The following is a 115,343-nucleotide window of genomic DNA, read 5'->3' on the forward strand; positions in this document are numbered from 1 at the left end:
TGCGCCGATGGTACTACTTTACTGTGGAAGAGTAGGTCGCCGCCTTTTTTAAGAACCCTTACTAGATAACTAGTAAGGGTTTTTTGTTTTTTACACCTTTTTAAAAAACCGAAATAACCACGCCTTTATATATTGCTCGCAATCCTCTGAATTGTTTTTAGTATCTTCAAACTTTATTTAATTACATATGGCCATAAATATAGAACTAGAATTAGCCTGGAATTTTGTTAATAATACACATAGAAATATATTCTTAACAGGAAAGGCTGGAACGGGTAAGACAACTTTTTTACATCGCTTAAAAAATGAAGGTCAAAAAAGAATGGTCATTGTTGCACCAACAGGTGTGGCTGCAATTAATGCTAAAGGAGTAACGATTCATTCGTTTTTTCAAATGCCTTTTGGACCTTTATTACCAAATGAAGATTTCAATAATTCGTCTAGTTTTAAAAGAAAATTTAATAAGACTAAAATAAATATTATTAAGTCGCTAGACTTATTAGTGATTGATGAGATTAGTATGGTGCGGGCCGATCTTTTAGATGGCATCGATAAAACATTGCGTCGTTATAAAGATAGAACCAAAGTATTTGGAGGGGTTCAATTATTAATGATTGGTGATCTACAGCAATTATCGCCAGTTATAAAAGAGCAAGAATGGCAGTTATTAAAACCATTTTATAACAATGCTTTTTTCTTTAGTAGCTTAGCTTATCGTGAATCTAATCCTATTGCCATTGAATTAAAACATATCTATAGACAGGAAAATCCTGTTTTTATAGATATTCTGAATGAGATAAGAAATAATAATTTGTCCGTTAAGGCTGCAGAGGAATTAAATAAACGTTTCATCCCTAATTTTAAACCTGGTGATGACGAAGGTTATATTTCATTAACTACTCATAATAATAAGGCAAGGCAAGTTAATTTTGAGAAATTAGAGGAGTTATCAACTAAAACTAGAAAATATAAAGCTGTTGTTGAAGGAAATTTTCCTGAGCATATGTTTCCAAATAATGAACAATTAGAACTCAAAGTTGGGGCTCAAGTGATGTTCATAAAAAATGACAGTACTCCTGAAAAACGTTATTTTAATGGGAAGATAGGAAAGGTTATTCATTTAGATAAGGATGAAGTTGTGGTGCATTGTCCGGATGACGATTACAATATTAATACAAGCTTAGAAACTTGGGAAAATATAAAATATACGGTTGACGCAAAAACGAAAGCGATTTCTGAAGATAAAATTGGAAGTTTTACACAAATTCCGTTGCGTTTAGCTTGGTCCATAACAATTCATAAAAGTCAAGGTTTAACATTTGAAAAGGCAATTATTGATGCACAAGGTGCTTTTGCACATGGACAAACTTATGTGGCCTTAAGCCGTTGTAAATCTTTAGAGGGCTTAGTTCTTAAAAGTAAAATTCACCCCAATCAAATTATTAGTGATAATAACGTTATTGAATTTAATAAGTACGCCGAAGCGCATAGACCAGATGACGCTATTTTATTCGACTCTAAACGCGATTATCAACTTGATTTAATTGCGGAGATATTCAACTTTTATAAATTTTTATATCCTGTTAACCGAATTCTAGATCTGTATTATAGTAATAGAACACGTATTCAAGGCGATTTAGAAACTCCTTTGGTAACACTTAAAGCCTGTATTACTAACTTACTAAAAGTAGGTAATGGTTTTAAAGCGCAACTTAAAACCTTAATAGTTGCCGAAGAGCTACCAGAGAGTAATGAGACGGTTCAGTTACGTTTCAAAAAAGCATTAGATTATTTTACAGAGCAAACGAATACGATTATTGAAACCACTTTAAAACAATGTAATTATAGTACAGATAATAAAACGGTTGAAAAAGATATTGATAAACATCTAGAAACTTTAGATGAATTATTAGCAATTAAACGATCTTACTTTCAAGGATTAGGGAAAGGGTTTTCCACGCATCAGTTTTTAAGCTTACGTGCAAAATCGGTGTTTTCGGCTAAAGAGAAACCAAAGAAAACGCGTAAATCTGTGGTAGATGGAACCACCAATGTGGAACTCTTTGAATTATTACGAGAGCTCAGAAATCAGATTGCAGAAAAAGAGGATTTGGTGCATTATCAAGTTTTTAGTCAAAAATCGCTCTATGCCATGTGTGAAACCTTGCCTGGAAACAAAGCGGAGTTACAAGCCATTCATGGTATGGGAAAGGTTAGAGTTGATAAATATGGTGCTGCCATCCTAAAAGTGATTAAAGAATATTGTGATGAAAATGATATTGAATTTTCGGAGGCGGCCCCAGAATTAATAGAGGATAAGCCAAAAAGAAAAAAAGGAGATACAAAGAAAATATCTCTAGATTTATTTAAAGCAGGTAAATCTATAGATCAAATTGCTTTGGAACGCGAATTAAATAGTAACACTATTTTTGGACACTTAGCGAGTTTTACTGCCACTGGAGAGGTTAAAATTACCGAGCTGATGTCTAAATCTAATTACAAGGACTTATCTAAAATTATTCCGACTAAAACCTTTGAAAATCTTTCAGACTTGAAGCACCAACTTGACGACAAGTATTCTTATGGTGAAATTCGTTTGGTATTAGAAGATTTACAATCAAATAAAAAAGGCTCCAAATAAAATTTGAAGCCTTTTTTTCTTAACGGTTAAGGATTATTCTTTAATAAGTCCTCTAGAAATTACAATCTTTTGAATTTCTGAAGTCCCTTCATAAATCTGAGTAATTTTTGCATCACGCATTAAACGCTCTACGTGGTATTCTTTTACAAATCCATTACCGCCATGTATTTGTACCGCTTCAACGGTATGTTCCATAGCCACCCTACTCGCATAAAGTTTAGCCATAGCACTAGACATATCATAATTATTGCCTTGATCTTTGTCCCAGGCAGCTTTCATAACTAACATTCTTGCAGCTTCGATCTCCGTATGCATATCAGCTAATTTAAAGGCGATAGCTTGGTGGTTACAAATTTCAGTACCAAAAGCTTTACGTTCCTTAGAATATTTTAAAGCCAATTCATAAGCTCCGGCAGCGATACCTAAAGCTTGGGCAGCAATACCAATACGTCCCCCAGAAAGCGTTTTCATAGCAAATCTAAAACCAGACCCGTTAGCACCAATTCTATTTTCCTTAGGCACTTTTACATCATTAAATTGTAAGGTATGTGTATCACTTCCTCTAATACCTAATTTATCTTCTTTTGGCCCAACATCAAATCCTGGAGTTCCTTTTTCAACAATAAAAGCATTAATTCCGTGAGAACCTTTGTGCTTGTCGGTTTGTGCGATAACTAAATAGACATCGGCACGGCCTCCACTTGTAATCCAATTTTTGGTACCGTTTAAGATATAATGATCTCCTTTATCTATTGCTGTAGTGCGTTGTGAAGTGGCATCACTTCCTGCTTCAGGTTCACTTAAGCAAAACGCACCAATAAATTCGCCTGTAGCTAATTTGGTTAAATACTTTTGTTTTTGTTCTTCATTACCATAAGCTTCAAGACCATAACATACTAAAGAGTTATTTACGGAAACTATAACAGAAGCGGAAGCATCAATTTTAGATAATTCTTCCATAATTAAGGCATAAGAAATGGCATCCATTCCACTACCTCCATATTTAGGATCGACCATAACGCCTAAAAATCCTAAATCGCCCATTTTCTTAACTAAACTGTCAGGAAAGGTTTGTGTAGTATCGCGTTCTATAACACCAGGTAATAATTCGGTTTGGGCAAAATCTCGTGCAGCATCACGAATCATTAAATGTTCTTCTGTTAAACTAAAATCCATATTATAATATTGTTAGTGATTTCTTAAAATTTTCAGGTAAAGATAAATTTTTATTGTGGTATTTTCAATAAGTAACACTATTTTTACTGATATGATAAAATCTACTTATAATATTATTGGTGTTATGTCAGGTACCTCCTTAGATGGGATTGATTTGGCATATATAACTTTTGAAAAAAAGGACAATTGGAAATTTAAAATTCATACCGCTGAAACGGTGAGATACTCAATAGATTGGAAAACACAACTCCGTGAATTAGTGCATTTGTCACCACAGAAATTAGTCGCCATTGATCATTTGTATTCCACATATTTAGCTGAAGTTATTTCAAGCTTTATTAATAAGCATCAGTTAGCAGCTATAGATTTTGTGGCTTCACACGGTCACACGGCGCTACACCAACCCGCAAATGGGAGTACATATCAGATAGGAAACTTACAAGAATTGGCAGATGGTCTTCAAAGAAAAGTGATTTGTGATTTTAGAGTTCAAGATGTGAATTATGGAGGGCAAGGCGCACCCTTAGTGCCTATTGGCGATCGCTTACTTTTTTCGGAGTACGATTATTGTGTGAATTTAGGAGGTTTTGCAAATATTTCTTTTGAAAATAATGCCGAACGTATAGCCTTTGACATTTGCCCTGTAAATATTGTATTAAATCATTATGTGGCCTGTAGGGATTTAGAATATGACGATGGAGGAAAACTTGCTGCTTCAGGAGGTGTCAATAAAACGTTACTGGAAGAATTAAATGCTTTATCGTTTTATAAAGAAACCCCACCAAAGTCTCTTGGGTTAGAATGGGTTCAAAGGACTATTTTCCCTTTAATAGATCGTTATCAACTTCCACTAGAAGATCTTTTATGTACGTTCACAGCCCATATTTCAAATCAAATCTTCGCTGTAATTAAGGATTCTAAAGCTAAAGTTTTAATGACAGGAGGTGGAGTTTACAACCATTTTTTAATGGACTGTATTAGGAAAGCACTGCCAGGACAATTGGAAATTCCCTCAGATGCTATAGTAGAATTTAAGGAAGCTTTAATTTTTGGCTTTCTTGGTGTCTTAAAAGATCGAGAAGAAATTAACTGTTTAAAAAGTGTAACGGGGGCCTCAAAAGATCATGCTTCCGGAAAAATATTAATTCCTAATAATTAAAGTTATTTCTTAATAACTTCGATTGTTTTTTATATTTGTTACCGCATACTAAACTTACTTAAATTGATAAAAGAATTACTTCAGAAATACGAAAATAAGTCTCCAGAAATCGTATTTCATTGGAACGACCCCGAAACAGACGCCGAAGGTTGGACGGTTATTAACTCATTACGAGGTGGAGCAGCAGGTGGTGGAACACGAATGCGTAAAGGACTAGACCAAAATGAAGTGCTTTCCTTAGCTAAAACCATGGAAGTTAAATTTACCGTTTCTGGTCCGGCTATTGGTGGGGCTAAATCTGGAATTAACTTTGACCCTCAAGATCCAAGAAAAACAGGCGTTTTAGAACGTTGGTATGCCGCAGTATCGCCATTATTAAAAAGTTATTATGGTACAGGAGGTGATCTTAATGTGGATGAAATTCATGAAGTTATTCCAATTACAGAACAAAGTGGGGTATGGCACCCGCAAGAAGGGGTTTTTGAAGGCCACTTTAAACCTTCAATAGCCGATAAAATTAACCGTATCGGTCAGTTAAGGCACGGGGTTATTAAAGTTATAGAAAATGCCAAGTACTCGCCTAATGTGAGTAGAAAATATACGGTAGCAGATATGATTACCGGTTTTGGTGTGGCCATTGCTGCGAAACATTTTTACGATTTACAAAACGATTCTATAAAAGGAAAACGTGTTGTGGTACAAGGTTTCGGAAATGTTGGTGCTGCCGCTGCATTTTATTTTGCTCAAATGGGAGCTAAGATTGTAGGAATTATTGATCGTGATGGAGGTTTAATTAATGAAGAAGGATTTTCTTTTGAAGCCATAACCGATTTATATCTTGCAAAAAATGGAAATACATTGGTAGCAGAAGATTGTATTCCTTTTAATGAAATTAATGATAAAATTTGGGCCTTAAATGCTGAAGTGTTTGCACCTTGTGCGGCTTCAAGATTAGTGACCCAAAGTCAAATAGATCAGATGATCGCTTCCGGTTTAGAAGTAATTACCTGTGGGGCCAATGTGCCTTTCGCAGATAAAGAAATTTTCTTCGGACCTATTATGGAACATACCGATCAAAGAATTAGCTTAATACCCGATTTTATTTCCAACTGTGGTATGGCAAGGGTTTTCGCCTATTTTATGGAACGTAAAGTGCAAATGACAGACGAAGATATTTTTAACGATACGTCTAATACCATTAGAAAAGCACTTCAAGAGGTCTATGAGACTAACCCGAACAAAACGGGAATTAGCGAAACCGCTTTTGAAATTGCTCTAAGACAACTCATCTAATCTTTTTTTATTACTACTTATGGAAACAGTTATAATTCTGGTATTCGTTTTCGGATACTTAGCAATTACTTTAGAGCACAACCTTAAAATCGATAAATTAATCCCTGCTTTAGTCATGATGGCTATAAGTTGGGCTTTAATTTCCTTGGGTATCGATGACTTTACGCAATGGTTTGATTCTGGAAAGCACGCCCTGATGGATAACTTCGGATTGCTTCAGCATGAAGAAAAGTTACATCTCATGGAAGAAACACTTCTTCATCATTTAGGGAAAACCGCAGAGATATTAGTGTTCCTTTTAGGCGCTATGACTATTGTAGAGATTATTGATTATTTCGATGGCTTTTCAACAATAAAAAATGCCGTTAAATTTAATAGTAGAAAAAAATTACTATGGATGTTTTCTATCCTAGCGTTTTTACTTTCTGCGATTATCGATAACCTTACGGCTACAATTGTTTTAATTTCTATACTTCAGAAAATCGTTAAGAATAGAGATATTAGAATTTGGTATGCCGGTTTAATTATTATTGCCGCTAATGCGGGTGGAGCGTGGTCACCTATTGGAGATGTTACCACAACTATGTTATGGATTGGAAATAAAGTTTCTTCAGGGAAATTATTCCTCTATTTATTTATTCCTTCTTTATTATGTATGGTGGTTCCTACCTTTATCGCCTCTCTGTTAGCACCTTTTAAAGGGGACTTAGAATTACAAAAAGCAGATAATAAAGTGAGAAGTAAATTTAGTTCTACCATGTTATTTTTAGGACTCGGTGCCATTGTATTTGTACCAGTCTTTAAAGTTGTAACCCATTTACCACCGTATGTAGGGATGATGTTTTCTCTTGGTGTGGTGGCTATATTTGCAGAAGTATATAGCAATTCAAAATTTGCAATTACGGAAGTTGTTTCTGAAGAACACTCAGCAGGAGCTAACCACAGTCCGGTGCATTACTCTTTATCTAAGATTGAATTGCCAAGTATTTTATTTTTCTTAGGAATTTTAATGGCTGTTGCTGCGTTAGAATCTTTAGGGATTTTATTCGGTTTTGCTAATTCATTACAAGAGACCATGCCTATGTTAGGTACAGAATTTCATCATGAAGGTGTTTCTGATTTGGTGGTTTTATTGTTAGGTGTTGGGTCAGCTGTAATAGATAATGTACCTTTAGTGGCCGCAAGTTTAGGAATGTTCTCAGAACCATTAGATAATGAGCTATGGCATTTTATCGCCTATTCCGCAGGAACAGGAGGAAGCATGTTAATTATAGGATCTGCAGCAGGGGTTGTTGCTATGGGAATGGAAAAGATTGATTTCTTTTGGTACCTTAAGAAAATATCCTGGTTGGCTTTTGTTGGATTTATTGCAGGAGCCGCTGCTTTTATGGTGACGAGATCTATTTTCTAAGTCACCTTTAAAATTGAAATAATAGATATACTTAAGTGCGAAACTTAACGTTATAAGAACAAGAATTTAAAAATTAAATTTATTAGTATGAGTTTACTAAGTGCTATTCAAGATGAAGTCGATGTTTTAGCTGACGGAGAATCTGTAGAAAAAACATTGTCAATTATAGAACTTATTTCCAGTGGAGGAACCTCTGGAATGGTGATTATCATTATCCTGTTTGTATTGTTAATCGTGGCCACTTATATTTATTTTGAAAGAATATTTGCCATTAAAGCAGCCTCGAAAGTGGATTCTAACTTTATGAATCAAATTAAAGACCATGTGAGTAACGGCAAAATTGACTCGGCTCAAATGCTTTGTGCACAACAAAATTCACCAGTCTCTAGATTAATAGCAAAAGGTATTACCAGAATTGGGAAGCCTTTAGAAGATATTAATACAGCAATTGAAAATGCAGGACGTTTAGAAATCTATAATTTAGAAAAAAACGTCAGTGTATTAGCAACAATTTCTGGTGTCGCTCCAATGATTGGATTTTTAGGAACCGTAGTGGGGATGATTATTTCAATTTTTGAATTGGCTAATGCAGGAGGTACCATTCAAATGGATGTCTTAGCAAGTGGATTATATACGGCAATGACCACTACCGTAGCGGGTCTAATTGTTGGGATTGTAGCCTATGTAACCTATAATCATATCGTGGTAAAAACAAACAAAGTGGTTTACCAAATGGAAGCGAATTCAGTAGAATTCTTAGATCACTTAAATGAACCTATCTAATTTATGAATATTAGAGGACGAAATAAAGTAACACCAGAATTCAATATGGCTTCAATGACCGATATTGTTTTCTTGCTACTCATCTTTTTTATGATTGCGTCAACTTTGGTAACGACCAGCGCTATTGATATTGTTTTACCTAAAGCAAGTGGTAAAACGGAGAACAAAAAATCAACAGCGGTTAGTATCAAAAAAGACCTAACTTATTATATCGATGAGAAACGTGTTGGGGAAAGTGTTTTAGAAACGCAATTGATTTCTATAATGGCAAACCAAGATGCACCAACCATAGTACTAAGAGCAGAGAAATCTGTTCCCGTAGAAAATGTGGTAAAGGTGATGGATATTGCAAACCGAAATAAATTCAAAGTTATTTTAGCTGTACAACCTAATTAGAGCCTTTAGAGGTTCCTTTAAGAAGAAGGTATAGCATCAACCCCATTTAGAACGAGAACAGTGAAATATTTAGAGACCAAACACCAACGTAATTCCGCAAAAATCACAGCGCTTATCGCTTTGATACTTCTTTTGTTGTTATTTGTGGTAGGGCCTCAATATATGGATCCGCCAGAAGAATACGGGGTAGCCGTTAATTTTGGGACTACCGATTTTGGAAGTGGCAGCCAACCACTAAGTGAACCTAAGAAGGCTGTAGAAGAACAGGTTGTAGAAGAAAGTGCTGTTGAAGAATCCGTTCCAGAAGAAACTCAAGTTGAAGCAGCTGAAGCGAGTGCAAAGGCTGAAGAGGTGATGACAGCAGATAATGCTGAAGCACTAGCGATGAAAAAGCAAAAGGAAGCTGAGGAAAAGGCTAAAGCGGCAGAAGCGAAAGCGAAGGCAGAAGCTAAAGCGGCAGCAGAAAAGATAGAACGTGAAAAACGTGAAGCTGAAGAGCAAAAGCGTCGTGAAGAGGCTGAAAAGAAAAAGAAACTAGACAACCTTATTGGTGGCGTTAAAAATGCTGAAGGTACTACCGATGGTGGTGAAGGGCCAGATAGTAAAGGCGGTAATAAAGGACAACTTGATGGTGATCCTTATGCTACGAGTTACTTTGGTGGTTCAGGACCTGGAAAAGGAGGCATTGGTTATGGTTTAGGTGGGCGTGGTACACCATCTCGAGAAATCTTTGCACAAGATTGTAATGAATACGGATTGGTTGTAGTACGTATTGAAGTGAATAGACAGGGTAAAGTGGTTAGTGCTACGCCTGGAATTAAAGGGTCTACTAATACTCACCCTTGTTTGCTAGAACCAGCAAAGAAAATCGCTTTGTCTCATAAATGGCCTGCAGATAATGATGCCCCAAGCACTCAAGTGGGATTTGTGAGTATTAATTTTGATGTGGGGCAATAAGTCATGAATTATCAAGAAACCGTACAATGGATGTTCCAACAACTTCCAATGTATCAGCAAAAAGGTGTTTCTGCTTTTAAGAAAGACCTTAGCAATACGCTTCAATTAGCCGCGTATTTAAATCATCCTGAAAACCAATTCAAATCTATACATGTTGGCGGAACCAATGGTAAGGGATCTACGAGCCATATGTTGGCCTCAGTTTTGCAAGAAGCAGGGTATAAAGTAGGCTTGTATACCTCCCCACATTTAAAAGATTTTAGAGAGCGTATTAGAATTAATGGTGAGGTTATTTCTGAAGCTTTTGTTGTTGAGTTTATCAACAGTAATCGTAGCTTTTTTGAGGCCAATCAGTTATCGTTTTTTGAAATGACCGTAGGGATGGCTTTTGATTACTTTGCTAAAGAAGCCGTAGATATTTCTATAATTGAAGTGGGCTTAGGGGGGCGTTTAGATTCTACTAATATTATTACCCCAGAATTATCCATTATAACCAATATTGGCTTAGATCATACGCAAATACTAGGAAATAGCCTACCTGAGATTGCTACCGAAAAGGCAGGGATTATAAAAGAGAATGTTCCTGTAGTAATTGGGGAAACGCATCCTGCCACACAAGCTATTTTTAAGACCAAAGCCGCAGCGACAAATTCAGATATTTATTTTGCTGATCAATTAATAACTAAGGTTGTAGACAGCGATTTAAAAGGCGCTTACCAAGTTCATAATAAAAAAACAGTCCTTCAGTCCTTAGTGGTTCTTAAAGAACGAGGCTATCATGTTTCAGAAGCCTGCCTTGAAAAAGGTTTAGGTAATGTTACTGCCAATACCGGTTTGCAAGGACGATGGCAGATATTAGGGCAAAAGCCTAAAGTTGTTTGCGATACCGCACATAATAAAGAAGGATTAACTTATGTGGTACAGCAATTAGAAGAAGAAGTTTATTACGCGCTTCATATTGTTTTCGGTGCTGTAAATGATAAAGATTTAGACAGTGTAATGGCTGTATTACCTCGTAAGGCGCGATATTATTTTTGTAAACCTAATGTTCCTCGTGGTCTCGAAGCCGAGGCATTAAAAAATATTTTTATAAAAAATGGTTTTAATGGGGAAGCTTATAATAGTGTTGGTGAGGCCTTAAATAATGCAAAATCAGAGGCTAAGGTTGACGATCTCATTTATGTTGGAGGCAGTACATTTGTAGTAGCTGAAATAATTTAATTTTTTTTAGTAAAAATGTTTTGTAATGTCGAAAACTAGAGTATCTTTGCAGTCCTAATAAATAGGGCGACTAGCTCAGTTGGTTCAGAGCACTTGGTTTACACCCAAGGGGTCAGGGGTTCGAATCCCTTGTCGCCCACAAAAGTTCACGAAAAGTGAGCTTTTTTTATACGAAACTTCATTTATTAGGGCGACTAGCTCAGTTGGTTCAGAGCACTTGGTTTACACCCAAGGGGTCAGGGGTTCGAATCCCTTGTCGCCCACAAAAAGTTCACAGCAATGTGGACTTTTTTTTATGCCTTTATTTTAGGTAATCTCCTTTGTAAAATGGCTGTATCTATTTCTTCAGTTCGAAGACGAAGTATGGAATGTTGGGGATCTAAAAAGTATTCTATATTATTATGAACGGGACTTAAAGTGAAAATTGGCAAAGCCATGGCTTTAAAAGCCGGCGCTTCGTTCATCGATGGTGAAACTTATATACAAGCAGGTATAGGTATACTCACTCGTAATTGGTAATCTCTAATTTTCTTTTTGAAGGCCTGTTATGGAAATGAGCAAATATTTGATTTAATGCCATTAAACTGTTTTTAGGGTTTATAATACATTTAGCTATACAAATAATGTAGAACTAAAAATTATATAAATCATGAAAGTACAAGCTTATTTATCATTCAACGGAAATTGTCAGGAAGCCTTAAAATTTTACAGTGAATTATTTGATGCTGAGATTACAAACAGGCAAACTTATGAAGACAAAAAAATAGATGTACCCTCATCGTATAGAGATAGATTACAACATGCCGAATTAAAAGGCAAGAATGTTCATTTTATGGCTTATGATGTATCACCAGATACACCATTAAATAGTGGGAATCAAGTACAGATGAGTGTCGAGGTTTCTAGTGAAGCTGAAGGGCTGTCGTTGTTTGAGGCCTTGTCTAATGGTGGACAAATTCATCATAATTATCGTGAAAGAGAATGGGGCTTCTTCGGACGTTGTACAGACAAATTCGGAATTGGATGGATGGTAAATTATAATGCCTAAAACCTATAAAACTTAATCATAAAAAAAAGCCTTTTGAAGTTAACTTCAAAAGGCTTTTTTTATGCATCTATTATATAAAGCATCTTAAGTTCGTGGATCCTTTTTAAATACTCTAATAAAGTTAAACATCAACGCACATAATAAAACCCAAATGAATCCGGCTATAAACCCACCTACAATATCTGAAGGAAAGTGAACACCTAGATAAATACGACTGATGCCTATGCTTAAAATGAGAAAAATCATCAAGGTTATCACCACTAATTTAAGAGCCGCATGAATATTGAATCGGTAAAAAAGGTAGATTAAGAACCCGTAAAAGGCCATTGCCGTCATGGCATGTCCGCTAGGGTAACTTAAAGTTTCTACAGTAACAAGATGTTCTAAATCGGGTCTAGATCTATTAATAACGTTTTTTAAAATGATATTAGAACTTAAGGCTAATACGAGAACCACACTTAACTGGATTACATATTGCCAGTTTTTAAAAATTAATAAGAAGGCTACATTGCTTAATAAAAACACCACTAAGTATCCATAAACGTCCCCAACATTAGTAACAAACATAAAATACTTGGTAAGACTAGGGTGACGGAAGGTGAGGATGTAATTGGTCGTATTGGTATCAAATTCCGATAAGGTTGTTGTTTTTAAATTCTCAGTGAGTTCGATAAACAAATTAATACTTCCTATAACAAGCAAAATGGTTACTACCGAAATAATAACATAAGGCAATTGCTCATTTTGTTTCTTAAATAATCCTGATAATAATTGTCTCGACTTATCAATTATTATTTTTATTTCATTTTGCATGATTTTATAAAAGCTTGTTCAAACAGTTTATGATTTAAAAATACAGTGTATTTATGGGAATATATAATGTTTAATAAGAATAAACGATAAGATTTTAAATTGTTTTATTCCAACGGGAATTATCTAAAGACACTGCTTCCTATATAATATCTAAAATACGTTCTAAAGCCATACCTCTAGAGCCTTTAATTAAGACCGAAGCCTGACTTAAATCTAAAGTTTTTAAATGGCTCTTAAGCGCATCAAACGACGCGTATTTATGAATGTAATCTTCTGTTTCTGTTTTTTTGAAATTCTCACCTATAATATAGATCTGTTGATCTTTAAAATGATGCTGTAAGAAATCGACAATAGCTTGATGTTCTTTAGCGGCATCAGCCCCTAATTCAAACATATCGCCTAGAAATAAAAATTTATGTTCGGCGGACAATTGTTTAAAGTTTTGTAAGGCTGCAATCATACTAGTTGGGTTAGCATTGTAAGCATCTAAAATAATCTCTGTTTGATCTTTTATAATAATTTCCGATCGGTTATTATCAGGTTTGTATTGGGCAATGGCTCGCTGTATGGCTTGTGGTTCAATTTTAAAATATTGACCAATAGCTACGGCTACGGCAATATTTCCGTAGTTATAATCGCCAATCAGTTGGCTGTGTAATTCAGTGGCCTTGTAATGTAAAGATACATGGGGTTTGGCGTCTTTAAATGATATGACACAATCATTTTCTGGGGCTGTTCCGAAGGTGCTCACTTTTGAGTAAGACCCCACTTGAGAAACTTGCTTAGGGTCTTCTGTATTTATAAAAATCGTTTTATTGTGAGATTTTAAATATTCATATAGTTCAGACTTGGCTTTAACTACGCCTTCAACACTACCAAAACCTTCCAAATGGGCTTTGCCAAAATTGGTGATTAATCCATAATCGGGTTCGGCAATACGACAGAGAAATGCAATTTCTTCAAGGTGATTTGCACCCATTTCTACAATTCCAAAATCCAAATCCTTAGTAAAACTTAATAGGGTGAGGGGAACACCGATATGGTTATTTAAATTACCGCGAGTGGCTTTAACCTTATAAGTTGTTTTTAAGACAGCATTAATAAGTTCTTTTGTTGTTGTTTTTCCGTTGCTTCCTGTTAAAGAAATAATGGGAATGTCAATTTTTTTTCTATGGTGGTTTGCGAGATCTTGAAGGGTTTGTAAGCAATCTTTAACCAAAATACAGTTAGGGGTAATGACGGCATCGTCTTCATCTACAAGGCAAAATTTAGCGCCGCCATCAAAGGCTTGTTGTACAAATGTATTGCCATTAAAATTATCACCTTTTAAGGCGACATAAAAACAATCTTCTGAAAGTTTTCTTGTATCGGTAGATACCGTAGTACAAGTTTTAAATTTATCGTAGATATCTGCTATGGTCATAGTGTAACGGTATAAGCTCTGTGTTTATGAGATTAAAGTTTTTGGCTATAAAGCGTAGGGTAATGGAATTAGCGCAACGCTATAGAATAAGCCTAAAAATAAAAAAGTCCTGATATAAATATCAGGACTTTTTTTAAATAATTTAATTATTTTTTAGTTACGTCGTTTTCCAGCTTGTTCACTTTTAGAACCTACTCTAGAAACCGCACATCTAAATCCAATATAGTCTGTAGCCATATCTTGTGGGAAGTAACGTCTTTGTGCTGGGTCAATCCAGTACGCTCTATCTCTCCAAGATCCACCTTTATAAACTCTAACTTCGTCATTAATTAACGACGTTCTGTTATTAGACTGATCGTATTCTCTTACCATTGTTCCTTCTGTAGTATCAACTTCTACACGGTGCTTTGGTGAGTTGTACATTTTACTTGTACTTGTTTTAGAACCTTCAGTTTCATCAAAACTTTCTCTGTAATAACGAGAAGAACGCTTGTCTCCATCTCTAAAGTTTCTGTTATCACTCTGGCTGAAGTTTGTTCTTAAATAAGTTTCTTCTTCATCGATTGGCACTTTTGCAATTTCACCTGGTAAATCTCTAGCGACAATTTTACCATTACTTAAGGTATCGTAAACAATTTCGTCTACAGTTACAATTTTCACAGTTCCATCTTCATTAATCGCATTCTTAGAATAAACGTTTCCTCTATAGTAGTTAAAATCGTTAAACTCATCATCTACTATTGGTCTGTAAACATCAGCTACCCATTCAGCAACGTTACCAGCCATATCATATAATCCGTAATCGTTAGGTGCATATGTTTTTACTTCAGCAGTAATATCAGCACCATCATCAGACCAACCTGCAATTCCACCGTAATCACCTTTTCCTTGCTTAAAGTTAGCCATTTGATCTCCACGGTTTACACGTTGTCCAGATCTTGTATACTGTCCATCCCATGGGTATTTTTTACGACCTCTATAAACGTTGTACTGACGTAATTCGCTCATACCTAAAGCAGCATATTCCCATTCTGCTTCAGTAGGAAGTCTAAACTTAACCGGGATTAAACCAGATTCTCTGTTTGCATATACATTAATAGGATTTCCTTCTGCATCGGTTTGTTGTCTACGTTGTCCTCCTTCTAAAACTTCAGTGTTACCACCATAAGTTTGAGACGGCGCATTAATATACGTATCCGTACTAAATGTACTTTCTGCACTTACATCAGTGTACTGTGCATCTCTCTTTATGTAACCAGCTTCTTGTAATGATAATTCTGCAACACGGTCTGTTCTCCAGTTTGCGTATTCAACAGCTTGAATCCAACTTACACCAACTACAGGATAATTTGCATAACCTGGGTGACGTAAATAGTTTTCTGTCATCATTTCATTATAACCTAAACGATTTCTCCATACCAAAGTATCCGGAAGCGCTCCTTTATAAATTAAAGCAAAATTTGGATCATCTGGTGGGTAAACATTCTTTAAATAATCTAAATAAAACAAATAGTTTACATTGGTAACTTCTGTTTCATCCATGTAAAAGGACTGAATATGTTGTTGGTTCGGAGTGTTGTTCCAATCGTGCATTGGATCATCCTGTACCTTACCCATTGTAAAAGTCCCACCTTCAACAAACGCTGTTCCTGGAGGGGTTTCTTGTTCTTTAAATTGTGTATTGTACTGAAAACCACCTTGTTTGTCGTTGATTTTCCAGCCTGTGGCACTATCGACATTGCCAGAATTAGAAGAACGATTACAACTTACAATCGAAGCGCAAAGCGTTACTGCTATTAAAAATTTTAGGGTTGAGACATTTTTCATATCCATACGTTTAAGTAAGCTCGTTTAATTTTAGAGTCGCAATATAACAATTAAAGGTAAACTGACAACTTTTTTTTTCGTCTAAATGTAAAAAAGAGTGCATTTCATCCTTTTTTTTGAACACAACGTCGGATTTTTTTCAATTTAACGTTGTATTTTGCCTTTTAATAACGAGAACAGAAATAATTTATTGTTGTATTTTTGAAATAAAAATTATCAGACCATACTATCAGGCTTTCAATAACGTTATTGAGTTGTCAACGAATGGGTTTGCTAGTCTTCTTTAATAGGTATAAGACGATTAAAAAGAAAATTATAAATGAAAAATTACTATGTCATTGCGCTACTTCTTGTTAATGTACTCTGTTTTGCTCAAAAAAAACAGTTCAACATTGACTGGGAAGGCACTAAAATTCTAAAAACGGACTATCGTAGTGTAGAAGTACCCGCATTTAATGAAGAAAATTTCAGTTATAATGACCAGCAAGGACTTTTATTTGTTTCGCAATGGGAAAGTAATGGTAGTTCTATTGATGAAAACTCTGTAACGCTTACTAATATTTCTTACAAAACCATTGCGGCTTCAGAATTAAAAGATCTTGATCCTAAGTCCATACCATCGTCACCTGCTTATCAGGTTTATAATACGAATGCACGTGGACGTTATGCCCATTATTTAGAAATGTATCCTATAATTAAAGAGGGTGGGAATTATAAAAAGGTGGTTTCCTTTACACTGAATTATAGTGTACGTGCAGCACAATTAACTAACAGTACTTTGGGGGTTAATGACATTACCAATTCGGTATTAAGTAGTGGGGAGTGGTATCGTTTTTATATCGAAGATTCTGGTGTATTTAAGTTAAGTAGAAGTTTTTTAAGTAATCTAGGGGTAAATACCAATGCGGTAGATCCACGGACCATTAAGTTATATGGGAACGGTGGACGTATGTTACCCTTAGAGAATTCTGAAAACTATCCTTTTGATGTTGTTGAAAATGCTATTAGATTCGTTGGTGAAGAGGATGGTAGTTTTGATAACGCAGATTATATATTATTTTATGGTGAAGGACCAAAGACCTATAATGAAGAAAGTGATACCAATATTAATCTCTATACAGATAAAACCTATTACTATATTAATGTAGGATCTAGTTATGGGAAACGTATTGATGCTATGCCGACTATTACGGCTGATGCAGATTTTGAAATTGACACCTTTCAAGACTATCAATTCTATGAGGTCGATGAATATAACTTGGCTAGTTTGGGGCGTCGTTGGTTTGGGGATGATTTTGATATTGAGAGCCAACGGACTTACGAATTTGACTTTCCTAACCTCGTCACTTCGGTTCCTGTAAACGTTAGCATTGCGGTAGGGGCGGTCTCAGAAGTGCAAACTTCCATGGGTGTCACCATCAATGATAATCTTGTTACCACCATGAGCTTAGGGTCTATATCTGTGGGCTCTGTTTTAGGAACCTCGGCATCCTATAACCAATCACTTTCTCTGACGTCAGATGAAGTTAATGTCACTTTAGATTATAATAATAGCGGAAATCCTTCGGCAAATGCTTATCTCGATTATATAAATATTGAAGCCACACGTGGTTTAAGGTATGAAGGTGATCAGTTGGTTTTTAAAAATAACGATGTGGTGAGTACGCCCGGAATTGTTCAGTATAATATAGCCAACACCTCTAATGTTAGAGAAGTTTGGGATATTACGGATCGGTTTAATGTAACTACGGTTGAAAATTCAGATAACGCCGATACTATGGCTTTTAAAGCGCAATCGGGAGAAGCCCGTACCTATTTGGCGTTTTCAAACAGTGATGTGTTTACACCAAAAACGGATTCGAGAACAACTTTGGCGAATCAGAATTTAAAAGGAACCATTTTTACTAATTCAGACGGACAGTTTGAAGATGTTGATTATATCATATTAACACCTACTGAATTGTTAGCGCCAGCGGAACGTTTAGCTGATATTAATAGAGCACAATACGGTTTAAATGTTAAGGTAGTAGACCTGCAAACGGTTTATAATGAATTTAGCACCGGAAGCCAAGATATCGCTGCCTTACGTAACTTTGTGAAATATGTCTACGATAATGCAAGTACACCGGCCAATCGCTTAAAATACCTTTGTTTATTTGGTGAAGGGTCTTACGATTATAAGGATAGAATATCAAACAACACTAACTTGGTACCTTCTTGGTATTCTACAAGTAGTTTTAGTTTAACAAGTTCGTTTGTGTCTGACGATTTTTACGCCATGCTAGATGATAATGAAGGCGGAATGACCACTGCAGATCGTATGGATATTGCTGTAGGTAGAATTTTAGCTGAAGATGTACAGCGTGCCAATCAAATGGTAGATAAGGTCAATTCTTATTACCAAGCCGAATCGTATGGAAGTTGGAGAAACAATGTGCTTTTAATTTCTGATGATGTTGATGAAGCATGGGAAGAACGTTTACAACAAACAACAGATGATTTAGGGACTACTTTAGAAGAAGAGAAACCTTTTTTAAATGTCATAAAAATTCATTCTGATGCTTTTGAGCAAGAGTCCTCAGCGGCAGGAGATCGTTATCCTAAAGTTAATGAGGCCATTCAAGATGCTATTGAGGTTGGTGCACTAGTGGTTAATTATTTTGGTCATGGTGGTGAAGACGGCATTGCTAAGGAGCGTATTTTTGATAAAATCGATTCTCAAGAAATCAATAATTTTTGTAAGTACAATTTATTTATAACGGTGACTTGTGAGTACACTAAGTTTGATGATCCTAACCGTGATACTGCTGGTGAATATACGTTTTGGAATGAAAATGGTGGCGCTATAGCTTTAATTACAACCACAAGACAAATTATCGTTTCTGTAGGTGAGGCGCTCAATGAGGTTTTAGATAATTATTTGTTTGCTTTTGGTTCTAACGATTATCCTTCAATGGCGGAAGCCTTACGTCTAGCAAAGACGGATAATAATATCGCTGGATCAAGTCAAAAACGTTTGGTTTTCTATATAGGCGATCCGGCTATGAAATTGGCTTTTGCACAACCCGATGTGCGTTTAACTAAAGTTAATGATGTTCCCATAACTCAAGCTATAGATACTTTAAAAGCTTTGAGTTATACTAAATTGGCGGGAGAGGTTGTAGATACTAACGGAAATTTATTGTCTAACTATAACGGAACTTTAACCGCTACGGTTTTCGATAAGTCTATATCGCGTCAGACCCTAGGAAATGATGGCATAAGAGATGGTGATAATAATTTAATTGTAATGGATTTTACCACCTTAGGAGAAGTGGTCTTTAAAGGTCAGGCTAGTGTTACCAATGGGTTGTTTGAATTCGATTTTGTTGTGCCAAAAGATATTGGTATTCCTGTAGGCAATGGGAAAGTTAGTTTTTATGCGCAAACAGACTCACCAACCTCCGATCAGGCGGGGTCAAATTTTGATATTAAAATAGGAGGGATTAATGTAAATGCACCTGAAGATAACTTAGGGCCTGTTATCAATCTCTATATGAATGATGAGAACTTTGTTTCAGGAGGCATCACTAACGATTCGCCAACCGTGCTAGTAAAATTACAAGATGATAATGGAATTAATACCGCTAGTGGTATTGGGCACGATATTACTGCGATTATAGATGCAGACGAAACCAATCCTATTGTCCTTAATAGTTATTACCAAGCCAATGTAGATGATTATACCAACGGAACGGTAAGTTATCCGTTTAGAGATTTAGAACCAGGTTTGCACACCTTAACCTTAAAAGCTTGGGATGTTTATAACAATTCTTCAACAGAAGAAATTCAATTTATGGTGTATGATGAAGATGAAGCCTTAGTGATTGAGAATGTTTTAAATTACCCTAACCCATTTGTGAGTTATACCGAGTTTTGGTTTAACCATAATAGTTCTGAGCCTTTAGATATCTCAGTTCAAATCTTTACAGTTTCTGGTAAATTGGTGCGTACCTTAAACGGACAGACTAGTGCAGATGAGTGTTGTTCGGATGCATCAAGCTCTCTATCTCGAAACATTGTTTGGGATGGTAGAGATGATTTTGGCGATAAAATTGGAAAAGGAGTCTATGTTTATAAACTAAAAGTGAAATCTAACCGTTTAAATAAACAAGTTGAAAAAATTCAAAAACTTGTCATACTATAATATTAAATTATATTTGCTAACAGATGAGTTGTGCTCTTTGAGTATTAATAGATCAAAAATTAAAAATGAAAAAACAAATTATAGCCTTAATGGCTTTGGTTACTTTAAGTAATGCCTTTGCCCAAGACGGTACCGTAATTATTCCAGATTCTAATGACAGTCGTGTTATTACTACCGGTTTACCTTTTATGTTAATTGCTCCAGATGCGAGGTCAGCGTCATTAGGAGATATGGGAGTAGCGACCTCTGTAGATGGTTTTTCGCAACAATACAACCCTGCTAAATATGCGTTTTCAGAAACAAAGCAAGGGGTAAGTTTAAGTTATACACCGTATTTAACGCGTTTGGTTAATGATATTTCCTTAAGTTATGTAACGTATTTTAATCGTATCAATGAGTACAGTGCTTTTTCAGCAGGACTTAAATATTTTTCTTTAGGTGAAATTGTACTTACCCAAGATGCAAACGACCCAGGAGTTGCCGTAAAGCCGAACGAATTTGCAATAGACGCTGCTTACTCACTAAGATTAGGGAATCAATTTTCTATGGCTGTTGGTCTGCGTTATATGCGTTCTGCATTACGTTTAGGTCAGGTAGATTCTAACGCCAATGCCGGAAGTACTTTTGGTGCTGACATTACAGGATATTATCAGAGTGAAGAAGAAGCTTATACCGACTTTAACGGACGTTGGAGAGCTGGTTTTGCGATTCAGAATTTAGGTCCAAAATTTAAGTATGATGATGCCGGACAAGATGTGTTTCAACCTACAAACCTGAGATTAGGAGCTGGTTTCGATTTTATTTTCGATCAATACAATAAATTGGCCATTACCGGAGAAGTGTCTAAATATTTAGTGCCAACACCTCCTGTTTATGGTAATGAGTATAACTACGAAGATGATAATGGAAATGGAGTGTATGATGAAGGAGAAGAATACGGAAACCCGATTACAAGCGATATCATTATTGATGGTCAAGATCCAGATGTTGGATTTTTAACAGGTGTTTTTCAATCCTTTGGTGATGCTCCAGGAGGACTAAGTGAAGAGTTAAGAGAGTTTACTTGGGCTTTAAGTGCAGAATATACGTATCAAGACAACTTCTCATTACGAACAGGTTATTTTAATGAAGCAGATGATAAAGGTGCACGTAAGTTTTTCGGACTAGGAGCAGGGTTTAAATACACCACCATTAATGTCGATCTATCTTATCTATTCTCAGCATCAAAAATTCAGAGTCCGTTAGAAAATACACTTCGTTTTTCACTGACTTTCAATTTTGGAGATGGTGAATACAATGAGTATTAATCCACTTAAACGTACAGTCTTTGTGTAGACTGACAAAAAAATAATTATATTTAAAAAACTATTGTTTAACCGCAATAGTTTTTTTGTCTCAACTAATTTGTAAAATATGAAGGAAGTAAAACTAGAAACAATATTACAAGTTTATACTGATATTAATGAAGTTTCTAAAGATATACAAGCCTTAATGCAGGCGGCCATAGAAGCAAGGGAAAATGCTTATGCTCCGTATTCTAAGTTTAATGTTGGTGCAGCCATCTTACTAGATAATGGAGAAATTGTTATAGGTAATAATCAAGAAAATGCTTGTTTTCCTTCAGGACTCTGTGCAGAACGTACTGCGATTTATTATGCAGGGGCTAAATTTCCTAAGGCAAAAATGCTAACTATGGCCATTACAGCTTCATCACAAAATCAACTTACCGATAAGCCAATTCCACCATGTGGAGCATGCAGGCAAGCGATCGCAGAATATGAAATAAAACAAGATCTTCCTATTGAAATTTACTTTATGGGTGCTCAAGGAAAAGTTGTAAAATCACACTCCTTAGCCAACTTATTACCACTTCTTTTTGAAAGTTCAGTGTTATAGGGTTTTCGTTATTGAAAATTCAGTAATATCTTGATTTTTTTATGGCATACAGTTTCTTCATTATTGTGTAAAGTGTTATTTTTGTTATTCTATTTAAAGAACTCATCAAGAAATGCAAAAAATAACTAAAGAAGTTTACCTAAAGTGGTATGAGGACATGTTGTTCTGGCGTAAGTTTGAAGACAAACTTGCCGCAGTTTATATTCAACAAAAAGTTAGAGGTTTCCTTCATTTATATAATGGACAAGAAGCTGTTTTAGCCGGTGCATTACATGCTATGGACTTAACTAAGGATAAGATGATTACGGCATACCGTAACCACGTGCAACCAATTGGTATGGGTGTGGATCCAAAACGTGTAATGGCAGAATTATTTGGAAAAGCAACCGGAACCTCTCAAGGTTTAGGAGGCTCAATGCACATCTTCTCTAAAGAACACCGTTTTTACGGGGGTCATGGTATTGTAGGAGGTCAAATTCCTTTAGGAGCAGGGATTGCTTTTGGTGATAAATATCACGGTAGCGATGCGGTAACTATTTGTTGTTTTGGTGATGGTGCTGCTAGACAAGGGTCTTTACATGAGACGTTTAACCTTGCGATGTTATGGAACTTACCAGTGGTGTTTGTTTGTGAAAACAATGGTTATGCCATGGGAACTTCTGTAGCGCGTACTGCAAACCATACGGATATTTGGAAATTAGGTTTAGGTTATGATATGCCATCAGGACCTGTAGACGGAATGAATCCAATAAAAGTAGCGGAAGCGTTTGATGAAGCTATACAACGTGCTAGAAAAGGCGGAGGACCATCTTTCTTAGAAGTGAAAACTTACCGTTATAGAGGTCACTCTATGTCTGATGCACAACATTACAGAACTAAAGATGAGGTTGCTGAATACAAGAAAATTGACCCGATCACTCAGGTGAAAGATATCATTCTTGAAAATGAATACGCTACCGAAGCAGATTTAAAAGCAATTGATAAAGAGGTGAAAAACCGCGTTTCAGAATGTGAGAAATTTGCAGATGAATCGCCGTTTCCTGATAAGAATGTTATGTACGATGTTGTATATGAACAGGAAGATTACCCATTTATAGATCACAAAATAAAGTAAACTATGGCAGAAGTAATTAATATGCCGCGTTTGAGCGACACCATGGAAGAAGGAACTGTTGCTACTTGGTTAAAACAAGTGGGTGACAAAGTTGAAGAAGGGGAAATTTTAGCTGAAATCGAAACCGACAAGGCCACGATGGAATTTGAGTCTTTTAATGAAGGAACTTTATTACATATTGGTATTCAAGAAGGTGAAACGGCAAAAGTAGATACACTTTTAGCTATCATAGGTGAAGAAGGTGAGGATATCTCAGGATATTTAAACGGAGAATCTGCACCAGCAGCGGCACCTGAAGAGGCGTCAGAATCTTCAACATCTAAAGCTACAGAGTCAGTAAGTTCAGACGCTAAAGAAACAGCTTTACCAGAAGGTGTTACAGTAGTAACCATGCCACGTTTAAGTGATACTATGGAAGAAGGTACTGTAGCGTCTTGGTTAAAAAATGTTGGTGACGCTGTGGAAGAAGGTGATATTTTAGCCGAGATTGAAACGGATAAAGCAACCATGGAATTTGAATCTTTTCAATCTGGACATTTATTATATGTTGGATTAGAAGAAGGTGAAAGTGCAAAGGTTGATGCTTTATTAGCGATTCTTGGTCCTGAAGGAACAGATGTTTCTGGGATTGCTAAAAACTTTACAGCTGGTGGTGCTGAACCAAAGAAAGAAGCGCCAAAAACCGATGCTAAAAAAGAAACACCTAAGGCTGCGCCTAAAAAAGAAGAACCTAAGAAAACTGCTGCTCCGGCTTCAAAACCTGCAGCAAATACAGCAACGATTTCAGGACGTATTTTTGCGTCACCTTTAGCTAAGAAAATGGCTGAAGAAAAAGGAATCGATTTAGCAGATGTACAAGGTTCTGGAGAAAATGGAAGAATTGTTAAGAAAGATATAGAAAACTTTACGCCTAAAGCGGCAGCTCCTACAGCTGCAGTTGCAAACGTAGCTTCAGGTGCTGAAGAAAGTTTCGATGAGGTTCCTAACTCTAACATGCGTAAGGCCATCGCTAAGAATTTAGCAAAATCTAAATTTACGGCACCACATTACTATTTAAATGTGGAATTTGATATGGATAATGCCATTGCTTTCCGTAAGGAAGTGAATGCTATTCCTGATACTAAAATATCATTTAATGATATCGTGGTTAAGGCCTGTGCCATGGCTTTAAAACAACATCCACAAGTAAATTCGCAGTGGTTTGATGATCGTATGAAATTAAATCATCACGTGCATATCGGGGTTGCTGTAGCAGTAGATGAAGGACTTCTTGTACCCGTTGTTAAATTTGCAGATCAACGTAAGTTAACGCAAATTGGAGCGGCTGTAAAAGAATACGCTATAAAAGCAAAAACGAAGAAGTTATCGCTAGAAGAAATGGAAGGAAGTACCTTTACCATTTCTAACTTAGGAATGTTTGGTATTGATAGCTTTACATCAATTATCAATCAACCAAATTCAGCCATACTTTCAGTAGGTGCTATTGTTCAAAAGCCTGTTGTTAAAGACGGAGCTATTGTTGTAGGAAACACAATGAAACTTTGTTTAGCTTGTGACCATAGAACTGTAGATGGTGCTACTGGAGCGCAATTCCTTCAAACTTTAAAAGGTTATATTGAAAATCCATTAACAATGGTATTGTAAGTATAAAATAGGATTCTTAATCCCATTAGAATCTCTTAATATATAATCCTGATTTGATCATTTATCGAATCAGGATTTTTTTATCTTTAAAGGCTAACTAAAAAATCAATATGAAGAACATAATTTTTGTGTTGTGCATCGCGCTCGTTTGTGCTTGTTCATCACGTAAAAAGAAAGAAGTTTCAACGACAGAAGAGCTTTCAAAACCCGAATTAACTCAACAAGCTATTCAAACCAGTATGTCCTATTTGGCATCCGATGAATTAGAAGGGCGTGCTACAGGTACAGCTGGCTTAGAAAAAGCGGCAGTTTATATTGAAAATTATTTAAAGGCGAATGGGATAAAGCCTTATTTCAAAACCTATAGAGATTCATTTAAAGTCAAAGACATTGATGGTTATAATATTGTTGGGTTCATAGAAGGTCAAGATCCGGTATTAAAAAATGAGTTTGTTATTCTTGGCGGACATTACGATCATATTGGTAAAGGGAAAACCGTAGAAGGAGACAGCATTGCTAATGGTGCTAATGATGATGCTTCTGGGACTTTGGCTGCTATGGAGTTTGGACGTTATTTTGCCAAAACCAAATCGAATAAAAGAAGTATTTTAATTACGTTATATGATGCGGAAGAATTGGGTTTGTTAGGTTCATCGCACTTAGCAACACGTTTAAAAGATCAGGGGATAAATGCGTATACCATGCTTAATTTTGAAATGATTGGTGTGCCTAGAGCAGAAGGCGAAATTATGGCTTATATGAGTGGCTATGACAAATCTAATTTTGCTGAAAAGTTAAACGCATATGCCAATGCTGAGGTTATCGGTTTTTTTGATAAAGCCAAGCAAATGTCACTTTTTAGACGTTCTGATAATTACCCGTTCTATAAAGCATTGCAAATTCCGGCACATGCCATTTCTACATTCGATTTTACCAATTTTGATTATTACCACCATGTGGATGATGAAGCTGATAAAATGGATTATGACCATATGCTGAAATTTATAAATACGATGATTCCAGCCTTAGAAGGAATGATAAATGCCCCTAATAAAGAAGTAATTTTAAACAATGAATAAACATATAATTATAACCGGAACAAGTCGTGGTATTGGCTACCAATTAGTACAATTATTAGCCAAACAAGGTCATAAAATTTTGGCCTTGTCGCGTAATGAACAGCCTGTTATAGATCTGAATTTAGATGAGGTTCAAACCATGGCATTTGATCTTTGTGATGAAAGCGCTTATGTTAAGGTGTCCGATTTTATTAAAAATGAATGGGGATATGTTGATATCTTAATTAATAACGCAGGGGCGATAATTAATAAACCCTTTGCCGAAACATCATTTGAAGATTTCACAACGGTCTATAAAACGAATGTTTTTGGTGTTGCAGAATTAACCAGAATTGTCATACCATTTATGAAATCGGATGGGCACGTTGTCACAGTGAGTTCAATGGGAGGCATACAAGGAAGTATGAAATTTCCGGGCTTAGCAGCGTATAGCTCTAGTAAAGGTGCTGTAATTACATTGACGGAATTGCTCGCTGAAGAATATAAGGAGACCGGACCACAATTTAATGTTTTGGCCTTAGGGGCTGTGCAAACTGAAATGCTTGAGGAAGCTTTTCCTGGGTATGTAGCGAATTCATCACCTTTAGATATGGCAGCTTATATTCAGAATTTTGCATTAACCGGCCATAAATATTATAACGGTAAGGTGTTGCAGGTATCTAATTCTACTCCCTAAGTTAAGAATTTGCCTAAATTATAGATTTTGAAAGCCTTAAGTAGAAAAAAAAATGGTCCTTACTTTAAAGGAGTCATGCTTTGTTGGAATAAATCTTAATTTTTAGGTGATGTAAAATATAATTATATCCACTATTTTTGCGCTAATGCAATCAGCACTTTTAGAATATATTCCAGAGGCAGCGAGACCGTTAGTTATAGAACTTTTGGCTGTTGATAATTTGAATGTAAAAGTTAAGAAGGAACGTAAAACAAGACATGGTGATTATAGAGCGCTTTCTAACGGAAGGCATCAAATCACGATAAATTCTAATTTGAATTCCTATCGTTTTTTAATCACCTTGATTCATGAAATTGCGCATTTTGAAGCCTACCAAAGTTATGGCAGGTCTATAAAGCCGCATGGTAAGGAGTGGAAACATACATTTCAACGTTTAATGTTACCCTTTTTACGCCCTGAGGTTTTTCCTTCAGATTTATTACCTTTATTAGCGCGACATTTTAAAAATCCTAAAGCCTCTAGTGATACGGATGCGCCGTTGGCCTTAGCTTTAAAACGCTACAGTGATGCACCCGATACAACCTATGTTTTTGAACTTTCGGTAGATCAGATTTTTAAGTTGTATAATGGTCGCGTGTTTAAAAGAGGAAACCAACGAAGAAAACGCATTGAATGCCTTGAAGTAAGTACGGGAAAACTATATTTGTTTAACCCGAATGCAGAAGTAGAAATTATAGAATAAATTAAAGACGAATAGATAGAAATGAGTAGTAAGAATTCAAATTATTACGCCATACTGATGGCTGGTGGAGTAGGATCGAGGTTTTGGCCTGTAAGTACCCAAGATTTTCCAAAGCAGTTCCATGATATGTTAGGGACTGGAGATACCCTTATTCAGAAAACATTTAACCGTTTAGCGAAGTTAATTCCAGAGGAAAATATATTTATTCTTACCAATGAACGCTATAATGATTTGGTTTTTGAACAGTTACCGCAAGTGACCGAACGACAGGTGGTTTTAGAACCAGCTATGCGTAACACAGCACCTTGTATTTTATACGCGTCTTTAAAAATTCAGAAGGAAAATAAAGATGCTGTTATGATTGTTGCGCCAAGTGATCATTGGATTGAAGATGAAACGGCGTTTACAACTAATGTTCAGACCGCTTTTGACTATTGTCAATCGCACGATGCGTTGATGACTTTAGGGATTACACCAACCTTCCCTAATACAGGTTATGGTTATATTGAATACGATAAAGCTGCCTCTGAGGAAATTAAACCGGTGAGTCAATTTAGAGAAAAGCCAGATTATACTACGGCAAAATCATTTATAGAGCAAGGCAATTTTCTATGGAATGCCGGTATATTTATGTGGAGTGTAGCCGCAGTGGTTTCAGCGTTTAAAAATAATCAGCCCGAATTATTTCAATTGTTTGAAAGCGGTTACGATGCCTATAATACAGATCTAGAAGACAACTTTATAAAAGAAAATTATGGCAAGGCTGAAAATATTTCGGTGGATTACGCCTTAATGGAAAAGAGTACTAATGTCTTTGTTATTCCTGCCACCTTTGATTGGAATGATCTTGGTACCTGGGGAAGTCTTTATGACAAGTTAGATAAAGATGAAAGTTGCAATGCTGTAGTTAATGCTGAAACCTTATTAGAAGATTCTACAGGAAATATGATTCGTTCTAAAAAAGGAAAAGTTGTCGTCATCGACGGTCTAAATGATTATATCGTTGTGGACAAAGAGGAAGTTTTACTTATCTTTCCAAAAGCAAAAGAACAAGATATTAAAAAGGTATTACAAAAAGCAAAAGCTAAATTTGGTGATGCTATAGGATAATCTTTTTTGAGGTCTTCCGTGCTTAGCTTAACCAATTGTGGTTCTAATTATAATTTTGGAATTTTATAACTATGAGTGACGAAAATAAATTTAATTTTTCTGATGAAGAGGCCGGGCGCATGACTAATGAAATGAACAAAGAGCAGGCTGTTGAAGATAAAAAGGATGCAGTAAAGAAGGATGCTCAAGGCTTGTTTGCTAGTATTAAAACCTTTTTGCATGAATTGCTCGATTTCAGAGATGACACCGATAGAGAAGCGACCATAACAGCAATAAAACACGATATTCCTTTTAAAGGGGCGACGGCGTGGATTTTAGTTTGCTCTATTTTTGTGGCTTCTATAGGATTAAATGCCAATTCTACCGCAGTAGTTATTGGAGCCATGTTAATTTCTCCCCTAATGGGGCCCATTTTAGGTGTGGGCTTATCGATTGCAATTAATGATATAGACACCTTAAAGAAGTCTTTAATCAACTTAGCCACGATGATTGTGCTAAGTTTATTAACCGCATTTTTATTTTTCTACCTATTCCCCTTAAGTGAAGATACCTCAGAACTCATGGGGCGTACGCGTCCTGATATACGTGATGTGTTAATTGCTTTTTTTGGTGGTTTAGCTTTAATTATCGCGAGGACTAAGAAGGGAACTATTGCTTCTGTTATTTTTGGTGTTGCTATTGCTACGGCCTTGATGCCGCCTTTATGTACAGCGGGGTATGGTTTGGCTAAAGGAAATTGGCAGTTTTTTGGTGGTGCCATGTATTTGTTTACCATTAACACCATATTCATCGCCTTAGCGACCTTTTTAGTGTTGAAAATTCTGCGTTTTCCAATGCTTAAATATGCCAATTCAGCAAAGCGAAAACGAACCTCTAGGATTGCTATGGGGGTAGCTATAATTGTAATGATACCTGCAATATGGACCTTCTTAACTGTACTGCAAGAAAGCCGTTATCAACGTGATTTTGATAATTTTGTGAAAAACGAAATTGAGAGTAATTCTAACCTTTGGTATCAAAAGCGTGATAACGATTTAGACATAGAAACCAAAACAATGAATCTACATTTTAATGGTGATGTTAGTGATGAAATGATCACCGATTTACAAAATGAGAAAAAGAATTATATCAATTTATCGGATTTTGAGTTGATTATTAATGCGAATAAAACGCGAAGCGCAGACCGTTTAATGGAGTCTTTAGATCGTGCCTATGCAGATTTAGACCGTAAGGATAATGTTATTGATGGGTTGCAAACTCAGATTGAAAATTTGCAAAAAAGTATTACCAATCTTAACCAACAAATAGAGTCTAAAAACACCAATATAAACGCGGTGTCATTTTCGTCCTTATCACGTGATGCGAAGATTAAATTTAATGATTTAGAATATTTTGGATATGCCAAAATGTTAGAGTCTAAAGATTTTATCAATATTGATACCGTTACAATTGCACATGTAAGATGGAAAGTAAAACTTTCAGATAGCCTTGTGCTTAATAAAGAACGCGACTTGCAGAAATGGCTTAAAAATGAACTTAAAGTCGATACCGTTTTTATAAGAAGAAACTAATGGTTAGAGTGAGGTTATAATTTATTGAGCATCCTCCTCTAAATACATTCTACGTACTTTTCTAAATAACTCAGAAGAATAAACGAAGTTGGTAACAGCTTCGTTTTCTGTTTTAAAAATGGTTTTATTAGAGCCTTCCCATTCTAACAGTCCGTCTTTTAGAAATACGATTTTTTTTCCTATCTCCATAACGGAGTTCATATCGTGGGTGTTTATAACCGTAGTAATGTCAAATTCTTCAGTAATTTCCTGAATTAAATTATCAATCACAATAGCAGTTTTAGGATCTAAACCCGAGTTAGGTTCATCACAAAACAAAAATTTAGGACGGTTAACAATAGCTCTTGCAATAGCCACACGTTTTTGCATTCCTCCAGAAGCTTCACTAGGCATTTTCTTATGTGCATTGTCAAGATTTACACGTTTAAGTACAATATTAACACGGTCTTCCATTTCGCTCATGCTTTGCTTGGTAAACATACGTAACGGGAACATTACATTTTCAGCAATCGTCATTGAATCAAAAAGAGCACTGCCTTGAAAAACCATTCCCATTTCAGAACGTAATTCAGTCTTTTCGTTCCTTGAGAGCTTACTAAAATTTCGGCCTTCATAAGAAATAGATCCTTCTTCATATTCAAACAAACCGAGCAAACATTTTAAGAAAACGGTTTTACCAGAACCACTTTGCCCAATAATTAAATTGGTTTGCCCTTTTTCAAAAGAGGTAGAAATACCTTTTAAAATATGTGCGTCTTCAAACGATTTATGTAAGTCTTTAACTTCAATCATGTCTTAGCCTAATAATAAACTGGTTAGTAAAAAGTTAACAATAATTACCAATACGCTGGTCCAAACAAAAGATGTGGTACTCGCTTTTCCTACTTCTAAAGCTCCACCTTTCATAAAATAACCATAATACGATGGGATAGTTGCCAATAAGAAGGCAAAAACAAAAGTTTTTATAAACGCATAAATAAAGTGAAATGGAATAAAGTCTAGTTGTACACCTTCTAGGTAATCTTCCATGGTGCCATACCCGCCGTATACACAAGCCATAAGACCACCAAGAATACCTAAAAACATCGCAATTGAAATGACAAAAGGATAAAGTGTTAAGGCGATAAATTTAGGGAACACCAAATAGTTAATGGCATTAATTCCCATAACTTCTAAGGCGTCTATTTGCTCTGTAACACGCATGGTCCCAATACTAGAAGTAATGAATGACCCCACTTTACCTGCCATAATAATAGAGATAAATGTTGGTGCAAATTCTAAGATTATGGACTGTCGTGTGGCAAAACCGACCAAGTATTTTGGCATAATAGGACTGGTCATATTCAAAGACGTTTGGATGGCTACAACGCCTCCAACGAAAAAAGAAATAAAGGCTACAATCCCTAAAGAACCAATGATAAGATCATCAATATCTTTTAAAATTAAAGGTTTCATCACAGACCATTTTGTCGGTCTACGAAAAATATCTTTAATCATTATAAAATAGGTTCCAATATTATGTAGGTAAGTCATGTTGAATTTTATTATTGCTAAAGTATAAAAAATGATTAGTTAATAATGTTAATTTGAACTAAGATATTTTTTTAAATCGTACTTTTGAATCTTAATAATAATGTTTTATTCTAATGAAAAATTTCTTCACTTTAAGTGTTGTACTCTTCTTATTTATGTCGTGTGGAGCACAAAATACAATTACAGAAACTAAAAGCCAAACCAACTCTATAACATCATCTGAACAGCCTAAGTTGGTTGTTGGGATTGTGGTGGATCAAATGCGCTACGATTATCTTACACGTTTTGAATCTAAATATGGAGAAGGAGGATTTATGCGTATGATTAATGAAGGTTTCAACTGTAAAAACAATCATTTTAATTATGTACCAACTTATACAGGACCTGGGCATGCTTCCGTGTATACCGGAACAACGCCAAAAATTCACGGTATTATTGGTAATAATTGGTACGATAAACAAATAAAAGAAATGGTGTATTGCGCAAGTGATGACCAAGTTACACCAGTAGGGACGGAGAACAAAGCCGGATTAATGTCGCCTCATAGACTACAAACGACGACGTTTGGAGATGAAAACAGACTGTTTACGCAAATGCGTGGTAAAACGATCGGATTAGCCTTAAAGGATAGAGGTGCAATTTTACCAGCAGGGCATACCGCGAATGCAGCATATTGGTTTCATGGTGCCGATGAAGGCGCTTGGATTACCAGTTCCTTTTATACAAAGGAGTTACCACAGTGGGTTAAAGATTTTAATGCATCAGAAAAGGCATCGTCTTATTTAAAGCCATGGAATACACTTTATGATATTTCTACATATACGGAGAGTGGTGTTGATGAAAATACTTTTGAAGGCGGATTTAAAGGAAAGGAAAAGGCAACCTTTCCTTATGATTTAAAAACCTTAAGTAAAACAAATAGAGGTTTTGATATTTTAAAAGCAACGCCTTACGGTAACAGTTTAACAGCTGATTTCGCTATGGCTGCAATTGAGGGAGAAGCATTAGGACAAGATGCTATTACAGATGTTTTAACGGTGAGCTTCTCGGCAACGGATTACGTAGGTCATAATTTTGGAGTTAATTCAAAAGAAGTAGAAGATACTTATTTACGTTTAGATAAAGATCTAGAGCGTTTATTTAATTACTTAGACAGCACTGTTGGGAAAGGTGAATACACTGTTTTTCTTACAGCAGATCATGGTGCGGTAGATGTGCCTTCTTATTTAAAAACAAGAAAAGTTCCTGCAGGATATGTAGATAATAAGGATAGAAAAAATCGTTTCAATAGCTTCTTAGATGCTACTTATGGGACTAAAGACTTGGTAGAGAATATAAGCAATAATCAAATCTTTTTAGATAGAAATAAAGTTAAGGCTTTAGGTTTAAAACTTTCAGATGTTCAAACGACTATTGCTATGGAACAGTTAAGTTACCCTAATGTATCTAAAGTATACACGGCTACCACAATGAGCACTACGACGTTTTCTAATGGTATAGAAGCTTTAATTGAAAATGGTTTTAATCAAAAACGATCGGGAGATGTTATTTTGGTGAATGACACAGCTTTTATTTCTTATAGCAACACAGGATCTACGCATGGTAGCGGATTAAACTATGATACTCATGTGCCATTATTATTTTTTGGTAAAGGCGTGAAGCATGGCGAAACGTTTAACAAAACCGTAATACCAGATATTGCGCCAACTATTTCTGCAATGTTAGGGATTAGCTTTCCTAGTGGAGCTACAGGACAACCTTTAGTATTTATAATGGAATAATTATTTTAGTGTGAATAGGAAACCCATTTTTACAATCATAGCTGTACTTATCGTCATTGGTATTTACAGCTATGATTTTTTTATAGAACAAAAAGCGAAGTCAGACCTTATAAAAGACGGTCAGACGGTAAAGGCGCTAACCAATACATTTTTTTTACCAACAAGTACTACCGGCCAAGTGATACATCATCAGAATTATTCGCTTTCGTACAATGAACCGTATGAACAAGCCGAGTGGGTTGCCTATGAACTTAAGGCATCTCATTTGAGTTCTACCAATCGTAAAAGACCGTATTTTGAAATTGATGAGGCCATAAAAACAGGCGCAGCACATTGGAAGAATTATAAAAAGTCGGGTTACGATAAAGGGCATTTATGTCCTGCTGGTGATAGGCGTTTTACAAAGGCGGCCCATGATGAGACTTTCTTAACGAGTAATATAAGTCCACAGGAACATCAATTTAATGCAGGTGTTTGGAACCGTTTAGAGCAGAAGGTACGTTATTGGGCCAAAAAGAATGATGGTGTGTTTGTCGTTACAGGCGGAATTTTAAATGAGGATTTAAAAACAATAGGGGAAGAAGAGGTGGCGGTGCCTAATCAGTTTTATAAAGTGATTTTAGACCATACCAATGGAAAAACTAAAATGATTGCTTTTTTGATGAATCATGAAAACTCAAATCTTCCTTTGTATAAATTTGTAGTGTCTGTAGATACGCTTGAAGCCTTAACAGGGATTGACTTCTTTCCGGAGTTAGAAGACCGTATTGAAAATCAACTTGAAGCTTCTGCGAGTTACAAAAGCTGGTCGTTTTAGTGGGTTACTTAAATTTATTGAGAATGCCTTTCCACCGTAATTGGCGAATAAATTGGCCTTCGTCTTCCGACACTAAAGGCTTAACCTTCTCCGATTGGGCTTTAAAATAACCAGAGATATAATCTTTAAACAATTGAAAACTCCTTTTTTTGTACGCTAGTTTTATAGCTGAAATTAGGGTGATCCAAAAGCCATAGCGTAACTTGTACATGGCCTCCCCTTGTAAGTATTTTGAGGCTTTATTATAGGATTGTCCCGTAGGTTTTAAATGTTTTACATGCAAGGTTTCATCTGTAAGGACTTGCCAACCGTGGTATTTTGCAAGCAATTCATCTACGGTATCCCAACCCATTGAAGCTTTTAATTGTCCTATTTGTTCAAAACAGGCTTTTCTATAGGCTTTTAGGGCGCCACGGATATGATCTTTGTTGGTAAGATCTTCTAAAATCCATTCTTTATTTTTTTCAATATAACAGAATCCGGAAACCATTCCCAATCTCTGGTTGGTCTTGTAATGCGCGGCTAAAGTTTGAAGATAGGACTCCGGAAAAATAAGATCGGCATCAAATTTACAAATGATGTCATAATCCATATCTAAAGTATTTAAGCCTTTATTAAAGGCCTGTATAATTTTAGAACCCGGTAGATGTTTTGCAGAGGACTTAGAATTTATCACTGAAATCCAAGGATATCGTGACGCATAATCCTCACAAATTTGTTGTGTGTTGTCAGTAGAATTATCATTAACCACAACGACCTTTTTAGGTAACAAGGTTTGCTTTGCTAAAGATTCTAAGGTCAGACCAATATAAGCGTCTTCGTTGTGTGCTGGAATTATGATATAGAAGTTCAAAGGTAATAGTATTTAAGACCGTTCAGCATAAACAATATAATAACGCGGTGTAAAGCGTCTTAAAATAGGTCTAATCCCTAATTTATTTACGGGGTTGGTCCATTTTTGACGGTCTTTAATCATCCATCCTGTTTTTTCTAAGAGCCAATCTAATTGCCAATCTTCAAACTCATGATAATGACGATCGCGCATATCGGTTTGGCTCCTATAGGCTGAGGCAAACCACAATTTAAGTGGAATGCTAATAAGTATCTTATCGGCCGTTATAGATTTTAAAACCTCATAAGGTGATAAGAGGTGCTCAAAAATTTCAAATGCAGTAACCACTTTGGCCGGAGAGGCTAGAATAGCTTTCCGGTCTTCATCTAAATCTTCTCCTTTAGTATTTTCTACACTATAGCCTTCTGATAGCATAATTTCAGTAAACGGATTCTTTACCCCTAAATCTAAAATTGTTTCCGAAGTGGAAACGTGTTTTTTTAAGAATTGTAGCGTTAAATTAAAACGTTTATTCGGGTATGTTTTCTCGTACATAAAAAGGAACTACTGAAGGTCTGGCGTTTAATTAATATTGATAAACAATGGCATTAATATTCATACCAGCACCTACACTGGCAAAAATAATAACGTCACCTTCGTTAATGTTTTGATTTTCTAAGTCGCCTTTTAAAATCACATCATATAAGGTTGGTACGGTGGCCACACTAGAGTTCCCTAGCTTATTAATGGTCATTGGCATAACCCCTTCAGGCATGTCCATGTTATGAAGTTTGTAAAAACGTTTTACAATAGCTTCATCCATTTTTTCATTTGCCTGATGTATTAATATTTTCTTTACGTCTTTTATAGACTTTCCGCTTTTTTCTAAACAAGATTTTAAAGCTTGTGGGACATTCGTTAATGCGAATTCGTAAATTTTACGTCCATACATCTTAATGTATTTACGTTGGGCATCACTGTCTTTATCGTTGGTTTTTCCGAAGAAAATATAATGGGACTCATCAAAGGCAAAGGTTGCTGTTTCATGGGCTAAAATACCACCCTCAAGGTCGCTTTTATCAATAATAGCCGCACCTGCACCGTCGCCATAAATCATAGAATCTCTATCATGTGGATCTATTACTCTAGATAAGGTTTCAGAACCTATAACTAAGCAACGTTGCGCAATACCAGAAGCAATAAATGCTTTGGCTTGTATAACGCCTTCAATCCATCCTGGACAACCAAAAAGGATATCATAACCTACACATTTTGGATTTCTAATCTTTAATAAATGTTTTACGCGTGAAGCAATACTAGGTACCGTATCACTTTGTTCTGAGTCATGAAGAATATCGCCATAATTGTGAGCAACAATAATGTAGTCAATTGTTTCTCTATCTATTTTAGCGTCTGCAATCGCTTTTTCGGCTGCAAATGTGGCAATGTCAGAGTTGTTTAAATCTTCTGTGACATACCGCCTTTCGTTAATTCCCGTAATGGCTTTAAATTTCTCTACAATAACTTCATTAGAATTCTTAATTGTAGAACCATCTGCATTTAAAAATTGATGATTATAAAAGTTCTCATTTTTTTCTATATAGCTTGGTATATAGCTTCCTGTTCCTGTGATTTTAATCCCCATCGTTGTTTATTTTCGTAATTACGAAATTAGTCAATATTAAAGAGCTTTCCCTACTGTAGTGTTTTAAAAGATTTAATTTTTGATAAATTCTTAATAATTATTAGCAGTCGCTATTTAAAACACAAAAAAGTATTCGGTTTGAATACTTTTTTGTGTTTTATAATAAGATTATGCATCCATATAGTCTTCTATAGGAGCGCAACTACATATTAAGTTTCGATCGCCATAAGCGTCGTTAACACGTCTTACGCTTGGCCAGAATTTGTTATCTTTAACAAAGTCTAGCGGATACGCTGCTGCCGCTCTAGTATAGGGTAAGTCCCATTCATCAGAAGTGAGCATTTCCATAGTATGTGGTGCATTTTTAAGCATATTGTTAGCATCTTCTTTTGAAGTTGTTTCTATTTCTTTACGAATAGAAATCATCGCATCACAAAAACGATCCATTTCAGCTTTACTTTCGCTTTCTGTTGGCTCAATCATCATGGTGCCAGCAACAGGGAAGGATACTGTTGGTGAGTGGAATCCGTAATCCATTAAACGTTTTGCAATATCTGTAACTTCAATACCATTGGCTTTAAAGTCACGACAATCAATAATCATTTCGTGAGCAGCTCTTCCATTTTCACCTGAATATAAAGTTGGATAAGATCCGCTTAAACGTTCTTTGATATAATTGGCATTTAAAATCGCAACTTCAGTAGCTTTCTTAAGACCTCTATAGCCTAACATTTTTATGTAACCGTAAGAGATTAAACAAACTAAAGCAGAACCGAAAGGCGCTCCAGAAATAGCTGTAATTGCTTGGTGACCTCCTGTTTTAATAATTGGGTTTCCTGGTAAAAAAGGAACTAGTTGTTTAGCAACACAAATTGGGCCTACACCTGGTCCACCACCACCATGAGGGATAGCAAACGTTTTGTGCAGGTTTAGGTGACAAACATCGGCACCGATATTTCCTGGATTTGTTAAGCCTACTTGAGCATTCATATTGGCACCATCCATATACACTTGTCCACCATTATCATGGATAATTTGTGTAATTTCTTTAATGGCTGACTCATAAACTCCATGGGTAGAAGGATAAGTTACCATTAATGCTGAAAGGTTATCTTTATGTAATTCTGCTTTTTCTCTTAAATCTTCTACATCAATATTTCCGTCTTCAGAGGCTTTTGTTACCACCACTTTCATTCCGGCCATTACAGCACTTGCGGGGTTGGTTCCGTGTGCCGATGATGGAATTAAACAGATATTTCTGTGATGATCACCACGAGATTCATGATAAGCTTTAATCACCATTAAGCCTGCAAATTCACCTTGTGCACCAGAGTTAGGTTGAAGTGATGTCGCCGCAAAACCTGTAATTTCAGAAAGTTGATTTTCTAAAGCTTTAAGCATTAACTTATAACCTGTAGCTTGGTCTGAAGGTACAAAAGGGTGCATATTCCCCCAACTAGGCCAACTTAAAGGCAACATTTCTGAAGCTGCATTCAATTTCATGGTACAAGACCCTAAGGAAATCATAGAATGATTTAAGGCTAAATCTTTACGCTCTAAACGCTTGATGTAACGCATTAATTCAGTCTCTGAATGGTACGTGTTAAAAACGTCAGCTGTTAAGAAGTCGCTTTTACGTTTTAAGTGCTCAGGAATGGTTTGGTTAGTTGATGTGCTTTCTATTTTTGCAGTCGTTTCACCAGTCACCGTTTCAAAAATTGAAATGATAGCATTTAAATCTGAAAGGGTTGTGGTTTCATTAATTGCAATTGTAACGGTATTGGTATCTGGGTAATGAAAGTTGACTTCATTTTTCTCCGCTTCATACTTCACCTTAACCGCATCCGCTTTAATCTGAATAGTATCAAAATAATGCGAATTAACTTGCTCTAAACCAAGTTGCGTTAAAGCATTGGCTAGGGTAGAAGCTGAGTTCTTAATTTTATCAGCAATAAAGGTAAGACCTTTAGGTCCGTGATAAACGGCATACATACCAGCCATAACCGCTAATAACACTTGTGCCGTACAAATATTTGAAGTGGCTTTATCTCGTTTTATATGTTGTTCTCTTGTTTGTAAAGCCATACGTAAAGCACGGTTACCGTTGGCGTCTTTGGTAACACCAATAATACGACCAGGAACATCACGCTTGTAAGCTTCTTTTGTTGCAAAATAAGCGGCATGAGGGCCTCCATAACCCATAGGGATTCCTAAACGTTGGGTAGTACCGATAACAACATCAGCTCCAAATTTTCCTGGCGCTTCTAGTTTTACTAAGCTTAAAATATCTGCAGCAACAGCCACTTTAATATGCTTAGCATTGGCTTGCTCTATAAAAGATTTAATATCTGTAATCTGACCATTTTTTCCTGGATATTGAAGTAAGGCTCCAAAATACTCATCAGATAATTTGTATTCTGCTTCGTTACCAATAACGAGTTCAATACCTATAGGGTTAGCTCTAGTTTCAAGTAAATCGATAGTTTGTGGTAAAACTAAGTCTGAAACAAAGAATTTATTTACGTTCGCTTTCTTTTGGCTACGCTCTCTTACCGCAAATAATAAGGCCATAGCTTCAGCGGCCGCAGTACTTTCATCTAAAAGTGAGGCATTGGCAATTTCCATCCCTGTTAAATCAATAATCATGGTTTGGAAATTTAACAAAGCTTCTAATCGGCCTTGTGCAATTTCAGCTTGGTATGGTGTATAAGCCGTATACCAACCTGGGTTTTCTAATACATTACGCTGAATAACAGCTGGTAAATTAGTAGGGTAGTACCCTAAGCCAATGTAAGTTTTAAATATTTTATTTCGTTGAGATAGTTCATTGATGTGGCTGAGGTATTCTTGTTCGCTCATTGCCGCATCAAGATCTAAATCTTTTTCTAAACGAATATTACCCGGAATGGTTTCAGTGATTAATTGAGCTATCGTATCCACACCTATCGTGTCTAACATGGCTTGTTGCTCATCTGAATTTGGGCCAATATGTCGTAATGCAAAAGAAGTTGTATCCATTAAATAATTATAATTAATTGAGTTGTGCAAAAGTACGGATTTAGGCTAATTTTTTAGTTAATGCACTCTAAAGTTTTTAACCGAAATAAAAGGTTATTAACACAATGCTTACTTTTGTTTTATGAATGTGTTAAAACGGCTTTTTAACTTTTATCTCAACAGTAGTATTCATGTGGCTTTTGCTGCTGTCGCTCTCTCGTGGGTAACCATGATAGAGCTGTATTTACAGCAGGATTGGTCGCTACTTTTATTTGTGTTTTTTGCTACGATTACGGGCTATAATTTTGTGAAGTATTTTGGCGTGGTGAAATTTCATCACCGAAGCATCGCGAGTTGGTTAAAAAGTATTCAAGTATTTTCGTTTGGAGCCTTCTTAGCAATGGGGTATTATTTATGGCATCTCCAAGGGACAACCTTGGTTTGGATAGTGGTACTAGGCGTGATCACTTTTTTTTACGCCATTCCTGTTATGATCCCTAAACATTATTTATATGATGATAAAAAAAACCTGAGGCAGGTAAGTGGTTTAAAGGTTTATCTCATCGCTCTAATCTGGATGGTGACAACCGTGTTTTTGCCTTTAGTGAATCAGGAGGGTGAAATACACCAAGATGTCCTTATAATTGGGGCACAGCGTTTCTGTTTTATCTTGGTTTTAATGTTCCCTTTTGAGATAAGGGATTTAAATTACGACAGTTTAAAACTTGCTACAATTCCGCAAACGATTGGGATTAAAAAAACAAAGCTATTTGGAGTGGTGTTATTGCTCTTGTTTGTGCTTCTCAATTGCTTTAAAACTGAATCGCATACCTATATCACAATGGCGTCATTAGGGATTATGATAATCACACTAATGTTTTTGTGTTTTTCTAATAAAAATCAATCCCGATATTACAGTGCGTTTTGGGTAGAGAGTTTGCCAATATTTTGGCTCTTATTGTTGTTTTTGCTTAGAGAGTTCCTTTTCTAAGGCCATTTGTAATTTGTTGCGTTCTTCAGTCTTTAAACATTGCACTTTAGAAGAGGCAATAGTTTCTGACAACTTCGTGTTTTTCTTTGAATACGTCCTTGTAACATGGCAATAGAAAATTCGCAACATTAATTTTGCTTTTTCCCAAGCTGTCGCTTCCCCATATTGTGCTTTATCGCAAATATGTTTGGCTTCATCACAAGTTATAAATAAAAAACTTTTTTTCATTTTATCTTTTCCGTTTTAAGCGGGGTATCAATTTTAATTAAACCAATTTTTTTCCATGCATTCTGCTAAACCAGTTCGTGCTCTATGGATTATAACCCATAGGTTAGACGCAGTAATATTCAATTCTTTACAAATTGTTTCTGTGTCATAATCTAAAATGGTTTTCATTTTAAAAACGTCAGCTTGTTTCTGTGGTAATTTAGCGATGCAATCGTAGATGGCGTCACCCATTTCAGAATTCACTAAGGTATCTTCAGCAGTTTTGTCTGAGGCATCTGAAACACGCTCCTCTAGCCAATCGCCTTCGGTTTCTGTATCGTTATGGTAATTCATTCTAACTTCAGCTTTGCCTTTATTAGAATTGATTTTACGATAATGGTCAATAATTTTTCGTTTTAAAATTGAAATGAGCCATGTACGCTCACTTGCTTCACCTTTAAAATTGACCATGGACTTTAAGCCTGCTAGGAAGGTTTCAGAAATTAAATCCTGGGCAATCTCTCTATCATTTACACGTGTTATCGTGTAATTGAAGAGGTAGTCGGAATATTGGTTGACCCAATTGTTAGGGTTTATTTGATGCTTAGGCATTTTTTTGATGTCATTACAAATTCAAAAATAAGTTAAAATGTTGAGATTTAATTTTATTATAAAAATTAAACATAACTTTAAGAGACGCATTTCATTCGCCTTTATTCTAAAAGACCATTTTGGGAAGGGGATTTGGTCACATAAAAATGCTTATTTGCTAAGCATAATTTCTATGTTTTAGTTTTTTAATGTTGAGGTGATCCGTACAGGGTTGGTCGTGATTTGAAGACATAATGGTATAAAAAAAGGAAAACATTTCGTTTTCCTTTTTTATAACTATAATCTAAGTAAGCTTCGTACTAAAATTTAGTGTCCTATTTTAATAAGCCGGCACGTCTTAATAAGGCTTCAGGTTGTGGTTCTTTACCTCTAAATCGTTTGTATAAAACCATTGGATTTTCTGTTCCGCCTTGAGACAAGACAAAAGTTTTAAACTTGTTGGCTACGGTTTTACTAAAAATACCTTCTTCTTTAAAATACTCAAAAGCATCAGCATCTAAAACTTCTGCCCATTTGTAACTGTAATAGCCAGAAGAATAACCGCCTTGAAAAATATGTGCAAAGGCTGTACTCATGCAATTTTCGGCAACATCAGGATAAAGACTCGTGTCTTTAAAAGCTTCAACTTCATGAGCTTTTACATCTTTAATTGCGGTAGGGTCTACACCGTGCCAAGACATGTCTAGCAGACCAAAACTTAATTGTCTTAAGGTTTGCATGCCCTCATGGAAAGTTGCAGACGCTTTTATTTTGTTAATTAACGCCATAGGGATAACTTCACCCGTTTCATAGTGGGTAGCAAAGAGCTCTAGGGCTTCTTTTTCGTAACACCAATTTTCTAACACCTGACTTGGTAATTCAACAAAATCCCAATATACGCTTGTTCCAGATAAGCTAGGATAAGTGGTGTTGGCTAGCATACCATGAAGGGCATGTCCGAATTCGTGAAACAAAGTGGTGACTTCATTAAATGTTAATAAAGAAGGTTTGCTTTTTGTTGGCTTGGTGAAATTACAAACTATAGAAATATGAGGTCTATCGTTTTTACCGTCCTTAATCATTTGTGGTTTGTAAGACGTCATCCACGCGCCGTTACGTTTGCCAGCTCTTGGGAAAAAATCTGCATAAAAGATAGAAACCAATTCGCCTTCAGCATTGGTAACTTTATAAGTTAGGACTTCTTCATGATATTTGTCTATGGTATCAATTTCTTCAAACTGTAAACCAAATAACTTTTCTGCTACAGTAAAAGCACCGTTTATGACATTTTCTAATTTAAAATATGGTTTTAGTTGTTCGTCATCAAGATCAAATAACTTTTGCTTTAATTTTTCAGAATAATAACCAGAATCCCATTTTTGAAGTTGATCTATACCGTCTAATTCCTTTGCAAAGTCTTCTAGTTTTTTAAACTCTTCTATTGCTGCAGGTTTTGCTTTTTCTAGCAGTTCATTTAAGAAAGACGTTACTTTTTCTGGTGTTTCTGCCATACGCTCTTCCAATACAAAATGCGCATGGGTTTTATAACCTAAGAGTTGCGCGCGCTTAAAACGAAGTGTTGCTATTTTAAGAACAATGTCTTGGTTGTCTAAAGCATCGTTCTGAAATCCTTTGCGTCCAAAAGCTTTGGAAAGGTCTTCTCTTAGTGCTCTATTGTCTGCATAGGTCATAAACGGAATATAACTTGGGTAGTCTAAGGTGATTAGCCATCCGTCTTTCTCTTTGCTTTCAGCCAATTGTTTAGCGGCTTCTTTTGCGCCGTCTGGCAGGCCAGAAAGATCCTCTTCGTTGGTAAGGTGTAATTCGTAAGCATTTGTTTCGGCTAAAATATGTTCGCCAAATTTTAATTTTAACTGGCTTAACTCTTTATCTATAGCACGTAACTCTGTTTTTTTGGCTTCGGGTAAATTGGCACCATTTCTAGAAAACCCTTTGTATTTTTTATCTAGAAGAGTTTCTTGTTCTGTGGTTAGGGTTAATGACGATTTTGAGTCGTAAACCACTTTTACACGTTTAAACAAAGCCTCATTTAAGGTGATGTCGTTACTGAAATCCGAGAGTAGTGGAGAAACCTCTTGTGCTATTTTCTGAATGGCTTCATTGGTTTCTGCGGAGTTAATATTAAAGAAAATACTCGATAAACGATCCAGTTCTTCTCCTGAATAATCTAAGGCTTCAATTGTATTTTGAAACGTCGGACTCTCCGTATTAGCGGTGATGGCATCTATTTCTGCTTTAGCTTTTTTTATACCTTCTTTAAAAGCTGGTAAATAATCTTCTGTGCTAATTTTAGAAAAAGGTGCAGTATTATAAGGTGTTGAAAAGGGTTTATTAAGAATCGTCATGGTAATGAGAATTTTAATTAAGTGTTTGATTAAGAAAAATTTAGCTATTATTTTAGCTCAAGACCTTATTAAGATGATTATCTTTGCACTACTAATCTTCAAGTAGGTTTATATTGAGATTAGTATTGATTAATAGCAATGAAAGCCTTGACGCAAGTTGAGGCTTTTTTTATAAGTTTTTAGCCGTTTCTATCACCTTAGCTTTTAAACCTTCTTTATAATCTACAATCTTAGATAAGATAGCGGCATCTGCGCTCCCTAAAATTTGAGCAGCTAATATCCCTGCGTTTTTAGCACCGTTTAAAGCTACAGTGGCTACAGGTACACCTCCTGGCATTTGTAATATGGATAAAACAGAATCCCAACCGTCAATAGAATTACTACTTTTTACAGGAACTCCAATGACTGGAAGTGGTGATAAAGAAGCAACCATACCTGGTAAATGTGCGGCACCACCAGCGCCAGCGATAATAACATTGATGCCTCTGTTGTGAGCATTTTTGCTGAAATCAAATAGTTTTTCTGGAGTACGGTGAGCAGAAACGATATCTACTTCAACCTCAATTTGAAATTCTTTTAATATATCTATAGCATCTTGCATCACTGGCATATCGCTATTACTTCCCATTATTACGGCTACTTTATTCATAATGTATATTGGTTATTTTTTTGAATTGTAATTCTTGCTTTTGTATTGATCTGTTGTTAATAGGTCTCAAAGTTAAGGGAACAGCATGGGGCTGACCAATTTTTTTGAAACTGTTAACAGCAGTGTTAACAAAGCAGGTCTAAAAAGCTATTGACTTATAACGGCAATACTGTTTTTAACTTCTTCAGCAATTCTACGGGCTTCTGAAATATCTTTATTCACAATGGTTACATGGCCCATTTTTCTGAAGGGTCTTGTTTGTTTTTTTCCGTAAATATGCGGGGTAACACCTTCCATGCCTAAGATGGTTTCAATGTTTTTGTAAACGACATTACCGGTATAGCCTTCAGCACCTACAAGATTAACCATAACACCAGCTACTTTACTTTCTGTATTGCCTAAAGGTAAATCTAGAATGCATCGTAATTGCTGCTCAAATTGTGAGGTATAGCTTCCTTCAATACTGTAATGCCCAGAATTATGAGGTCTTGGAGCGACTTCATTGACTAAGATGTCATCGTTTTCAGTCTGAAACATTTCAACGGCCAATAAACCAACGTGTTCAAAGGCTGCAGCTGTTTTTAAGGCTACGGATTCTGCTTTTTTAGCAATGGCATCGGGAATACGCGCTGGGCAAATAACATATTCTACTTGGTTGGCTTCAGGGTGAAATTCCATCTCTACCACAGGGTAGGTTTTTAATTCGCCTTTAACATTACGTGCTACAATAACAGCCAATTCATTTTTAAAAGGAATTAATTGCTCTGCAATACATTCTACATTTGGTAGGGCTTCTAAATCTGAAGAGCTTTTTACAACTTTTACACCTGTACCATCATAACCAAACCGAGCACTTTTCCATACAAAAGGGTAGTTGAGTTCATTTTCATCAAGTGCTGTATTGATGTTTGTGGTATGGTCAAATTTTAAGAAGTCGGCCGTTGGAATACCATTTTCGCTATAAAAAGTTTTTTGCGTGGCTTTATTCTGAATAGTTCGTAGTGTTTTTGATGAAGGAAAAACTTTTACGCCTTCATTTTCTAAAGTTTCTAAGGCGTCAACATTAACATTTTCAATTTCAAAAGTTAGTACATCTACGTTTCTTCCGAAGTCAACAACGGTTTGGTAGTCTAATAAGTCGCCAATAGAAAATTCATCGCAAGCCAGTCGAGATGGGGCATAAGCACTAGGATCTAATACTGCTGTGTATATGTCAAATTTACGCGTGTCGTACAGCATCATTTTGCCAAGTTGTCCGCCACCAAGAATACCAAGTTTAAAGTTTGAAGAAAAATAGTTCATCAATGTTTGTTGTTCCCTTAAAAACGGGAAACTTTTTTAGGATTAAATATCTGCTTTTCAAGAGCAAAAATAAGCTAAAAATGATACATACTTATAAATTCCTAAATCAAAAAATGTGCAATCGGCGCTCAAATATGTATCTTTGCGATTCTAAAATAAAAAGATAGTGGTAAAGCTTCACGATTTATACTTTAAACCTTTTGTCTCAGAGCAAGAATTAGATGCTGTGGTTCAGCGTATGGCAGATGCTATAGCTAAGGACTTAGGGGATGAGGTGCCAGTTTTTGTTGGGATTTTGAACGGTTCATTTATGTTAGTGAGCGATTTTGTTAAAAAATATCCAAAACCCTGCGAAGTCACGTTTATTAAACTAGCCTCTTATGAAGGTGTAAAATCTACAGAAGATATTCAGCGCCTTATTGGTTTAACACAAGATCTTACCGATAGAACTGTCGTTATTTTAGAAGATATTATAGATTCTGGTAACACGTTAGAGGAAGTGCACCGCATTTTCAAAAATGAAAATGTAAAACAACTGCTTATTGCTACCTTGTTTTATAAGCCAGAAGCTTATGCTAAAGATTTTAAACTTCATTATGTTGGTCTAGAAATTCCTAACAAATTTATAGTCGGTTATGGCCTTGATTATGATGGTTTAGGGAGAGATTTACCGGCAGTATACCAATTAAAAACAACACAACACATGACGAACATAGTCCTATTTGGCCCTCCAGGTGCAGGCAAAGGAACACAAGCAAATTTTTTAAAAGAAAAATATGATTTAATACATATTTCTACAGGCGATGTTTTTAGATTTAATATTAAAAACGAAACCGCTTTAGGAATGTTGGCAAAGTCATTTATTGATAAAGGTGAGCTAGTGCCAGACCAGGTGACTATAGATATGTTAAGTAAAGAGGTGGAGAAAAACTCGGATGCCAAAGGATTTATCTTTGATGGTTTTCCAAGAACCAATGCTCAAGCCCAAGCCTTAGATGAGTTAATGGGGAATAAAGATTCTCAAATTAATGCTATGGTTGCCTTAGAAGTTGATGATGAGGTTTTAGTGCAACGTTTATTAAAGCGTGGTGAAACGAGTGGACGCGCTGATGATGCTGATGAGAGTATTATTAGAAACCGTATTAAAGAATACTATAAGAAAACAGCGATTTTAAAAGATTATTACGCTGAACAAAACAAATACTTTGGCGTTGATGGCGTTGGAAGTATTGAAGAAATTACCGTGCGTTTAAGTGCGGCAATCGATAAATTATAAATTGTTATTCCTAACTTTATAGGAATAAAACTAAAAAGGTGCTCACAATAGTGAGTCTTGATTATGACTGAAGGAAATTTTGTAGATTACGTAAAAATGCATGTCTCTTCTGGAAACGGAGGTAAAGGTTCTGCGCATTTACATCGCGAGAAATATATTGCTAAAGGTGGTCCTGATGGAGGAGATGGTGGACGTGGAGGTCACGTTATTTTACGAGGTAATTCTAACCTTTGGACATTAATCCATTTAAAATTTAAAAGACACTTCAGGGCAGGTCATGGTGCTCACGGTAGTTCTGGTAGGAGTACAGGAGCTGACGGTGAGGATATTTATATTGATGTGCCTCTGGGGACTGTAGTCCGAGATTCTGAAACGGATAGTGTATTATTTGAAATTACAGAAGACGGCGAAGAAAAGATTGTAGTGAAAGGTGGAATGGGTGGCCGTGGAAACTGGCACTTTAAAAATTCCGTGAACCAAACACCACGATATGCCCAACCTGGGATTCCTCTTGAAGAAAGGGATATTACTTTAGAGCTTAAAGTTTTAGCCGATGTTGGTTTGGTTGGATTTCCTAATGCAGGAAAATCGACCCTTCTCTCGGTATTAACTTCAGCGAAACCTAAAATTGCAGATTACGAATTCACTACACTTAAGCCTAATTTAGGGATTGTGGAATATCGCGATTTTAAATCTTTCGTAATGGCAGATATTCCTGGAATTATAGAGGGTGCTGCGGAAGGTAAAGGTTTAGGCTATTACTTTTTAAGGCATATTGAACGTAACTCCATTTTACTCTTTTTAATTCCTGCAGATGCTAAAGATATTGTTGAGCAATATGAAATCTTAGAGGATGAATTACGCCGTTACAATCCAGAAATGTTAGATAAGGAACGTTTGGTGGTAATTTCAAAATCAGATATGTTAGATGATGAATTAAAGTCTGAAATCTCAACTATATTAGATAAAGATTTATCCGTAGATTACCTTTTTATTTCCTCTGTGGCACAACAAGGATTAACGGAGTTAAAAGATCAACTTTGGAAATTGTTAAATAGTTAGACAAGCTGTTTTTAGTATGAAGGCCTATCTTAAAAATCTGGTAGAACTTAACGGAACTAAAACAAGTAGACGCTTTGCATACTTCATACAGTTTTTAATTATTGTATCGGTAATAACTTTTTCTATTGAAACTTTACCCAATTTAAAACCACAAACTCGTGTAGTTTTAAATGCTATTGAAGTATTCAGTGTGCTGGTTTTTACCTTAGAATATGTAGTGAGAATTTATGTTGCCGATAAAAAACTGAAGTTTGTATTCAGTTTTTTTGGTCTCGTAGATTTTTTAGCGATCCTACCGTTTTATTTAGCCTTAGGTATAGACTTACGCTCGCTTCGTTTATTACGTATGTTTCGTTTATTCCGATTGTTTAAATTGGTGCGTTACAATAAGGCCATGCTACATTTTGCCAACGCTATGAAGATGGCTAAAGAGCAGATTATTTTATTTATGGTCATTACCTTAATGCTTATTTATTTTTCAGCAGTAGGGATTTACTATTTTGAAAATGAAGCACAGCCAGAACATTTTTCTTCTATATTTTCTAGCCTTTGGTGGTCTATTGTAACACTTACCACAGTGGGATATGGTGATGTATATCCGGTGACTATTGGTGGTCGGGTGTTTACATTTTTTATCTTACTCATTGGGCTAGGTATCGTGGCTATACCAACAGGAATTATTTCGTCCTCACTAACCAAGGCTGTAGATCCTGTTGAGGAGAAAAAGAATTAAGTCTCTGATCTTAACATTTTATTTCCGTATAGGATTTATTCAAGTGCTTGATTTTTCATACTTTTAAAATAAAAAAGATGAAAAATTTAAAGTTTTTGTTACTTCTTTTTATCCTGAGTTCCTGTGGCTCAATTGTAAATTATGATTACGAGAAATCTACAGATTTTAAGTCCTACAAAACCTATAATTATTTTGGAGACATGACTACGGGTCTAAGTGAATTAGATACCAAACGTATTATAAGGGCTATAGATCAGAAATTAGAAACTCTTGGACTGCAGCGTTCAGAACACCCCGATTTTTACATCGATATTCAAAGCCAAAATCTACAAAATGCTAATCGTAGTAATGTGGGGATTGGAGTTGGTGGCGGTGGTGGCCGAGTGGGAGGAGGAATTTCTGTAGGAATTCCGGTGAATCAAAATAAACAGACTCGAGAAATTAGTATTGAATTTGTAGACGATTCAAAAACAGGAATGTTTTGGCAAGCCTTGGCTGAATACCGTTATGACGTTAAAGCGACACCAGAAGAAAGGGCCGCGCAATTTACTAAACTTGTAGAAAAGGTTTTTGCCACCTATCCTCCGGAGGAAAAGTAATTCCATAATAGAGCGGTTGAAGAGCTTTTATATTTTCTAAATGTTTATAAGGTTTGAAAAATAGAATTTTTTGTTATTCTAAAAACGTGTTGATAACGCAAAGTTGGTGCGGGACAACAAGATGATATTTAGCATTCTTCTAACAGTCTAAAATTTTAGCTTTTGGTCTAGTTTTGTAAATTTGGGTAAAACCAAAAAACGAATATTATATGCAAGACTTAAAAGGAAAAGTAACCCTTATTACAGGAGGTACAAAAGGAATAGGATATGGCATTGCCGAAGCGTTGCTTAATCAAGGTTTAAAAGTGGTTATAACAAGTAGATCTCAAACGGCTGCAGATAAAGCTGCAAAAGAGTTAGCGGCTAAAACCAACTGTGTAGGTTCTATTATTGGTATTCAAGCCGATGTGAGAGAATTTCAGAGTCAGGCTAAAGCCGTAGAACAAGCTTTAAATACATTCGGACAATTGGATGTAGTTATAGCCAATGCAGGTTTAGGACATTTTTCAAGTATAGAAGATTTAACTATAGAGCAATGGAACGATACTATAGATACTAATTTAACCGGAGCTTTTAATTCTATTAAAGCAAGTGTTGAGGCGCTTAAGGCTTCTAAAGGCTATTATATTACCATTTCGAGTTTAGCTGGAGCCAACTTCTTTGCTTCGGGGTCAGCGTATAACGCTAGTAAATTTGGTGTGACTGGGTTTACGCAAGCAGTGATGTTAGACCTAAGGAAATACGGTGTTAAAGTCAGTACCATTATGCCTGGTTCAGTATCCACACATTTTAACGGTAATGAGCCTTCTGAAGATGAGGCTTGGAAAATTCAGAGCGAAGATTTAGGTGAGCTTGTTGTCGATGTATTACGGATGAATCCTAGAACGCTACCGAGTAAAATAGAGGTGCGACCAACAACACCGCCAAGCGCGAAAAAATAATAATGTTTTGTGGTGTTTGTACTTTTAGATTATTTGGTTTAAAACATTTAGGCTGTAAGTGTAGATTTGTTGGGTTTTAGTTTATATCAATTCACACCTGCATTGTGTTTCTAATAAGAATCTTATCTTTAGAGCATTCTTCTAAAATGTTATAAATGACAAACGACCTACGAAGCGAAAAATGGAGTGGTAAAAAGCTAATTGTAGTAAGGTTTTTATTTTCTTATTTTTTATTATTTGTGCTATATGATATACTTGGCAGGCTTGGAAGTGTGCTAAAGGGATCTAAACAATTTATAAATGGTTTATTACATTTTATAGGAACAGAGGTTTTTCAAATTTCTGATAAGACTATATTAATCGTTAATAATTTTTCAGATACATCTTTTAATTATTTTGTTATTGGGAGTCTTATTGGGATTTCTACTTTGGCAGCTCTCTTTTGGACATTTTTAAGTAAGAACAGAATTCGGGAGCCTTATTTGTTTTATGGGTTACATGTTTTGGTTCGGTTTTACCTAGGGTTTATACTGATCAATTATGGTTTAGTAAAGTTGTTTCATCTTCAATTTTCTGAACCTAGCCTAATGACTTTAGTCACTTCAAATGGTCAAATGTCTCCAATAAAATTGGCATGGTCATTCTTCGGGTATTCTAAAGGTTATAGTATATTTATGGGGGGGCTTGAGGTTATGGGGTTGCTTCTGTTTTTTCGTAGAACAGCAACTTTTGGAGCCTTGTTAGCTTTAGTTGTTATGGTTAATATCGTTGCGGTAAATTATTTTTTCGATATTCCATTGAAAATACTCACGACCAATTTACTGCTAATGACATTGTTTCTTCTAAGTAAAGACGCTAAGAGTTTTGTGTTGTTATTGTTTTGTGGAGAAAAGGTAACATTACCAAAACTTCCAACACCAAAATTCTTAAGTAACCCAATTCAAAAAATTAGAATACTCTGGGGTAAATTAGCATTCATTATTTTAATTGGTATTGTAGCAGGTTACAAATTGTACAATAGGAATGCTATTATAAACGGTGAATTTAAGAACTCTAAATTTTATGGTGTTTATGAAGTGTCCTCCTTCGAAACAAAATCGAATTTAGCTCTTGTTAAGACTGTAGATTCAACTCCGTGGAGGTATCTAATTATGGAGCAGCCAGGCTATGTTAAAATTATTGATGACAATCAATTAGTGTCTGTTTATGCGGCTTCTATAGATTCATTGGATAATGTTATAGAACTATCTAACCCTTATATTAATCCTGACCCATTACGATTGAATTATAAAGAAATTGGAACAGGTCAAATGGTTTTTGAAAGCCTGCTTAAAGAAGATTCAATACGTGTGGAGTGTAAGGTTTTACGACCTTCAGATTTTCCCTTGTTTAAACAACGATTCAGATTTATTAATGACGACCCTTCTCATCGCTAAATAACTTAAGCTTGTTGTTGTGTTTATATCATAATGCTTAATAACTTTTTAAGAAGCAGGTATTACCCTAATTAACGTTGTAATTCAATAATTCTCCTTAAATAATATAAATTTTAAATGCATTTAGTAACAAATAAGCCCTTTAAATGCTGTTAATTAGCCAATGTGTATGAAGGACTAAACCTTAACGTATTAAGATTTTAGGACTAAATCTTTAATTGTACTTTTGTTTAATAACCCAAATACTATGTATAGAGTTCTCTTTTTTCTATTACTATCCTCCATCGGATATGCGCAACCCTCGCTAGAGGAAGCTGAAAAGTTATTGGAAAATAAAGCGTATAAAAGTGCGCAACAGGAAATGGAAACTTTTTTAGACCGTAATCCAGAAGATCTCAAGGCTATTGAGTTGTTGGGCGACGCTTATGGACATCAAAAGAAATGGGATGCGGCTATTGCGCAATACGAAAAGTTAAAACTAAAGGAGCCTCAGAATGCCAATTACCATTATAAATATGGAGGAGCCCTAGGAATGAAAGCGCTTAGCATCAGTAAAATTAAAGCCTTAGGAATTATAGGAGATGTTAAAGAGGCTTTTTTAAAAGCGGCAGAGCTCGATCCGAAGCATATAGATACGCGCTGGGCCTTAGTAGAGTTGTATGTGTCTTTGCCTGGAATTATTGGAGGGAGTACCTCAAAAGCCTTAAAATATGCTTCCGAATTAGAAGCACTGTCTAAAGTTGATGGTTATCTAGCCAAAGGTTATGTGTATGAATATGACGATGAGCCTGAACTGGCTGAGAAGTATTATAAATTGGCCATTAAAGTTGGCGGTTCTGTAACCTGTTACGAAAAGTTAACTCAGTTTTTTGAAGAACAAAATGAACCTGATAAAGCGATTAAGAATATAGAAGAGGCTTATAGCCATCATCAGAGAAACGCTCTACATTATCAAATAGGAAAAGTAAGTGCAGATTATAATGTTCAATTAGATAAAGGCGAAAAATGCCTTAAAGCTTATGTGTCGCACCACTCGGCAATAGATGGCGTTCCTAAAGCTTGGGCGTATTATCGTTTAGCACAAATTTATAAGCATAAAAAAAATAAGCTCGTGGCGTTAAAATGGATTGATAAGGCCATTTCAGGTTTGCCCAATATTGAGGTTTTTAAGGAAGAAAAGGAGCGGATTATTCAAATGTAATCATTTGAAGTATTTCGATTTAGCCTTGAGTCGGGCTGCAGTTAATAACTGCTAATCTTTTGTTAATTCTTAAATTGTAATAGTATTGCTATTATATTTGCAATTAAACGACTTGAGTATGCGTAGTCTTCTTTCCAATTTAAAAATTGCAGTCCCTGATAAAATATATCTTAAAGATCCTGAGTCTTCTAAATTAGGAAAACGAATTATTGAGCATAGTATATTACTCATAGACCAAATAGGGTTTGATAGTTTTACTTTTAAAAAACTAGGGGTAGAAATCGGATCTAACGAAAGTTCTATTTACCGTTATTTTGAAAGTAAGCACAAATTGCTTGTTTACCTAACCTCATGGTATTGGGCATGGATTGAATACCAAATGGTGTTTGCTACACTAAACATCAATGATCCCCAAGACAAATTATTAAAAGCGATTGAAGTCGTTACGAGAACTATAGAACAAGATGATAGTTTCTCACATATTAATGAGGTTTTATTACATAAAATTATCATTAACGAATCCTCAAAATCATACTTAACCAAAGCGGTTGATACCGAAAATAAAGAAGGTTATTTTAGTGTTTATAAGCGTATGATTACGCGTATAAAAGACATGATTCTAGAAGTCAATACCAACTATATGTTTGCTTCTAGTTTAGCCAGTACTATTGTAGAAGGGGCGTTGCATCAACATTTTCTAAAAGAACATTTTACGTCTATAACCAACTGTAATGCCGATGTTAGTCCTTCAGAATTTTTTAAAAAAATAACCCTTAGCACCTTAAAAAACGACGCGTAGATGAAAAATAAAAATGTGATGACGCCTTGGGAACGATTTGTAGGCTTAATAAAACTTGAAAAACGAGATATATTACAAGTTATTTATTACGCTGTTTTCTCAGGGATACTAAGTCTAACTTTACCCCTAGGGATACAGGCGATAATTAATTTATTACAAGGTGCACAGGTCAGTACCTCGTGGGTGGTTTTAGTCATCTTAGTGACCTTAGGTGTGGCTTTTGTTGGGGTTTTACAACTTATGCAATTGCGGATTATAGAAACCATTCAGCAGCGTATTTTTATGCGGGCTTCTTTTGAGTTTACCTATCGTTTTCCTAAAATTAAAATGAGTGAACTGCGGAATCAGTATCCTCCAGAATTGGCCAACCGTTTTTTCGATATCTTAAACATCCAAAAAGGATTAGCAAAAATTTTAGTTGATATTCCTGCAGCGATTCTTCAAATTGTCTTCGCACTAATCCTGCTGTCTTTTTACCATCCGTTTTTTATTGCATTTGGTATTTTGCTACTTGTGCTCATTTATGTGGTCTTTAAGTTTACAGCCCAATCAGGAATGGATACCAGCTTGGTAGAATCTAAGTATAAGTATAAGGTGGCGCATTGGATTCAGGAAGTTGCCCGGGCTATTGTCAGCTTTAAACTCTCTGGTCAAACCTCATTAGCGATTAATAAAAATGACGCCCTAGTCAACGATTATTTAGAGTCGAGAGAAAAGCATTTTAGGATCTTAGTCATCCAATTTATGCAAATGGTAGGCTTCAAAGTTTTAGTTACCGCCGGCTTATTATTAATCGGAGGTTTATTGGTTTTAAATCAGGAGATGAATATCGGTCAGTTTGTGGCTGCTGAAATTATTATTCTTTTGGTGATTACTTCTGTTGAAAAATTAATATTGCGATTAGAATCTTTCTACGATGTGTTGACTTCCTTAGAAAAAATGGGCCAGGTGGTCGATAAGAAGATGGAAAGTCAAGAAGGGGATAAGCCTCATTTTAATGGCCGATTTAATATTGAATTAAGCAATGTCTCTTACGGTGTGCCCAATAGAGAATTACACATATTGAAAAACATTTCTTTAAAAATAGGAACAGACTGTAAATTGTTAATAACTGGTGAAAGTGGTTCCGGAAAATCAAGCTTACTCCGCTTAATTGGTGGCGTTGTAGAGCCAACAAAAGGACGTGTGTTTATCAATGATTATGATTTAAAAAACATAAATATTAACCATTACAGATCGCACGTAGGTTTATCGCTATCAGATGAAACCCCTTTTGAGGCCACCATAAGAGAGAATATCACTTTTGGTAATGAAAATATTTCTGAAGAACAGCTTTTATGGGCTATTAACAAAGTAGAACTTAATGCCTTTGTAAAAGAAAGTCCAAAAGGATTAAATACCATTTTAAATCCAGAAGGAAAACAAACGTCGTATACCATTACAAAGAAAATAGCCTTGGCTAGAGCGATTGTGAATAAACCTAAAATTTTAATTTTAGAAGATCCATTAGAGTATTTTGAAGATGATGAATCAGAACGTATCGTAAAATTCTTAACGGATCCTACAAACCCTTGGGCTTTAGTTGTGGTGAGTAAATCGGATCAATGGAAAACCCACTGTACCCAAATCGTTACGCTTAAAAAAGGACAAATAATTTAAAAGAATTTACAATGTTAAACATTTCAAATAACCAGCTTAACAAGTCTGTAGATTTAAAAAAATTTAAGTCAGGTCAGCGCATCTTCAATGGACGCTATTATAAATATTTTAATCGTTTTTTATTGGGGTCCGCTATAATTATTGTCTTTATTCTGTTCTTACCGTGGACGCAGAATATATCAGGAAATGGTAATGTTACGACTCTAAGTTTAGATCAAAGACCGCAAACTATTCAATCACCGATTCCGGGTAGAATTGAAAAGTGGTTTGTTGCTGAGGGCGATTTTGTAGCGCAAGGCGATACCATTATGGAAATTTCGGAAATAAAAAGTGAATATTTTGATCCCGACTTAGTAAAGCGGACGGGTGAACAACGTTCGTCTAAAGCGCAATCGGTAGGCTCTTATCAAGAAAAGGTTAAAGCCTTAGAGCGACAAATTGTAGCCTTGTCTAAAGAGCGTGGCTTAAAATTAGAACAAGCTAAGAATAAGTTGTTGCAAGCCAAATTAAAGGTGAAAAGTGATAGTATAGATTTTGAAGCGGCGAAAACGAATATAGTTATAGCACAATCAAAATACGACCGAACTGCAACGCTACAAGCGGAAGGTTTTAAAGCTACGAAAGATGTAGAAGACGCTCGGCTTAAGCTTCAAGAAACAGAAGCAAAATTAATTTCACAGGAAAACAAATTGCTTGCAAGTAGAAATGAAGTGATCAATGCTCAGGTTGAGGTATCTAGAGTCAATGCCATGTATGCCGATAAAATTTCGAAAGCACAAAGTGATAAATACACCGCACAGTCAAGTCAATTTGATACCGAAGCACAGGTGTCTAAATTAGAAAATGCTTATTCCAATTACGAAATGCGTAACGCACTTCGTTTTGTGCGCGCCCCTTATGATGGTTATATTAATAAGGCTATTAGAGGGGGCGTAGGGCAGACCTTTAAAGAGGGTGAAGACTTGGTTGGTGTGATGCCTGCACATGTCGATTTAGCTGTAGAAACCTATGTGGCACCTATAGATTTACCCTTAATAAATTTGGGGGAGAAAGTACGTGTTCAGTTTGATGGTTGGCCAGCGATGATTTTTAGCGGATGGCCAGACATCTCTTACGGAACTTATGGTGCCAAAGTTGTAGCAATAGAGAATTTTATTAGCCCTAATGGTAAGTTTAGAGTTTTACTAGCTCCAGATGAAGAGGAGCAAGCTTGGCCCGAGGCTATTAGAGCGGGATCTGGCGCTTATACCATGGCCTTGCTAGAAGATGTTCCTATTTGGTACGAGTTATGGCGACAACTAAATGGTTTTCCGCCTAATTATTATCAACCTCAGAATAAGGACAACGCTAAAACCAAATCATAATGAGATATATACTAACCATACTAGTAGTAATGTCTTTCTACTCTGGTTTAGCACAGTCTAACGAGCGCTCTAACGTGCTGCGGTTTGATGAGTATTTAGGATTCGTCAAAAAGTTTCACCCTATAGTAAAGCAAGCAGAGTTGGTTATTGATGAAAGTCAGGCGAAATTATTAAAATCTCGTGGGGCCTTTGATCCTAAACTAGAAGTCGATTACAGTAAAAAGAAATTTAAAAACACAGAATATTACGATAAACTTAATGGCGCTTTTAAAATCCCAACCTGGTTCGGGGTTGAGGTTAAAGCGGCTTTTGATGACAATTCGGGGTATTATTTAAATCCGGAATCTACCGTACCTGACGATGGTTTGTTTAGCGCCGGTGTTGCTGTGCCTTTAGGGCAGGGCCTGTGGATTAACAATCGTATGGCAGCTCTAAAACAAGCTAAATTATATAAAGAGCAGGCTAAATTAGATAGAGATCTCTATGTGAATAACATTTTGTACGAGGCCTCTTTGGTGTATTTTAATTGGTTGCAGGCCTATAAAGAACTCAAACTATTTGAATCAATTTTGGTTAATGCTGAATTGCGTTATACCGGAATTTCAAAAGGGGTTTCCGTGGGTGAAAATGCAGAAATTGAAGCCACAGAAGCACGGATTGCAGTTAATAATAGGAAATTAAGTTTGGAGCAATCTAAAGTGAAACTCATGAAAGCCGCATTAGAACTCTCCAATTATTTATGGTTAGAAAATAATATTCCAGTAGAGTTACAACCCGATATGATTCCTGATGTAAATTCTGAAGCCATAGTCGATGCGACGTTTAATCTCAATCAGTTGCAAACACAAGATGTAATCTTAGAAGCCCACCCTAAGATGAGGTCTTTAGGCTATAAACTTGAAGGTTTAGAGGTATCGCGACGCTTAAAGGCGAATAAACTTTTACCAAAAATTAAGGCAGAGTATAATTTTTTAAACGAAAGTTATGATGATGTACAGGCGTTTAATACGGATAACTATAAAGGAGGTTTAACCGTCAGTTTTCCGTTATTTTTAAGAAAAGAACGTGGAGATTTAAAGCTTGCCAAATTAAAGCAACAAGATGCCGAATTTGAAATAGACGCAACTCGTGTGCAACTTCAGAATAAAATTACAGCTCTAAAACAAGAATTAGAATCTTATACCATTCAGAATGAAATTACAGTAGAAATGGTTTCTGATTATGAGCAGATGCTTCAAGCTGAAGAACGAAAGTTTCAGTTGGGAGAAAGTTCGTTATTTCTAATTAACTCTAGAGAATCTAAATTGATTGAAGGCCAGTTAAAAGCCATTTCACTTCAGAATAAATTTTTTAGTGTAAAAGCGAAGTTGTTTAATAGTCTAGCAGTAAATCCTGAATTGTAAGCTTTGTTAGGATGTATTTTGCAATGAGACCGTTTACAACCTATAAAGAGCTCTGTTTTAGTTCGAAATAAATCAAGCCTAATTTATTAAAAATAGTCTAAGTCTTCGCTGCTTAAAACCTACAAATGTTCCTGGTTTGAGGCTTCAGATTTCAAAAAACTTATAGTATTTTTACGCAAGATATTTTTGGATACTATGAACGTACATTTTATAGCTATTGGTGGTGCTGCAATGCACAATTTAGCCATAGCACTTCACAATAAAGGTTATAAAGTAACAGGAAGCGACGATACTATTTTTGAGCCTTCTAAATCACGATTAGATGCGAAGGGATTGTTGCCTGAAGCCTTTGGTTGGTATCCTGAAAAAATCACTTCAGATTTAGACGCTATAGTCTTAGGGATGCACGCAAAAGTGGATAATCCGGAGCTGTTAAAAGCCCAAGAACTCGGCGTGAAAATTTACAGTTATCCTGAGTTTTTATATGAACAAGCCAAAAATAAAACACGTGTAGTTATTGGGGGTAGTCATGGTAAAACCACAATCACTTCTATGATTTTACATGTGATGCATTACCATGATCGTGATGTTGACTTTATGGTTGGAGCTCAATTAGAGGGCTTTGATGTTATGGTGAAGCTTACGGATGATAATGATTTTATGGTCTTAGAAGGCGATGAATATTTAAGTTCGCCGATTGATAGACGTCCTAAATTTCATTTATATAAACCGAATATTGCTCTGTTAAGTGGTATTGCATGGGATCATATCAACGTGTTTCCTACCTACGAGAATTATGTAGATCAGTTTAAAATATTTGTAGATTCTATCGTTACAGGAGGAAGTATAAATTATAACGAGGAAGATGCTGAAGTTTGCCGCGTGGTTGAAGCTTCAGAGAATCAAATTCGAAAAATTGGATATGCTACGCCAGAATATCATGTAGAAGATGGTGAAACATTTATAGAAACCTCTGAAGGTCCAATGCCTATTGAAATCTTTGGTGCACATAACTTAAATAATTTAGCTGGTGCCAAATGGATTTGTCAGCATATGGGTGTAGATGAAGATGATTTCTATGAAGCTATTGCTACATTTAAAGGCGCAAGTAAGCGTTTAGAGAAAATAGCAGAATCGCGCTCTAGTGTTGCTTATAAAGACTTTGCTCATTCTCCAAGTAAGGTAGAAGCAACAACAAAAGCGTTGAAGGAGCAGTATAGCGATAGAACTTTAGTAGCTTGTTTAGAATTACATACCTATAGCAGTCTTAATACAGAGTTTTTAAAAGAATATAAGGGCGCCCTAGATGCTGCAGATGTTGCAGTTGTTTTTTACTCTCCAAATGCTGTTGAAATTAAGAAATTAGAGGCGATCTCTGAAGCACAGATTGCTGAGGCATTTCAACGCGACGATTTAAAGATCTTTACAGATCCTACAGAATTTAAAACCTTCTTATTTCAGCAAGATTTTAACCAGAAATCGTTACTACTAATGAGTTCAGGAAATTACGGAGGCTTAGACTTTGAGGCCTTAAAAGCTCAATTTGAGAAGTAATAAAATACTTAAGCTTTAGAAATGTTGAAAATGAATAGGTAGGTCTTATTCATTTTCAATTTTTTCAATCATCTCTCTAAATAAATTCAACAAAAACGTAAGTTTACTGGTATCACCAGCGGCTCTAAATCTTTGATTAGAAATCTTTACGCCGTACCAATCTTGTCGACCGTTTTCGTTAAGAACCCACTTAATTTCAAGATTAGCAATAGAGGTTTTAGAAATATCAATTTCTACATCCCAACCTGGGTTGTCTAAAGTTGTAATCTGTATGGCATCGCCCTTTTCCCATTCGCCATCAGCATTCGCTTTGAACCAATTTTGTATCCAGTCTAAAATTTCCATGTGTTATTAAAGTTGATGGTTATCTAAAACGATACCGAGAACGCTGTGAAATAAGCTGTTCTCGATACGTTTTGTTATTTATTATACCGCTTGTAATATTGCCTTAAGAGCGGATTTTAAAGGTCGTTAAGCAATGCTGTTTACAAAGTCTAAAAATACGTTCTTGTGTAACTCCATATCCATATCTGGTGATAAGGCCACACGAGCAATATAATCTTTATCACCTTCTTTCGTGGTGCCTTGCGTCGATGTTGCAGGAACCGTCCAATAACAGCCTTTTAACTGCCCGTAACTCACACAGTATTTACTCTCGTTAGGAATTTCGGAAATCATTAAATGGATTAATTTAAGATTTAAGTCGCGTTTATAGGCTTCTTTTTCTTCAGCAGTATTCCCTTTTGTTGGCAGGTCTAATGAAAATACAGAAGGCGTAAACCCTTGAGCGGCTAATTCTTCTGAGACAAAATTGATTTTAGCTTCAGGAAGCGTTTCGTGAATAAAGTTTACAAATTCGCGTGTATTTTTATAAGCCGCAGCAATTCTTTGGTTCATAGAAGGTAATTGCTTTGCTAAGATCTCATATTGTAAATCCGTAGCTTCGTTATCTGCTAAACTTAAGTGTTGCTCAATGGTTTTAATAAGTCCTTCAGCTTTGGTGTTTGCTACACAATAGCCAGCAGTACATTTTCCGCCACTTGGAAATTTAGATCCACTTGCATAAGAAATAGTTCTTACGGTAGACAGGATGTCACCTTCCCCTAGAAAATGAACATTAGGGCAAAACGTTTGATCTAAGATAAAAACAGGGTCAATAGCGGTATGTCCGTCCGCTGTTTTGCGTTCTTGGCTTAAAGCGGCTTTTAAAGCCTCTAAATCCGGAACTTCAACTCGTGGGTTTGTAGGGATTTCAGCAATAATATAAGGAACGGCATCATCTAAAGCTACCTTTGTTAATACGGTGTTGATACTTTGAACCATATCGTTATCGCCATCTACCGGTAAATCAACCACTTCTATCAAATCTGAACATGCTGCCACACGTCTAGCCTGATCGTTAGTTCCGCCATAGCAATTTGGAGGCACAATAAATTTAATAGACTTGCCTTTATGCTGTTCTAAAGCATGGTCTACTAAGCCCATCATAATCGCATACTGCATAGAAAGTCCACTTGAAGCAACTAAAGGTAAGGCTGAGGTTGACGTAATTTCTTTAAGAGAGTTCAACACGCTGGTTTTATTTTGGTCGCGTTGACGCTCCACGGGTACTATAGGAGTTTGATGCGCTAAGGCCTGTAAGGCTAATAAAGAATGAGACGGGGTCATTGCCACAGTTTCTCTTCTTCTTACATGTTGAATTTCGGAAATATAAGAATCGTTCTCTGTGCCATTCACAATTAAAAGACTTCCTAACGACTGGTGTAAACTGATGATGAAATCGACCTTAGGGTTTAAATCGTAGTGCCCTATAAGAGCGTCATCCGTAATAAGAATGGTACTCCCATCAAATTCAGAAATAGCTTCCGTTTTTTCAATCTTTTTGAGTTCAAAATTATAACCATAAACGCGCTTTATCAGTTCGGCATCAAAAGCTTCTGGTAAGGCATCAGTATAAAGAATTTGCGTGTTTTTATCAGCAAATAAATTGGTTCTTAGAATAGCTAGAATAGGCATGGTTTGAGATCCAAAGCTAATAACGTTTTCTGAGTGTAAACCATTTAAATTTGCAATAGCCCATTCTAAAATACTACATAGAGGGTGTCCTAATCTAATATAGTCGTAGGCGGTAGGTAATGTACTTAAGGCCGCTGTCCCTGAATCCTTAGATTTAAACAATGCTTCAAAGGCGTCTAAAAATTCAATCTTAGCCAATTTTTCATTGTAAATGTCTAAGCGATGCGTTGTTAGATTTAGCCAATCTGAAGGCATGTGTTCTAAAACATCTTTTATATAATGGTGTATGTTGTGATCTTGCATAATTTGCACTTTTTAATAGGGTGTAAAGATACGTTAGTTAAGAATGCCTTTAAAGCCTTACAGAATCTTTGTTATAGTTTTCCTAAGTTTATCTTGGGATTGTTAAAGAATACCGGCTTGCGCTTAGTTCTGTATTTTAGATGAAGCCTGGCGCAGAGCGTTTATTTTAACCGTTTTTTTATGGTCTTCCAAATAAAAGTCATGCGAGCTTTAATTTTTCGTTGCTCCGCTATCGCGGTGGCAAAAGCCATAGTGCTCAGTAGGGCTACAAAGGCTAAAGTTCCTAAAGAACCGCCATAACCATTGAAGACGTTTCTTTTACTCATGTAGATTAAAGTAAAAAGGGTGCCTGCAATTGCTAATAAGGCATAATTTTTCATGGTACTAGCGGAGACCATTCCTATGAATGAAGCTCCAATAAATACAACCTGAATGTGTTTTGTTAAGTAAGGGTCTAGCCAATTCGGAAAGCAATAAAAAAAGAGGCCAACGACTAAGGCTAATAAAGCAGAGGCTTTAACAGGGCCTTGCTTTAGCTTTTCACTTATAAAAAAGGTCAAAGTAGCTCCTAAAATACCGGATATGATAAGGATAAAGAGCGTCATACAATAAGCCAATAAATAAATGAAGCGGCAATAACACCACCAAAGGCTATAGTACCTAATTTACCGCCAACGCCTAAGAATAAATTTTTTGAGATCATAAAGAAGAAACCTGCTAAGGTTCCTGCGGCAAGAACAAACCAAATGTTAGGTGTGGTTTCTACACTAGACATTCCTACAAAAGCTCCGCAATAAATACTTGCAGGTAGTTGCTTTAAATAATGCGATTTTTCACTAAGATGCGGTAAGAATGAAGCGATAGTCCCCACTATACCAACGGCCAATATACTTCCTAAACCTGCCACTATATTTAAAAGATAACACAGTACGGCGCCTATAGGAACCCATAATACAACAGAGAGTTTTTCATAGCCATAATCTTCATGATGAAGGTCTAAATATTTATATCCAAAAAATAAGGTAGGGAGAATGATTACGGCAGAAATTACCACAGTAGTCATTGCATCATAATGTTCTTTGACCACTAAGGTTAAGAACATGACGAGTACCAATAACACAGATATGACCATTAAATATCGAATGGCTTTGTGTCGTCTCATTAAAAAACAGTTTTCTTTGAGTTAGCAACCAAGGAACTTTCCCTAGTTATTTGAAGCTTCAAAGTTCTATGAATTTTTTTAAGATGGCAAATAGTTCAGAAGAAACTTATAACACCAATAAACCGTGATCGCGTAAGGTGTTTATGGGTTTTGAATACCAAAACAGTTCAAAATCTTCAAATTGAGTTTCAAAACTGGTCTTAATCTGTTTAAAGGATTGGGGTTTTTCTTGTGGCGTAATGGTTTCTAAAAGGTCTAAAAGCCAATGTCCTTTATCTTTTTCTGTGGTGATTACAAAGCTTTCTGCAGGAGTGTGAAAGGTGAGTTCTAAAAAAGTCTTCGTTTGTCCCTTTTTAGTTTTAGAAAATTCATAGAGTAACGGCATTTTGCCCAACCATACAATTTTTGCTGTGGGTTTAATATTGAATGCGGAGTCTTCAGCCAAACAGGTATAGATAAAATCGGGCGCTATTTGAGTTTCAGGAACGTCAAAATCAAACCAATCCTGTAGTGGGATTTCAAACCCAATTCCATGCATAAAATTAAAAAGCGATTTTTTTAATCCGAAGCTAAATTCTGAATGGTTAATACCCGTAGAATCTGTAAAATCTACGTCATTATTGGCAAAGGTAATGGTTTTGTAATGTGGTGAAATTCCGTAGTTCTCGGGGTGTAAACCTACAGGGCTGTGCGCGGTTAAGGCAAACTGATGCCAAAATCCAGACTGTAAAATACCCATTTCAAAAAGCTGACGTACCATTTCTAAACTGTCTACCGTTTCCTGAACGGTTTGAGTGGGATAACCATACATTAAATAGGAATGTACCATGATGTTGGCTTCGGTAAAATGACGTGTAACGCGTGCCACTTGTTCAACGGTAACACCTTTGTCTATTAAAGCCAATAAACGGTCTGAAGCGACTTCTAAACCTCCGGAGACGGCAATACAGCCCGAAGCTTTTAACAAGGTGCATAAGTCTTGTGTAAAGTTTTTCTCAAACCTAATGTTTGTCCACCAAGTTACGCTTAGATTTCGCTTTATAATTTCTAAGGCCAGAGCTTTCATTAAAGAGGGAGGAGCGGCTTCATCTACAAAATGGAAGCCAGTTTCTCCGGTTTGGGCTATCAAGGTTTCCATACGGTCTACTAAAAGTCGTGCCGCAACAGGTTCATAAATTTTAATATAATCTAAGGAGATGTCACAAAAGGTACATTTTCCCCAATAACAACCATGAGCCATGGTCAGTTTGTTCCAACGGCCATCACTCCATAAACTGTGCATCGGGTTGGCAATTTCTATCACAGAAATATAATCCTCTAAAAGTAAATCTGAATAATCTGGTGTGCCTACATCTTGCTGCTTATAGTCAGCTTGAGTGCTGTTATTTTTATAGACAATCTTCCCATTTTCTAAAAGGAAGGTACGCTTAAAATTAGTTTCATTGTTAACAACAGCTTTATGTAAGAGTTCAATGGGGAGCTCTCCATCATCTAATGTGATATAGTCGAAAAACTCAAACACTCTAACATCGCTCACGGAACGCAATTCGGTATTTGGAAAACCACCACCCATAGCGACTTTGATATCAGGGTAATTGACTTTTATAAATTGGGCACAACGAAAAGCACTGTATAAATTCCCCGGGAAAGGCACAGAAAAACAAATCAGTTTAGGCTTCGTTTTTTTTATTTGTGCCTCTAATAACTCTAAAGTAATTTGATCAATATAAGTGTAATCGTCTTGTAAATTATCGTAAAGTTCATCAAAGGAATTCGCACTTTGTCCAAGGCGTTCTGCATACCTGCTAAAACCAAAATCAGGATCTATACATTCTACAATAAAGTCTGATAAATCTTCAATAAACAAGGTCGCTAAATGCTTAGCTTTATCTTGATGCCCCATAGAGCCAAAAGCCCAATCCATATCATCGAGTTGCTCAAAACGTGAGGCTTGGGGTAAAAACCCGTCCGTACATAATTGTCTAGCGAACGTTTGATTTTTCCCTTGAAGAAATAAAATGATATCTTCTAATGGCTTTAAGTAATGGTCTTTAAGCGCATAAATACGTTGACAGTTTTCAGTTTGAATACGATCGTTTTCGTAAGCCAATTCAAAAATTTCCTGAAAGGTGCTCTTCGTGAAAAGTTCTAAAATCACTTCAATTCCCAAATCCATCTGAAAAGCTGAAATCTCCTTAGTGTTTAAAAACCCTTTAAGATAGGCTGTGCCTGGGTAAGGTGTATTGAGCTGGGTAAAAGGTGGGGTAATGAGTAAGAGGTCTTTCACGGATTATAATTGAGTTTGAAAGTGGAATTATGCCTTGCAAATATAGAGGTAAAATCTTTGGCCGATTTATATGCGGAAGAAACAAGGGTAAAACCTCGGTAATATAGTTTTATGTTTGAAGAAAAGCTGAGGTTAAAGAGGGCATCAAAATAGAGATATAGACCTGCTTTTAAGCGGAAATTATTTCAGAAAATTAAAACCTTATCCATTTTTTAAAATTTCAGCAACGGCCTGTTGATAGGCTCTAGGATTATTTGCTTTTTTTATTTTTTTGAAGGCTTTCTGTGGGTTCGAAAACGATTGGGCAAAGTATTCCCAGAAGCCTTGCATCTTCATTTTTATTGGTGTTGGTCCGGAGAGCGCTTCATCATACTGCTGATAAATGGTGTCGTGAAATTCTCTAAAAATATCCCATCTGTTTTCTGGATAGGTCCTAGTATCATTTTTAATCATTTGCGGTAAAAACGGATCTGCAATTAGACCTCTACCAATCATAAAATGATCAATACTCGGAAAGCGGAGTTGCATGTCTTTTAGCTTGCTTACCGTCGTTATATCTCCGTTATAGTACAGTTTGTGTTTGGTGTTGGCTATACAGGTTTCAAAAGCCTCTAAATTGACACCACCTTTGTAAAGTTGTTTCCCAATACGAGCGTGAATTGCTATGTTTTTTAAAGGATATTGATCTAAAATAGGAAAAGTGTCTAGTATTTCTTCCGGAGTTTCATAACCCATGCGCATTTTCATAGAGACCAAAATATCGGTTTCACGATGGACGCGCTCTAAAATGTGATTAATTTTCTCTGGGTCGCAAATAAGACCCGAGCCCATACCGCGGTTGGTGACCATAGGGTAGGGACAGCCTAAATTCCAATTTAATTCCTTGTAACCTAACTCTTGAATATAATCGACCACAAATAAAAACTCATCAGCGCTGTTGGTCATGATCTGCGGAATCACCTCTAGGTCTGTATTGTTTTCAGGTTGTAAATCGAGTTTGTAAGAGTTTTTTATGATTAACTTTTTGTTGAATCTTATATATGGCGCATAAAACGTATCAACACCTCCAAAATAATGATTAAAAGCATTTCTAAATCGAAAGTCTGTAAACCCTTGTAGGGGAGAGGATAGCAGTGTTAAGGACATTTCGTTTTATGTTTTTTAAGTTCAATTTTTAAGATCTGCTAAATAACGAAAAACTAAATTATAAATGCCACTAGGGGGCTTCAAAAAGGATGATATATAAAATGAATTCCGGTAGTGTGTGCTAAATACCTCTATTAGCCAAAGTTCTATTTTAAAAGAAATGTCTTAAAATGTGAGTTTGCAGAATGTTATTTTACGCGTCTTAAGACTATAGCATTCTCGTCAAATGATGTTGGTCTTTCACCATTGATAGCTAAGTTGAAATTCATGGTATCCGTATCGGTAAAATCGGCAATGGCAAGAAGTTGTTTAGACTCTCCGGTTCCAAGTTTTGTTAGGGTGAGATCAATTTCAATAGGGGTTGTGGTAAAGTCAACGGTATACGTCATCTTACCTTTTTCTCCGTTAAGGATAAAAGATTTACCACCCATAACTTGACCGTTAAATTCAAATGCAGCGTAGCCTTCTTGGTCAAAAAGAACATAACCCACTTCGTTTTGGTCTTCGCCAATCCATTTACCAACAACCTTTTCTTTTTGGGTTGTGCTGCTTAGAATGAAAAGTGGGAGTATTAAAAAGGTTAGTAAAAATTTCATAGGTTTTCGGTTTAAAATATTTTATTTAAAAATGAGACTATACTGCTTTGGTTAGCACGTATTAATTCGGTCCGTGCCGCTTCTATGTCGGTAGGTTTTTTGTCTTGAGAGAGTTTAAATTTACCTTCCCAATGGGTAATGTCAATTTCGAACATGACAATATAATCAAGATTTTTGTCTAATCTAGGATTATCGGCCTCTAAAATATAGCGATGTTCTGGGGCTTCTAAAAAGTCTGTCATAGCAATTAAGGATTGCTTTAATGCTTTTTTATCCGGATTAATTTTGATGCGGCCTTTAAGATGGACTTTAATATAATTCCAAGTGGGAAGTTGAGTTGTGCTGTAAATACTAGGAGAAATATAACATTCTGGCCCGCTAAAAATAAGGTTTACGATTTTAGTATTTTTAAAATGTTCCACTTGAGGATTATGGCAATCAATGTGGCCAATTAATTTTCCGTCTTCGTAAATGAGGGGTAAATGGGTTATAAGCGGTTCGTTATTTTGTACTGAAATTACCGTTGCTAAAGGGTAAGTTTTAATTACCTCTATTAAATGATCTTTAGTGTTGTCTTGGTGTTGTTGGGGTGGATACACAATGCTGGGTTTAATGAAAACGAAGAATACGCTAGGCGTTATGATTTTGAACGTTGCGCTTCAGATTTTGGTAAAGTATCAAAGATAGTCTTTTAGGGGCATTCAGACTTCATTTTTCAATTCTAGGTTTTTAATAAATGATGATCTGTTCAGTGCTTCAGCCTGATTTTAAATAGTTTTTATATTATTTTGAATTAAATGGGCATTGAAATTTACAATTTTTTATCTTTAGTGTATGTCAGATAAATCGCCTTCGTTTTCAATAAAAAATTGGTCTAATGATGATCAGCCTAGAGAAAAGCTCCGTGATAAAGGAAAAATGGCTTTGAGTGATGCGGAGTTAATAGCCATCTTAATAGGTTCAGGGAATAGAGAGGAGAGTGCTGTGGCCTTATGTAAACGGATTTATGCCAGTGCTAATCACAGTTTAAACGCCTTGGGTAAATTGTCAATAAAGCAATTAATGGAATTTAAGGGTATTGGCGAAGCTAAGGCTATAACTATTGTGGCGGCTTTAGAATTGGGGCGCCGTAGGCGTGTTGAAGAGGCGCTTCAGTTAGAAAAAATAAATTCGAGTCAGTCGGTTTTTGAAGTGATGCAGCCTATTATTGGCGATTTGCCTCACGAAGAATTTTGGATTCTTTACCTTAATAATTCCAATAAAGTCTTACAGAAAAATCAATTGAGTAAGGGGGGAATAACCGGAACTCTGGTCGATGTGCGTTTGGTCCTTAAAACGGCTTTAGAAGTTGGAGCTATTGCTTTAATTTTATGTCATAATCACCCTTCCGGAACCTTAAAACCAAGTAGGGCAGATAAGGACATTACACAAAAGTTAACCGTAGCCGCTAAGAGTTTAGATATTTCAGTACTCGACCATCTTATCATTACAGAGAATGCGTATTATAGTTTTGCAGACGAAAATGAGATGGGGTGATTGGTGTTTTGAGTTTAGAGTCTTGGCTACACAAAGAAATACGGTCTGCGTATGGAACTCAAAGGATATTAACACACTATTGCAGTTATAATTTATTATTTTTAGCGCTTAGAATCTTCCATAACTTATGTTATTAGTTTATACCCATAAAATTACACCTCGCGTCACCTATACGTTTAAACACATCTGTAAACGTATTTTAGGAATAGAGGTGGTGTTTACTTCTAAAGTAGAAGATTTTATTGCTCACGATAGTTTAAAAATGTCTTATGCCAAGCAACCGCTAAGCAACGAACTTTTTGTAAGAAGTAACGATTTGTTATTTGACAGTGGCTTGTCTGATGTTGAAATAAATGTTCAAACTTGGGGACAAACCAAAGGCTTTTTTGCAACTAGCGAGCGTAGTGATTTACCATTCGATATTTTTGCAGCTTCATTTTACTTGTTAAGTCGTTACGAAGAGTATTTGCCACACGTAAAAGATGATTATGGTCGGTTTCTCGCCTCAGAAAGCTTAGCGTATCATCATAAGTTCTTAAATCAGCCGGTTGTAGATATTTGGGCCTATAAGCTTAAAGATGTGCTACAAGAGCGTTTTCCGGATTATAATTTTCCTCAGCGTAAGTATACCGTCCAACCCGTTATAGATGTACCTATGGCTTACTATTACAAAAACAAGGGCTTTCTAAGAACAATAGGCGGAACGCTTAATGATTTAAGACGATTAAAGCTGAAGCAACTCTATGAGCGTTACACCGTATTAATGGGATTTAAGCGCGATCCTTACGATACATTTAAATGGATTGTGAGAAAACAAAAATCGAGTAAAGTAAAATTTATTGTGCTGTTCTTAATTGGTGACTATTCAACCTACGATAAAAATATTAGTACCACTAAAAAAGATTTTATTACGCTCATAAAATCGGTGGCCGATTATTGTAGTGTGGGGATCAAGGCCTCTTATTTCTCTTTGAGCGATCTTACGGTGCTAAAGAAAGAAAAACTTAAAATGGAAGCGATTACCCATGTAGATTTAAACGCGGTAAGACATTCGTTTTCCAAATTAAATTTACCCCTTTCTTATAGGAATTTGGTAGAGCTAGAGATAAACCAAGATTTTACCATGGGTTATATAGATACTTTAGGGTTTAGGGCTGGGACCTGTACACCATTTCAGTTTTATGATTTGGATTATGAGGTGCAGACTCCTTTGCAAATTAACCCTTATCATTGTTTGGATTTTGCTTTGCTGAAGTACCACTCACTTTTGGATAAAACCGAACATTTACAAAAAGTAATTAAAGCCGTAAAAGCGGTTAATGGTACGTTTACACCTGTGTTTCATAATTACTCCTTTAGTGATTTAGAACGCTGGAAAGGCTTTAGAACCTTGTTTAATTTAATTTTAGAATCTGAAGAATGAAGCAAAAGATTAAACACGTCTTTTTCGATTTAGATCATACCTTGTGGGATTTTGATAAAAATTCTGGATTAACTTTTGAAAAGATTTTTCAAATGAATCGTATTGAAGTTGGTCTTGAGGATTTTTTACTTATTTATGAGCCTATCAATTTTAAGTATTGGAAATTGTATAGAGAAGAGAAGGTTACAAAATCGGCCTTACGTTATGGGCGTTTAAAAGAAGCTTTTGATGCGGTAGGCGTTAAGGTTGAAGATGAAATGATTCATAATTTGTCTGATGCTTATATCGATAATCTTTCTACGTTTAATCATTTGTTTGAAGGAACGTTTGAAACCTTAGATTATCTTAAGGATAAATACCATCTGCATATCATTACCAATGGTTTTGAAGAAGCCCAAGAGAAAAAATTAACGGCTTCAAATATTAAACAGTATTTTAAAACCGTTACTAATTCAGAAATGGTAGGGGTAAAGAAGCCTAACCCTAAAATATTTAACTTTGCACTTAGTGGAGCTAAGGCACTGGCTAGTGAGAGCGTTATGATTGGTGATAATATTGAAGCCGATATTGAAGGCGCTCACAAAATCGGAATGCAAACCATACATTTTGATTATAAAAATTCCGATTTTAACCACGGATTTAAAAGAATTACCAATTTAAAAATGCTTACGGAGCACCTATAAAATTAGATTATATTATGTTTAAAAAAATAGTATTAACGTTTGCTTTTGCGGTCATCTATATGTCAACTTTTGCGCAAAACAGTATTAATAATTACAAGTATATTATCATTCCTAATGCTTTTGAGTTTTCAAAAAGTGATGATCAATATCAACTTAATTCTCTAGCCAAATTTTTATTTAACAAGTATGGTTACGAAGCTTATTTTCTTGATGAGTTGCCAGAAGATTTAAAAAAAGAACGTTGTTTAGGTCTGGTTGCTGAGGTCTCTAATGATAAGTCTAACATGTTTTCAACAAAATTAGAAATCAGCCTTAAAGATTGTTATGATCAAGTGGTGATGACATCGGAGTTAGGAGAGTCGCGCTTAAAAGAATTTGATAAAGCTTATAATTTAGCATTAAGAGGCGCTTTTGAAACTTTTCAGAATTTCGATTATGCCTATGTAAAAGCTTCAAACAATACTATGGACGCAGAAATGGTGACGGCTGAAGTAGAGCTTGTAAGCACAGAGGCGCTTTCTTCAGAAAAAAAGGTTGAGCCGGAAACCACAGCGGAAACAAAGGTAGCTACAGCTAAAGTTGATGTTGCAACAGATAATACAACCAATTTATTTTATGCCCAAGCAGTTTCAGGAGGCTACCAATTAGTCAATTCAGAACCCAAAGTTGTTATGGTGCTATGGGTTACCGATGCTAAAGATGTATTTCTTGTAAAAGGAAAAAACGCCATTGTGTTTAATAAAAACGGAACATGGGTATATTCGGAAAATGACGGTAAAACGGTTACAAATAAGGTGCTAAATATAAAATTTTAAGCGCTTAATAACCGTATTTGTCTTTCCAAAGGGCTTTTAAATAATTACGTTGTGATTGTTCGCGCGCATTCTGTCCAGGGTCGTACAATTTAGTATTTGAGATTTCTTCAGGAAGAAACTCTTGATGGGCAAAATTGTTGTCGTAATTGTGAGAGTATTTATAGTTTTCTCCATAACCCAACTCCTTCATTAATTTTGTTGGTGCATTTCGCATAGGGATGGGTACAGAAAGATCTCCTGTTTCTTTTACAAGTTGTTGTGCTTTGCCAATAGCTTCGTAAGCCGCATTACTTTTAGGAGAGCTGGCTAAGTAAGTGGCGCACTGACTTAAAATTATTCGAGATTCTGGGTGGCCTATTACCGAAACAGCTTGAAATGTTGTATTGGCTAAAACTAAAGCTGTTGGGTTAGCATTCCCAATATCTTCACTGGCTAAAATGAGTAAACGACGGGCAATAAATTTAACATCTTCACCACCTTCAATCATTCTAGCTAAATAGTAAACAGCAGCGTTAGGATCGCTTCCTCTTATCGATTTAATAAAAGCTGAGATAATATCATAATGTTGTTCTCCGGTCTTATCGTATCGGGCAGATTTGTTTTGAACCTGTTTCATCACCAAGTCATTGGTAATAACAATGTCAGTCGTATCAAAAGAAGTGACTAACAGTTCAAAAATATTTAAGAGCTTTCTAGCGTCTCCTCCAGAAATACGCAGTAAGGCCTCTGTTTCTTTAAGGTCTATATTTAATTTAGACAAGATTTGGTCTTCGTGTATGGCGCGCTGTAATAAGGCTTCTAAATCTAATTTGCTAAAAGCGTTTAGGGTGTAGACCTGGCAGCGGGATAATAAGGCAGATATGACTTCAAAACTTGGGTTTTCAGTGGTTGCTCCAATGAGGGTAACCCAGCCTTTTTCTACAGCTTCTAATAACGAATCTTGTTGCGATTTGCTGAATCTATGAATTTCATCAATAAATAAAATAGGATTCTTGGCGGTAAATAATCCTCCACTTTTTTTAGCTTTATCAATAACCTCTCTGATGTCTTTAACGCCAGAGTTTATCGCACTCAGTTTAAAGAACGGACGCTCAGATTCATTAGCAATAATATGCGCCAATGTTGTTTTTCCAATGCCAGGAGGTCCCCAAAGAATAAGTGAAGGTAAAACTCCGCTTTTAATTTGTTGGTACAACATGCCATCCTTGCCAACAAGGTGTTGTTGACTTAAATAGTCAGATAATGTTTGTGGTCTTAGGCGTTCTGCTAATGGAATATTCATAATTCAAAATTACAAAATGCTTTTGTGATGCTTTAATGTTATTGCTTAAATTCATATAAAAATAACGCTAAAGCTTGTGGTGTTGGTGCTGACAATATTTCAGATCTACCACTTTTGGATGCACTTTTGAAACGATTAATTTATAACTTTAACAATGCAGAGATCAACACATTTTAAATATTCTAACTCGGTCATCATTTATCCATTGATGCTCCTGTTTTCTATATGGTTGGTGTTTTGGTATCAGGTTAGGATAGATAGTGGTATTAAAGCTTTTGGAATTAGACCGCAGAAAATTGAAGGGCTTTTAGGTATTGTAACCAGTCCTTTTCTACACGGCGATATTCACCATATTTATAACAATTCTATGTCTTTGTTAGTACTCTCGGTGGCCTTGTTTTATTTCTACCGAAAAATTGCTTGGAAAGTGATAGGGTTTGGTATTGTTTTATCGGGATTTCTAACCTGGCTTATTGCAGATTCTGGTAACCATATTGGGGCAAGTGGACTCATCTATGTCTTAGTGAGTTTTATCTTTTTTAAAGGAATTTTCGCAAAACATTACCGGCTTATCGCACTGTCTCTTGTCGTTATTTTCTTCTACGGAAGTATGATTTGGTATGTTTTTCCGATAAAGAATGGAATGTCGTGGCAAGGTCATTTAGGCGGACTCATTACAGGCTTGATATTCGCTTTATTTTTTAGAAGACAAATTGCTAAACCTGAACGTTATCAATGGGAAGCGCCCGATTATAATGAAGAGGACGACCCGTTTATGAAACATTTTGATGAAAATGGAAATTTTATTCCGTTTGAACCTGAACCAGAGGTTAATCTAGAGGCGGATGCTGAGGTTAAAAACCCACAGCAAAGTTCTAGTCATCAAAGTAATATTAAAATTACCTATACCTATAAAAAAAGTGAGGACAATGGGGTCGATTAAAGTCTACTTTATGGCTTTAAGCGCTAGTGGTTAACTGCGTTGTCTTACCGCTTCGTATAGAAAAGCACCACAAGCTACGGAAACATTTAACGATTCAATTTCTCCTAAAATAGGAAGTTTAGCTTGATCGTCAACAACTTTTAAAACCGATGGGTTTATCCCGCGACCTTCCGATCCCATAATGATGGCGCAAGGCTCTTTAAAAGAAACATTATAAACAAAGTCTGTAGCTTTTTCAGTCGCTGCAATAACTTTAATTCCTGAGGCTTGCATATGAAAAACAGCATCTTTAATGTGGTCTACTTTACAAATCGGAATTTTAAAAATAGCTCCGGCACTCGTTTTAATGGTATCTCCGTTTATAGGTGCACCACCTTTTTTCTGAATAATGATCCCATTAACTCCGGTACATTCTGCTGTTCTAACAATAGCACCAAAATTACGAACATCACTTAATTGATCTAATAAAAGAAATAAAGGTGTTTTGCCAGATTCTAAAACATTAGAAACCATTTCGTCAATATCATGAAAGGCAATTGGAGAGATTTGAGCTACAGCACCTTGGTGATTTCCTCGTGTTAAACGGTTAAGTTTTTCCACAGGAACATAAGAAGAATTAATGCCCTCGGTACGGATAGCAAGTTCTAATTCTTGAAATAAATCTCCATGAAGTCCTTTCTGCATAAAAACCTTGTCAATAGTCTCTCCAGACTTGATGGCTTCTATAATTGCTCTAATTCCAAAAATTGTAGTTTCATTTTTCATGCCGTAAAGGTATAAAAAAAGCCCCATAAGAAAATTATGAGGCTTTGAAATATTTAAAAACTAATTACATGGTGTCCCAAAATAATTTTGTGGTCTGGCTATCACCGCCAATAGCAGTAGAAGCAGCATCCCAGTTTGTACCATTTAGATTTTGTTCATCTACAGGATACGTGTAGCGTGTAGGTACTGGATTTCCAGATTCAACAGCTGTGTTAAGCACAGGATAATCATATTTTCTCCAAACGGTCCAACCTTCAAATCCTCTGTTGTACATGGCTAGCCAAAATTGTGTTCCAATTTTTTCTCTCCAAGTTCCTGTTGCGGTAGGATAGGCAACATCTGTACGTGTTAAATAACTTGTAACATCTGTTGGTGTTCCTCCCCAATATTCAATTGAAGCTGTAATACCGTTGGTGTAAAACTCTGTAGCTGTCCCACCAACGTTATAGGTACGCTCAGCAGCTTCTGCTAAGTAGAAAGACACTTCAGCGTAATCCATAAGCACTCCTGCAAAAGTAGCTTCGTGAAGTAAGTCTCCTAGTTGTGAGTTTGTAGTATAACTGTTAGAATCGCCGTACTCTCCACCAACAAAGGTTCCTAAGCCTAAGTTTTCTCTAAAGTATAAAGGTCTTCTTGGGTCATCTAAGTCATTCATGATGTCAACAATCGTATTGGCTGCGACAAAATCTTGTCGTCCAGATTCTACTAAGTCTACCCATAACGGGTTAGTGTTTGGTGTTGCGCTAAGATAATCTAATAACGCATTATCTGCATTAGACGTAAATACACCATCTGAAACCGCAGATTCAACCGTGGCTTGGGCAAGTGTTGGGTTAACGTCAGATAAGCGAATACCTAATCTTAATTTTAAAGAATTCGCAAATTTCTTCCAGGCATCCATATCGGCACCATAAATTCTATCTGCAACACTGTCAAAACCTTCTCCAGAATCAAAATTGCCTAAAATGGCATCAATTCTTGTTATTAAATTAGGATAAATTTCAGTTTCAGCATCATCATATTTTGGTAATGGAAATTGCTCAATATCTAGGGCTTCTGTGTATGGAATATTGCCAAAGGTATCTACAAGTTGTTGCCAAGTATAAACAGAAAGAACTTCTATTTGTGCTAAACGCCCTGCTTTCTCATTCGCAGTAAGTGCGGCATCAGCCATCACTTTTTCGCTAGAATCCTTAAGGTCATAAAGGACATTACTATACATTTCTAACCAATGCGAGTCTGTAATAGTTCGCCCGTTGAGGTCGTAATTAGACTCATCAATATATGTGGTTTGTGTAAAGTATTGTGAAAACAATTTAAAAACATTATCGTTTACATTAGTACTAGACATTTGGTCAAACAAGCTTTTTGTCGCGGATGTAAAAAGTACATCTGCGGTAACCTCAGTCGGATTCTTTGGATCTCTATTTAAATCGTCATATTGTTCATCGCTCATACATGAAAATATGAGTGTGAAGCTTAATATCGGAATAAGTATTTTTCTCATAATTAATTTTTTTTAAAATTGAAGTTTTAAACTAGCTCCTATTTCTCTAATGGCTGGATAAGCACCAGACTGGTATCCTTGAATGTTCCCTGAACTCAATCCTGCTTCAGGATCAGAGTATGGAAGATTCTTATGAATGATCCATAAATTACGCCCTATAAGTGAAAGTGATGCGTTTGTAAAAGGCAACTTTTCTAAGACTTTAGGGGTTAAGCTATATGTTAAACTCAGTTCTCTTAATTTTACAAAAGATGCGTCATAAACGTGAGCAGCATTTGGAGTTCTTGCATATCCCCATGGGTTAGCATAAGAAGTTGCACTGGCTCTAACGGTGTTAGGTGTTCCATCGGCTTGTACACCAGATAAAATTACACCACCACTATCAGCTCCTGAAGTTACAGGGTTTCTTACTGGGTTACCAAGATCATTGGTTCCGGCTGTAAAGTCATATAAACCTGTAGCGTAACCATACCAAGTATCTAATGAGAAAATGTCACCTCCTTTTTGAATGTCTATTAAGAAACTCAATGTTACATTTTTATAAGAGAAACTGTTATTGATCCCCGCTTTCCAATCTGGGTTAACATTTCCAATAACTTCATTAGAGGTATCTGTTGTGAGGTAATAACCGTTAGTACCTACAACTCTTTGGCCATCTTGGTAAATAAAGTTAGTTCCTCTAATAGTACCATAGGCTTCACCAGGAGTAGCGTTGATAGATACACCTCCTTGTAAACTTGCAAGTTGTAAGTTTTCAATACCGTCTAGTAGTTCAATAACTTCGTTTTCATTTTTAGACCAATTAACGTTAAGGTTCCATTGGAAATCTTCTGTTTTTATCGGCGTTCCATAAAGTTGAAGTTCTAGACCTTTGTTTTCAATTGTTCCTGCATTTAACCAACGTGAAGAGTATCCAGTAGCTCCAGAATAAGGAACGTTAACAATTTGATCTTCTGTTGTGGTATTGTAATAAGCAAAATCGAAACCAGCTCTCTTGTTAAGGAAAGACATTTCAAGACCAAATTCGTATGAATTTTGACGTTGTGGTTTTAAATCTAAATTGTTTAAAGACGCTGGGTTTGACGCAATACCAGAACCATCAAACGGTGCTGAAATATTGTAGGTGTTATAAACTCTATACGGTCCTGTATCATCACCAACTTCAGCGTAGTTAGCTCTTAGTTTTCCAAAGGTAATCCAATCGGTATCTATAAACTCTGAGAAAATAAAACTTCCTGAAACAGAGTAGTAGCCAAAGCTATTATTATCCTTTGGTAGGGCAGAGGAACGGTCTCTTCTGTAAGTCGCTTCTATAAAAGCAAAATTGTCATAGCCTAAACTTGCTCTTACAAAGGCACCATCTACCATTTTTGTAGCATCATATTCTATTGGAGCTTCGATTGGGCTCGATGAATTTGATAAGGCATATAAACCTGGTATTCCAAGTCCACCATTTGTTACCGCTCTCATAGACTCCCATGTTTGTCTTCTTAAGTTAAGACCAAAGTTTCCGTCTAAATTAAGCTTGTCGCTTAAGTCTTTGTTGAAGTTTAAAAAGAAATCATAATTGTATTCTGCAACTTGGTTGTTAAATCTAGAATATTGAGAAACATTAGCACTTCCTACATTGGTACGTTCCTCTTGAAATTCTGTATACGTATCATAAGAGAATCTTGCCATGGCACTGATCCAATCATTGATTTTATAATCTAACATAACGTTACCAAAATAACGATTTCTGGAATCGGTCTCATAATTTTCATAAAACGTCCAATACGGGTTATCCGAGTATATTGGTGATAAATCTGTACCAGAACTGGTATTCCATGTAATGTTTTCTCTCGTTGCAAAATAAGCATTCTTCTGTGCTTCTAGATCTACATTGGTTTGCCACCATTGTCTAAATTGTTGCATTACGTTATTAGAATCATACCCCGTTCCGTAACGACCTTTACCACTTGTTTTGGTGTAAGTGAAAGACGTAGAGGCTGTAAGTTTATCTGTAAACTGATGCGACCCATTAAAGGTGATAGAGTTTCTTTTAATTTCACTATTCGGTAAATTACCTTCTTGCATCATATTGGTGTATCCCAATCTAAAAGAGCTAGATTCATCAGAACCATCTAAACCTACAGAGTTTACATAAGTTCCAGAAGTTCCCCAAACATAATTAGGATCATTAGCTCCTGCAACCCATGGTGTCGCTTCGCGGTAACCCTCTAATTGTGGGAAAATAGAATTCCACTGGTAAACCATTAAGCTTGGGTCAAAAGCTGCTCCGTAAGAAGCATCTTCTGTAAATGGTACTGTAAGATCTGGAACACCATCTCCGGTGATGTCTTCAAAATCATTGAAATATTGGTCTTCGGTAGTCCCGTAATAGGCTCCATAACCAGCACCATATTTGTCTTGATAGTTAGGTAGGGTCTCACTGTCAGCTGTACCAATCATAAGACTAGAGCTAATTGTTATACCAATACCTTTCTTTGTTTTACCTGTTTTTGTAGTAATAATTACAGCGCCGTGCATTCCACGAGATCCATAGAGTGCCGTAGCGGCAGCGCCTTTTAAAACGTTAATTGTAGCAATGTCATCGGGATTAATATCCGAAGACGCGTTTCCGTAATCATAACCTCCACGTCCAAGAGTTTGATCGCTTGTGTTGGTGTTTTGATTACTAATAGGAACACCATCAATAACGAAAAGTGCTTGGTTGTTACCAGAAATAGAATTACTACCCCGTATAACAACATTAGTAGAGCCTCCAAGTGTACCGGATGATTTAATGTCTAAACCCGCGACTTTACCTGAAAGGGAGTTAACGAAATTGGAACTTTTTACCTTAGAAACTTCTTCACCATCAACTTCTTGTGTGGCATAACCGAGACTTTTCTTTTCCCTTTTAATACCTAAAGCGGTAATCACCACTTCGTCTAATGCAGCGGTATCCTCGGTAAGGGTGGCATTAACAACATTTGAAGTTCCTACCGTAATTTCTTCAGGTTTAAGTCCGACGTAACTAAAAACTAAAACGTCTCCTGTATTGACTGAGATGGAATAATTACCGTCAAAATCAGATTGGGTTCCATTGCTAGTCCCTTTTACTACAATGTTAACTCCTGGGAGCGGTAGACCGGATGGGTCCGTTACGGTTCCTGAAACTGTCCTTTCTTGTGCAAAAGTAACTTGCACAACAAACGCTAGTAGTAGCGTTAGAATTCTACTAAACTTTGTTTTCATATTTAAATTATTAGAGTTAGCTAAGTCTAAAAATCATAATAAAAAGTTAAGAAAACAATATTTTTGTGTTAAAAGTTTGAGTTATTCTTGGTTTTTAGGTTGTTTTAATGTATTAATCTCAGGTGTAAAAAGCTTGTTTTTAAAATCGTGTTAGTACCGTTATGACTGACGTTAGCGGCATTTTTATATTTTTTTAAATTCCGCTTAAAAGGTCTGTTTTAGGTTGAATTTGTTAGAGTCTAAAAATCAACGGAATATCCGCTGAATTTTATAAAAAATGAAAGAAATTTAGTAAAAATGATTTTTTCAGTCTAACTAAAAGTTAAGAATTTAAGTGTGTATTAAAATTATTAGGATTAGAATTTAAGACTTAATAATTTTTTTATTGATCACCTGATTAGCGGTGTATAACTTTAAAAAATAAACCCCATTTTCTTGGTAGGTTAAATCTATGGATTCCGTAGTTCTACTTTCTCCAATTTTCTTACCCGTTAAGCTGTAAATTTCAATTTTTGAGATGCTTATATCGGATTGGATGTTTATAACTCCTGTGGTAGGATTGGGATATATGGCTGTTGTTTCTAATTCGTAATCCGAGGTGCTTAAGTTTTCGCATGCCGTGGTGTTAGGATTAGATTCAATTGGAGCCCCTGTAGTAATGCTATTATTATCGAAAGCTGCGTAAGTGGTGCTGTATTTTATAGCTCTAAAGCTAACGTTAGAAAATGAAGCTGGGGCAGTGCCTTGCGTTTTGTTATCGCCATTATTGGTGTTAATAGGGTTGATGTATTCCCATACAATATTTTCGTTACTGTCTATTTCAAAAAAGCGTCCGTTAATACCTTCACATATTAAGATGTTTCCATTAGGCAGGCGTTGGGCACTACTTAAAATGCTAGAGAAAAAATAGGATGGTCCCGTGCTGCTGCCGTAAATATGTTCTGGAACACTAGGTCCATAACTTGTTCCTGATTGGTAAGTATATACACCAGGACTAGAAGTAGGGGGAACAACGGTGTAAATCTCAGAATAGAGAGGTGAACGATCTCTTCCGTTATTAAAGAGCAGGATTTTGTTTGTATTGTCATTATCGTCTTTAATAAAATAAGGGGAGTGTTGCCCGTAAAGCAGCCTGTCTGATTCGGTGCCTTGATTATAGGCTTGTGGATTGCCCCAGCGGTATAGAAAGTCGCCACCTTTTCCGTAAATACCTCCTGTATTGCTGGCAGCTTCTAAAATCGATGTGGAGTGATCTATAATATAGACTTCACTTAAATTTCTAGAGCTTATGATAATTTGGTCTAAAGTGGCGTCATAATAAATGGAATTGAAATGAAGCCAATTTGGATCTGGTGTGGCGCCGTTTAAAAAATTAATATTTAGTTTTTCAGGATTAGCACTTATGGTTCCGTAATTACTCTTTGTTGGGTCAAAATCTTGAATAACATGATCTTTAATGTTCCATTCCCATATAATTTCAGCATTATTGGTGCCAATCGGTTTTACTTCAATAAGTTGTTCATTATAGAGCGCATCTTGACTAATTAATTCAGGGTCTCTTCCTAAGTTTAGGGCTTCATTGCGTGATAGTTTCGTTACGGCTAAAATTAATACATTACCATTGGGCATTGGAAATACATCATGATGTTGTCTCATATTAGGAGTGTCGTAAAAATACTGCCAAGTGAGTTGTCCGTCCCAATCTCTAATTTCAATAACACCGCCTTGTCCTCCAAAGGTAATATCGTCTGTGTCGGTTTGGCCTGCTCTTAACAGACTGCCATCTTCAAGTAAGTGGACTGCATTTCCAGGGAGGTAGTCACTAGACCATTGATTAATGACTTCACCACAATTATTAATAAGATAGGTTTCTGTAAAAGCGGAGAATAAAGTATAACCGTCGTAAACGCCTTGTTCATAAAGCGTGTTGCCTATAGTGTTTTGTGCGACTAATAGATTGCTGCTTAAAACTAGGAAGCAAATTAATGTTCGTATCATGGTGGTTTTATTAAAAGGTCGCTGTTAAACTTAAATGAACTTTAGAGTCTGATAACTTAAAAGTTTGATTTTCGGTTTTTCCGCTAGAGTAATTTAATTTAAAGAGTCCGGCGTTGGTTAGTAGTCCTAATCCAAATCCAAACCCAAATAGTTTTTCTTTACTGTCCGTAAGTTGGTTTTCAAAATAAGCAGCATCCAATACGGAGTGTACATATAAGGTATTGCTTAAACGATATCTGTACTCGGTATTAATGACGCCATAGAGGTTGGCAACTAAGCTATTCTCTTCAAATCCTCTAATGGAGTTGATTCCCCCAAAGCGAAACAATTCATTGTCTAGATATTGGTCGGAGTTGAGCATAGCGGCTTTCAGTTTGGTAAAAATACTATTCTTATTATTAAGGTTGAAAATTTTGTGAGTTTCCATAGTAAACATCTGTTGATCTTCACTGCTGTTGCTAATGGTGCGGTCTCCAAATCCTGCCGTAAAATCGAACCAAAAATTAATAGGAAATAGGGGGTCGGCATACTGTGGTTTAGAGTACGTGTAATTAAGCGTGTAATGGGTAGTTTTGTAATCAGATAGCGTTAGGCTTGTTTCTTCTAATAGATATGTAGAATTCGTAGTGGTTATACCAAGACCAACTTTATGTTCCGCATTAATTAAATAGTTGAGCTTGGCGTATTGGTTGGCGTTTAAAAAAGTGGAATCCTTTTTAAAGAGTCGGAGTCCTACTTGAGCACCTATTGGTGTAGAAAACAGGTAAGGCAAATCTGCGTCTACTTCAAAAGTTTGTTGATCCGATTCGTCACTCTTATAATAGAGATTGATGGTTTCACCATAATTAAGATTATTAATGAGTTTTAGGTCTAAGTAACCGTCAAATTCAATTTTATTAGTATCCTCGTTAGTGCCAAATCCTAAAAAGCCGTCAAAATTATTGCTTCTTACTTTTTCTACATATATATATAGGGATGTAGAATCGTTAGTAAATAAGACTTCTGGATCTTTAATGGTTTTTGCAAAACGGATGTTATCAAACAACATAGTCTTAGTTTTAATCTTATTGAGATTAAACGTTTGGTTGGTTCTTAATTTTAAAAAATGATTTAAGTAGGCATTTGGGAATTTTTCATAACCTTTAACTATGATTTTGTCAATCTGTCTTTTTTTATTGGAGACTACCTCTAATTGTGCGGTGAGGGTGTCTGAATTTAACTTTTGAAGATCAATAAGTTGTAATGTTGAAAAAGGATCGCCTTGTTCTGCAAGTTTACCGTTTAAGTGGCTTAATACGCTTTCTAAGTTTTGAATGGCAATGTCGTAGTAGTCGGCTCCATTTTGATGTTTGATATCATCTAAAAGTTTTGTGTCAAAATCAGAGGTGTAATAAATTCTTACGGTATTAATCTTTGTTCCTAAAAATAATGCCGCATGGTAAGTAGAATCGTTCTGTTTGCTTATGGCGTTTATTCTTGTATCTATATAACCTTGCTTGCTAAGTTGTTCTTTTATATTGAAGACCTCTTCCTGGAGTTGCTTATAATTGTCAAAACGCGGCTTGTAGCCAATAGAATCTAATACGTTTGTTTTTTCTGTGTTTTCTGCTGTAACCTCAAGTCTGATAACCTGTGCATGAGCCCAATTAGCAAAAACCGAAATTATGGTAAGAAATAAAAAAATACGGTTTCGCAATAGCATCAATATAAAATAGAATCGTTTAGTGGGTCAACGTAAAAATAGCGCATATTATATAAGTTGAAAATAAAAAATCATTTTTATTAGAAAAATAAATTCACAACTATTTGAATAATAGATATTAATTTGTACCTTTGCAGCCCTCAAAAGTGAGGGTTAATAAAATTTTATATAGAAATATATGCCAACAATTTCACAATTAGTACGAAAAGGAAGAGCCAAAATAACCAAGAAGAGTAAATCGGCTGCTTTAGATTCGTGTCCTCAAAGACGTGGTGTATGTACTCGTGTTTACACAACGACACCTAAGAAACCAAACTCAGCAATGCGTAAGGTAGCAAGGGTTCGTTTAACAAACGGAAACGAAGTAAATGCATACATCGGTGGAGAAGGTCACAATTTACAAGAGCACTCGATAGTATTGGTTAGAGGTGGAAGGGTAAAAGATTTACCAGGAGTTAGATATCACATCGTTCGTGGTGCTTTAGATACAGCAGGTGTATCTGGAAGAACGCAACGTAGATCTAAGTATGGTGCAAAACGCCCTAAGAAGTAATTTAAACTTTAAGAAGAAGACATGAGAAAAAGAGCAGCAAAAAAGAGACCGCTTTTACCAGATCCAAGATTTAATGATCAGTTAGTAACACGTTTTGTTAACATGATGATGTGGGATGGTAAGAAGTCTGTAGCTTTTAAAGTATTCTATGATGCAATTGATATTGTTGAAGAGAAAAAGAATGATGACGAAAAAACAGCTTTAGAGATTTGGAAAGAAGCTTTATCAAATGTGATGCCTCACGTAGAAGTACGTAGTCGTCGTGTTGGTGGTGCTACATTTCAAATTCCAATGCAAATTCGTCCAGACCGTAAGGTTTCAACTGCAATGAAATGGCTAATTGGCTTTTCACGTAAGAGAAACGAAAAATCTATGGCACAGCGTTTAGCGGCCGAAGTATTAGCAGCAGCAAAAGAAGAAGGTGCAGCTGTTAAGAAAAGAGCTGATACTCATAAAATGGCAGAAGCAAACAAAGCATTCTCACACTTTAGATTCTAAGAAATGGCAAGAGATTTAAAATTAACAAGAAACATAGGAATTGCAGCTCACATTGATGCTGGTAAAACAACAACAACTGAGCGTATTCTTTTTTATACGGGAGTATCACATAAAATTGGAGAAGTTCATGATGGAGCTTCTACAATGGACTGGATGGAGCAAGAAGCTGAAAGAGGTATTACAATTACTTCTGCAGCGACAACTTGTGACTGGACGTTTCCTAAAGAAAATGGCGTACCAACAGCTGAAGCGCAAGATTATCACTTTAACATCATTGATACACCGGGCCACGTTGATTTTACCGTAGAGGTAAACCGTTCGTTACGTGTATTAGATGGTTTAGTATTCTTATTTAGTGCAGTTGATGGTGTAGAGCCACAATCTGAAACGAACTGGAGACTTGCTGATAACTATAAAGTGCCAAGAATTGGTTTCGTAAATAAAATGGACCGTCAAGGGTCTAACTTCTTAGGTGTTTGTCAACAAGTTAAAGACATGTTGAAATCTAACGCTGTGCCAATCGTTTTAAACATTGGTGAAGAAGGAGATTTTAAAGGAATCGTAGATTTAGTTAAAAACAGAGCTATCGTATGGCATGATGATAACTACGGATCTACTTTCGATGTTATTGAAATTCCAGAAGAATTAAAAGAAGAGTCACGTAAGTATAGAGCCTTACTTATCGAAGAAGTTGCATCTTACGATGAAAACTTATTAGAGAAGTTTATGGAGGATGAAGATTCTATTACTGAAGAAGAAGTGCACGCTGCACTTAGAGCTGCTGTAATGGATATGGCTATTATTCCTATGGTTTGTGGATCTTCATTCAAAAATAAAGGTGTACAGTTCTTATTAGATGCTGTTTGTCGTTACTTACCTTCTCCATTAGATAGAGATAGTGTTGTAGGAACAAACCCTAATACAGACGGAGAAGAAAGACGTAAGCCTTCTGTAAAAGAACCATTTTCAGCTTTAGCATTTAAGATTGCTACAGATCCTTTCGTAGGACGTTTAGCATTTTTTAGAGCGTATTCTGGTCGTTTAGATGCAGGGTCTTATATCTTAAATAACCGTTCAGGTAAAAAAGAACGTATTTCTCGTATCTACCAAATGCACTCGAATAAACAAAATGCTATCGATTTTATTGAAGCAGGAGATATTGGAGCAGCTGTAGGATTTAAAGACATTAAGACTGGTGATACTATGTCTGATGAAAAGCATCCTATTGTTTTAGAATCAATGGACTTCCCTGATCCAGTAATTGGTATCGCCGTAGAGCCTAAGACTAAGGCAGATGTAGATAAAATGGGTATGGCTTTAGCTAAATTAGCAGAAGAAGATCCAACGTTTACAGCGCGTACAGATGAGTCTTCAGGACAAACTATTATCTCTGGAATGGGTGAGCTACACTTAGATATTATTGTAGATCGTTTAAAAAGAGAATTCAAAGTTGAGGTTAACCAAGGTCAACCACAAGTTGAGTATAAAGAAGCTATTACACAAGCTGCAGATCATAGAGAGGTTTATAAGAAACAATCTGGTGGTCGTGGTAAGTTTGCTGATATCGTATTTACGATTGAGCCTGCTGATGAAGGTGTTGTAGGACTTCAGTTTGAATCTATAATTAAAGGTGGTAACGTTCCTAAAGAATTTATCCCTTCAATTGAAAAAGGATTTAAAATGGCAATGGCTAATGGTCCATTAGCAGGTTACGAAGTAGATTCTATGAAAGTAACTTTAAAGGATGGATCTTACCACGATGTGGATTCTGATCAATTATCTTTCGAATTAGCAGCTAAATTAGGATTTAAAAATTCTGCAAAAGCAGCTAAGGCGGTTATAATGGAACCAATCATGAAACTTGAGGTGATTACACCAGAAGAAAACATGGGTGATATTGTAGGTGACTTGAACAGAAGAAGAGGTCAAGTAAGTGATATGGGTGATAGAGCAGGTGCTAAGACTGTAAAAGCTACAGTGCCATTATCTGAAATGTTCGGTTATGTAACAACATTAAGAACGTTATCTTCAGGTAGAGCAACATCTACAATGGAATTCTCTCACTATGCAGAGACTCCATCTAATATATCACAAGAAGTAATTGCAGCGGCTAAAGGCGTTGAATCGTAAATCTTAAGAAAATGAGTCAAAAAATCAGAATAAAATTAAAATCTTACGATCACAACTTGGTAGATAAGTCTGCTGATAAGATTGTAAAAACAGTAAAAAGCACAGGTGCGGTGGTTACAGGACCAATTCCTTTACCAACACACAAGAAAATTTTCACTGTGTTACGTTCACCACATGTTAACAAGAAGTCTAGAGAACAATTTCAATTAAGCTCTTATAAGCGTTTATTAGATATTTACTCTTCATCTTCTAAAACAATTGATGCCTTAATGAAGCTTGAATTACCAAGTGGAGTTGAAGTTGAGATCAAGGTGTAATTATAGGACTTCTATCGCCTAGCGAAATTGAAGTCAACATGTCCTAAGCTGCGAGCGAGGGAAAAACGGTAATAAATACAATTCAAGGCTGAAACGTATTTTCGGCCTTGAGTTTTATATACTAAGGACAAGTCGCGACTTGCCTTCTAAAAAACAAACAAAAGTGACAATTCGCGAGTTGTCAATAAAAAAACAAACAAAATTATGTCTGGGTTAATTGGAAAAAAAATCGGTATGACCAGCATTTTCGATGAAAATGGAAAAAACATTCCATGTACAGTAATCGAAGCTGGACCATGTATCGTTACCCAAGTCAGAACTGAAGAAGTGGATGGTTATTCAGCGCTTCAATTAGGTTTCGATGACGCGACAGAAAAAAGCGCTACTAAAGCAGACTTAGGTCATGCAAAAAAAGCGGGTACTTCTGTAAAACGCAAAGTTGTTGAATTCAAAGGTTTTGATTCGGAGTACAAATTAGGTGATGCTATCACAGTAGAGCAATTTATTGAAGGAGAATTTGTGGATATCGCAGGAACTTCTAAAGGAAAAGGTTTTCAAGGTGTAGTAAAACGTCACGGTTTTGGTGGTGTAGGTCAAGCAACGCATGGTCAACACAACCGTTTAAGAGCTCCAGGTTCTATTGGTGCAGCTTCTTATCCTGCGAGAGTATTCAAAGGAATGAAGATGGCCGGAAGAATGGGTGGTGAAACAGTAAAAGTTCAAAATTTAAGAATTTATAAAGTAGTTCCAGAAAAGAACTTACTAGTGGTAAAAGGATGTGTTCCTGGTCACAAAAATTCTTATGTAATCATTGAGAAGTAATGGAGATAGCAGTTTTAGATATAAACGGAAAAGACACAGGAAGGAAAGCAGAGCTTTCTAAAGAAGTGTTCGCTATAGAGCCTAATAATCACGCTGTCTATTTAGATGTTAAGCAATACTTAGCAAATCAAAGACAGGGAACGCATAAGGCAAAAGAAAGAGCAGAGATTACTGGAAGTACACGTAAAATTAAAAAACAGAAAGGTACTGGTACTGCAAGAGCAGGTAGTATTAAGTCTGGTGTATTTAAAGGTGGTGGTCGTATGTTTGGTCCAAGACCAAGAAACTACGGGTTTAAATTAAATAAAAACCTTAAACGATTAGCACGTAAATCTGCCTTAAGCATTAAAGCTAACGACAATTCAATTTTAGTATTAGAGGATTTCAACTTTGAGTCTCCAAAAACTAAAAACTTTGTAGAGGTTTTAAAGGCTTTAGAACTAGACAATAAAAAGTCTCTAATTGTGTTGGGTGGGTCAAATAATAATGTATATTTGTCTTCCCGCAATTTTAAAGGGTCTGAAGTGATAACTGCTTCAGAATTAAGTACTTATAAAATTATGAACGCTAATAAGGTTGTTCTAATTGAAGGTGCTTTAGAAGGAATTGAAACGAATTTAAGTAAATAGAACAGATGAGTATCTTAAAAAAACCTATAATCACAGAAAAAGCGACCATGCAAAGTGAGTCGTTAAATGCATATGCATTTGAAGTGAGCACTAAGGCGAACAAGGTAGAAATCAAAAAAGCAGTTGAGGCTGCTTATGGAGTTTCTGTTGAAAAAGTTCGTACAATAAATGTCCGTCCAGATCGTAAGACCAAGTTTACAAAAACTGGTGTTCAACATGGTAAAACAAATGCTGTTAAAAAGGCAATTGTACAACTGGCGGAAGGTGAAGTAATAGATTTATACACTAACATGTAATTTTAGACATTAATGTCAGTAAGAAAATTAAAACCGATCACATCAGGTCAGCGATTTAGAGTAGTTAATGGATTTGACGCCATTACTACTGATAAGCCGGAGAAAAGCTTGCTTGCTCCGAAAAAACGATCAGGTGGTAGAAACAGTCAAGGAAAAATGACCATACGCCAAGTAGGTGGAGGTCATAAGAAACGTTATCGTATTATCGATTTCAAACGTAACAAAGCGGGAATTCCTGCGGAAGTTAAAACAATTGAATACGATCCAAACAGAACAGCATTTATTGCACTCTTAAATTACCAAGATGGAGAGAAGCGTTACGTTATCGCTCAGAATGGTTTACAAGTAGGGCAAAATATAGTGTCTGGTGAAAAGGGGATTGCTCCAGAAATTGGAAACGCAATGCCATTAAGTGAAATACCTTTAGGTACAATTATTTCTTGTATAGAATTACGTCCAGGTCAAGGTGCTGTTATGGCGCGTAGTGCTGGAGCTTTTGCTCAGTTAATGGCAAGAGGAGATAAATTTGCTACAGTAAAATTACCATCTGGTGAAACTAGAATGATTTTAGTGACTTGTATGGCAACAATTGGAGTTGTTTCTAACTCAGATCATCAATTACTTGTTTCTGGTAAAGCCGGTAGAAGTCGATGGTTAGGTAGACGTCCAAGAGTAAGACCAGTAGTTATGAACCCAGTCGATCATCCAATGGGTGGTGGTGAAGGTAAATCTGCAGGTGGACATCCAAGATCTAGAAATGGTATTCCAGCGAAAGGATTTAGAACACGTTCTAAGACTAAGGCGAGTAATAAGTATATTGTAGAACGTAGAAAGAAATAATTAAGATAGTATGGCACGTTCATTAAAAAAAGGACCTTATATCCACTATAAATTGGAAAAGAAAGTTGCAGAAAATGTAGCTTCAAATAAGAAGACGGTTATTAAAACTTGGTCTAGAGCATCAATGATTTCTCCGGATTTCGTTGGACAAACTATAGCGGTTCATAACGGTCGTCAATTTGTTCCAGTATTTGTTACTGAAAACATGGTAGGACATAAGTTAGGAGAATTTTCACCAACACGATCATTTAGAGGTCATGCAGGTGCTAAGAATAAAGGTAAAAAATAAGAATCATGGGAAGTCGTAAAAAACAAATGGCGGAAGCTATTAAAGCTGAGAAGAAGCAGGTTGCTTTTGCAAAGCTAAATAACTGTCCTACATCTCCAAGAAAAATGCGTTTAGTAGCGGATTTAGTAAGAGGAGAAAAGGCAGAGAAAGCTCTTCAGATTCTTAGATTTAGTCAAAAAGAAGCGTCTCGTCGTTTAGAGAAACTTGTAATGTCTGCAATTGCAAACTGGCAAGCTAAAAACGAAGATGCTGATGTTGAAGAAGCTAAATTGTTTATCAAAGAAATTAGAGTAGATGGTGGTTCTATGTTAAAGAGATTGCGTCCAGCACCTCAAGGTAGAGCACATAGAATAAGAAAAAGATCTAACCACGTAACTGTGGTTGTAGATGCAATAAATAAAACACAAAGCTAAGATAGAGATATGGGACAAAAGACAAATCCAATCGGAAATCGCTTAGGAATTATCAGAGGATGGGAATCGAACTGGTACGGAGGAAACGATTATGGTGATAAACTTGCCGAAGACGATAAGATTAGAAAGTATATTCATGCTCGTCTATCTAAAGCTAGTGTAAGTAGAGTAATTATTGAGCGTACGCTTAAACTTGTAACCGTTACTATCACTACTGCTAGACCTGGTATTATTATCGGAAAAGGTGGTCAAGAGGTAGATAAGTTAAAAGAAGAGCTTAAGAAAATTACTGGCAAAGAAGTTCAATTGAACATCTTTGAAATTAAAAGACCTGAGTTAGATGCTTATTTAGTAGCTGCTAGTGTTGCACGTCAAATTGAAAGCCGAATTTCATACAGACGTGCCATCAAAATGGCAATTGCTGCTGCTATGCGTATGAACGCTGAAGGAATAAAAATTCAGATTAGTGGTCGTTTGAATGGTGCTGAAATGGCACGTTCAGAACACTATAAAGAAGGACGTATTCCGTTATCTACTTTTAGAGCTGATATTGATTATGCTCTAGTAGAAGCACATACAACCTATGGTAGACTAGGTATCAAAGTTTGGATTATGAAAGGCGAAGTATATGGAAAAAGAGAACTTTCTCCATTAGTTGGTTTATCTAAACAAAAGAGCAAAGGTGGACGTGGTGGAAATAAGAACCAATCTCGTCGTAGAAAGTAATTTTTTAAAGAAAAGAAAAAATGTTACAGCCTAAAAGAACAAAATTTCGTAAGCAGCAAAAAGGACGTATGAAAGGAAATGCGGGAAGAGGTCATTTGTTATCAAATGGTACTTTCGGTATTAAATCATTAGACTCGTCGTTTATTACTGCACGTCAAATAGAAGCAGCGCGTATTGCCGCGACTCGTTATATGAAAAGAGAAGGATCGTTATGGATTAAAATATTTCCAGACAAGCCTATCACAAAGAAACCTCTTGAAGTACGTATGGGTAAAGGTAAAGGTGCCGTTGAATATTGGGCAGCAGTTGTAAAACCAGGACGTATGTTATTTGAAATAAGTGGTGTGCCATTAGAAACTGCTCAAGAAGCACTTCGTTTAGCAGCACAGAAACTTCCTGTAAAAACTAAGTTTATCATAGCTAGAGATTACGAAGCTTAATAGAAAGATATTATGAAGCAATCAGAAATTAAACAGCTTTCAACAGCTGAGTTACAAGAGAAACTTAGTGAATCTAAAAAAAGTTATACAGACCTTAAAATGGCTCATGTTATATCACCTTTAGATAATCCAATTCAGTTACGAGTTGCACGTCGCACAGTAGCTAGAGTGGCAACAGAACTAACTAAAAGAGACGTACAATAATTGTATTCTGCTGAAAGATGGAAAAAAGAAACTTAAGAAAAGAACGTATAGGGATCGTAACGAGTAACAAAATGGAGAAATCTATTGTTGTTTCAGAAGTTAAGAAAGTAAAACACCCTATGTATGGAAAGTTCGTGTTAAAGACAAAAAAATATGTCGCACACGATGAAACAAACGACTGCAACGAAGGAGATACTGTAAAGATCATGGAAACACGACCTTTAAGTAAATCTAAATGTTGGAGATTAGTAGAAATAATTGAAAGAGCGAAGTAATTATGGTACAACAAGAATCAAGATTAAAAGTAGCTGATAACACTGGTGCAAAGGAAGTTTTAACAATCCGTGTACTAGGAGGAACAAAAAGAAGATACGCTTCTGTTGGAGACAAAATTGTCGTATCTGTTAAAGACGCAACACCTAACGGTAGTGTGAAGAAAGGTGCTGTTTCTACAGCAGTTGTTGTTCGTACTGCAAAGGAAGTAAGACGTCCTGATGGATCTTATATCCGTTTTGACGATAATGCTTGTGTACTTTTAAACCCACAAGGGGAAATGAGAGGAACACGTGTTTTTGGTCCTGTAGCTAGAGAACTTCGTGATAAACAATTCATGAAAATTGTATCATTAGCACCTGAAGTGCTTTAATTGATAAATAAAATGACAAAGCTTAAAATAAAATCAGGAGATACAGTAAAAGTAATTGCTGGAGATCATAAAGGATCTGAAGGTAAAGTACTAAAAGTATTAATAGATAAGAACAAAGCCATCGTAGAAGGTGTGAACATGGTTAAGAAACATACGAAACCAAGTGCACAAAATCCTCAAGGTGGAATTGTAGAGAAGGAAGCATCTTTACATATCTCTAACTTATCGTTGTTAACCTCTAAAGGAGAGTCTACACGAGTTGGATATAGAATGGATGGTGATAATAAAGTAAGATTTTCAAAAAAATCTAATGAAGTAATTTAATTATGGCTTACGTTGCAAGATTAAAACAAGAGTATAAGGACAAAGTTGTTCCTGCTCTTACGGAAGAATTTGGATATAAAAATGTAATGCAAGTACCTAAGCTTACTAAGATAGTAATATCTAAAGGTGTTGGTGCTGCTGTGGCGGATAAGAAATTAATCGATCACGCAGTAGAAGAGCTTACAAAAATATCTGGACAGAAAGCTATACAAACGATGTCTAAGAAGGATGTTGCTTCTTTCAAATTACGTAAAGGGATGCCAATTGGTGCCAAAGTTACGTTAAGAGGAGAGCAAATGTATGAATTCTTAGATCGTTTAGTGACTTCAGCTTTACCACGTGTTAGAGATTTTAACGGAATCAAAGCTACTGGTTTTGACGGACGTGGAAACTATAACCTTGGGGTCGTAGAACAAATCATATTTCCAGAAATTGATATTGATAAAGTAAACAAAATTTCAGGAATGGATATTACATTTGTGACTTCAGCGGAAACCGATAAGGAAGCGAAGTCATTATTAACTGAATTAGGATTACCTTTTAAAAAGAATTAATTATGGCTAAAGAATCAATGAAAGCCCGTGAGGTGAAGCGTTCTAAAATGGTAGCTAAGTATGCAGAGAAGAGAAAAGCTTTGAAAGAAGCTGGAGACTACGAAGCGTTACAGAAATTACCAAAAAATGCATCACCAATACGTCAGCATAACCGTTGTAAACTTACTGGTAGACCAAAAGGTTACATGAGACAATTTGGAATTTCTCGTGTAATGTTTAGAGAAATGGCTAACCAAGGTTTAATACCGGGTGTAAGAAAGGCAAGTTGGTAAAATTATAAATTGGTTTCAGGTTTGACAATAGTGTCGAAAACCGCTACCGCAAATTAATACATATGAATACAGATCCAATAGCGGATTATTTAACGCGAGTTAGAAACGCAGTTAAGGCCAATCACAGAGTGGTTGAGATCCCTGCATCTAACTTAAAAAAAGAAATAACTAAGATATTATTCGATCAAGGATATATCTTAAGTTATAAATTTGATGACTCAACTGTACAAGGTACAATCAAAATTGCTTTAAAATACAGCAAGGAGACTAAAGAGTCTGTCATCAAAAAAATTCAAAGAATCAGTAAACCAGGTTTACGTAAGTATGCTTCATCTAAAGAAATGCCAAGAATCCTTAACGGATTAGGTATTGCAATTGTTTCTACGTCTCACGGAGTGATGACAGGAAAACAAGCGCAGAGAGAAAATGTAGGTGGTGAAGTTTTATGTTACGTATACTAAAAACAGGAAATTATGTCAAGAATAGGTAAAAACCCAATAACAATTCCTGAAGGTGTAACAGTTGAAGTTAAGGATAACGTAATTACTGCTAAAGGTAAATTAGGTGAATTAACTCAAGAGTATTCGGATATTGAAATTAAAATAGAAGACGCAACAATTACATTAGAGCGTGCTTCTGACAAGAAAGATTTAAGAGCAAAGCATGGTCTTTACAGAGCATTAATTGCTAATATGATAGAAGGTGTTTCTAAAGGATGGACAAAAGAACTAGAATTAGTTGGTGTCGGTTATAGAGCATCTAATCAAGGACAAAAATTAGATTTAGCCATCGGATTTTCTCATAACATCGTTATGGACATCGCTCCAGAAGTAACTATTGAGACAGTTTCAGAAAAAGGTAAAAATCCAAGAGTTAAATTAACGTCTTTAGACAAACAGTTAGTAGGTCAAGTTGCAGCTAAGATTCGCGGCTTTAGAAGACCTGAGCCTTACAAAGGAAAAGGTATCAAGTTTGTTGGTGAAGAAATTAGAAGAAAAGCAGGTAAATCAGCTTAATAATTAGGTTATGGCATTGACAAAGAACGAAAGAAGATTAAGAATTAAAAGCAGAATCCGTAAGGTAGTATCTGGTACTGAAACAAGACCAAGATTAGCTGTTTTTAGAAGTAATAAAGAAATTTATGCTCAACTCGTAAATGATGTAACTGGTGAAACTTTAGCTGCTGCATCTTCAAGAGATAAGGATATTGCAAAGTCTGAAGGTAATAAATCAGAAATAGCTGCTTTAGTTGGGAAATCCCTAGCAGAAAAAGCTTTGAAAGCTGGTGTTGAAACTATTTCTTTTGATAGAGGTGGATACTTATACCATGGTAGAGTAAAATCATTAGCAGAAGGTGCTAGAGAAGCAGGACTTAAATTTTAAGACATTATGTATCAAAAATATAAAAACGCAGAGCTTGTTAAACCAAGCGGATTAGAATTAAAAGATCGCTTAGTTGGCGTGCAGCGTGTAACTAAAGTAACGAAAGGTGGTAGAGCATTTGGCTTTTCTGCAATCGTTGTTGTAGGAGACGAAACAAATGTTGTAGGTCAAGGATTAGGAAAATCTAAAGATGTAGCAACGGCTATTGCAAAAGCAGTAGAAGATGCTAAGAAAAATTTAGTAAGAATTCCAATTCTTAATGGCACAATACCACACGAACAAAAAGGGAAATACGGTGGAGCTAGAGTAAACATCATCCCTGCAGCACCTGGTACAGGAGTTATTGCAGGTGGTGCGGTAAGAGTTGTTCTTGAAGCAGTAGGTGTACACGATGTATTATCAAAGTCTCAAGGATCATCTAACCCTCATAACGTGGTAAAAGCAACTTTTGATGCTTTATTACAATTAAGAGATGCTAAGTCTGTTGCTAAAGAGCGTGGAATTTCACTTGAAAAAGTATTTAACGGATAATCGATAGGATAAGATGGCAAAGATTAAAGTAAAGAAAGTAAAAAGTGCAATCAATCGTACGAAAAGACAAAAGCTTACATTAGAGGCTTTAGGTTTAAAAAAGATTGGACAAGTTGTAGAGCACGACGCCACACCAAACATCCTTGGTATGGTTAAGAAAGTTGAACATTTAGTTTCTGTAGAAGAAGCTTAAAAATATAACTTAAGAATGGATTTAAGTAATTTAAAACCTGCAGAAGGTTCAGTAAAAAATCAAGGAAAGCGTGTAGGACGTGGACAAGGTTCTGGAAAAGGTGGTACGGCAACTCGTGGTCACAAAGGAGCAAAGTCTCGTTCTGGTTATTCTAAGAAAGTAGGATTTGAAGGTGGGCAAATGCCAATTCAAAGACGTGTACCTAAGTTTGGTTTCACAAATATTAACCGCGTAGAATATCAAGGTGTTAACTTAGATACGTTACAAAGGTTAGTTGACGAAAAGAAAATCGAAGGTAGTGTTGATTTTGATACATTAATAACTTTAGGTTTAGCTGGTAAAAATGAACTAGTTAAAATCTTAGGAAGAGGTGAGTTAAAAGCGAAATTAACAGTAACTGCTCATAAATTTACTGCTACGGCAAAGGCTGCTATTGAAGCTGCTGGTGGTGAAGCTGTAACTTTATAAGATTTTTAGGATGAAAATAATAGAAACATTAAAAAACGTTTGGAAAATCACAGAACTTAAGGATAGAATTATTCTAACCTTAGGTTTGTTGTTGGTTTATCGTTTTGGTGCGCAGGTTGTATTACCTGGAATCAATATCGATGCTCTAGGTGGTTTACAAGCCGGTACGGATACTGGAATATTAGGATTGTTAAATGCATTTACAGGAGGGGCATTCGCTAATGCCTCTGTATTTGCCTTAGGTATTATGCCTTACATTTCTGCTTCCATTGTTGTTCAGTTAATGGGTATTGCGATTCCTTATTTACAGAAACTTCAAAAAGAAGGTGCTAGTGGTCAGAAAAAGATCACTCAAATTACACGTTGGTTAACTATCGGTATTTGTCTTGTACAAGCACCAGGATATTTAGCGAGTATACCAGGTTTATCTGGTGCCACTTCAATGGGGGCTTTATTAGTTCCTGGATTTAGTGAAAACATGTTCTATTTCTCATCAGTAATTATCTTAATAACCGGTTGTGTATTTGCAATGTGGTTAGGAGAAAAAATTACAGATAAAGGAATCGGAAACGGAATTTCATTATTAATTATGGTAGGTATTATTGCTACTTTACCACAAGCATTCCTTCAGAATGCAGCTTCTAGATTAGAAGGTGATGGTGGGTTTATGATGATCCTTATTGAATTAGTAATTTGGTTCTTAATCATCCTTGGATCGATCTTCTTAGTAATGGCAGTACGTAAAGTTGCTGTACAATATGCAAGAAGAACCGCTACAGGAGGGTATGAAAAGAATGTTTTTGGATCGCGTCAGTTTTTACCTTTAAAGTTAAACGCGTCTGGTGTAATGCCTATTATCTTTGCACAAGCTATTATGTTTGTACCAAGTTTAATTGGTGGGTCAGCGTGGTTAAAGGATACTGATACTGGAGTTTGGATGCAATCTAACTTCTCTGATATATTTGGTTTTTGGTACAATTTAATGTTTGCTTTATTAATTATAATTTTCACATATTTCTATACAGCAATTACAGTACCAACAAATAAGATGGCAGATGATTTAAAACGTAGCGGTGGGTTTATCCCAGGAATACGTCCAGGATCTGAAACATCAGAGTACTTAGATAAAGTGATGTCACAAATTACGTTACCAGGTTCTATATTTTTAGCGTTGGTAGCTATTTTTCCAGCATTTATTGTATCCTTAATGAACGTACAACAAGGTTGGGCATTATTCTTCGGAGGTACATCACTATTAATTATGGTGGGTGTAGCAATAGATACCATGCAGCAGATTAATTCTTATTTATTAAATAAGCATTATGACGGCTTAATGAAAACAGGTAAAAATAGAAAAGCGGTTGCGCAATAAGATAAGATTATGGCAAAACAAGCAGCAATAGAACAAGACGGAACAATCATTGAAGCATTATCTAATGCGATGTTTCGTGTTGAATTAGAAAATGGTCATATAGTGACTGCACATATCTCTGGTAAAATGCGTATGCATTACATTAAATTGTTGCCAGGAGATAAAGTGAAATTAGAAATGAGTCCTTACGATTTAACGAAGGCTCGTATAACCTATAGATACTAATACGATGAAAGTAAGAGCATCAGTAAAGAAAAGAAGCGCAGACTGTAAATTAGTGCGCAGAAAAGGTAGACTTTACGTCATTAACAAAAAGAATCCTAGATTCAAACAAAGACAAGGGTAATTATGGCAAGAATTGCAGGTGTAGACATACCAAAACAGAAAAGAGGAGTTATCTCTTTGACTTATATCTACGGAGTAGGTAGAAGTAGAGCAAAAGAAATTTTAGCAGCTGCTAAAGTTGACGAAAACACTAAAGTTCAAGACTGGACTGACGATGAAATTGGAGCAATCCGTGAAGCTGTTGGGACATTTAAGATTGAAGGTGAATTACGTTCTGAAACTCAAATGAACATTAAGCGATTAATGGATATCGGATGTTACAGAGGTATTCGTCATAGAGTTGGACTTCCATTAAGAGGACAACGTACTAAGAATAACTCACGTACCAGAAAAGGAAGACGTAAAACAGTTGCTAACAAAAAGAAGGTAACTAAGTAATAAATGGTCTTTAGTCTTTAGACGTTGGAAAGAATCTGTTTGAAATTTAACGGTTTAGGATTCTAGCGACTATATACTAAAACTAAAAGCTAAAAATAAAATGGCAAAGGCAAGTACAAAAAAACGTAAAGTTATAGTAGATGCAATTGGTGAAGCTCACATTACAGCTTCATTTAACAACATCATTATTTCTTTAACAAACAAAAAAGGTGACGTTATTTCTTGGTCATCAGCAGGTAAAATGGGCTTTAGAGGTTCTAAAAAGAACACTCCTTACGCAGCGCAATTAGCCGCAGAAGATGCAGCAGCAGTAGCTAAAGAAGCTGGATTAAAGAAAGTAAAAGCATACGTTAAAGGTCCAGGAAATGGTAGAGAATCTGCTATTAGATCTATACACAATGCAGGTATCGAAGTTTCAGAAATCATCGATGTAACTCCATTACCACATAACGGTTGTCGTCCACCAAAAAGACGTAGAGTTTAATCTGAAATTATTCAGAGGTCTAACAATTTAAGTTAGATTGACTTATCAAAATTACCTAATAAACTAATATCTCGCATTTATGTGTTGGTATTAGTTTATTTTGTGTAAATTTGCAAACTGAAAAATATTAACAAGTATTAATAAGAGATTCACGATTCTTGAAGGATAAGATTAAGACCTTAATTCACGAATCACTCTTAAAAAACAATTTAAAATGGCAAGATATACTGGTCCTAAAACTAAAATAGCCCGTAAATTCGGACAAGCTATCTTCGGAGACGACAAAGCCTTCGAAAAAAGAAATTACCCTCCAGGACAGCACGGTAACAACCGTCGTCGTGGTAAAAAATCTGAATACTCTATTCAATTAATGGAGAAGCAAAAAGCTAAATATACTTATGGTATTTTAGAAAAGCAATTCAGAAACATGTTCAAAAGAGCAACTTCTGCAAAAGGAATTACAGGTGAAGTATTACTTCAATTATGTGAGTCTCGTTTAGACAACGTTGTATACAGAATGGGAATCTCTCCTTCTAGAAGCGGAGCTAGACAATTAGTATCTCACAGACATATTACTGTAAACGGTGAAAAAGTAAACATTCCTTCTTACCAATTAAAAGCTGGAGATGTTGTTGCAGTAAGAGAAAAATCTAAATCTTTAGAAGCAATCCAAAATTCATTAGCAAACTCTAGTGAAGTATTTGAATGGATTACTTGGAACACGAATACTATGGAAGGAACTTACGTTGCTGTCCCTGCTAGAATTCAGATTCCAGAACAAATCAACGAGCAGTTAATCGTTGAACTTTACTCTAAATAATAAATAATCACATTGGTATTTAGCCAAAGGATTTATAAGTCTTCTTCAAACTTTTAAATCGCGCAACTAAATAGCAATTAAAACGAAGACAACTATGGCAATATTAAATTTTCAGAAGCCTGATAAAGTAATCATGATTGATTCTACTGATTTTGAAGGGAAGTTTGAATTCAGACCTTTAGAACCAGGATACGGGTTAACAGTAGGAAACGCTTTAAGAAGAGTTTTATTATCTTCATTAGAGGGATTTGCTATCACTTCTATTAGAATAGAAGGTGTAGATCACGAATTTTCTACCATTTCTGGTGTTGTAGAAGATGTTACTGAAATGATTTTGAACTTAAAGCAAGTTAACTTTAAGCGTCAAATTGAAGAAGTAGATAACGAAACTGTTACAATTTCTATTTCAGGACAAAATCAAATTACAGCTGGAGATTTCCAGAAGTTTATCTCAGGATTCCAAGTTTTAAATACAGATTTAGTGATCTGTAACTTAGATCCTAAAGTAAACATCAGTATGGAGTTAACTATTGAAAAAGGTAGAGGTTATGTTCCTGCAGAAGAGAATAAAAAATCTTCAGCGGCTATCGGAACCATCTTTACAGATTCAATCTTTACACCGATTCAGAATGTAAAATATAGTATTGAAAATTACCGTGTTGAGCAAAAAACGGATTATGAAAAATTAGTTTTTGAAATTAGAACTGATGGCTCTATCAATCCTAAAGATGCTTTAACGGAAGCGGCTAAAATATTAATTCACCACTTCATGTTATTCTCTGATGAGCGTATCACTTTAGAAGCTGATGAAATTGCACAGACTGAAACTTATGATGAAGAATCACTTCACATGAGACAACTATTGAAAACCAAATTGGTTGATATGGATCTTTCTGTACGTGCACTTAATTGTTTAAAAGCAGCAGAAGTAGATACCTTAGGAGACTTAGTATCTTTCAACAAAAATGATTTAATGAAATTCAGAAACTTCGGTAAGAAGTCTTTAACTGAGCTAGAAGAACTAGTAAATGTTAAAGGGTTAAACTTCGGAATGGATTTAAGTAAATATAAACTAGATAAAGATTAATACGTCATATTTTGCTCCTCGTAAAAGGGTAGTAGCAAGATGATGATTAAAACAAAATGTCATGAGACACGGAAAAAAATTCAACCACTTAGGAAGACAAACAGCGCATAGAAAGTCAATGTTAGCTAATATGGCTTGTTCTTTAATTGAGCACAAACGTATTAACACAACAGTAGCGAAAGCTAAAGCTTTAAAGCAGTTTGTAGAGCCTATGATTACAAAATCTAAAACAGATACGACTCACAACAGACGTATTGTTATGGCTAAGTTAAGACAAACAGGTGCTGTAGCAGAATTGTTTAGAGATGTAGCTCCAAAGATTGGTGATCGTCCAGGTGGATATACACGTATCATTAAGTTAGGAAATCGTTTAGGTGATAACGCTGATATGGCAATGATTGAGTTAGTTGATTACAACGAACTTTACAACGCTGATAAAGCGCCTAAGAAGTCGACTCGTAGAAGTAGAAGAGGTGGTAGCAAAGCTACAACAGCTCCAGCTGCTGAAACTAAGGCGTCTAACGAAGAAGAATAAATGTGGATAAGCATTTATAAATATAAAGGGTAAACTGTTTCAGTTTATCCTTTTTTTTTGGACTTTTGCAAAAGTTTAGGCAATTAGGTTTTGCTTTAATAGCGCAGAGCAAAAAGGTCTAAAAAATGGTTTTATAACCTTTAAACCTATTTAGGTTTTTAACGTCACCTTAAAAGGTAACAAAATAAGTCTTTTATAGTAGGTATAGTATTAAGAGGTGTCTGTAGTAAGTTCTAGGACATTTTTAAATAAAACATAAAACATAACAACAGCTTAATAACTCATATTTAAGTCATGAAGTATAAACAAAGAAAAAAAGCGATTATCCTTTTAGCAGACGGAACTATTTTTCACGGAAAATCGATAGGTAAAGAGGGATCTGCTTTTGGGGAGGTCTGTTTTAATACAGGTACCACTGGATATCAAGAAATTTTTACAGACCCATCATACTACGGTCAGTTAATGGTAACGACAAATGCCCATATTGGAAATTACGGAACCAAGGCTGATGAAGTAGAATCTGATGAAGTTATGATAGCTGGGTTAATCTGTAAAAACTTTAGCTTTAACTACTCGCGTCCGGCAGGAGATGCGTCTTTAGAAGAATTCTTTGAAAAACATAACACGCTTGCTATTGCCGATGTAGATACACGTGCATTAGTTAGTTATATTAGAGATCACGGTGCTATGAATGCGGTTATCTCTACGGATGTAGATAATATTGAAGGTCTTAAAAAACAACTAGCAGACATTCCGTCTATGGTTGGTTTAGATTTAGCCTCTAAAGTATCTACCAAAGAACCTTACTTTGTTGGAGACGAAAATGCCACTTATAAAATTGCCGCTTTAGATCTTGGGATTAAGAAAAATATCTTAAGAAACTTAGCAAAAAGAGATGCTTATATTAAAGTGTTTCCTTACAATAGTAAGTTTGAAGATTTAGAAGCATTTCAACCAGATGGTTATTTTCTTTCTAATGGTCCTGGAGATCCAGAACCGCTAGTAGATGCTATAGAAGTGGCTAAGAATATCATTGAAAAGAATAAGCCTTTATTCGGAATCTGTTTAGGGCACCAAGTCATTGCTTTAGCCAATGGTATTTCAACTTATAAAATGTACAATGGGCACCGTGGTATTAACCACCCAGTGAAAAACCTTGTCACCGGAAAAGGAGAAATAACGTCTCAAAATCACGGGTTCGCTATTAATAGAGAAGAAACGGAAGCTCATGCTAATGTAGAGATCACGCATGTACATTTAAATGATGATACCGTAGCAGGTATTAAGCTTAAGGATAAAAATTGTTATTCGGTTCAGTACCACCCTGAGGCAAGTCCTGGGCCAAACGATTCTTTATACTTATTCGATCAATTTATTGAGAATCTTAAGAAATAGACACTACAGAAAACGCAAGGATTACAAAAAATTCTTGCGTTTTTTTAGTTACGAAAACAATATCGTAAACTTTAATCATAAATATGATTTTTGTCAAGTATAGCCTTTAAGATTTTCGTAAATTTGTTACAGTTCTAAGGCTTATATAACACAGAACTTTGTTCAAGTGTTGTACAATTTTTATGACAAATTAAATTTTAAAATCAAAGTTAACTAAAACCAAGAATAATGAGTATTATTATTAATGTACACGCAAGACAAATTTTAGATTCTCGAGGAAATCCAACAGTAGAAGTGGATGTGACTACAGAAAATGGTGTTATGGGTAGGGCAGCAGTTCCTTCTGGAGCCTCTACAGGTGAGCATGAAGCTGTAGAATTGAGAGATGGTGGCGATACCTATATGGGAAAAGGAGTTCTAAAAGCCGTTGAAAATGTAAATTCTGAAATAGCTCAAGAATTATTAGGTATGTCTGTTTTTGAACAGAATGCTATAGATAAAATGATGATTGAATTAGATGGTACACCAAACAAATCTAAGTTAGGTGCTAATGCAATCTTAGGTGTTTCTTTAGCAGTAGCTAAAGCGGCGGCTAATGAATTAGGGATGCCATTATACAGATATGTAGGTGGAGTTTCTGCAAATACTTTACCATTACCAATGATGAATATCATCAATGGAGGTTCTCATAGTGATGCGCCTATCGCATTTCAAGAGTTTATGATTATGCCTGTAAAAGCGAAAAACTTTACACACGCTATGCAAATGGGAACTGAAATTTTCCATAACCTTAAAAAAGTATTACACGATAGAGATTTAAGTACTGCTGTTGGAGATGAAGGTGGATTTGCACCAAACTTAGCAGGGGGAACTGAAGATGCTTTAGATACTATTGCAAAAGCTGTTGAAAATGCTGGCTATAAATTTGGAGACGAAGTGAAGATCGCTTTAGATTGTGCTTCTGCTGAATTTTTTGTGGATGGTAAATACGACTACAAGAAGTTTGAAGGAGATTCAGGAGTTATCAGAACAAGTAAAGAACAAGCTGAATATTTAGCTGAATTAGCTGGAAAATACCCAATCATTTCTATTGAAGATGGTATGGATGAAAACGACTGGGAAGGTTTCAAATATTTAACTGAATTAATTGGAGATAAAGTACAATTAGTTGGTGATGATTTATTTGTAACTAATGTAGAACGTTTAGAAAGAGGTATCAAAGAAGGTATCGCAAATTCTATCTTAATTAAAGTGAACCAAATCGGAACTTTAACAGAAACTATTTCTGCTGTAAATATGGCACATAATGCAGGTTACACATCTGTAATGTCTCACAGATCTGGTGAAACTGAAGATAACACAATTGCAGATTTAGCTGTAGCGTTAAACTGTGGTCAGATTAAAACAGGTTCGGCGTCACGTAGTGATCGTATGGCTAAATACAACCAATTATTACGTATTGAAGAGCAGTTAGGAGATGTTGCTTATTTTCCTGGTGAAAATGCTTTTAAAATAAAGGCATAAGGTTTTAAAGCCTATTCAAATAAAAAACCATCTAACTTAGCGTTAGATGGTTTTTTTATGCCTTTGTATTAGGGAATACATCACTTTTAAAGCTTTGTGTGCTGCAAGTTATAGGTGGTGTAATCTAAGAATAGCGCCTTAGAAACGTGGGACGTAATTGCCAATAAGACTTAATTAGTTTCATCAGTCGGTAAGATCTACTTAATTTGTTAAAAGCATTATAAATCTCCTTTCTAAATCGATTGAGATTTCGTAAATTTACGTTCTTATAATTTATTAAAATCCGTAGAGAAAATATGTCAGATAAAGCTACATTAGAAATTAATGGTGAAAAGTATGAATTTCCTGTTGTTATAGGAACAGAAAAGGAAGTCGCAATAGATATTAAAAGTTTAAGAACTGCTACTAATGGAGTAATCACCATAGATCCAGGTTTTAAAAATACTGGAAGTTGTGAAAGTGCTATTACATTTCTAGATGGTGAAAAAGGAATCTTAAGATATAGAGGATATTCTATTGAAGAACTTGCTGAAAAAGCTGATTTCTTAGAAGTTATTTATTTATTAATCTTCGGAGAATTACCAAACAAAGAAAAATTAGATCAGTTTCATGAAGACATCAAGTCGCATTCCGTTGTAGATGATGATTTAAAGAAAATTTTAGATGCCTTTCCTAAATCTGCACACCCAATGGGCGTGTTGTCGTCATTAACTAGTGCACTTACGGCGTTTTACCCATCTTCAGTAGATGTCGCTTCAGAAGAAGCAATGTATAACTCTATCGTTACAATTTTAGGTAAATTCCCTGTAATTGTTTCATGGACAATGCGTAAAAAGCAAGGTTTACCATTAGAATATGGAGATGATAACTTAGGTTATGTAGAAAATATCTTAAAGATGATGTTTAAGAGTCCTAATGGAGACTACAAGCAAAACCCAATCCTTGTTAACGCTTTAGATAAGCTTTTAATTTTACATGCAGATCACGAGCAAAACTGTTCGACTTCTACAGTTAGAATTACAGGGTCATCACATGCTGGTCTTTTTGTGTCTTTAGCCTCTGGTATCTCTGCACTTTGGGGACCATTACATGGTGGTGCTAACCAAGCGGTATTAGAAATGCTTGAAGCCATTAAGGAAGATGGTGGTGATACTAAAAAATATATGGCAAAAGCGAAGGATAAAAATGATCCTTTCCGTCTTATGGGCTTTGGACACCGTGTGTATAAAAACTTTGATCCAAGAGCTAAGATTATTAAAGTGGCCGCTGATGAAGTATTATCCGATTTAGGAATTGAAGATCCAATTCTTGATATTGCTAAAGGTTTAGAGAAAGAAGCTTTAGAAGATCCATACTTCGTAGATAGAAAATTATATCCAAACGTAGATTTCTATTCTGGTATTATTTACAGAGCTATGGGAATTCCTGTAGAGATGTTTACGGTGATGTTTGCCTTAGGTCGTTTACCAGGTTGGATTGCACAGTGGAAAGAAATGAGAAGAAAACAAGAACCAATTGGTCGTCCAAGACAATTGTATACAGGAGAAACGTACAGACCATTTGTACCTGTTAACGAAAGATAATTTATTCGTAGAGAATATTAAAAAGCTTCATATTTATTATGAAGCTTTTTTTATTTTTGGACTAGCGATAGCGTAGAACGTCATACTAGGTTTTTACCAAATATGAAAGTCTTAAAATAGCCAAAAGTTCTGGCTTAAAGCACCTACTCTAAACGCATCTCTAAATAATGCTTTTAAAACATAGCGCATTATTCTAAATAACTAATAGATACGACCACATGAAATTAAACATAGAAAACGAAACCTCTAAACTAAAAGCTGTCATTTTAGGAACTGCGGAAAGCAATGGACCTATTCCTTCATTGGAAGAAGCTTATGATCCTAAATCTATTCAGCATATCAAAGCAGGCACTTATCCTAAAGAAGCGGATATGGTAGCTGAAATGGAAGCTGTGGCAGCAGTACTGAAAAAGTACGATGTAACCGTTTATAGACCGCAAGTGATCCAAGATTACAATCAGATTTTTTCAAGAGATATCGCCTTTGTCATAGAAGATAAACTTGTAAAAGCGAATATTCTACCCGATCGTGAGCGTGAGTATGAAGCGATTCAGCATGTATTAGATCAAATAGGAACGGAGAATATTATTGAACTTCCCGAAGAATGTCACGTAGAAGGTGGTGATGTTATGCCTTATAATGATTATATTTTTATAGGAACGTATTCTGGGGCAGATTACTCCGATTATATAACCGCACGGACCAATATGGATGCTGTGATTGCGCTTCAAGAGTTGTTTCCGCATAAAACAGTGAAGTCTTTTGAGCTTCGTAAATCCAATACAGATCCTAAGGAAAATGCACTTCATTTAGACTGTTGTTTTCAACCTATAGGAAAAGATAAAGCTATACTTCATAAAAATGGGTTCTTAGTAGAGCGCGAATACGAATGGTTAGTCGATTTCTTCGGTAAAGAGAATGTTTTCGAAATTACTAAAGATGAAATGTATAATATGAATAGTAACATCTTTTCAATTTCAGAGGATGTTGTCATTTCTGAAAAGAATTTTACGCGATTAAATACTTGGTTGTGCGAAAATGGATTTACAGTTGAAGAAGTAGCCTATGCTGAAATAGCAAAACAAGAAGGCTTATTGCGTTGTTCAACGATGCCTCTTATTAGAGACTAAGAAAAAACGATAGGTTTAATACTGAAATAAAATCCTTTTAATGTAGGATGAGATACTAAAGTAGGACTGCTCCTTTTTGTGAGCGTTCTACTTTTTTTGTTTAAAAATGAGGATTGCAATGGTCCTCGCCCATTACTTTCTATAAAGAAAATAGGTGTTAACAAGATTAATATATTCTACTTTAGCTTGCTCTCTACTAATATTTTTAATTTGAAATAGCGCATTAGCCTTAAAAGCATTAATGATAGGTTTACGGCTGCTTGGTCTGTCGTAATTACTAGTTGCTTTTTTGTAGTAAGCATAGAGGCGTAATAGAAAGTCTGCAGGAAAAGGATCTGTATGATCATTTACGAGATCTACAGCAGTCTTAAATTCGATATCTAAATCTTTTTTGGAAGTCATTATTTTATTTCTGCAATGATGCTTTCACCACCACGAACTTTTTGGTTCAGTTCTACTTTTATTTCAGCATGCAAAGGTAAGAATAAATCTACTCGTGACCCAAATTTAATAAATCCTGAATCGGCACCTTGTTGTGCAGTCGCATCTACTTTTGCATAATTTACAATACGCTTGGCTAAAGCCCCAGCAATTTGGCGGTATAGAATTTTTCCAAAATTAGCGTTCTCAACCACTACCGTAGTACGTTCGTTTTCTTCACTTGCTTTTGGGTGCCATGCCACTAAATATTTCCCTGGGTGGTATTTACTATAAGTCACTTTACCAGAAATAGGGTAGCGTGTTACATGAACGTTTACCGGAGACATAAAGACAGATACCTGTATACGTTTGTCTTTAAATACTTCATTTTCTTCTACTTCCTCTATAACAACCACTTTACCATCAACAGGAGATAAGGCCTGTGAGACTTCTGGGTGGGTGTTACGTTTAGGGTTTCTAAAAAACTGTAGGATTAGTATAAAGAAGCCTAAAACCAAAAGCATTAAGCTGGTTCTTAGCCATTCTGTTGTAATAAACCCATCAATGAGAAAAAATGAAGCGACAACAATAACTAACGTTATGAAAATAATTTTATGGCCTTCTTTATGAAACATACTTTAAAATTCTTATGAATAAATATATAAATGGTACTGCAAAGATAATACTATCTAATCGATCTAACAGTCCTCCGTGTCCTGGCATTATAACGCCACTATCTTTAACCCCTGCTTGACGTTTAAATTTTGACTCTATTAGGTCACCAAATGTACCAAAAACACTAACAATAATAGCTAATATAAGCCATGAAGTATAGCTTAAGGTTAAACCTAAGCTATGCGCGTAAACGGTAATAAAATAGCTAGAAACACAAGAAAAGAATAAGCCCCCTAGGAATCCTTCAACTGTTTTTTTAGGTGATATACTCGGAAATAGTTTCTGTTTACCAAAATTCTTGCCCACTAAATACGCCGCACTGTCATTCACCCAAATAAGAATAAATGCGCCTAAAAGCATGAAAGGGGTAAACTCATCTTGATAATTTGCTATCAGCATCATAAATACAAAACCACTTGTTAAGTAGAATGCGGTTACAATATGGCGCTTAGATTCAAAAAGTGGAATTTTCTTAGCGGTAAAAACATCTTTTATTAAGATAAGGTTAACAAAGATGGTAATGACCAATAAGATTTTAATGGCTTCATTGGCAATAAGGTCTGTGGTGTTATACACACTCATATACCAAAAACCGCCATAGATAACTAAAAAGATAATGTATTGTACAAAAGATTTTAAATGGATAAGACGGCTAAATTCTGTAAGACAGATGAGGCCAAAAAGTCCAATTAAAATGACTGATGTATTCTGAGCGTATAGGGAACCTATAAGTAATACGACATAGATAACCCCAGAGAGGGCTCTTATTGCTAACTCTTTCATTATAAATCTTCTAGTAAGAGTAGGTATAAATTTTTAGAGCTGCTACCATAAGTTAAAAAGTCCTTATCGTCTGCAGTTTTAAAATGTTTAATAGTGGTAATGTTAGTCGGAATTTTTGTGGTGCTTTTTGCTTTGATTCCTTTTAAGCCTTCGCCAATAGTTTCAACAAACTGACTTGTAGTGGCGTAGATAATGAAGTTATCTGGTAATTCAATTAATTTTTTCTCTGCGATTTGGTTGGACGAAATTAATAAGGATCCGTCGTCAGAAATTAAATACTCACAGGTAGATAAAAAATAAGTGCTTTCAGAAAGATTATGCGAGGCATTTAAATTAAAATCCTTAAATAACTCAGCCAAACGTGGATCTATTATAAAGACTTTATCATTATGCCATTGATTTTCTTCTAATATGGCATTGAAACTTTCTTGTACTTCTTCTATATTTTCGCAATATAAAAATTTACCACCATTCGCTTTAAAATTAATTGTAAAGCGTTCATCTACAGGTAGCTTCATTTCTGGCATGTATTTGCCCCGCTCATGATTTGGTATGTTTTCTTCAGTTTTTTCAGATTTTCTTCCGAAGAATTTACTAAATATGCTCATTCAATAATTGCTATTAATCCTAGTGTGGTGTGTTATCTTCAAATATAAAAAAACTTAAACTAACACAGAGTTAATTTAAGCTTTTTATATGATTTATGGGAGATGAGAGCCTATTCTTCTTCTTCGCTATTAAGCACTGGAGTTTCAAAAGCACGCTTTCCGAAGATCTTTTCAAGATTGTCTTTAAAGATGACTTCTTTGTCTAATAAGACCTCTGCTAATTCTGTTAATTTGTCTTTATTATTTTCTAATAAAGTGATAGCACGTTGGTATTGCTCTTCTATAATATCAGAGATTTCTTGGTCTATAAGTTCAGCAGTTTTCTCACTGTAAGGTTTTGTAAACCCGTATTCAGATTGTCCTGAAGAATCGTAGTACGTTAAGTTTCCTACCTTATCGCTAAGACCATATACCGTAACCATGGCACGGGCTTGCTTAGTAACTTTTTCTAAGTCACTTAAAGCACCAGTGGAAATCTTATCAAAAATAACTTTCTCTGCAGCTCTACCCCCTAAAGCCGCACACATTTCGTCTAGCATCTGCTCTGGGTGTACAATTAAACGCTCTTCTGGTAAGTACCAAGCGGCACCTAAAGAACGTCCTCTAGGAACAATTGTTACCTTTACTAAAGGCGCAGCATGTTCTAACATCCAACTTACCGTAGCATGGCCCGCCTCATGGAAAGCAACCGCACGTTTCTCTGCTGGAGTAATGATCTTATTTTTCTTTTCTAAACCACCGATAATTCTATCAACAGCATCTAGGAAATCTTGTTTATTAACTGATTTTTTACCTTTTCTAGCAGCAATTAAAGCAGCTTCATTACAAACATTAGCAATATCTGCTCCAGAAAATCCTGGGGTTTGCTTCGCTAAGAAATCAATATCTAAAGTCTCTTCTTTTTTCAGTGGACGTAAATGCACTTCAAAAATTTCTTGACGTTCTCTAACATCAGGTAAGTCTACATAGATCTGACGATCAAAACGACCAGCACGCATTAAAGCGCTATCTAAAACATCGGCTCTGTTGGTTGCCGCTAAAACAATAACATTAGTGTTAGTTCCAAAACCATCCATCTCTGTTAAGAGTTGGTTAAGGGTATTTTCGCGCTCGTCGTTAGAACCCGACATGTTGTTTTTTCCTCTAGCTCTACCAATAGCATCAATCTCATCAATAAAGATAATAGATGGTGATTTTTCTTTGGCTTGCTTAAATAAGTCTCTTACACGAGAGGCACCAACACCAACAAACATCTCAACAAAATCAGATCCTGATAAAGAGAAGAATGGTACTTTAGCTTCACCTGCTACCGCTTTTGCTAATAAGGTTTTTCCTGTTCCTGGAGGTCCTACAAGTAAGGCTCCTTTTGGAATTTTACCTCCTAAGGCCGTATACTTTTCAGGGAACTTTAAGAAATCTACAATTTCTTGAACTTCTTCTTTAGCACCTTCTAAACCGGCAACATCTTTAAAAGAGGTTTTCGTGTCTATTTTTTCATCAAAGAGTTTTGCTTTAGACTTTCCTATGTTGAAGATTTGTCCTCCAGCGCCGCCTCCGCCGCCGCCAGACATTCTACGCATAATAAAAATCCAAACCCCTATAATTAAAACAAAAGGTAATAAGGTTAGGAGAAAATCGCCCCAAACATTATGTTCTGTTTCATAAACTAATTCCGTATCTAAATTATTGTTTTGGATAACTTCATTAACTTGTTTTTCAAAATTCTGAAGATCACCAAATTCAAATTTGTAATTAGGAGATGCGTTTACCGAAGGAATTATAGATTTTGAAGTTGTGTTTTTATGAGGCGCTTGTGTTTGTGCTTCCTTAGTTAAGAAAACACGAGCTTCTCGTTTATTTACAATTTCAATTTTATCAACTTGTCCTTGTTCTAAGTAATCTAAGAACTGTGCCGGAGTAGTTTGTGTCCCTGTAGATTCTCCAAATCCACCAGAAAAAATCTGAATAGAAATGAAAACGGCAATGATAATTCCGTAAATCCAATAGGGATTTAATTTAGGTTTTTTGTTTGGGTTTTTATTGTCTTTAGCCATTAAGCATGTCCTTTATTTAGTAACTCGTTTCTATTTGGGTAACCTTTGCGTCTCCCCAAAGTTCTTCAATATCGTAAAATTCTCTAATGTGTTTTTGAAACACATGCACAACAACGTTTACGTAATCCATCAAAACCCATTCAGCATTATCTGTCCCTTCAACATGCCAAGGCTTGTCTTTAAGGGATTTACTAACTTGTTTTTGAACGGAATTGACGATGGCGTTTACTTGTGTATTTGAAGAACCTTCACAAACAATAAAATAATCACAAACAGTATTTTCTATTTCTCGTAAATCTAATATTGTTATCTCTTTTCCTTTAACTTCCTCGATGCCTCCGATGATAGCTGTAATGAGTTGGTCTGTAGGTATTTTATCTTTCGTCATTAATTTGTTATAATTTTATGCAAAGTTATTATTTTTTTAGTTCTTGTAGGCGCATAATGTCATAAGAAAACTATAAAATAAATTTGCGTATTAAATGTACATAATCAAACTTAATGCCATTGACTCTACAAATAGCTATCTCAAAGATTTGGCAGCAGTGTCCTTACCCAAGGATTATACAGTAGTTGCGGCCGATTTGCAGACCAAAGGGAAAGGTCAAATGGGAGCAGAATGGCACGCTGAAGCGGGTAAAAACCTTACTGCTAGTGTGTTTAAAAGAATACCAAATTTTAAAGTTACAGATCAGTTTTATATTAGTATGACGGTGGCTTTGGCCATAAGCACGGCTTTAAGTCACTTTAAAATTCCGCAATTACGGATAAAATGGCCCAACGACATTTTGTCAGCCAACCGTAAGATCTGTGGAATATTGATTGAAAATGTCATAAAAAATAACCAATTGCAGGGTTCTATTATCGGATTTGGACTCAATGTTAATCAGAAACTATTCGAGAATTTACCCCAAGCGTCGTCAATGAGTGTATTAACGGGGATATTATATAATAAAGATGAAGTACTTGCTGAAGTTTTAAAACAACTGCAAATTTATTTCGAGATTTTGGAATCGGGACAGTTAGAGGATCTGAAATATAAGTATGAAAGTCTACTGTTTAGAAAAGATAAACCCTCAACGTTTTTGGGGGCGGATGACCAGCGGTTTGCTGGAATAATTCAAGGCATTACGGAAACGGGACAGTTACAAGTTTGGACCGAGGATGACATTATTAAATATTTCGATCTGAAAGAAGTAAAATTGTTATACTAAATCCAAACTTATACGTCTTGCTTTAAATAGCGGTTTTCATTTTAGTGACTAAGGTTTCCATAAATTTACTAATAGGATTCTTAATCATCATGGCCATCATAGCATTAAAATCGCCTTCAAAATGTAATTGAACCTCTGTTTTTTGCTCGGCGACTTCGTTGATATCTGCAATTAAAGCGAAGTCTAATTTTCCACCTGCAGCACCTAAGACAATTTTAGAGTGGGGTACGGCTTCTTTTTTCTTTAAAATAATATCAGGCATGCCTTTTAGAGCAAATAAAAATTTATCCGTGTCTAAAACTTCAAATTTACTAATGTTTTCAGGCATTAAGCTTTCAAAGTTTTTAATGTCTGAAAGAAAATTAAAAGTGGTTTCTGCGGATTGGTCTAAAGTAACTTTAGGAGATTCTAATTTCATAGTTGTGTTTTATATGGTGAGTCTTAAAGCGTATTAAGACTAACGACTTCTTTAAAAGATTGACGTTATAATTTATTGTGGTGACCAAGCACTAGGGTTGGCATTCCACTTGGCTAAAATATTTTGTTGCTCAGTGGTAATATAGTAGGTGTCTACGGCTTGCTCTAACAAGTTTTCATAATTACCTAAGGTATGCAATTCAACATCAGCCTCTTCAAAATTCTTTTTGGCAACATCAAATCCATAAGAAAAGATGGCTACCATACCTTTAATGTTTACTTCAGCTTCTTTTAAAGCTTGAACGGCATTAAGGCTACTCATCCCGGTACTAATAAGGTCCTCTACGACGACAACGGTTTGTCCTTTTTCAATATACCCTTCAATTTGGTTTTGACGGCCGTGCTTTTTTGCTTCTGGTCTAACATATACAAAAGGCAAATTTAAATATTCAGCAACGAGCGCCCCTATACCAATAGCGCCGGTAGCAACGCCAGCAATAACATCGGGCTTACCATAAAGGTCTTCTATGTTTTTAGCTATAGTCGCGCGGATATAGTTTCTAATTTGTGGAAACGATAAAACAATTCTGTTATCGCAATAAATAGGAGATTTCCAGCCAGAAGCCCACGTAAACGGGTTTTCGGGTTGTAATTTTATAGCATTGATTTGCAATAAAACTTCGGCTGTTTTTTTGGCGGTGTCTTTGTTAAAAATCATATTACAAAAATAATGATTTTTCAATCTTAAGAAATTTTAAATTAATTAAATTTTCATTTCAAATACTTTCTCGAAAAAAATAATATTTTTACATATATAATGTTGAAACCAACTAAAGGATGTACACAATATATGTGGGTGATAAACCCATCATTTTAACCACTGAGAATAAGAAAGAAACCGATTTTAAATCCTTTCTTTTAAAGTCCGTAAATATAGGCAAGGTCATAAAGACCTTAAACCGTACGGATTTAAAGGCTGTGCATTTAATTCATAAGAATGAAGAGAAGCTGCTTAAAAAGTTTTTAAAGCTTTTACCTAATGTAGTCGCCGGAGGTGGAAAAGTCTATAACGATAAGAATGAGGTCTTGTTTATCTATAGAAATGATAAATGGGATCTTCCAAAAGGTAAGGCTGAACGTAAAGAAACCATTGAAGAAACGGCGATACGTGAAGTTGAAGAGGAAACAGGTGTTGAGGGCTTAAAAATAACAAAGCCTTTACAAACGACGTACCATATCTTTAAACGAAACGGAAAGCATAAGATAAAAGTCACCCATTGGTTTGAAATGAAAACGACTTTTAACGGTACCTTGTCGCCTCAAGAAAATGAAGGGATAACTAAGGTCGAATGGCTAAATGAAAAAGCGTCTCAAGAAGCTTTAGAAAACAGCTACGCTAATATTCGTATTTTGGTGTAGGGCTTTTAAGTCTAAACCGATAGTACTTCTCGTTTTAAAAATGTTTTGCCTTAAACCGTTGCTTATATGAAAGGCAACGGCATTAAAAGAATCTACTAAAACATAGGGCATTACTCCGTAATACGATATACCGGATACTGTAAGTGGGCCTTCTCATAATACTTACTTTGCTTGTGTAGCCAGTCTAATTGCGCATACCAATTGTTGGTAAACGCTTCATCATAACTAACTTTTACATTAAATTCCATTTGTAAGTTGGGGTTGTTATTTAGAAGCTCTTCAGCTTTATCTTCCCATACATAAGGTGAAAACCCTTCCTTTTGCTGTAAAATAGTATCGAAGAAATTCCAATTAAAAAAAGAATCTACAGCCATAGGCTCTAAGGTTTCAATAAGATAACGTTGTGCATATTGATCTGTTGGAACCAAATAATCTCCTTTTCTGAAGGTCTTGTTTATTAAAGTTGAACTGACCTGAGTATTGTAATGCGCATAATGACCTTCATATGGTGTCTTTCTCGTGTCATAATTACTAATCTTATAAGATTCTACCGTAATAAGGGTGTCTTTAGATAAGGTTTGGTACTGCACATTATTACGATTTAATAAGCTTATGACGTGATGCCAACCTTGTGAGATAACATAGGCTTTAGGTATGGTAACCGAATCTTTTGCTGTAAAATAATCTTGATAGGCGATAGGTCTAGTATAAGGTTCGTCTCGGTTATATTTTAAACGTTCTGCTCCGGTAAAATTGCTTGCAATAGTATGGCCTTCATAGCCTTTGAATTCTCGCGTTGATGATTTTATGCTGTCTACTTCCCATTGCAACGGGTAGCTTGCGCCTGCATACCATAAGTTCTGTTGTTCACGCTGAAGAGCTTTTATTTCAGAACTTTGTTCGTCTGTAATTTCAATCATACTTTTTAGTAATTCATAGGTGCCTTCTACACGTTGCTTGTAAGGTTTAAGCATATGCGTTTCAACCATCATCCCTAAAGTGTTGAATAAAGATGTATAGCCGGTAGAATAACGAGGACTATCTAAAAATTGTGTAAAGCCTCTTTCAGGTGTCCGATTAAAAACATTAACGTAGGGCGTAATGTCCCAAGACTTTTTAGCTAGCTTTTCCTCTAAAGTAGGCATCATCGTTTTATGGATGTAGTTGCCCAAGGGGCCACCTAATTTATTGTGCTGTGTAAATAAATGGGTTAATGTATATTGGTAATCGGCGCCATTACTCACATGAGTATCAATAAAAACAT

General features: G+C 35.8%; 115 protein-coding genes and 2 tRNA genes (1 of these 117 running past the window's edge). 79 read left to right on the forward strand and 38 right to left on the reverse strand.

The genetic code is table 11. From position 1 onward, the window contains the following. The first annotated feature begins 187 nt into the window (after window positions 1–187). Window positions 188–2,641 carry a helix-turn-helix domain-containing protein gene (locus DFQ08_RS14690; protein WP_114310808.1) on the forward strand — a complete coding sequence of 818 codons (2,454 nt, stop codon included), beginning with the start codon at window positions 188–190 and terminating at the stop codon, window positions 2,639–2,641. 33 nt (window positions 2,642–2,674) lie between these two features. Here DFQ08_RS14690 and DFQ08_RS14695 read toward each other — a convergent pair whose 3' ends face one another. Continuing rightward, complete coding sequence (locus DFQ08_RS14695) at window positions 2,675–3,817, reverse strand: acyl-CoA dehydrogenase (RefSeq protein ID WP_114310809.1); 1,143 nt, start codon at window positions 3,815–3,817, stop codon at window positions 2,675–2,677. A gap of 91 nt (window positions 3,818–3,908) precedes the next feature. On the opposite strand from DFQ08_RS14695, the gene DFQ08_RS14700 reads away from it, so the two are divergent. From DFQ08_RS14700 to DFQ08_RS14745, 10 genes are all read left to right on the forward strand, one after another. Beyond that, a complete protein-coding gene (locus DFQ08_RS14700; protein ID WP_114310810.1) occupies window positions 3,909–4,976 on the forward strand; it encodes an anhydro-N-acetylmuramic acid kinase in 1,068 nt (355 codons plus the stop codon). Between the two features lie 66 nt (window positions 4,977–5,042). After that, window positions 5,043–6,269 (forward strand): Glu/Leu/Phe/Val dehydrogenase dimerization domain-containing protein, encoded by a 1,227-nt coding sequence (locus DFQ08_RS14705; protein ID WP_114310952.1) that lies wholly within the window; start codon window positions 5,043–5,045, stop codon window positions 6,267–6,269. 19 nt (window positions 6,270–6,288) lie between these two features. Continuing rightward, window positions 6,289–7,680, forward strand: coding sequence for a sodium:proton antiporter NhaD (gene nhaD, locus DFQ08_RS14710; RefSeq protein ID WP_114310811.1), 1,392 nt, complete (start codon window positions 6,289–6,291; stop codon window positions 7,678–7,680). An 87-nt stretch (window positions 7,681–7,767) separates the two neighbouring features. Then, window positions 7,768–8,463 (forward strand): MotA/TolQ/ExbB proton channel family protein, encoded by a 696-nt coding sequence (locus DFQ08_RS14715; protein WP_114310812.1) that lies wholly within the window; start codon window positions 7,768–7,770, stop codon window positions 8,461–8,463. Between the two features lie 3 nt (window positions 8,464–8,466). Further along, window positions 8,467–8,859 carry an ExbD/TolR family protein gene (locus DFQ08_RS14720; RefSeq protein WP_114310813.1) on the forward strand — a complete coding sequence of 131 codons (393 nt, stop codon included), beginning with the start codon at window positions 8,467–8,469 and terminating at the stop codon, window positions 8,857–8,859. Between the two features lie 60 nt (window positions 8,860–8,919). After that, window positions 8,920–9,816 (forward strand): energy transducer TonB, encoded by an 897-nt coding sequence (locus DFQ08_RS14725; RefSeq protein WP_114310814.1) that lies wholly within the window; start codon window positions 8,920–8,922, stop codon window positions 9,814–9,816. A gap of 3 nt (window positions 9,817–9,819) precedes the next feature. After that, window positions 9,820–11,037 (forward strand): bifunctional folylpolyglutamate synthase/dihydrofolate synthase, encoded by a 1,218-nt coding sequence (locus DFQ08_RS14730; protein WP_114310815.1) that lies wholly within the window; start codon window positions 9,820–9,822, stop codon window positions 11,035–11,037. A 64-nt stretch (window positions 11,038–11,101) separates the two neighbouring features. Further along, window positions 11,102–11,176 (forward strand) — tRNA-Val (locus DFQ08_RS14735). Between the two features lie 49 nt (window positions 11,177–11,225). After that, window positions 11,226–11,300: transfer RNA gene (locus DFQ08_RS14740), tRNA-Val, on the forward strand. Window positions 11,301–11,686: 386 nt separating this feature from the next. Further along, entirely contained in the window at window positions 11,687–12,085 is a 399-nt protein-coding gene (locus DFQ08_RS14745; protein ID WP_114310816.1) for a VOC family protein, read from the forward strand. 84 nt (window positions 12,086–12,169) lie between these two features. Here the strand turns inward: DFQ08_RS14745 and DFQ08_RS14750 are convergent, their stop codons facing one another. From DFQ08_RS14750 to gldJ, 3 genes are all read right to left on the reverse strand, one after another. Then, window positions 12,170–12,898 (reverse strand): phosphatase PAP2 family protein, encoded by a 729-nt coding sequence (locus DFQ08_RS14750; RefSeq protein WP_114310817.1) that lies wholly within the window; start codon window positions 12,896–12,898, stop codon window positions 12,170–12,172. A gap of 139 nt (window positions 12,899–13,037) precedes the next feature. After that, on the reverse strand, window positions 13,038–14,321 hold the full coding sequence (locus DFQ08_RS14755; protein WP_114310818.1) for a UDP-N-acetylmuramoyl-tripeptide--D-alanyl-D-alanine ligase: 1,284 nt from the start codon (window positions 14,319–14,321) through the stop codon (window positions 13,038–13,040). A gap of 153 nt (window positions 14,322–14,474) precedes the next feature. Further along, complete coding sequence (gene gldJ / locus DFQ08_RS14760; protein ID WP_114310819.1) at window positions 14,475–16,154, reverse strand: gliding motility lipoprotein GldJ; 1,680 nt, start codon at window positions 16,152–16,154, stop codon at window positions 14,475–14,477. 313 nt (window positions 16,155–16,467) lie between these two features. On the opposite strand from gldJ, the gene porU reads away from it, so the two are divergent. From porU to DFQ08_RS14810, 10 genes are all read left to right on the forward strand, one after another. After that, window positions 16,468–20,334 (forward strand): type IX secretion system sortase PorU, encoded by a 3,867-nt coding sequence (gene porU / locus DFQ08_RS14765; RefSeq protein WP_114310820.1) that lies wholly within the window; start codon window positions 16,468–16,470, stop codon window positions 20,332–20,334. Between the two features lie 65 nt (window positions 20,335–20,399). Next, window positions 20,400–21,641 carry a type IX secretion system outer membrane channel protein PorV gene (gene porV / locus DFQ08_RS14770; RefSeq protein WP_114310821.1) on the forward strand — a complete coding sequence of 414 codons (1,242 nt, stop codon included), beginning with the start codon at window positions 20,400–20,402 and terminating at the stop codon, window positions 21,639–21,641. A gap of 106 nt (window positions 21,642–21,747) precedes the next feature. After that, complete coding sequence (cdd, locus tag DFQ08_RS14775; RefSeq protein WP_114310822.1) at window positions 21,748–22,230, forward strand: cytidine deaminase; 483 nt, start codon at window positions 21,748–21,750, stop codon at window positions 22,228–22,230. 112 nt (window positions 22,231–22,342) lie between these two features. Then, window positions 22,343–23,344 (forward strand): pyruvate dehydrogenase (acetyl-transferring) E1 component subunit alpha, encoded by a 1,002-nt coding sequence (gene pdhA, locus DFQ08_RS14780; RefSeq protein WP_114310823.1) that lies wholly within the window; start codon window positions 22,343–22,345, stop codon window positions 23,342–23,344. A 3-nt stretch (window positions 23,345–23,347) separates the two neighbouring features. Next, the gene (locus tag DFQ08_RS14785) at window positions 23,348–24,988 is read left to right on the forward strand and encodes a pyruvate dehydrogenase complex dihydrolipoamide acetyltransferase (RefSeq protein ID WP_114310824.1); all 1,641 of its coding nucleotides are present in this window, start codon (window positions 23,348–23,350) and stop codon (window positions 24,986–24,988) included. A 110-nt stretch (window positions 24,989–25,098) separates the two neighbouring features. Further along, window positions 25,099–26,067, forward strand: a complete 969-nt coding sequence (locus tag DFQ08_RS14790) for a M28 family metallopeptidase (RefSeq protein ID WP_114310825.1) — start codon at window positions 25,099–25,101, stop codon at window positions 26,065–26,067. Beyond that, entirely contained in the window at window positions 26,060–26,743 is a 684-nt protein-coding gene (locus DFQ08_RS14795; protein ID WP_114310826.1) for an SDR family NAD(P)-dependent oxidoreductase, read from the forward strand. Before DFQ08_RS14790 ends, DFQ08_RS14795 begins: the two co-directional genes overlap by 8 nt. A 145-nt stretch (window positions 26,744–26,888) precedes the next feature. Further along, window positions 26,889–27,485 carry a SprT-like domain-containing protein gene (locus DFQ08_RS14800; RefSeq protein ID WP_114310827.1) on the forward strand — a complete coding sequence of 199 codons (597 nt, stop codon included), beginning with the start codon at window positions 26,889–26,891 and terminating at the stop codon, window positions 27,483–27,485. Between the two features lie 21 nt (window positions 27,486–27,506). Continuing rightward, entirely contained in the window at window positions 27,507–28,595 is a 1,089-nt protein-coding gene (locus DFQ08_RS14805; RefSeq protein ID WP_245935451.1) for a mannose-1-phosphate guanylyltransferase, read from the forward strand. A gap of 71 nt (window positions 28,596–28,666) precedes the next feature. Continuing rightward, window positions 28,667–30,166 (forward strand): DUF389 domain-containing protein, encoded by a 1,500-nt coding sequence (locus tag DFQ08_RS14810; protein WP_181858418.1) that lies wholly within the window; start codon window positions 28,667–28,669, stop codon window positions 30,164–30,166. Between the two features lie 21 nt (window positions 30,167–30,187). Here the strand turns inward: DFQ08_RS14810 and DFQ08_RS14815 are convergent, their stop codons facing one another. Together DFQ08_RS14815 and DFQ08_RS14820 are read right to left on the reverse strand one after the other, a co-directional pair. Beyond that, window positions 30,188–30,958: an ABC transporter ATP-binding protein gene (locus DFQ08_RS14815; protein WP_114310829.1), complete on the reverse strand. Its 771-nt coding sequence runs from the start codon at window positions 30,956–30,958 to the stop codon at window positions 30,188–30,190. Between the two features lie 3 nt (window positions 30,959–30,961). Continuing rightward, complete coding sequence (locus DFQ08_RS14820) at window positions 30,962–31,699, reverse strand: MlaE family ABC transporter permease (RefSeq protein WP_114310830.1); 738 nt, start codon at window positions 31,697–31,699, stop codon at window positions 30,962–30,964. A gap of 113 nt (window positions 31,700–31,812) precedes the next feature. Between DFQ08_RS14820 and pafA the strand changes: the two genes are divergently transcribed. Continuing rightward, window positions 31,813–33,480: an alkaline phosphatase PafA gene (gene pafA, locus DFQ08_RS14825; RefSeq protein WP_114310831.1), complete on the forward strand. Its 1,668-nt coding sequence runs from the start codon at window positions 31,813–31,815 to the stop codon at window positions 33,478–33,480. Between the two features lie 10 nt (window positions 33,481–33,490). Then, window positions 33,491–34,297 (forward strand): DNA/RNA non-specific endonuclease, encoded by an 807-nt coding sequence (locus DFQ08_RS14830; RefSeq protein ID WP_114310832.1) that lies wholly within the window; start codon window positions 33,491–33,493, stop codon window positions 34,295–34,297. A gap of 4 nt (window positions 34,298–34,301) precedes the next feature. On the opposite strand, the gene DFQ08_RS14835 is transcribed toward DFQ08_RS14830, so the two are convergent. The 4 genes from DFQ08_RS14835 to gcvP form a co-directional block, all read right to left on the reverse strand. Continuing rightward, window positions 34,302–35,150, reverse strand: a complete 849-nt coding sequence (locus DFQ08_RS14835; protein ID WP_114310833.1) for a glycosyltransferase family 2 protein — start codon at window positions 35,148–35,150, stop codon at window positions 34,302–34,304. 12 nt (window positions 35,151–35,162) lie between these two features. Continuing rightward, a complete protein-coding gene (locus DFQ08_RS14840; RefSeq protein WP_114310834.1) occupies window positions 35,163–35,684 on the reverse strand; it encodes a methyltransferase in 522 nt (173 codons plus the stop codon). A gap of 31 nt (window positions 35,685–35,715) precedes the next feature. After that, complete coding sequence (locus DFQ08_RS14845) at window positions 35,716–36,774, reverse strand: 3-oxoacyl-ACP synthase III family protein (RefSeq protein ID WP_114310835.1); 1,059 nt, start codon at window positions 36,772–36,774, stop codon at window positions 35,716–35,718. A gap of 168 nt (window positions 36,775–36,942) precedes the next feature. After that, window positions 36,943–39,792 carry an aminomethyl-transferring glycine dehydrogenase gene (gene gcvP / locus DFQ08_RS14850; RefSeq protein WP_114310836.1) on the reverse strand — a complete coding sequence of 950 codons (2,850 nt, stop codon included), beginning with the start codon at window positions 39,790–39,792 and terminating at the stop codon, window positions 36,943–36,945. A gap of 121 nt (window positions 39,793–39,913) precedes the next feature. Between gcvP and DFQ08_RS14855 the strand changes: the two genes are divergently transcribed. Continuing rightward, on the forward strand, window positions 39,914–40,762 hold the full coding sequence (locus DFQ08_RS14855) for a UbiA prenyltransferase family protein (protein WP_114310837.1): 849 nt from the start codon (window positions 39,914–39,916) through the stop codon (window positions 40,760–40,762). Here DFQ08_RS14855 and DFQ08_RS14860 read toward each other — a convergent pair. The 5 genes from DFQ08_RS14860 to DFQ08_RS14880 all read right to left on the reverse strand — a co-directional run bounded on the left by DFQ08_RS14860 (window position 40,727) and on the right by DFQ08_RS14880 (window position 45,877). Further along, a complete protein-coding gene (locus DFQ08_RS14860) occupies window positions 40,727–40,990 on the reverse strand; it encodes a hypothetical protein (RefSeq protein WP_114310838.1) in 264 nt (87 codons plus the stop codon). The genes DFQ08_RS14855 and DFQ08_RS14860 overlap by 36 nt on opposite strands. Before the next feature lie 33 nt (window positions 40,991–41,023). Further along, window positions 41,024–41,581 (reverse strand): sigma-70 family RNA polymerase sigma factor, encoded by a 558-nt coding sequence (locus DFQ08_RS14865; RefSeq protein ID WP_114310839.1) that lies wholly within the window; start codon window positions 41,579–41,581, stop codon window positions 41,024–41,026. A 314-nt stretch (window positions 41,582–41,895) separates the two neighbouring features. Beyond that, a complete protein-coding gene (locus DFQ08_RS14870) occupies window positions 41,896–43,926 on the reverse strand; it encodes a M3 family metallopeptidase (RefSeq protein ID WP_114310840.1) in 2,031 nt (676 codons plus the stop codon). Window positions 43,927–44,095: 169 nt separating this feature from the next. Next, a complete protein-coding gene (gene purE, locus DFQ08_RS14875) occupies window positions 44,096–44,575 on the reverse strand; it encodes a 5-(carboxyamino)imidazole ribonucleotide mutase (RefSeq protein ID WP_114310841.1) in 480 nt (159 codons plus the stop codon). A 147-nt stretch (window positions 44,576–44,722) separates the two neighbouring features. Beyond that, window positions 44,723–45,877 (reverse strand): 5-(carboxyamino)imidazole ribonucleotide synthase, encoded by a 1,155-nt coding sequence (locus tag DFQ08_RS14880; RefSeq protein ID WP_114310842.1) that lies wholly within the window; start codon window positions 45,875–45,877, stop codon window positions 44,723–44,725. 166 nt (window positions 45,878–46,043) lie between these two features. On the opposite strand from DFQ08_RS14880, the gene DFQ08_RS14885 reads away from it, so the two are divergent. From DFQ08_RS14885 to DFQ08_RS14940, 12 genes are all read left to right on the forward strand, one after another. After that, complete coding sequence (locus DFQ08_RS14885) at window positions 46,044–47,153, forward strand: adenylate kinase (RefSeq protein ID WP_114310843.1); 1,110 nt, start codon at window positions 46,044–46,046, stop codon at window positions 47,151–47,153. A 63-nt stretch (window positions 47,154–47,216) separates the two neighbouring features. Beyond that, window positions 47,217–48,215, forward strand: coding sequence for a GTPase ObgE (gene obgE, locus DFQ08_RS14890; protein ID WP_114310844.1), 999 nt, complete (start codon window positions 47,217–47,219; stop codon window positions 48,213–48,215). Window positions 48,216–48,231: 16 nt separating this feature from the next. Next, the gene (locus DFQ08_RS14895) at window positions 48,232–48,948 is read left to right on the forward strand and encodes an ion transporter (RefSeq protein ID WP_114310845.1); all 717 of its coding nucleotides are present in this window, start codon (window positions 48,232–48,234) and stop codon (window positions 48,946–48,948) included. A 77-nt stretch (window positions 48,949–49,025) separates the two neighbouring features. Further along, entirely contained in the window at window positions 49,026–49,547 is a 522-nt protein-coding gene (locus DFQ08_RS14900; protein WP_114310846.1) for a DUF4136 domain-containing protein, read from the forward strand. Between the two features lie 209 nt (window positions 49,548–49,756). After that, on the forward strand, window positions 49,757–50,488 hold the full coding sequence (locus DFQ08_RS14905; RefSeq protein WP_114310847.1) for an SDR family oxidoreductase: 732 nt from the start codon (window positions 49,757–49,759) through the stop codon (window positions 50,486–50,488). Window positions 50,489–50,643: 155 nt separating this feature from the next. Next, the gene (locus tag DFQ08_RS14910; protein WP_114310848.1) at window positions 50,644–51,924 is read left to right on the forward strand and encodes a hypothetical protein; all 1,281 of its coding nucleotides are present in this window, start codon (window positions 50,644–50,646) and stop codon (window positions 51,922–51,924) included. Window positions 51,925–52,171: 247 nt separating this feature from the next. Next, window positions 52,172–53,125, forward strand: coding sequence for a tetratricopeptide repeat protein (locus DFQ08_RS14915; RefSeq protein WP_114310849.1), 954 nt, complete (start codon window positions 52,172–52,174; stop codon window positions 53,123–53,125). Window positions 53,126–53,243: 118 nt separating this feature from the next. Beyond that, entirely contained in the window at window positions 53,244–53,924 is a 681-nt protein-coding gene (locus DFQ08_RS14920; RefSeq protein WP_114310850.1) for a TetR/AcrR family transcriptional regulator, read from the forward strand. Beyond that, a complete protein-coding gene (locus DFQ08_RS14925) occupies window positions 53,925–55,583 on the forward strand; it encodes a peptidase domain-containing ABC transporter (protein WP_114310851.1) in 1,659 nt (552 codons plus the stop codon). Between the two features lie 11 nt (window positions 55,584–55,594). Next, window positions 55,595–56,947: an HlyD family secretion protein gene (locus DFQ08_RS14930; protein ID WP_114310852.1), complete on the forward strand. Its 1,353-nt coding sequence runs from the start codon at window positions 55,595–55,597 to the stop codon at window positions 56,945–56,947. Continuing rightward, window positions 56,947–58,350, forward strand: a complete 1,404-nt coding sequence (locus tag DFQ08_RS14935) for a TolC family protein (RefSeq protein ID WP_114310853.1) — start codon at window positions 56,947–56,949, stop codon at window positions 58,348–58,350. Before DFQ08_RS14930 ends, DFQ08_RS14935 begins: the two co-directional genes overlap by 1 nt. Before the next feature lie 195 nt (window positions 58,351–58,545). After that, window positions 58,546–59,904, forward strand: coding sequence for a UDP-N-acetylmuramate--L-alanine ligase (locus DFQ08_RS14940; protein ID WP_114310854.1), 1,359 nt, complete (start codon window positions 58,546–58,548; stop codon window positions 59,902–59,904). Between the two features lie 45 nt (window positions 59,905–59,949). Here DFQ08_RS14940 and DFQ08_RS14945 read toward each other — a convergent pair whose 3' ends face one another. The 8 genes from DFQ08_RS14945 to DFQ08_RS14980 all read right to left on the reverse strand — a co-directional run bounded on the left by DFQ08_RS14945 (window position 59,950) and on the right by DFQ08_RS14980 (window position 68,013). After that, window positions 59,950–60,249, reverse strand: a complete 300-nt coding sequence (locus DFQ08_RS14945) for an immunity 53 family protein (RefSeq protein WP_114310855.1) — start codon at window positions 60,247–60,249, stop codon at window positions 59,950–59,952. Window positions 60,250–60,375: 126 nt separating this feature from the next. Continuing rightward, window positions 60,376–62,223: a PLP-dependent aminotransferase family protein gene (locus DFQ08_RS14950; RefSeq protein ID WP_114310856.1), complete on the reverse strand. Its 1,848-nt coding sequence runs from the start codon at window positions 62,221–62,223 to the stop codon at window positions 60,376–60,378. 161 nt (window positions 62,224–62,384) lie between these two features. After that, entirely contained in the window at window positions 62,385–62,828 is a 444-nt protein-coding gene (locus tag DFQ08_RS14955) for a hypothetical protein (RefSeq protein ID WP_114310857.1), read from the reverse strand. Further along, window positions 62,825–63,385, reverse strand: coding sequence for a hypothetical protein (locus DFQ08_RS14960; protein WP_114310858.1), 561 nt, complete (start codon window positions 63,383–63,385; stop codon window positions 62,825–62,827). Before DFQ08_RS14960 ends, DFQ08_RS14955 begins: the two co-directional genes overlap by 4 nt. A 106-nt stretch (window positions 63,386–63,491) precedes the next feature. Continuing rightward, entirely contained in the window at window positions 63,492–65,672 is a 2,181-nt protein-coding gene (locus tag DFQ08_RS14965) for a B12-binding domain-containing radical SAM protein (protein WP_114310859.1), read from the reverse strand. A 201-nt stretch (window positions 65,673–65,873) separates the two neighbouring features. Beyond that, window positions 65,874–66,818: a tRNA dihydrouridine synthase gene (locus tag DFQ08_RS14970; protein WP_114310860.1), complete on the reverse strand. Its 945-nt coding sequence runs from the start codon at window positions 66,816–66,818 to the stop codon at window positions 65,874–65,876. Window positions 66,819–67,006: 188 nt separating this feature from the next. Further along, complete coding sequence (locus DFQ08_RS14975) at window positions 67,007–67,414, reverse strand: hypothetical protein (RefSeq protein ID WP_114310861.1); 408 nt, start codon at window positions 67,412–67,414, stop codon at window positions 67,007–67,009. A gap of 11 nt (window positions 67,415–67,425) precedes the next feature. Beyond that, window positions 67,426–68,013, reverse strand: coding sequence for an FMN-binding negative transcriptional regulator (locus tag DFQ08_RS14980; RefSeq protein WP_245935452.1), 588 nt, complete (start codon window positions 68,011–68,013; stop codon window positions 67,426–67,428). Between the two features lie 235 nt (window positions 68,014–68,248). Between DFQ08_RS14980 and radC the strand changes: the two genes are divergently transcribed. From radC to DFQ08_RS15000, 4 genes are all read left to right on the forward strand, one after another. Next, complete coding sequence (radC, locus tag DFQ08_RS14985; protein ID WP_114310863.1) at window positions 68,249–68,950, forward strand: RadC family protein; 702 nt, start codon at window positions 68,249–68,251, stop codon at window positions 68,948–68,950. A gap of 127 nt (window positions 68,951–69,077) precedes the next feature. Further along, on the forward strand, window positions 69,078–70,373 hold the full coding sequence (locus tag DFQ08_RS14990; protein ID WP_114310864.1) for a polysaccharide deacetylase family protein: 1,296 nt from the start codon (window positions 69,078–69,080) through the stop codon (window positions 70,371–70,373). Then, entirely contained in the window at window positions 70,370–71,056 is a 687-nt protein-coding gene (locus tag DFQ08_RS14995) for a YjjG family noncanonical pyrimidine nucleotidase (RefSeq protein WP_114310865.1), read from the forward strand. The genes DFQ08_RS14990 and DFQ08_RS14995 overlap by 4 nt, the downstream gene beginning before the upstream one ends. Window positions 71,057–71,070: 14 nt before the next feature. Continuing rightward, complete coding sequence (locus DFQ08_RS15000; protein ID WP_114310866.1) at window positions 71,071–71,871, forward strand: hypothetical protein; 801 nt, start codon at window positions 71,071–71,073, stop codon at window positions 71,869–71,871. Between the two features lie 4 nt (window positions 71,872–71,875). Here the strand turns inward: DFQ08_RS15000 and DFQ08_RS15005 are convergent, their stop codons facing one another. Continuing rightward, window positions 71,876–73,153: a replication-associated recombination protein A gene (locus tag DFQ08_RS15005; RefSeq protein ID WP_114310867.1), complete on the reverse strand. Its 1,278-nt coding sequence runs from the start codon at window positions 73,151–73,153 to the stop codon at window positions 71,876–71,878. Window positions 73,154–73,307: 154 nt separating this feature from the next. On the opposite strand from DFQ08_RS15005, the gene DFQ08_RS15010 reads away from it, so the two are divergent. Continuing rightward, window positions 73,308–74,096, forward strand: coding sequence for a rhomboid family intramembrane serine protease (locus tag DFQ08_RS15010; RefSeq protein ID WP_114310868.1), 789 nt, complete (start codon window positions 73,308–73,310; stop codon window positions 74,094–74,096). A 30-nt stretch (window positions 74,097–74,126) separates the two neighbouring features. Here the strand turns inward: DFQ08_RS15010 and rlmB are convergent, their stop codons facing one another. From rlmB to DFQ08_RS15035, 5 genes are all read right to left on the reverse strand, one after another. Then, on the reverse strand, window positions 74,127–74,861 hold the full coding sequence (rlmB, locus tag DFQ08_RS15015; RefSeq protein WP_114310954.1) for a 23S rRNA (guanosine(2251)-2'-O)-methyltransferase RlmB: 735 nt from the start codon (window positions 74,859–74,861) through the stop codon (window positions 74,127–74,129). 64 nt (window positions 74,862–74,925) lie between these two features. After that, window positions 74,926–76,368, reverse strand: coding sequence for a SusD/RagB family nutrient-binding outer membrane lipoprotein (locus tag DFQ08_RS15020; protein ID WP_114310869.1), 1,443 nt, complete (start codon window positions 76,366–76,368; stop codon window positions 74,926–74,928). A 12-nt stretch (window positions 76,369–76,380) separates the two neighbouring features. Then, on the reverse strand, window positions 76,381–79,608 hold the full coding sequence (locus tag DFQ08_RS15025; protein WP_114310870.1) for a SusC/RagA family TonB-linked outer membrane protein: 3,228 nt from the start codon (window positions 79,606–79,608) through the stop codon (window positions 76,381–76,383). A gap of 363 nt (window positions 79,609–79,971) precedes the next feature. Beyond that, window positions 79,972–81,606 (reverse strand): aryl-sulfate sulfotransferase, encoded by a 1,635-nt coding sequence (locus tag DFQ08_RS15030; RefSeq protein WP_114310871.1) that lies wholly within the window; start codon window positions 81,604–81,606, stop codon window positions 79,972–79,974. 10 nt (window positions 81,607–81,616) lie between these two features. Beyond that, window positions 81,617–83,302 carry a ShlB/FhaC/HecB family hemolysin secretion/activation protein gene (locus DFQ08_RS15035; protein ID WP_245935453.1) on the reverse strand — a complete coding sequence of 562 codons (1,686 nt, stop codon included), beginning with the start codon at window positions 83,300–83,302 and terminating at the stop codon, window positions 81,617–81,619. A gap of 184 nt (window positions 83,303–83,486) precedes the next feature. Here DFQ08_RS15035 and rpsL point away from each other — a divergent pair, with 184 nt between their 5' ends. The 36 genes from rpsL to DFQ08_RS15215 all read left to right on the forward strand — a co-directional run bounded on the left by rpsL (window position 83,487) and on the right by DFQ08_RS15215 (window position 106,489). Then, a complete protein-coding gene (gene rpsL / locus DFQ08_RS15040; RefSeq protein ID WP_019386263.1) occupies window positions 83,487–83,861 on the forward strand; it encodes a 30S ribosomal protein S12 in 375 nt (124 codons plus the stop codon). A gap of 21 nt (window positions 83,862–83,882) precedes the next feature. Beyond that, window positions 83,883–84,359 (forward strand): 30S ribosomal protein S7, encoded by a 477-nt coding sequence (rpsG, locus tag DFQ08_RS15045; RefSeq protein WP_114310872.1) that lies wholly within the window; start codon window positions 83,883–83,885, stop codon window positions 84,357–84,359. Between the two features lie 3 nt (window positions 84,360–84,362). After that, window positions 84,363–86,489 (forward strand): elongation factor G, encoded by a 2,127-nt coding sequence (gene fusA, locus DFQ08_RS15050; RefSeq protein WP_114310873.1) that lies wholly within the window; start codon window positions 84,363–84,365, stop codon window positions 86,487–86,489. 11 nt (window positions 86,490–86,500) lie between these two features. Next, on the forward strand, window positions 86,501–86,806 hold the full coding sequence (rpsJ, locus tag DFQ08_RS15055; RefSeq protein WP_007650482.1) for a 30S ribosomal protein S10: 306 nt from the start codon (window positions 86,501–86,503) through the stop codon (window positions 86,804–86,806). 204 nt (window positions 86,807–87,010) lie between these two features. Continuing rightward, on the forward strand, window positions 87,011–87,628 hold the full coding sequence (rplC, locus tag DFQ08_RS15060) for a 50S ribosomal protein L3 (RefSeq protein ID WP_114310874.1): 618 nt from the start codon (window positions 87,011–87,013) through the stop codon (window positions 87,626–87,628). Then, entirely contained in the window at window positions 87,628–88,257 is a 630-nt protein-coding gene (gene rplD / locus DFQ08_RS15065; protein WP_114310875.1) for a 50S ribosomal protein L4, read from the forward strand. Before rplC ends, rplD begins: the two co-directional genes overlap by 1 nt. 5 nt (window positions 88,258–88,262) lie before the next feature. Next, complete coding sequence (gene rplW, locus DFQ08_RS15070; protein ID WP_114310876.1) at window positions 88,263–88,553, forward strand: 50S ribosomal protein L23; 291 nt, start codon at window positions 88,263–88,265, stop codon at window positions 88,551–88,553. 12 nt (window positions 88,554–88,565) lie between these two features. Continuing rightward, window positions 88,566–89,393 (forward strand): 50S ribosomal protein L2, encoded by an 828-nt coding sequence (rplB, locus tag DFQ08_RS15075; RefSeq protein WP_114310877.1) that lies wholly within the window; start codon window positions 88,566–88,568, stop codon window positions 89,391–89,393. Window positions 89,394–89,403: 10 nt separating this feature from the next. Next, entirely contained in the window at window positions 89,404–89,682 is a 279-nt protein-coding gene (gene rpsS / locus DFQ08_RS15080; RefSeq protein ID WP_114310878.1) for a 30S ribosomal protein S19, read from the forward strand. Between the two features lie 5 nt (window positions 89,683–89,687). Then, window positions 89,688–90,095: a 50S ribosomal protein L22 gene (gene rplV, locus DFQ08_RS15085; protein WP_092446804.1), complete on the forward strand. Its 408-nt coding sequence runs from the start codon at window positions 89,688–89,690 to the stop codon at window positions 90,093–90,095. Between the two features lie 9 nt (window positions 90,096–90,104). Then, window positions 90,105–90,821, forward strand: coding sequence for a 30S ribosomal protein S3 (gene rpsC / locus DFQ08_RS15090; protein WP_114310879.1), 717 nt, complete (start codon window positions 90,105–90,107; stop codon window positions 90,819–90,821). A gap of 20 nt (window positions 90,822–90,841) precedes the next feature. Next, complete coding sequence (gene rplP, locus DFQ08_RS15095; protein ID WP_114310880.1) at window positions 90,842–91,261, forward strand: 50S ribosomal protein L16; 420 nt, start codon at window positions 90,842–90,844, stop codon at window positions 91,259–91,261. 12 nt (window positions 91,262–91,273) lie between these two features. Then, the gene (gene rpmC / locus DFQ08_RS15100) at window positions 91,274–91,465 is read left to right on the forward strand and encodes a 50S ribosomal protein L29 (protein WP_114310881.1); all 192 of its coding nucleotides are present in this window, start codon (window positions 91,274–91,276) and stop codon (window positions 91,463–91,465) included. A 17-nt stretch (window positions 91,466–91,482) separates the two neighbouring features. Next, window positions 91,483–91,740, forward strand: a complete 258-nt coding sequence (rpsQ, locus tag DFQ08_RS15105) for a 30S ribosomal protein S17 (protein WP_040756784.1) — start codon at window positions 91,483–91,485, stop codon at window positions 91,738–91,740. A 2-nt stretch (window positions 91,741–91,742) separates the two neighbouring features. Further along, window positions 91,743–92,111, forward strand: coding sequence for a 50S ribosomal protein L14 (gene rplN, locus DFQ08_RS15110; RefSeq protein WP_114310882.1), 369 nt, complete (start codon window positions 91,743–91,745; stop codon window positions 92,109–92,111). 12 nt (window positions 92,112–92,123) lie between these two features. Beyond that, entirely contained in the window at window positions 92,124–92,435 is a 312-nt protein-coding gene (gene rplX, locus DFQ08_RS15115; RefSeq protein WP_114310883.1) for a 50S ribosomal protein L24, read from the forward strand. A 2-nt stretch (window positions 92,436–92,437) separates the two neighbouring features. Beyond that, on the forward strand, window positions 92,438–92,989 hold the full coding sequence (gene rplE, locus DFQ08_RS15120) for a 50S ribosomal protein L5 (protein WP_114310884.1): 552 nt from the start codon (window positions 92,438–92,440) through the stop codon (window positions 92,987–92,989). Window positions 92,990–92,991: 2 nt separating this feature from the next. Then, window positions 92,992–93,261 (forward strand): 30S ribosomal protein S14, encoded by a 270-nt coding sequence (rpsN, locus tag DFQ08_RS15125; RefSeq protein WP_114310885.1) that lies wholly within the window; start codon window positions 92,992–92,994, stop codon window positions 93,259–93,261. Window positions 93,262–93,323: 62 nt separating this feature from the next. After that, window positions 93,324–93,722, forward strand: a complete 399-nt coding sequence (rpsH, locus tag DFQ08_RS15130) for a 30S ribosomal protein S8 (RefSeq protein ID WP_092446811.1) — start codon at window positions 93,324–93,326, stop codon at window positions 93,720–93,722. Between the two features lie 12 nt (window positions 93,723–93,734). Continuing rightward, window positions 93,735–94,277: a 50S ribosomal protein L6 gene (rplF, locus tag DFQ08_RS15135; RefSeq protein ID WP_114310886.1), complete on the forward strand. Its 543-nt coding sequence runs from the start codon at window positions 93,735–93,737 to the stop codon at window positions 94,275–94,277. A gap of 10 nt (window positions 94,278–94,287) precedes the next feature. Then, on the forward strand, window positions 94,288–94,644 hold the full coding sequence (gene rplR, locus DFQ08_RS15140; protein ID WP_114310887.1) for a 50S ribosomal protein L18: 357 nt from the start codon (window positions 94,288–94,290) through the stop codon (window positions 94,642–94,644). 6 nt (window positions 94,645–94,650) lie between these two features. Beyond that, window positions 94,651–95,175, forward strand: a complete 525-nt coding sequence (rpsE, locus tag DFQ08_RS15145) for a 30S ribosomal protein S5 (RefSeq protein WP_114310888.1) — start codon at window positions 94,651–94,653, stop codon at window positions 95,173–95,175. A gap of 13 nt (window positions 95,176–95,188) precedes the next feature. Beyond that, complete coding sequence (rpmD, locus tag DFQ08_RS15150; protein WP_045468968.1) at window positions 95,189–95,368, forward strand: 50S ribosomal protein L30; 180 nt, start codon at window positions 95,189–95,191, stop codon at window positions 95,366–95,368. Between the two features lie 15 nt (window positions 95,369–95,383). Beyond that, entirely contained in the window at window positions 95,384–95,836 is a 453-nt protein-coding gene (gene rplO, locus DFQ08_RS15155; protein ID WP_114310889.1) for a 50S ribosomal protein L15, read from the forward strand. A 10-nt stretch (window positions 95,837–95,846) separates the two neighbouring features. Continuing rightward, window positions 95,847–97,208 carry a preprotein translocase subunit SecY gene (gene secY / locus DFQ08_RS15160; RefSeq protein WP_114310890.1) on the forward strand — a complete coding sequence of 454 codons (1,362 nt, stop codon included), beginning with the start codon at window positions 95,847–95,849 and terminating at the stop codon, window positions 97,206–97,208. A gap of 9 nt (window positions 97,209–97,217) precedes the next feature. After that, entirely contained in the window at window positions 97,218–97,433 is a 216-nt protein-coding gene (infA, locus tag DFQ08_RS15165) for a translation initiation factor IF-1 (protein WP_007094967.1), read from the forward strand. Window positions 97,434–97,437: 4 nt separating this feature from the next. Continuing rightward, window positions 97,438–97,554 (forward strand): type B 50S ribosomal protein L36, encoded by a 117-nt coding sequence (gene ykgO, locus DFQ08_RS15170; RefSeq protein ID WP_008269159.1) that lies wholly within the window; start codon window positions 97,438–97,440, stop codon window positions 97,552–97,554. 2 nt (window positions 97,555–97,556) lie between these two features. Beyond that, on the forward strand, window positions 97,557–97,931 hold the full coding sequence (rpsM, locus tag DFQ08_RS15175; RefSeq protein WP_114310891.1) for a 30S ribosomal protein S13: 375 nt from the start codon (window positions 97,557–97,559) through the stop codon (window positions 97,929–97,931). Window positions 97,932–98,031: 100 nt separating this feature from the next. Next, window positions 98,032–98,415, forward strand: coding sequence for a 30S ribosomal protein S11 (gene rpsK, locus DFQ08_RS15180; RefSeq protein WP_114310892.1), 384 nt, complete (start codon window positions 98,032–98,034; stop codon window positions 98,413–98,415). A 214-nt stretch (window positions 98,416–98,629) separates the two neighbouring features. Next, the gene (gene rpsD, locus DFQ08_RS15185; protein WP_114310893.1) at window positions 98,630–99,235 is read left to right on the forward strand and encodes a 30S ribosomal protein S4; all 606 of its coding nucleotides are present in this window, start codon (window positions 98,630–98,632) and stop codon (window positions 99,233–99,235) included. Between the two features lie 94 nt (window positions 99,236–99,329). Beyond that, the gene (locus DFQ08_RS15190) at window positions 99,330–100,322 is read left to right on the forward strand and encodes a DNA-directed RNA polymerase subunit alpha (protein ID WP_114310894.1); all 993 of its coding nucleotides are present in this window, start codon (window positions 99,330–99,332) and stop codon (window positions 100,320–100,322) included. A gap of 61 nt (window positions 100,323–100,383) precedes the next feature. After that, the gene (rplQ, locus tag DFQ08_RS15195; RefSeq protein WP_114310895.1) at window positions 100,384–100,857 is read left to right on the forward strand and encodes a 50S ribosomal protein L17; all 474 of its coding nucleotides are present in this window, start codon (window positions 100,384–100,386) and stop codon (window positions 100,855–100,857) included. A 294-nt stretch (window positions 100,858–101,151) separates the two neighbouring features. Continuing rightward, on the forward strand, window positions 101,152–102,252 hold the full coding sequence (gene carA, locus DFQ08_RS15200; RefSeq protein ID WP_114310896.1) for a glutamine-hydrolyzing carbamoyl-phosphate synthase small subunit: 1,101 nt from the start codon (window positions 101,152–101,154) through the stop codon (window positions 102,250–102,252). A 228-nt stretch (window positions 102,253–102,480) separates the two neighbouring features. Beyond that, window positions 102,481–103,776, forward strand: coding sequence for a phosphopyruvate hydratase (gene eno / locus DFQ08_RS15205; protein ID WP_114310897.1), 1,296 nt, complete (start codon window positions 102,481–102,483; stop codon window positions 103,774–103,776). Between the two features lie 296 nt (window positions 103,777–104,072). Further along, the gene (locus DFQ08_RS15210) at window positions 104,073–105,359 is read left to right on the forward strand and encodes a citrate synthase (RefSeq protein WP_114310898.1); all 1,287 of its coding nucleotides are present in this window, start codon (window positions 104,073–104,075) and stop codon (window positions 105,357–105,359) included. 218 nt (window positions 105,360–105,577) lie between these two features. Next, window positions 105,578–106,489, forward strand: coding sequence for a dimethylarginine dimethylaminohydrolase family protein (locus DFQ08_RS15215; RefSeq protein WP_114310899.1), 912 nt, complete (start codon window positions 105,578–105,580; stop codon window positions 106,487–106,489). Window positions 106,490–106,621: 132 nt separating this feature from the next. Here DFQ08_RS15215 and DFQ08_RS15220 read toward each other — a convergent pair whose 3' ends face one another. The 6 genes from DFQ08_RS15220 to rsfS form a co-directional block, all read right to left on the reverse strand. After that, a complete protein-coding gene (locus DFQ08_RS15220; protein ID WP_114310900.1) occupies window positions 106,622–106,891 on the reverse strand; it encodes an acyl-CoA-binding protein in 270 nt (89 codons plus the stop codon). Continuing rightward, window positions 106,891–107,544 (reverse strand): phosphatidylserine decarboxylase family protein, encoded by a 654-nt coding sequence (locus DFQ08_RS15225; protein WP_114310901.1) that lies wholly within the window; start codon window positions 107,542–107,544, stop codon window positions 106,891–106,893. The genes DFQ08_RS15220 and DFQ08_RS15225 overlap by 1 nt, the downstream gene beginning before the upstream one ends. Beyond that, on the reverse strand, window positions 107,534–108,367 hold the full coding sequence (locus DFQ08_RS15230; RefSeq protein ID WP_114310902.1) for a phosphatidate cytidylyltransferase: 834 nt from the start codon (window positions 108,365–108,367) through the stop codon (window positions 107,534–107,536). Before DFQ08_RS15230 ends, DFQ08_RS15225 begins: the two co-directional genes overlap by 11 nt. Then, window positions 108,367–108,975, reverse strand: coding sequence for an LUD domain-containing protein (locus tag DFQ08_RS15235; RefSeq protein WP_114310903.1), 609 nt, complete (start codon window positions 108,973–108,975; stop codon window positions 108,367–108,369). Before DFQ08_RS15235 ends, DFQ08_RS15230 begins: the two co-directional genes overlap by 1 nt. Before the next feature lie 110 nt (window positions 108,976–109,085). Further along, a complete protein-coding gene (ftsH, locus tag DFQ08_RS15240; protein ID WP_114310904.1) occupies window positions 109,086–111,029 on the reverse strand; it encodes an ATP-dependent zinc metalloprotease FtsH in 1,944 nt (647 codons plus the stop codon). Between the two features lie 16 nt (window positions 111,030–111,045). After that, window positions 111,046–111,417 (reverse strand): ribosome silencing factor, encoded by a 372-nt coding sequence (gene rsfS, locus DFQ08_RS15245; RefSeq protein ID WP_114310905.1) that lies wholly within the window; start codon window positions 111,415–111,417, stop codon window positions 111,046–111,048. A gap of 94 nt (window positions 111,418–111,511) precedes the next feature. Here rsfS and DFQ08_RS15250 point away from each other — a divergent pair, with 94 nt between their 5' ends. Beyond that, window positions 111,512–112,243, forward strand: a complete 732-nt coding sequence (locus DFQ08_RS15250) for a biotin--[acetyl-CoA-carboxylase] ligase (protein ID WP_114310906.1) — start codon at window positions 111,512–111,514, stop codon at window positions 112,241–112,243. A 22-nt stretch (window positions 112,244–112,265) separates the two neighbouring features. On the opposite strand, the gene DFQ08_RS15255 is transcribed toward DFQ08_RS15250, so the two are convergent. Further along, window positions 112,266–112,661 (reverse strand): SRPBCC family protein, encoded by a 396-nt coding sequence (locus DFQ08_RS15255; RefSeq protein WP_114310907.1) that lies wholly within the window; start codon window positions 112,659–112,661, stop codon window positions 112,266–112,268. Between the two features lie 72 nt (window positions 112,662–112,733). Beyond that, window positions 112,734–113,378: an orotate phosphoribosyltransferase gene (gene pyrE / locus DFQ08_RS15260; RefSeq protein WP_114310908.1), complete on the reverse strand. Its 645-nt coding sequence runs from the start codon at window positions 113,376–113,378 to the stop codon at window positions 112,734–112,736. A gap of 119 nt (window positions 113,379–113,497) precedes the next feature. Between pyrE and DFQ08_RS15265 the strand changes: the two genes are divergently transcribed. Further along, window positions 113,498–114,079 carry an NUDIX hydrolase gene (locus DFQ08_RS15265; RefSeq protein ID WP_114310909.1) on the forward strand — a complete coding sequence of 194 codons (582 nt, stop codon included), beginning with the start codon at window positions 113,498–113,500 and terminating at the stop codon, window positions 114,077–114,079. Window positions 114,080–114,189: 110 nt separating this feature from the next. On the opposite strand, the gene DFQ08_RS15270 is transcribed toward DFQ08_RS15265, so the two are convergent. Beyond that, window positions 114,190–115,343 carry the 3' portion of a M14 family metallopeptidase gene (locus DFQ08_RS15270; RefSeq protein ID WP_114310910.1) on the reverse strand. It continues 595 nt past the right edge of the window, so 1,154 of the gene's 1,749 nt are visible here — the last part of the coding sequence; the start codon falls outside the window, past its right edge; it ends in the stop codon at window positions 114,190–114,192.

This window comes from Winogradskyella arenosi, assembly GCF_003337305.1.
In the GTDB taxonomy this organism is placed as follows: domain Bacteria; phylum Bacteroidota; class Bacteroidia; order Flavobacteriales; family Flavobacteriaceae; genus Winogradskyella; species Winogradskyella arenosi.

Excerpts from the sequence above, each read along its gene's own strand:
- DFQ08_RS14895 (WP_114310845.1), top strand. The coding sequence starts at position 48,232 with ATGAAGGCCTATCTTAAAAATCTGGTAGAACTTAACGGAACTAAAACA.
- DFQ08_RS14845 (WP_114310835.1), bottom strand. The coding sequence starts at position 36,774 with ATGGGGATTAAAATCACAGGAACAGGAAGCTATATACCAAGCTATATA.
- rplR (WP_114310887.1), top strand. The coding sequence starts at position 94,288 with ATGGCATTGACAAAGAACGAAAGAAGATTAAGAATTAAAAGCAGAATC.
- porV (WP_114310821.1), top strand. The coding sequence starts at position 20,400 with ATGAAAAAACAAATTATAGCCTTAATGGCTTTGGTTACTTTAAGTAAT.
- DFQ08_RS15225 (WP_114310901.1), bottom strand. The coding sequence starts at position 107,544 with ATGTTTCATAAAGAAGGCCATAAAATTATTTTCATAACGTTAGTTATT.
- rpmD (WP_045468968.1), top strand. The coding sequence starts at position 95,189 with ATGGCAAAGATTAAAGTAAAGAAAGTAAAAAGTGCAATCAATCGTACG.
- DFQ08_RS14820 (WP_114310830.1), bottom strand. The coding sequence starts at position 31,699 with ATGACTTACCTACATAATATTGGAACCTATTTTATAATGATTAAAGAT.
- DFQ08_RS15020 (WP_114310869.1), bottom strand. The coding sequence starts at position 76,368 with ATGAGAAAAATACTTATTCCGATATTAAGCTTCACACTCATATTTTCA.
- rlmB (WP_114310954.1), bottom strand. The coding sequence starts at position 74,861 with ATGAAAAATGAAACTACAATTTTTGGAATTAGAGCAATTATAGAAGCC.
- rplO (WP_114310889.1), top strand. The coding sequence starts at position 95,384 with ATGGATTTAAGTAATTTAAAACCTGCAGAAGGTTCAGTAAAAAATCAA.
- DFQ08_RS15025 (WP_114310870.1), bottom strand. The coding sequence starts at position 79,608 with ATGAAAACAAAGTTTAGTAGAATTCTAACGCTACTACTAGCGTTTGTT.
- rpmC (WP_114310881.1), top strand. The coding sequence starts at position 91,274 with ATGAAGCAATCAGAAATTAAACAGCTTTCAACAGCTGAGTTACAAGAG.
- rpsK (WP_114310892.1), top strand. The coding sequence starts at position 98,032 with ATGGCAAAGGCAAGTACAAAAAAACGTAAAGTTATAGTAGATGCAATT.
- rplB (WP_114310877.1), top strand. The coding sequence starts at position 88,566 with ATGTCAGTAAGAAAATTAAAACCGATCACATCAGGTCAGCGATTTAGA.
- DFQ08_RS14840 (WP_114310834.1), bottom strand. The coding sequence starts at position 35,684 with ATGTACGAGAAAACATACCCGAATAAACGTTTTAATTTAACGCTACAA.
- DFQ08_RS14990 (WP_114310864.1), top strand. The coding sequence starts at position 69,078 with ATGTTATTAGTTTATACCCATAAAATTACACCTCGCGTCACCTATACG.
- DFQ08_RS15265 (WP_114310909.1), top strand. The coding sequence starts at position 113,498 with ATGTACACAATATATGTGGGTGATAAACCCATCATTTTAACCACTGAG.
- rpsG (WP_114310872.1), top strand. The coding sequence starts at position 83,883 with ATGAGAAAAAGAGCAGCAAAAAAGAGACCGCTTTTACCAGATCCAAGA.
- ykgO (WP_008269159.1), top strand. The coding sequence starts at position 97,438 with ATGAAAGTAAGAGCATCAGTAAAGAAAAGAAGCGCAGACTGTAAATTA.
- obgE (WP_114310844.1), top strand. The coding sequence starts at position 47,217 with ATGACTGAAGGAAATTTTGTAGATTACGTAAAAATGCATGTCTCTTCT.
- DFQ08_RS14810 (WP_181858418.1), top strand. The coding sequence starts at position 28,667 with ATGAGTGACGAAAATAAATTTAATTTTTCTGATGAAGAGGCCGGGCGC.
- DFQ08_RS14960 (WP_114310858.1), bottom strand. The coding sequence starts at position 63,385 with ATGAGACGACACAAAGCCATTCGATATTTAATGGTCATATCTGTGTTA.
- rplW (WP_114310876.1), top strand. The coding sequence starts at position 88,263 with ATGAGTATCTTAAAAAAACCTATAATCACAGAAAAAGCGACCATGCAA.
- DFQ08_RS14880 (WP_114310842.1), bottom strand. The coding sequence starts at position 45,877 with ATGAACTATTTTTCTTCAAACTTTAAACTTGGTATTCTTGGTGGCGGA.
- DFQ08_RS15230 (WP_114310902.1), bottom strand. The coding sequence starts at position 108,367 with ATGAAAGAGTTAGCAATAAGAGCCCTCTCTGGGGTTATCTATGTCGTA.
- DFQ08_RS14955 (WP_114310857.1), bottom strand. The coding sequence starts at position 62,828 with ATGACGCTCTTTATCCTTATCATATCCGGTATTTTAGGAGCTACTTTG.
- pdhA (WP_114310823.1), top strand. The coding sequence starts at position 22,343 with ATGCAAAAAATAACTAAAGAAGTTTACCTAAAGTGGTATGAGGACATG.
- DFQ08_RS14945 (WP_114310855.1), bottom strand. The coding sequence starts at position 60,249 with ATGGAAATTTTAGACTGGATACAAAATTGGTTCAAAGCGAATGCTGAT.
- DFQ08_RS14995 (WP_114310865.1), top strand. The coding sequence starts at position 70,370 with ATGAAGCAAAAGATTAAACACGTCTTTTTCGATTTAGATCATACCTTG.
- fusA (WP_114310873.1), top strand. The coding sequence starts at position 84,363 with ATGGCAAGAGATTTAAAATTAACAAGAAACATAGGAATTGCAGCTCAC.
- rplF (WP_114310886.1), top strand. The coding sequence starts at position 93,735 with ATGTCAAGAATAGGTAAAAACCCAATAACAATTCCTGAAGGTGTAACA.
- rplV (WP_092446804.1), top strand. The coding sequence starts at position 89,688 with ATGGGAAGTCGTAAAAAACAAATGGCGGAAGCTATTAAAGCTGAGAAG.
- DFQ08_RS14715 (WP_114310812.1), top strand. The coding sequence starts at position 7,768 with ATGAGTTTACTAAGTGCTATTCAAGATGAAGTCGATGTTTTAGCTGAC.
- DFQ08_RS14805 (WP_245935451.1), top strand. The coding sequence starts at position 27,507 with ATGAGTAGTAAGAATTCAAATTATTACGCCATACTGATGGCTGGTGGA.
- DFQ08_RS14745 (WP_114310816.1), top strand. The coding sequence starts at position 11,687 with ATGAAAGTACAAGCTTATTTATCATTCAACGGAAATTGTCAGGAAGCC.
- DFQ08_RS14690 (WP_114310808.1), top strand. The coding sequence starts at position 188 with ATGGCCATAAATATAGAACTAGAATTAGCCTGGAATTTTGTTAATAAT.
- DFQ08_RS14755 (WP_114310818.1), bottom strand. The coding sequence starts at position 14,321 with ATGACCATAGCAGATATCTACGATAAATTTAAAACTTGTACTACGGTA.
- DFQ08_RS15255 (WP_114310907.1), bottom strand. The coding sequence starts at position 112,661 with ATGAAATTAGAATCTCCTAAAGTTACTTTAGACCAATCCGCAGAAACC.
- carA (WP_114310896.1), top strand. The coding sequence starts at position 101,152 with ATGAAGTATAAACAAAGAAAAAAAGCGATTATCCTTTTAGCAGACGGA.
- DFQ08_RS14925 (WP_114310851.1), top strand. The coding sequence starts at position 53,925 with ATGAAAAATAAAAATGTGATGACGCCTTGGGAACGATTTGTAGGCTTA.
- DFQ08_RS14790 (WP_114310825.1), top strand. The coding sequence starts at position 25,099 with ATGAAGAACATAATTTTTGTGTTGTGCATCGCGCTCGTTTGTGCTTGT.
- DFQ08_RS14800 (WP_114310827.1), top strand. The coding sequence starts at position 26,889 with ATGCAATCAGCACTTTTAGAATATATTCCAGAGGCAGCGAGACCGTTA.
- rplN (WP_114310882.1), top strand. The coding sequence starts at position 91,743 with ATGGTACAACAAGAATCAAGATTAAAAGTAGCTGATAACACTGGTGCA.
- DFQ08_RS15250 (WP_114310906.1), top strand. The coding sequence starts at position 111,512 with ATGTACATAATCAAACTTAATGCCATTGACTCTACAAATAGCTATCTC.
- rpsN (WP_114310885.1), top strand. The coding sequence starts at position 92,992 with ATGGCTAAAGAATCAATGAAAGCCCGTGAGGTGAAGCGTTCTAAAATG.
- DFQ08_RS14785 (WP_114310824.1), top strand. The coding sequence starts at position 23,348 with ATGGCAGAAGTAATTAATATGCCGCGTTTGAGCGACACCATGGAAGAA.
- DFQ08_RS14935 (WP_114310853.1), top strand. The coding sequence starts at position 56,947 with ATGAGATATATACTAACCATACTAGTAGTAATGTCTTTCTACTCTGGT.
- DFQ08_RS14950 (WP_114310856.1), bottom strand. The coding sequence starts at position 62,223 with ATGCAAGATCACAACATACACCATTATATAAAAGATGTTTTAGAACAC.
- cdd (WP_114310822.1), top strand. The coding sequence starts at position 21,748 with ATGAAGGAAGTAAAACTAGAAACAATATTACAAGTTTATACTGATATT.
- DFQ08_RS15190 (WP_114310894.1), top strand. The coding sequence starts at position 99,330 with ATGGCAATATTAAATTTTCAGAAGCCTGATAAAGTAATCATGATTGAT.
- DFQ08_RS15210 (WP_114310898.1), top strand. The coding sequence starts at position 104,073 with ATGTCAGATAAAGCTACATTAGAAATTAATGGTGAAAAGTATGAATTT.
- DFQ08_RS14930 (WP_114310852.1), top strand. The coding sequence starts at position 55,595 with ATGTTAAACATTTCAAATAACCAGCTTAACAAGTCTGTAGATTTAAAA.
- DFQ08_RS14870 (WP_114310840.1), bottom strand. The coding sequence starts at position 43,926 with ATGACGATTCTTAATAAACCCTTTTCAACACCTTATAATACTGCACCT.
- infA (WP_007094967.1), top strand. The coding sequence starts at position 97,218 with ATGGCAAAACAAGCAGCAATAGAACAAGACGGAACAATCATTGAAGCA.
- DFQ08_RS14730 (WP_114310815.1), top strand. The coding sequence starts at position 9,820 with ATGAATTATCAAGAAACCGTACAATGGATGTTCCAACAACTTCCAATG.
- rpsL (WP_019386263.1), top strand. The coding sequence starts at position 83,487 with ATGCCAACAATTTCACAATTAGTACGAAAAGGAAGAGCCAAAATAACC.
- DFQ08_RS14815 (WP_114310829.1), bottom strand. The coding sequence starts at position 30,958 with ATGATTGAAGTTAAAGACTTACATAAATCGTTTGAAGACGCACATATT.
- DFQ08_RS14915 (WP_114310849.1), top strand. The coding sequence starts at position 52,172 with ATGTATAGAGTTCTCTTTTTTCTATTACTATCCTCCATCGGATATGCG.
- DFQ08_RS14795 (WP_114310826.1), top strand. The coding sequence starts at position 26,060 with ATGAATAAACATATAATTATAACCGGAACAAGTCGTGGTATTGGCTAC.
- rplP (WP_114310880.1), top strand. The coding sequence starts at position 90,842 with ATGTTACAGCCTAAAAGAACAAAATTTCGTAAGCAGCAAAAAGGACGT.
- DFQ08_RS15215 (WP_114310899.1), top strand. The coding sequence starts at position 105,578 with ATGAAATTAAACATAGAAAACGAAACCTCTAAACTAAAAGCTGTCATT.
- DFQ08_RS14975 (WP_114310861.1), bottom strand. The coding sequence starts at position 67,414 with ATGAAATTTTTACTAACCTTTTTAATACTCCCACTTTTCATTCTAAGC.
- DFQ08_RS15235 (WP_114310903.1), bottom strand. The coding sequence starts at position 108,975 with ATGAGCATATTTAGTAAATTCTTCGGAAGAAAATCTGAAAAAACTGAA.
- rplQ (WP_114310895.1), top strand. The coding sequence starts at position 100,384 with ATGAGACACGGAAAAAAATTCAACCACTTAGGAAGACAAACAGCGCAT.
- nhaD (WP_114310811.1), top strand. The coding sequence starts at position 6,289 with ATGGAAACAGTTATAATTCTGGTATTCGTTTTCGGATACTTAGCAATT.
- gcvP (WP_114310836.1), bottom strand. The coding sequence starts at position 39,792 with ATGGATACAACTTCTTTTGCATTACGACATATTGGCCCAAATTCAGAT.
- DFQ08_RS15005 (WP_114310867.1), bottom strand. The coding sequence starts at position 73,153 with ATGAATATTCCATTAGCAGAACGCCTAAGACCACAAACATTATCTGAC.
- DFQ08_RS14910 (WP_114310848.1), top strand. The coding sequence starts at position 50,644 with ATGACAAACGACCTACGAAGCGAAAAATGGAGTGGTAAAAAGCTAATT.
- DFQ08_RS14920 (WP_114310850.1), top strand. The coding sequence starts at position 53,244 with ATGCGTAGTCTTCTTTCCAATTTAAAAATTGCAGTCCCTGATAAAATA.
- DFQ08_RS15000 (WP_114310866.1), top strand. The coding sequence starts at position 71,071 with ATGTTTAAAAAAATAGTATTAACGTTTGCTTTTGCGGTCATCTATATG.
- eno (WP_114310897.1), top strand. The coding sequence starts at position 102,481 with ATGAGTATTATTATTAATGTACACGCAAGACAAATTTTAGATTCTCGA.
- rplE (WP_114310884.1), top strand. The coding sequence starts at position 92,438 with ATGGCTTACGTTGCAAGATTAAAACAAGAGTATAAGGACAAAGTTGTT.
- DFQ08_RS14695 (WP_114310809.1), bottom strand. The coding sequence starts at position 3,817 with ATGGATTTTAGTTTAACAGAAGAACATTTAATGATTCGTGATGCTGCA.
- DFQ08_RS14855 (WP_114310837.1), top strand. The coding sequence starts at position 39,914 with ATGAATGTGTTAAAACGGCTTTTTAACTTTTATCTCAACAGTAGTATT.
- pyrE (WP_114310908.1), bottom strand. The coding sequence starts at position 113,378 with ATGATTTTTAACAAAGACACCGCCAAAAAAACAGCCGAAGTTTTATTG.
- DFQ08_RS14970 (WP_114310860.1), bottom strand. The coding sequence starts at position 66,818 with ATGTCCTTAACACTGCTATCCTCTCCCCTACAAGGGTTTACAGACTTT.
- DFQ08_RS15010 (WP_114310868.1), top strand. The coding sequence starts at position 73,308 with ATGCAGAGATCAACACATTTTAAATATTCTAACTCGGTCATCATTTAT.
- rpsQ (WP_040756784.1), top strand. The coding sequence starts at position 91,483 with ATGGAAAAAAGAAACTTAAGAAAAGAACGTATAGGGATCGTAACGAGT.
- rplX (WP_114310883.1), top strand. The coding sequence starts at position 92,124 with ATGACAAAGCTTAAAATAAAATCAGGAGATACAGTAAAAGTAATTGCT.
- rpsC (WP_114310879.1), top strand. The coding sequence starts at position 90,105 with ATGGGACAAAAGACAAATCCAATCGGAAATCGCTTAGGAATTATCAGA.
- secY (WP_114310890.1), top strand. The coding sequence starts at position 95,847 with ATGAAAATAATAGAAACATTAAAAAACGTTTGGAAAATCACAGAACTT.
- DFQ08_RS14905 (WP_114310847.1), top strand. The coding sequence starts at position 49,757 with ATGCAAGACTTAAAAGGAAAAGTAACCCTTATTACAGGAGGTACAAAA.
- ftsH (WP_114310904.1), bottom strand. The coding sequence starts at position 111,029 with ATGGCTAAAGACAATAAAAACCCAAACAAAAAACCTAAATTAAATCCC.
- rpsH (WP_092446811.1), top strand. The coding sequence starts at position 93,324 with ATGAATACAGATCCAATAGCGGATTATTTAACGCGAGTTAGAAACGCA.
- porU (WP_114310820.1), top strand. The coding sequence starts at position 16,468 with ATGAAAAATTACTATGTCATTGCGCTACTTCTTGTTAATGTACTCTGT.
- rpsD (WP_114310893.1), top strand. The coding sequence starts at position 98,630 with ATGGCAAGATATACTGGTCCTAAAACTAAAATAGCCCGTAAATTCGGA.
- DFQ08_RS14720 (WP_114310813.1), top strand. The coding sequence starts at position 8,467 with ATGAATATTAGAGGACGAAATAAAGTAACACCAGAATTCAATATGGCT.
- radC (WP_114310863.1), top strand. The coding sequence starts at position 68,249 with ATGTCAGATAAATCGCCTTCGTTTTCAATAAAAAATTGGTCTAATGAT.
- rpsE (WP_114310888.1), top strand. The coding sequence starts at position 94,651 with ATGTATCAAAAATATAAAAACGCAGAGCTTGTTAAACCAAGCGGATTA.
- DFQ08_RS15030 (WP_114310871.1), bottom strand. The coding sequence starts at position 81,606 with ATGATACGAACATTAATTTGCTTCCTAGTTTTAAGCAGCAATCTATTA.
- DFQ08_RS15220 (WP_114310900.1), bottom strand. The coding sequence starts at position 106,891 with ATGACTTCCAAAAAAGATTTAGATATCGAATTTAAGACTGCTGTAGAT.
- rpsS (WP_114310878.1), top strand. The coding sequence starts at position 89,404 with ATGGCACGTTCATTAAAAAAAGGACCTTATATCCACTATAAATTGGAA.
- DFQ08_RS14865 (WP_114310839.1), bottom strand. The coding sequence starts at position 41,581 with ATGCCTAAGCATCAAATAAACCCTAACAATTGGGTCAACCAATATTCC.
- DFQ08_RS14900 (WP_114310846.1), top strand. The coding sequence starts at position 49,026 with ATGAAAAATTTAAAGTTTTTGTTACTTCTTTTTATCCTGAGTTCCTGT.
- gldJ (WP_114310819.1), bottom strand. The coding sequence starts at position 16,154 with ATGGATATGAAAAATGTCTCAACCCTAAAATTTTTAATAGCAGTAACG.
- rsfS (WP_114310905.1), bottom strand. The coding sequence starts at position 111,417 with ATGACGAAAGATAAAATACCTACAGACCAACTCATTACAGCTATCATC.
- purE (WP_114310841.1), bottom strand. The coding sequence starts at position 44,575 with ATGAATAAAGTAGCCGTAATAATGGGAAGTAATAGCGATATGCCAGTG.
- DFQ08_RS14860 (WP_114310838.1), bottom strand. The coding sequence starts at position 40,990 with ATGAAAAAAAGTTTTTTATTTATAACTTGTGATGAAGCCAAACATATT.
- DFQ08_RS14700 (WP_114310810.1), top strand. The coding sequence starts at position 3,909 with ATGATAAAATCTACTTATAATATTATTGGTGTTATGTCAGGTACCTCC.
- DFQ08_RS14940 (WP_114310854.1), top strand. The coding sequence starts at position 58,546 with ATGAACGTACATTTTATAGCTATTGGTGGTGCTGCAATGCACAATTTA.
- DFQ08_RS14750 (WP_114310817.1), bottom strand. The coding sequence starts at position 12,898 with ATGCAAAATGAAATAAAAATAATAATTGATAAGTCGAGACAATTATTA.
- rplC (WP_114310874.1), top strand. The coding sequence starts at position 87,011 with ATGTCTGGGTTAATTGGAAAAAAAATCGGTATGACCAGCATTTTCGAT.
- rpsM (WP_114310891.1), top strand. The coding sequence starts at position 97,557 with ATGGCAAGAATTGCAGGTGTAGACATACCAAAACAGAAAAGAGGAGTT.
- rplD (WP_114310875.1), top strand. The coding sequence starts at position 87,628 with ATGGAGATAGCAGTTTTAGATATAAACGGAAAAGACACAGGAAGGAAA.
- rpsJ (WP_007650482.1), top strand. The coding sequence starts at position 86,501 with ATGAGTCAAAAAATCAGAATAAAATTAAAATCTTACGATCACAACTTG.
- pafA (WP_114310831.1), top strand. The coding sequence starts at position 31,813 with ATGAAAAATTTCTTCACTTTAAGTGTTGTACTCTTCTTATTTATGTCG.